The sequence below is a fragment of the Bacillus sp. FSL M8-0049 genome (assembly GCF_038593355.1).
Classification (GTDB): domain Bacteria; phylum Bacillota; class Bacilli; order Bacillales; family Bacillaceae; genus Bacillus; species Bacillus safensis.
Genome location: NZ_CP151986.1, coordinates 1,261,650 through 1,376,465 on the forward strand (window position 1 = coordinate 1,261,650; position 114,816 = coordinate 1,376,465).

Genomic DNA, 114,816 nt, shown 5'->3' on the forward strand with positions numbered 1-114,816 from the left:
CTTGCCTGCCGGTGATCGTTCGCATGAGATTGGTCATTTTGAGCTCGATCACTGGCTGTGCAACGGTTTTGACAAAAGTGCTAGACAGGGTAAAGGTTAACAGAATGGTCAGCAGCAATAAAATGAGTACACTTGCTGCATTTAGCGCCCAGTCATCAAACCAAGTGGTTCTTAGCAGCTTGATCACAAAGCCGTGTAATAAATAAACATATAACGTTCTTGTTCCCCATTTTGTAAAGAAGAAACGGCGTGTTGGAACTAATGCAAAGAAGCTGAAAGTAGCGCCAAATGCAAGCAAATACCATGCCATTCGTTTCATCGCCGCAATCATTCCTTCATCCCCAAGAGAAGCATACGACTTTGAGCCAAATAAGAAGGAATAATCAAATTCATAGAAGTAGCAAAACAGGAACACAGCCATTAATACAAAAAGTGCTGCCAGCTTTCCTTTGCTTGTACGGATGAATTCAAAATGCTGCTTTTTTAAATAGAATCCAGCTAAAAACATAGGCAAAAAGACAAACGTACGTGATAAGCTGAGTGTATCGCTGATGCTGTCCACATAACCGACGAGTAAAGCAATCGATAAACTGACGATCATCGCCCAGTGAAACGGCAGTTTTGAAAAAGGAATGAGCAGCAAATTCCAAAAGAATAAACTAATTAAAAACCATAAGGACCATTGTGGATCAATTGGATTTAAATTGGCCATGCTTTGATCCTGCAAGAGATAATAGTAAACCGAATAGATCACCTGAAAGATTAAATATGGGATGATCAGCTTAACGGCGACTTTTTTCATAAAGCCCGGTTTTCTAAACCCTTTTGCAAAAAAGCCAGAAACTAAAATAAAGGCGGGCATGTGAAAGGTATAAATAAACTTGTATAAATAGAGCATCCAGTCATTATCATGAATGAATGATCGTAACAAATGACCAAAAACAACTAGAAAAATCAGAAGGAATTTCGCATTATCAAAATAACTATCTCGTGAAGATGCCATAACATCACCTTTCCTGCTCGATTTCAAACATAAATATTCTAAGTGCACTGTTCCCTTATTTGCCTCATTCTAAAATACATTTTCGCTCAATTCGCTATTTGATGTGAAATTGTAGAATGGTTGTAAAAGAAGCGTAAGAAAAGTGAACCGTTATACAATCCTGTCATCCAAATGAAATAAATGAGACAGTCTTCGTGTAAAAAGTTATCTTTTTTTATGAGTCGAATGAAGGAACAATGAAAATATTGTAGAAATATTGTAGAGGAATGAGGCTGGAAAAGGAGTGTAAGAGAATGACTGAAACGCTCGATGGCAATAGGTTAACCCCTGCGGGAGATATCAGAAAATTAGAAAAAGAGAACGAATATTTGCGAACTGAGTTAATGCAACAAAAAATGCTATTAAATAAGACGCTAGATGCCATTTTTATATTTGATCAGCACCTCAACATCATCCAAGCCAACGAAGCAACATGCAGGCTTGTCCAGACACCGAAAGAAGACCTCCTCAATAAATCCGTTCTAGATTTCCTATACGGCATCCCGAAAGATAAAATTGAATGTTCACTCGATCTATTTTTTCGAAAAGGTACGTTAAAAAGAGAGATCTCCATTCAGCTGGAAAATGGTGAGACAAAATACATTGAATTTGTCGCAGAGCACGATACCATGAGTCAGCAATATATTGTGGTCATGCGAGATATTTCTTCAAAGAAAATATTAGAACGAGAACGCTCCATGAATGAGCAGCTGTTCAAAGATTTGTTTGACCGAGCCATTGACGGGATGGTCATTTTTGATCAGGATGGCTGCATGATTGATGCGAATCATTCTTTTTGTCAGAGCTTTGAGCTGCAAAAGACTGATTTAACCGATCGCTATTTACATGAATTTGTCGAAGAAGAAAATCTTCCCGCCTTGCAGCATCTTTTAACGTCACTTAAAGAAACAGGGAAAGCAAAAGGGGAGCTTCCTGTTACCCTTCAATCTGGCCAGCAAAAATTATTTGAACTCACCATTACATCAAATGTGATGAGTGGTTTTTATATGTCCATCATGCGGGATATTACAGAAAAAAGACTGATGGAAGAGAAGCTGTTAAAAAGTGAAGAACGCTTTAGAGAAATTTTTGAAAATGCAATGGATGCCATCATCATATGGGCGGACGATGGAGAGATTGTGAAAGCCAATGAATCAGCCTGCCGAATTTTTGAATTACCGATGCACTCGCTGATTGGCAAAAAACTCACCGACTTTCTCGTCAAATCTGATAAGAGATATAGACCAACAAGAAGACGCTATATCCGGAATGATGAAATAAGGGAAGAGCTGTTGTTCAAAATGGCTAATGGACAGTATAAAGAGCTTGAGTTTACTTCAAAGCATGCGGTATTAGAAGGACAGCACTTAACCATTTTACGTAATGTAAGTGATCGAAAAAGAATGGAGCAGGAGCTGCGCGAAAGTGAGCTCAAATTCCGTAAAGTCTTTAATGGCTCAATGGACGGCATTGTTCTTTTTGATAATCAATACCGAATCATTGAAGTCAATCCATCTGCCAGCGAGCTGCTTCAATTGAAGGACGATCATTTAACAGAAATGAATCTTTTCCACATCCTTGCTCCTTATCAAATAGAAAATTTGGCTCAGCCCGCCGAGGCGATGTCATTAGATGAAATGGATAATGAGGTTCCGTTTGTACTGAACCATCCAGATCAGCGTATCCTGGAATTCTCTTTTAAACGCAACATTATCCATAATATGAATTTGGCGATCTTTAGAGATGTGACAGAGCGGAAGGAATTAGAAGAGCGGGTGAGAAAATCAGATACCCTTCATGTGGTCGGAGAGCTTGCCGCTGGAATTGCTCATGAAATTAGAAACCCGATGACAGCATTAAAAGGCTTCATTCAGCTGTTAAAAGGAAATATAGAAGGGGAATATTCGCTCTATTTTAATGTCATCACATCAGAGCTGAAAAGGATTGAATCCATCATCACCGAATTTTTGATTTTAGCGAAACCGCAAGCCATTGTATATGAAGAAAAAAATGTGGTGCAAATTGTGAAAGACACGATGGATCTTCTGCACGCACAGGCGAATCTTGGCAATGTTCAAATGCATCTCAATGTGCTGGATGAGATTCCGCTCATTTATTGTGAACAAAACCAATTAAAGCAGGTCTTTATTAACATTTTAAAAAATGCAATTGAAGTCATGCCGCGCAAAGGAAATGTCTATGTGAGCATTCAGCGGAAGGGCGAGGAGCATATTGTCATTTCACTGCGTGATGAAGGCTGCGGAATGGCAGAGGATAAGCTAAAGCGTCTAGGCGAGCCTTTTTATACAACGAAAGAAAGAGGAACTGGACTTGGCTTAATGGTTAGTTATAAAATTATTGAAGAGCATCAAGGAACCATTGAGGTAGAAAGTGAGGAAGGCGTAGGAACCGTCTTCCATCTCACGCTGCCACTTAGGCAGCAGAAACAAGAAGGAGAGCAGTAACGTGTATTATACCGTCTATCACGCACCCATCGGGGAATTATACATACTAGAAAAGGACGGTGCCATCATCGAGGTGATGTTTGATGATGAACCGTTTTTAGCAAAAAAGCAGGCAGCGAATCTAAAGCAAGCAGATACGCCTGTCTTACAAGAAGCGAAAAAGCAGCTAGATGAATATTTCAAAGGTGAGCGGCAAGTATTCGATCTCCCGCTCAAGCAAACTGGTTCTCCGTTCCAAGAGCAGGTGTGGGAAGCATTGTCGGCCATTCCATATGGTGAATCAAAAAGCTATGCAGACATTGCAGAAGCGATTGGCAATCCAAAGGCTGTAAGAGCCATCGGACAAGCTAACAGACGAAATGCATTACCTATTTTTATCCCGTGTCACAGGGTGATTGGAAAAGACCGGACTCTGACGGGCTATGCAGGATCGAAAACAGACATGAAAGCGGTCCTCCTTGAATTAGAAGGCATCCCATTTGTTCAAAAATAAATCGATTGACCTGTTCCGAATGTTTGTCAAGCGACATATCCTTTTATTAAGCTAAAAAAGTTGGTTGAGGGAAAAAGGAGGGCGCTGGCATGTTTTGGGGCAAAAAAGGCAAAATGTATGCCGTGACGTCACTATGTGTCAAAATGAACGTTTTGACAGAAGAACAAAAAAAAGAAATCTTAACAAAAACGAATCAAGAACCAAAAAAGCGCGGTGCTCTTAAATGACAAGAACACGGCGCTTTTTTGCGATCACTGGGAGATGCTTTCGGCGAAAAGAGCATCAATCTCTTCTGCATAGTTCGATGTGATAATTCCCTTTTCTGTAATGATGCCTGAAATAAGATGATGAGGAGTGACATCAAAGGCGGGATTGAATACCTGAACATCAGGCGGTGCAATGGGGACGCCGTTTAATTCCTTTACTTCCAGCGGGTCGCGCTCTTCAATTGGAATATCTGACCCGTCGCGGGTGGATACATCAAAGGTTGAAAGCGGTGCTGCTACAAAAAACGGAATGTTAAAATGCTTGGCTAGAACGGCAAGACCTAACGTTCCAATCTTATTCGCTGTATCTCCATTACGGGCGATACGGTCAGCTCCAACAATGACAGCAGAAATTTGCTTTTCCTTCATCGTATGGGCTGCCATGTTATCTGTAATGAGCGTCACATCCACGCCGCCTTGCATGAGCTCCCATGTTGTCAGACGAGCGCCTTGAAGAACAGGGCGTGTTTCACATGCATAAATGTGAAGATCAAGATTTTTCTTTTTGGCTAAATAAAAGGGAGCAAGGGCTGTTCCATACCGGCTCGTTGCGATGGAGCCTGCATTACAAATGGTCATGATACGGTCACCTGATTTAAAGAGCTGAAGTGCATTTTGACCGATTTGTCTGCATGTTTCTTCATCTTCTATTTGAATTTGAATGGCTTCATGCACAAGGTCTGTTTTGGCTGCATTCACTGATGCTGCACGCTGAATGCGCTGCAGCAGCCGGTCTAATGCCCAGGCGAGGTTCACAGCGGTTGGACGAGCACTGTTTAAATATTCTTTGATTCGAATGACTTCTTGTTTAAAAACATCCAATTCTTCTGTTTCAATTGCTTGTGCACTAAGCGCCAGCCCAAAAGCTGCTGTAATGCCAATCGCAGGCGCTCCGCGTACTTTTAATGACACAATCGCATCATACACATCTTCTTTCGTATATAAATGCTCAAATACGGTTTCGGTTGGTAATTTTTGCTGATTTAAAATGTTAATACGGTTTTCTTCCCATTCGACAGAACGGGGGACTTCAAATTCTTTTGACAAAACCCGTCACTCCTTTACAGATGGCTGGAATAATGCGACGAGGTCAGACGCTGTTTCCACTGCATGATATTGTTTGATAAATGTTTTTCCAAGTGTCAGTGCTGCTTTTTTCTGCTGAATCCGTCTAGTTGGTGATGGAATTGCATCAAGGTCAGCGGCATGAGCAAGACCAATTGTTCGGCGGACAAGCTCACAGCCGGCAAAGCCTGTTGCTTCTTTTAAAATCCGGTCAAACGTTGTTTCTAAAAAGCTGTCCGATACACTAAACGCTTCAATGCTGTCCTCTTTCCAAGCTTTTGTGAACACTTCTTTGAAGGTTGCCCATACATTGACGACATGGTTAAAAAGGTGCTGCTGCTCGTGTTCATTCTCGCGAGATAAAGCATTCAGGAACAGATTGGCGATAAAGTGGCCGATATCGAATCCGAAGGGACCGTAAAACGCGAATTCTGGATCAATGATTTTCGTTTCAGTTTCATTTGCAAAAATACTGCCTGTATGAAGATCTCCATGAACCAATGTTTCAGCTGATGTCAGGAAGATACGCTTTAATTCTGCTGCCCTAGCTTGCACTTCAAGATCTGCCCAAAGCGCTTCTGCTGATTCTCTTAATTCTTCTTCGAAGTCATTTGTTTCACTATCGAAGAAAGGGTCTGTGAAGACGAGTTTTTCTGTGATATCACACAGGTCAGGGTTCGTAAATTGCTTCACAAATTGTTTTTTGATTTTAGGATTTGTAGCAAAGTCAGATGTGTAAAAAAGTGTTTTTCCTAAAAATTCTCCAACATGATCAGATAAATGCGGATATTGTTTTCCGGCAATTAGCCCTTTTCTGACGATTTCTAAGTGGGAGAGATCCTCCATGGCTGTCACTGCAAGAGCTGTATCTGAATAATAGACTGCTGGTACAAGGTGAGGCGCATATTCTGACTGCTTGATCAGGGCGGCACTTTCAATTCTTGCCCGGTCTAATGTAAGCGGCCAGCTCTCCCCTACCACCTTTGCATAAGGCAGCGCCTGCTTGATGATCAATCCTTTTTCTTGTTTGTGATCATAAATATGAAAGACGTAATTTAAATTCCCGTCCCCAATTTCAGTACATGTCAAATGACTGCTTTCTTGGATCAAGCCAAGTCTAATTGCGAGTGCAACTGCCGAGCTTTCTGTTAGTTCTTCATATGATGCCGTAAGTGTAACCAATTGCTTCCCCTCCAAATCATATAAAAAAGCCTCTTTCTCCTGAGAGAAAGAGGCTTGATGGTGTGTATGCTCAAAGCCTCTCTTATCTCTCAGCACATACGTCTGATGGAATTAGCACCGTGCCCTATAAGACAATTGTCTTGGCGCGTTACTTGCTGCGCCCCACTTCACAGTGGTATTAACGGTCGGTTGCTGTTGGGGTCAAAAGGCCAAATCCCTCGCCCAACTCTCGATAAGAGAAATCAATATGTAATTGTTTCGTGTCTGATTGCATTTCTTAATTCAAGATATTATCAGAGCTGCGCTTTACATGTCAATCTTTTTTCAAAATTGCTTTACAATTCATAAAACAATCCATTACAGTGATTGTATTGTCACGTAACTTGAATAGAAGGTGAAGAAATGGAATTCCAGCAATCAGATGTGTTGAAACAATTACCGAAACAATTTTTTGCGTCCCTTGTCCAAAAGGTGCAGAAAAAAGTGCGGGAAGGGGCAGATATCATTAATTTGGGGCAGGGAAATCCTGATCAGCCAACTCCTCCGCACATTGTAAAAGCCATGCAGGAAGCGGTAGCAAAACCTGAAAATCATCAATACTCCTCATTCCGTGGAACAGCGAAATTAAAAAAGGCTGCTGCCGCTTTTTATGAAAGAGAATATGGCGTCACACTTGATCCAAAAACGGAAATTGCGATTTTATTTGGCGGGAAAGCAGGGCTTGTTGAGCTGCCGCAATGTCTGCTGAATTCGGGTGATACGCTTCTTGTCCCTGATCCTGGTTATCCTGATTATTGGTCAGGCGCTGTGCTTGCTGGAGCGCATATGGTAACCATGCCACTTCTTGAAAAAAATGATTTTTTACCTGACTACGATTTGCTGCCTGAAGATGATAAGAAAAAGGCAAAATTAATGTATTTAAATTACCCCAACAATCCGACGGGGGCTACGGCAAGCCGTGCATTTTTTGAAGAAACCGTTACGTTTGCGAAAGATCACGAGCTATGTGTAGTCCATGATTTTGCATATGGCGGCATTGGATTTGATGGAGAAAAGCCGCTCAGCTTTCTGCAAGTAGAGGGAGCGAAAGAGACGGGAATAGAAACTTACACATTATCTAAAACGTACAATATGGCAGGGTGGAGAGTAGGATTTGCAGCAGGAAATTCGTCTGTTATTGAAGCGATTGAGCTTTATCAGGATCATCTGTTTGTCTCGCTGTTTAAAGCCACTCAAGATGCAGCAGCGGAAGCGCTATTAAGCGATCAAACGTGCGTGCAGGTGCAAAATGATCGATATGAGAAAAGGCGGAATGTGTGGATGGCTGCCTGCAAAGAAATTGGCTGGGAAGTCAGTGCACCAAAGGGTTCATTTTTTGCTTGGTTAAAGGTGCCGGAAGGATATACATCTGAAGCCTTTTCTGACTTATTATTAGAGAAGGCACATGTTGTTGTTGCGCCAGGTAATGGCTTTGGTGCTCACGGTGAAGGGTACGTGAGAGTAGGGCTTCTAACAAGTGAGGAGCGGTTACAAGAAGCCGCTCAGCGCATCGCTGCTTTGAAGCTGTTTGAAAAAAAGCCATTGACAACATAAAAAAATGGTGCGATAATTCAGGCAATATTTAAGAAAATTGAATATTCTTATCAAGAGTAGGCAGAGGGACTAGCCCAATGAAGCCCGGCAACCGACTTCCATGAAGCACGGTGCTAATTCTTGCAGCAAGCGCTGAGAGATAAGATTCGGATGAATGACACGAAACAACCTCTTTAAGGCGCTCATGAAGCACTTGAAGAGGTTTTTTTATTGAACATATGCATGACGCAATCGAAAGGGGATTCCTAGTGAGTGAATTACTGGCAACATACGTATTAACACATCGAGAGGATGAACAAATAAATCGAAAAGCAGAGCAGATCGCGCTTGGTTTAACAGTTGGATCATGGACGGATTTGCCGCAGCTCAAAAAGGAGCAGCTTCAAAAGCATAAAGGCCGAGTTGAAAAAGTATTAGAAAAGGCTGTTCCAGCCGAAAATGGCCTTTATCAATCAGAGGTGACCATTGCTTATCCTGAGGCAAACTTTTCAGCTGATTTACCAGCTGTTTTTACGACGATTTTTGGAAAGCTTTCACTAGACGGAAAAGTGAAGCTAGTCGATATCCAATTTTCTGAAGAATTTAAAAAAAGCCTGCCAGGACCTGTATTTGGAATTGATGGCATACGAAAAAAGGTAAATGTGTTTGATCGTCCATTATTGATGAGTATTTTTAAAGGCGTTATCGGCCGTGATATGCAGGATTTAAAAGAGCAGCTCCGTTTACAGGCATTAGGCGGGGTTGACTTCATCAAAGACGATGAAATTTTATTCGAAAGTCCATTAGCCCCTTTTGAAGAGCGAATCAAAGAAGGAAAAGCGATTTTAAAAGAAACCTATGAAGAAACAGGACACCGCACACTGTATGTTGTCAATTTAACGGGCAGAACCTTTGACCTGAAGGATCGAGCGAGAAAGGCCGCTGAACTTGGGGCAGATGCGCTCTTATTCAATGTCTTTGCATACGGCCTTGATGTCATGCAAAGCCTAGCTGAGGACCCAGACATTCCACTGCCGATTATGGCGCATCCCGCTGTGAGTGGTGCTTTGACATCCTCTCCTGAATATGGATTCTCGCATTCTCTTCTTTTAGGCAAATTAAATCGATATACTGGCGCTGATTTGAGCCTCTTTCCCTCACCTTATGGATCGGTTGCACTTCCGAAAAAAGATGCCTTTGGAATCTATGAAGCTTGCGTAAAAGAGGATACGGTTCAAAAAACATTCCCTGTCCCGTCAGCAGGCATTCATCCAGGAATGGTACCAGTATTGATCAAAGATTTTGGAATTGATCATGTGATAAATGCAGGTGGAGGCATTCACGGACATCCGCGGGGAGCCATTGGCGGAGGGAAGGCATTTCGTTCGATCATTGATGCCGTGATACATGAAGAGTCCATCCAAGATAAGGCGGCTTCCTGCCAAGACTTAAAAGCCGCACTTGATCTTTGGGGAAGGGTAGCAGAATAATGAAAAAACCAATTGTATGCTGTGATTTTGATGGAACAATTACAAAAAATGATAATATCATCCGCATCATGAAACAGTTTGCACCAAGTGAATGGACGAAGCTGAAGGATGGTGTCCTGTCAAAGGAAATCACCATTCAAGAAGGCGTCGGGCAGATGTTTCAATTACTGAAAAGTGATCAGAAGGATGCCATTCAATCATTTATTTTAGAGGATACAGAGATTCGAGAAGGATTTAAGCAATTTGTCGATGAGGTAAAAAAATCAGATATTCCTTTCTATGTACTTAGCGGGGGGATGGACTTTTTTGTCTACCCCATCCTCGAAGGCATTGTCGATCGAGACGATATTTATTGCAACCATGCATCATTTGTGGAAGGCCATATTCAGATTGAATGGCCGCATGCCTGCGATACGCAATGTCAAAATGGCTGCGGATGCTGCAAGCCCTCAATCATTCGAAAGCTGGCTCATGAGGATGACTTCATCATCATGATCGGAGATTCAGTGACTGATGTGGAGGCGGCGAAGCATGCGGATATTACGTTTGCGCGCGACTACTTGCTCAATGAATGTCAAGAGCTCGGGCTCGTACACAAGGAATATGACACATTTATTGATCTACAAGCGCAATTTGTTCAAGTAAAGGAAGTGAAGGAATGGCAGACGCAAAGAGCAAACGCTGGCAGGAGCTAGCAGACGTTAAACGTGAACTGGCTCAAAGAGATTGGTTTTTCGGAACAAGCGGTAATTTATCGATCAAGGTGTCGGATGATCCAATCACGTTTTTGGTGACGGCAAGCGGCAAAGATAAACGAAAAGAAACAAACGAAGATTTTGTGCTAGTAAATGCGGCAGGCCAGCCCCATGATCCGAACGAGCCGCTTAGACCATCAGCTGAAACACTGCTTCACACGTACGTATATGAACGGACGAAAGCAGGCTGCTGCCTCCATGTCCATACAATCGATAATAATGTGATGTCAGAGCTGTATGGGGATAAGGGAGAGATTCGTTTTAAAGGCAACGAAATCATCAAAGCGCTTGGTTATTGGGAAGAGGATGCAGAAGTGTCGATTCCGATTATTGAAAATCCAGCTCATATTCCGCAGCTTGCAGAGCAATTTGAAAAGCATCTGACACTAGAGGCGTCATCTGGTGCTGTACTCATTCGCAATCATGGCATCACGGTCTGGGGAAAAACAGCCTTTGAAGCAAAACGAGTATTAGAAGCATATGAATTTTTATTTAGCTATCACTTAAAATTAGCGCTTTATCAACAGCGGCTTGTAAGATAAAAAGGAGGAAAAACACATGGCGACGATTTTGATTCATAATGAAGAGAACACATTACTTGAAAGCGAGCAAGAGGTAGCATCATATTTGGAAAACCAAGGGGTCATTTATGAGCATTGGGATATTGAAAAGCTGCCAAACCGTTTATCAGAAAAGTATGATTTAACCGATGAGGAAAAGGAAGAGATTTTGACTGTTTTCCAAAAGGAAATCCAAAGTATTTCTGAAAAAAGAGGGTACAAAGCGCAGGATGTCATTTCATTATCTGATGCCACGCCAAATCTTGATGAGCTGCTCCAAAACTTTAAACGTGAGCATCACCATACAGATGACGAAGTACGCTTTATTGTGAGCGGGCACGGAATCTTTGCTATTCAAGGCAAGGATGGCGTCTTTTTTGATGTGAGATTGAATCCAGGTGATTTAATTTCTGTTCCGCCAAACATTCGTCATTACTTTACACTTCAAGAGGATCGCAAAGTGGTCGCAGTTCGCATATTTGTCACAACTGAGGGCTGGGTGCCAATTTATGAGGAAGAAACGGTTTAATGATAGAGCTGATCATTCCGCATGAGGCGGAAGATCAGCTTTTTTTTAGGAAATTAGACATAAAATGAGAAAGAAAATAGTTGATTTTGATCTTCTGCATAGGATAAAATTCTGTTTAATCAATGTGTCAGTCCTGTCCAAATTTGAAGTTTACCCCCAAATTTGATTGGGTAAAAGGTCTTTAGGCTGTAAAAAATTAAATAAAATAAGCATATTTAATTTAATTTACAAATAAAGTATAATTTTGGTGTCGGATCATTTTGAGCATAGACAGTCGAAATCATTGCGGGAGCTGAGATCATGAATATTTACGTAAGGAAAGAACAATTGCTGATGTCCATTGATGAGAAGAGAAAACAAATGGTAGAAGCTGCTCAAGTGGAAGGTTACACTGGTGAGAAGACAATTAAATATAGTCAAGAACTGGACAACCTGATGAATGAGTATCAGCATCTTCTTTTTCATGAGAAACAATCTGCCCCCTCCTTTCATGATCTTGTGTCTCAAATGAGTCTTTTATCTGTGAACCGCCCCTCTTATTGACATGAAAAACCGGTCTTGCATAAGCAAAACCGGCTGACATCTTCAGTTATGCTGAGTGAGCAGAAGGAAGCATGATCATGACAGTCGTTCCTTTATTCACTTCGCTATGAATATCAATTGTTCCGCCATACATCGAAATGATTCGTTTACACACGACAAGCCCAAGACCTGTGCCTTTTTCCTTCGATGTAATAAAGGGGAGGAAGATGTGCTTTAACATCTCTTCTGTTATGCCTTCACCTGTATCCTCTACTTTAATGATGACATGTTCTTTTTCAGCTTCGATCACAATCTTCAAATGACCGCCGTTTGGCATCGCTTCTAAAGAGTTCTTTGCTACATTTAAAACAACTTGTTTAATATGATCCTTTGTGCAATACACGCCGACATCTTGAATCGTATTGATTTGCAAATCCACTTCGACATTATAAAGATTTGCCTCAGAGAAAACGATCGGCATGATCTCACTTACAATTTCTTTTACAGAGTTATTCTGCCATTTTTCTGCCGTTGGTTTTCCTAATACAAGAAATTCACTGACGATTTGGTTGATCCGTTTAATTTCTTCCTCGATGACAGAAAAATAGAGCTGATCTTCTTCTGAATGATACTTCTTTTGCAATAGCTGGATAAATCCGCTAATCCCTGTTAATGGGTTGCGAATTTCGTGTGCTGTACTTGCTGCGAGTGTTCCGATCAATTCAAGCTTTTGCGCTTCATTTTGATGACGCTCCTGCTGAGTTTGCCGCCTTAACACGATATATTGGACGAGTGTGAATAAAATATTTAATAATATAAACGCACTGGATAAAGGGATGAGCATCACAGACAGCACTTCACTTGTTGAAGCACGCTGCGGAAAGACCTCCAGCTTCCAGCTGTTTTCATCTAAATATGTAGACACGGTGCTGCCGCCCTCGGGTACTGGCTGTGGACCGCTTGTAAAGACGACATGTCCATTTTGATTCAGCATCTTAAAATGAAGATCAGGGTTCAATACATTCATAATATTTCTTAAATAATCAATTTGAATGGCGGCAATCAGTACATTGGTGACCTCTTCGTTTTCATCGAGAACAGGCACACAAATGGAGAGAATCCGCTGTTTTGTAATTCGGCTCACATAGTTGTCTGTGATCACGGTCTGCTTGGTCACTTGAATGCGTTTAAAGTAATCTCTGAATGATAGGTTAATTTTTTCCTTTAACGGGGTGGTGCTTGCTGTTACATTTCCTTTTTTGTCTAGGAGATACAGACCTGAAAAACGAGGTTCTTGTTTATAGATTTTCTCTAGGATGTTTTGTACTTTTTTCGTCTCAAGCGGCTGGTCAAATCCCATGGCGAGGGAAGTTAATCTCGCTTCTGTTTCACTTATTAAATAATTCATTTGATTTTTGTGAATATTTAACATAAGTGTAGCGGTTTGTTTGTTCTTTAAATCGATTTTTTCAGTTTCTTTTTCATAGATAAAATAACTAATGATTAGGGTTGGAAGCATGACCAAAATAAGGTAAAGCCTGATCTTCTTCCAAAACCCTTTCAGTATACTCATCATTCATCGCTCCAACGTATTACCTAATAGACTTATTATAGCATTGAACCTATCTTTATTACGATGACTTGTGTGATTTTTAAAAAATTAGGTGATTCGTTCTGGTCTCATTTTCGTGCTAAAGATGGATCAAAATGTTGACATTTTACTTATTGTTTATTAATGTCACATTAGTGGGTTGCATTTCATAAAGGATGATAAAAAATGGAAAATCATAATGTTGAAAAATCATTGAAACTATTTATTGTATTATCACGTGCCTATCGCTCAATTAATCATCACATGAACAAACATATTGTGAAGCACGGGCTAAATCCAACTGAATTTGCTGTGCTAGAATTGCTGTATCATAAAGGTGATCAGCCGCTTCAGCAAATCGGTGATAAGATTTTACTTGCAAGTGGCAGCATCACGTATGTGGTTGATAAATTGGAGAAGAAAGAACTCCTTAGCCGCAAGGCTTGTGCAGAAGACCGCAGGGTGACATTTGCGCATATTACCAAGCAGGGACGAGCTTTGCTTGATGACATCTTCCCAGATCATGCGAAAGAAATTCATGAGATGATCAGTGTCCTCAGCGAAGAAGAGAAAGATGCCTGCATCGATATGCTCAAACATGTAGGGCTACGTGCAAAGCATTTATATGATCATCAAGAATAAATAAAAAGGAAGCCGCTGGCTTCCTTTTCAGCGCGCAAGCAATCCCTCGCATTCAGTTGTCAGTCCTGCGTGCCGGTGCTCGTTCCTAGACTGCAAAGGTATTCTATCACGCTGAAAAGAAGACAAAGGGCTAAAATAGAGATCATTTTAGCCCTTTGTCAACAATCTGTAAAGAAGCCGCTGGCTTCTTTTTTTATTTCGCTTTTTTCTCAATCGGTAAAATGAGTACTTCTACACGCCGGTTTTTACTTCTGCCTTCTGCTGTATCGTTTGAGGCAATCGGTTTGAATTCGCCGTATCCTTTTGTACTAAAGTTCTCTTGGTTTAGATTGCTGTTTTCAAGAAGAATATTTAAAAAGTTCACAGCGCGAATGGCGCTTAAATACCAGTTTGATTCAAATTCTGAATTTCTGATCGGTACATTATCTGTATGTCCGCTAATGACAATGTCACGAGCAGGATTAATGACGAGCAGTTTTGAGATTTCTTTTGCTAACGGGACATCCTGAGGGCGAATAACTGCCCGTCCAGAGTCAAAGAAGATACTGTCCTCAATCGTAATGAGAAGACCTTCATCTGTAAGCTTTGTTTCGAGCTTTGAACCAAGTTTTTTATTTGCAATGAATGAATCGACCTGCTTTTTGACCTTTGTGAGAACCGCTTGGTCCCTAGCCTTTGCTTTGGCTTCTTCATCTTTCTCTTCCTCGGCTGCTTTCTTGACTTGGTTGCTGTTTTCAGTTTCTTCCGTGCTTTGCATGCTGGATTGATCCATAACACCAGTACCGCCAGTAAAAACTACATTAAAAGACTTAGCCATCTGTTCATATTTTGCCGCATCAATTGAACTAGATGCAAAGAGCACAATGAAGAGGGCGAGAAGAAGCGTTAGTAGATCGGCATAAGGGATAAGCCAAGATTCATCTACATGGTCTTCATGATCATGGTTTTTACGTTTCCTAGCCATTTTGATTTTCTCCTTCTTCAATGACAAGATTTGCACGTTCTTTTGCTGGTAAGTACATAAGAAGTTTTTGTTCAATGACTTTTGGAGATTGACCTTCAAGAACAGAAAGAATACCTTCGATCATAATCAGACGAAGCTTTACTTCTTCCTTTGATTTACGCTTCAGCTTGTTGGCAAATGGATGCCATAACACATATCCGGTAAAAATCCCAAGCAGTGTGGCGACAAAGGCAGCACTGATCGCATGTCCAAGTGCTTCAATATCTCCCATGTTGGCAAGTGCGGCAATAAGTCCGACAACGGCGCCAAGTACCCCTAGCGTCGGAGCGTATGTACCAGCTTGTGTAAAGATTAATGCACCTGACTGATGTCGTTCAGACATGGCGTCAACTTCTTCTGTTAAGACGTCTCGAATAAATTCAGCACTTTGGCCGTCAACTGCCATGCTTAACCCGTTCTTTAGAAAATCATCATCGACTTCCTCAAGACTTGCTTCTAATGCCAAAAGACCTTCACGACGCGCAATTTGTGCCCAGTTTGAAAATAGAGGGATCATTTCTTGAATCGTTGGAAGCTGGCTGTCTTTGAAAATTTTGCCGAACAATTTTGGTGTTTTCTTAATTTCACTAGAAGGGAATGCGATGACAACAGCTGCAACCGTTCCAACAATGATGATTAATATAGCCGCCGGGTTGAGAAGAGCAGTTAGACTCACACCTTTCAAAACCATACCGACACCTAGTGCAATAAATGCTAAAATAATACCAATTAACGATGTTTTGTCCATTATCTCACCAAATCCTTTAACTATCTTTTTCTATAGTTAATATCGGTGTTTTCCAGAAGGGTTTTAGTCAGAATATAAAATTAAGACACTTTCTGTGAAGAATTTTTGAAGAAAGCGCTTTCTATCTGCGTAAAAAGAAAACTCCCTCTCATATAAAGGGAGTCTCTATTTAATCGTTTTGAGCGGGTTCATCTAAATGAAGCAGCTCTTTTAATTTTTCTTCATACATGATTTTAACAAGATCGTAGCTCCAATTCATCATGTGATCCACCTCTTTTTCTTTTATCGTAAAGGAAAAGAGGCGGGGGAGCGTCGTCGTTCAGATGGAACTTAGACGCCGCAACATGATGGAGATGCATATCATCCTGAAGATGTAGTTATCCTTTTTTTACGACGATTTCGTCATGTTCAACATCCACAGTAAATCCAGAAAGCTGCTCCTCTTCAAGCAGGATCTCCGTCATTTGGTCTTCAACGTGCTCTTGGATGGTTCTTCGAAGTGGACGAGCGCCAAATGCAGGGTGATATCCAAGCTCTGCGATTTTTTCTTTCGCTTCATTTGTGACATGGACTGTTAAATTCTGCTCTTTTAATTGCTCTGACAGCTCATTGAGCAGAAGATCAACAATCTTCACTAAATCATCTCTGTCTAATGATTCAAACTGAATGATGCTGTCAAAACGGTTCAAAAATTCTGGTTTGAAGTAGCTGCTTAGTGAATCAATGAGTGATTGTTCCTCAATCGCTTCTTCCTGATCAGACTGGAAGCCGACCTTGACCGTTTTATCTGCGCTGCCTGCGTTACTTGTCATGATGATGACTGTATCTTTAAAGCTGACCGTTCTGCCTTGGCTGTCTGTTAAGCGGCCGTCTTCCATGATTTGCAGGAACATGTGCTGTACATCTGGGTGTGCTTTTTCGATTTCATCCAGCAAAATGATGCTGTATGGTTTTCTGCGCACTTTTTCAGTCAGCTGGCCAGCTTCATCATGTCCAACGTAACCAGGAGGAGAACCGATGAGTTTGGACACAGAGTGTTTTTCCATGTACTCACTCATATCTAAACGAATGATCGCATCTCTTGAACCGAATAATTCTTCAGCTAACGTTTTAGACAATTCGGTTTTCCCGACACCTGTTGGTCCAACGAAAAGGAAGGAGCCTGTTGGTCTATGTTTCGATTTTAAACCAGCTCTGCTTCTTTTCACGGCTTTCGCCACTTTATCAACCGCATGTTCCTGTCCAATCACTCGTGCTTTTAGACGGACGTCAATTTCTTTCATTTTGGTTTGTTCGTCTGCTTGGAGTTTCCCGACAGGAATGCCTGTTTTTTGTTCCACAATGGCCTGAATGTCCTCTGCTGTAACGATATGCTCTTTTTCAGTTGTTTTGTTTTGAAGTCTTGCTTCAATGGCTTCTTCTTCATCGCGTAGCTTCGCTGCTTTTTCATATTGTTCTTCTTTTAGCGCAGCTTGTTTTTCTGCGGCAATTTGCGCTAGTCGGTTTGTCAGCTCATCTTCACTTGCTGCATCAATGGAGAGGTTCGCTTTTGAACCAGCTTCATCCATTAAATCAATGGCTTTATCCGGCAAATGACGGTCTTGAATATACCGCGAAGATAATTGAACGCACGCTTTGATTGCTTCATCTGAATAGGTGACACCATGATAGGCCTCGTATTTATCTTGAATGCCTTTTAAGATGTCGATTGTTTCATCTTGTGTTGGCTCATCTACGATAACGGGCTGGAAGCGCCGTTCGAGTGCAGCATCTTTTTCAATTTGGCGATATTCTTTTAATGTCGTCGCACCTACTAGCTGCAGCTCGCCTCTTGCAAGGGCTGGTTTTAAAATGTTTCCAGCATCCATTGATCCTTCTGCAGATCCTGCGCCCACAAGAAGGTGGATTTCATCTACAAATAAGATGATATTTTTACGGCTTTGCAGTTCTTTGATTAACTGCTTCATTCTTTCCTCAAATTGACCGCGTACACCTGTGTTTGCGACAAGTGAGGAGACATCTAATAAATAGATTTGTTTGTTCTTTAATTTATTTGGCACATCGCCGCTCGCAATTTTGAGCGCGAGTCCTTCTGCGATCGCTGTTTTCCCAACACCTGGTTCACCAATAAGAACAGGGTTATTTTTATTTCTTCTATTTAAAATCTCAATGACTCTTGCGACTTCTTCATCTCGGCCAATGACTGGATCAATTAAACCAGCATTTGCTCCATCTGTTAAGTTACGGCCAAGCTCATCGAGTAAGCCTTTTTGCTTTGGCTGCTCCATGTTTGGGGCATGACTTGCTGCCTGAGAGAAGAATGAACTTCCTCCAAAAAGCTGAGGTCCCATTTTCATTTTTGACTGCTCCATCAAAGAGGTATAGCAGTCTTCACATAAAACCATTTGGCTCCGGGACGAATTTACTTGCATATTCAGGCGAATAGTTGCTTCATTTACTTGACAATGTTGACAACGCATTTGCCATGACCTCCTTAAAATAAAGTTTGACTTTATTTGACCAATGAATGTTAAAGAAAATGGTCTATTGTTTGACCATCTTTGACTATAGTATACTCTGACCTATTTTGACTTTCAACTGTTTTGCTCAAAGGGGAATAAAAATCCTTTTTTGCATTTAATCATGGTTTGTCCTTCTTTTCAAGGAACTTGTCTCATAGGATAAAAAAGAGACAATCGAAAGTGATGGGTGCGGAGGGGTCACATGAAACGTTCAAATGAATCCGCTTTTCAGCTTGCCTTTGTTTATGTAGGAACAGTGGTTGGAGCTGGGTTTGCGACAGGGAAAGAAATCGTAGAATTTTTTGTTCGTTTTGGCTGGATTGGACTATTAGGGATCCTGATTAGCGGTGTTATTTTTACTGGCCTTGGGGCAAAAATGATGCTGATTTCGAAACGAATCGAAGCAGAATCTTATCAAGATATGAACCGTTTTTTATTTGGCGCAGCTGCGAGTCGATATATTAATATTGTCATGTTTTTTATTTTACTTGGTGTCACCTCAGTCATGATTTCAGGCGCAGGGGCTATTTTTGAAGAACAGCTTGGCATATCGAAGGAGTATGGGATCTTTTTGACGATCATTTTGAGCGTCATTGTACTCTTTAAAGGTTCAAAAGGGCTATTTGGAGTCAACGTCCTTGTCGTTCCAATGCTGATTTTCTTTTCAATGATCGTGTTTCTTGATTCATTTGTGTTTAGCAGCAGTGAAAGTTATGTTCTTGCGCTGCAAATGGGTGAGGGCGAGTGGATATTATCAGCCGTGTCATATGGTGCCTTTAATTTAGCACTGTCACAGGCAGTGTTAGTACCCGTCGCAAATGAAATGACCTCTGAAGCAGTCATTAAAAAGGGAGCGGTGCTTGGGGGCGTCATGCTGACACTCATTTTGCTTGCTTGCTTCTTATCTCTTTCTTCATTAGATATGCTGGAGGCGTTTGATATTCCAATGGCCCAGGTAGTGTATCAAGTCGCAAACTCGATTCATCTCATTTATTTATTTGTCATCTTCGGTGAAGTTTTTACATCCGTCATAGGCAATTTATACGGGCTGGAGAGACAGGTGAGGGCATATATCCGAATGAACAGCATCTTTACGATATCACTTATTCTCATATGCTGCTATGTGATTAGTAAAATTGGTTACGGTACACTGATTTCAACGGTTTATCCGGTTTTTGGCTATGTCAGCATCTTTTTTATCCTCTTTCTTTGTCTAAAAAAAGTGCCTGCCCCGCTAGATAAGTAAAGAAAGGATAGCCTGCATGAAAAATATGTGGTACACTATCCTCTGTGAAAATTGAACAAAAATCCGTGAAGACGGGAGAGGTTCTAGCAAAACCCTCTATAAAAAACTAAGGACTTGCCGTATCCTTGGATGTGGCATTTTTTATTTTTTATGGCTGGGACACCTCATACACATGTAAAGGTGTCTTTTCTTTTGAGAAAAATAGGGGTTTTCAGGAGCCTTTCAGATGCAGTGTTGTACGGTTGTACTCATCTGCAAAAGGAGGAGAACAGAAAATGAAAAATGAAAAAGCAGTCGTTGTCTTTAGCGGGGGACAGGACAGTACGACATGTTTATTATGGGCACTTCAACAATTTGAAGAGGTAGAAACCGTGACCTTTCATTATAATCAGCGTCATCAAGAAGAAATTGATGTCGCCAAAAGAATCGCTGACAAATTAGGTGTGAAGAATCATCTGTTAGATATGTCTCTTTTAAATCAACTGGCACCTAATGCTTTAACAAGAGATGACATTGACATTGAGGAAAAAGAAGGAGAGCTTCCTTCCACATTTGTACCAGGAAGAAACTTAGTGTTCTTATCTTTCGCCTCTATTCTTGCGTATCAAATTGGAGCAAGACATATTATCACAGGTGTTTGTGAGACAGACTTTAGCGGCTATCCAGATTGCCGTGACGAGTTTGTGAAATCTTGCAACGTCACAGTGAATTTAGCAATGGAAAAACCATTTGTGATTCATACACCACTGATGTGGCTGAATAAAGCAGAAACATGGAAGCTGGCAGACGAGCTTAATGCGCTGGATTTTGTGAAAAATGAAACGCTCACTTGCTATAACGGCATCATCTCTGATGGCTGCGGGGAATGTCCTGCGTGTAAGCTGCGGAAAAATGGCTATGACACTTATATGGAAATGAAGGAGGCGAAATAAATGCTTTCTCAAATCTATCCACAAACCGATCATCCATTTTCATTTGAATTAAATAAAGACATGCATGTATCTGCTGCCCATTTCATCCCGCGAGAAGATGCGGGCGCATGCAGCCGTGTTCATGGTCATACGTACACCATCAATATCACGATTGCGGGAGACGAGCTAGATGAATCGGGTTTCCTTGTTAATTTCAGTACATTGAAAAAGCTCATTCATGGGCAGTACGATCACACGCTGCTCAATGATCATGAGGAATTCTCATCAAACGATCGATACGCGATGCCAACCACTGAGGTGGTAGCAAAGACCGTACATGACAAAGTCGCATCGTATTTATCGACTTTAGCGAACAAGCCGGCATGTGTTCAGGTCTTTGTCAGAGAGACACCAACAAGCTATTGCATTTACCGTCCGAAACGAGTTGAGATCAATGGCTAAAGCGATTCCCGTATTAGAAATCTTTGGTCCAACCATTCAAGGAGAAGGAATGGTCATTGGACAAAAAACCATGTTTGTCAGAACGGCTGGCTGTGACTACTCGTGCAGCTGGTGTGATTCCTCCTTTACATGGGATGGCTCAGCGAAGCATGACATTCAGTGGCTTGAGGCAGAAGACATTGTCAAAGAATTAAAAAGAATAGGCGGACAGGCTTTTTCTCATGTCACCATTTCAGGGGGAAACCCAGCGCTTTTAAAACAAATGGGATCCCTCATTGATTTACTGCATGAAGAGGGAATTGATACAGCGCTTGAAACACAAGGGACGATGTATCAGGAATGGTTTTTGAAAATTGATGATTTAACCATTTCTCCTAAGCCGCCAAGCTCGAATATGAAAACAGATTTTACGAAACTAACACGTATTATAGATGAGCTGAAAAGCGGGAATAGATTGCAGCATGCTAGCCTGAAGGTCGTGATCTTTGACGATCGTGACCTAGCGTATGCGAAGGATGTTCATGCGAAATATCCTGAGCTTCCTTTTTATTTGCAGGTAGGAAATGATGACACGACGACAGCTGATGATGCGTACTTATTGACGCATTTATTAAAGAAATATGAAGCGCTTGTCGATCAAGTCGCGCAAGATCCAGACTTAAACCGCGTAAGAGTGCTGCCGCAGCTGCACACGTTATTGTGGGGAAATAAACGAGGCGTATAGAAAGGAAGAGATGACATGACGACAAGAAAACCAGAAGAATTAGAAGGTGTCACGCTACTGGGAAACCAAGGAACCAATTATTTGTTTGATTATGCACCACAAGTGCTTGAAACGTTTCCAAATAAACATACAAATAGAGATTACTTTGTGAAATTCAACTGCCCAGAATTTACCTCACTATGTCCGCAAACAGGTCAGCCTGATTTTGCGACAGTTTATATCAGCTATATCCCAAATGAAATCATGGTCGAAAGTAAATCGCTAAAATTATATTTGTTCAGCTTCCGTAACCATGGTGACTTCCATGAGGACTGTATGAACATTATTATGAACGACTTGATTGAATTGATGGATCCAAGGTATATTGAAGTTTGGGGCAAATTTACGCCAAGAGGCGGTATTTCCATTGACCCGTATACGAACTACGGGAAACCTGGCACGAAATATGAGGAAATGGCAGAATACCGTATGATGAACCATGATATGTATCCGGAGACAATTGATAATCGGTAATTATTCCGCTGTGTGAGACGGAGTGTGAAACGAATTGGTGTCACATTAAAGTGGAAAAAGTCATACCTGAAAATACTCATGGGAATTGTATGAAAAAGTGTGACCTGAGGTGCAACCTGAACTGTGACTTTTATGCAGTGAAAAATTGATAGTGCAGAAGCAGATGAAGGCGTACAATTTGTACGTCTTTTCTTTTTTATCCGAAAGAAAAAATGCCTATTTAGAGATCATAGGCATTAAATATTATGATCATATCTTCATTTATTGTTTAAAGTTAAGTTTCTGAACCTTCTCTTTAACATTTGAAACAGCTCTTTTTTGAATTCCATCAAAGTTCTCCTGAATATAGTCCATGACACTTCTGATTAGAACTTCACTTTCAAAATTGACTATCTCATTTATTTCTGACTGTTCTTCATCTGTTAGGTGATGGTATTGATGTTGTTTAGCATTTACTTCAGCAGCTACTTCAATCCTAACTTTAGTTGTTCTGGTTGTACAATTTCATATTCACCTTCTGCATACTCTTGCTCCGCATATTGGCTCCCCCATTGACAGAGTTCCTGCAAGATAGGTTTAAGAGAGTCTCCAAGTTCAGTGGATGAATATTCAACCTTCGGCGGTACTTGATTATACATCTTTCTGGTCACAAGTCCACTGGTCTCAAGCTCTCTAAGTGTTTGAATCAGCATTTTCTGAGTGATATTTGGGATAATGCGCTTTAATTCACTCGTTCTCTTTGGTCCATTCATTAAAAAGTATAATACAAGGCCTTTCCATTTTCCGCCAATCACTTCCTTTGTCACTTCAAACCCGCAGCTGAATTTTTTCATGTCTAAAGCTCTCCATTCCACATTTATTACTTTTTAGTTACTATATCACAAAAAAGTGGGTACTTCCGATAATGTGCTTGCTGGAGGATACTATATCTTGTAAGTTGCTCTTCAAGTACTTAAAGGTACTAGACATAAAATAATATGAATTCTAAAGGAGTGTTAAGTATGGGTAAATTTGAAGGTAAAATAGCGCTTGTAACGGGTGGAACAAGTGGGATTGGTCTTGCTGCTGCACAAAAATTTGTAAACGAAGGTGCATATGTGTATATCACGGGACGTAGACAAAACGAACTTGATAAAGCTGTTAACCAAATTGGCAAGAACGTAACCGGTGTTCAAGGTGATATTTCTAAGCTTGAAGACTTAGACAAACTATATGACATGATAAAGCAGGAAAAAGGTAAGTTGGACATCCTTTTTGCTAATGCAGGCATCGGCAACTTCCTTCCATTAGGTGAAATTACTGAAGAGCAGGTTGATAGAACGTTCGACATTAACGTGAAAGGAACCATTTTTACTGTTCAAAAAGCGCTATCACTATTCCCGGACAAAGTAGGTTCTATTATTGTAACGGGCTCTACTGCTGGATCAATTGGCAACCCAGCATTTAGTGTATATGGAGCATCTAAAGCAGCATTAAGAGCACTAGTTCGCAACTGGATTCTTGACCTAAAAGGTACTGAAATTCGTGTAAATGTGGTAAGTCCAGGAGTTATTCTTACACCTGCATACGATGAGCTTTTTGGTGATGCACTTGAAGGAGCGATGGAAAATGCCAGAAATACTGTTCCAGCTGGAAAAGTTGGGACACCTGAAGAAGTAGCAAACGCTGTAACTTTCCTTGCTTCAGACGAAAGCAGTTACTTGACGGGTGTTGAATTGTTCGTAGATGGCGGGCTAGCACAGGTATAATGTCACTGAGAAGAGATTACAAATCGTCCCCAAAAAAAGTTAATGGGGATTTACTTGAGTCGTATAAAAAAGTCGTTTTCCTTATGTCCTGAGTAACCACAAATGCTGCATGTAAAATGAGAAAAAAGGAAAAGACATGCCGGATGCATGTCTTTTTTTGCGAATCAACCATAAAAAAAGAGAAGAGTCATGTCACTCTTCTCATACGAATGGGAATAGAACTTGCTAGGACGGCTGGGGGCTACCAGCTCGTAAACATATTATACATGACAGAACGTACGTTTGTAAAGGGGGATCATGTTTTTTTGCTTATCTCATTTGATGTAAGATAAAATAGAGGGAATGAATGATAAACGGAGGCGTTTGAGTTGGCAAACAAAGAAGAGCGGACAGAGCAGCTGCTAATGGATCTAAGGGAAGAGCTTCAAATACTCGAACATCAAAACAAAGAACGGTATAAATGGAGTGCCTCCACATTGCTTGGAGTGATTGCCCTCTTGATTGATAAAGGAGTGATCACACCCGAGGAAGTCGAGATGTACAAGACGAAGGCGGAAATGCAAACCTTTCATATGAAAAAAGATTGATGCTTTCTTCATATGAAGTAAGGTAAAAATAAGAAAAGGACATAACAAATTGATGACTCAATTGATATTATGTCCTTACTTTCTGCAATTCGTTTTCACAGCATTAAACAAGCTTATACATTAAAACATCATCCCAGTATTCATGGTCATTTATTTTAAATTCTTTTATTTTACGTCCTTCTTCTATAAACCCCATCTTTTTGTACAAAGAAATGGCCTTTTGATTTGTTGAGAAAACGGCTAAACTAACCTTTTCAATTGAAGGGTTCTTTTCTGCCCAATGTAATAATGCTGTTAGCAGCATTTCCCCTACGCCTAAACCTCTATAGCTCTTATGCACCATCAACCCGAAAGAACCCGTATGGGAAGTTCTTTTTCTATTTGATGAATGTTCAAAGGCTAACCATCCAATGACTTTTTCATCAGTTTGAGCAACTATGTACGTCTCATTTTCATTATCTATTCTTTTCTGTATCCATTCCCTGTGTTCTAAGAGGGTTTTTTTGTTTTCTTCAGGCGATGTAAGTAAATAATCTGATTCAGCAATAACAGATTTCTGTATTTCTAAAGTCATTTCAGCATCTTCCATTTTTCCAAAACGTACAATGATATCATTGGAATTTTGCATATTAGTTTTCTCCTGTCTAGAGCTAATACTGCATCTCATCATTTTTTAAAATGAAAAAGAAGGGTATTGAAATAGCTTTCACCATTTGGCTAAATCGTGATTAGCTTTGCTTCGTATGTACCGATTGTCTGAATTGAGGATTGCAAATTAATGTACGGAGTCTTTGATGATTTTATAGTTTTTATGATTAACGACTGTTAGTGAATCCAGTTCTAGATCTCTATAGTTGTCCATAATGGTGACATCCACAATGACAGAGTTTTCATTCACTTTTTCAACTACACCTGTTAAACCATTTCTAAATTCGATCACATTTCCAATTTTTGCAATCTTCAACCGATCCCTCTCCTTTAAAAACAGATTTCATTCCCTATTAAAAAGTATTTTGCAATATTTTCATACCAATGTAAAGGATAAAGACGTTTTTGTTTTGTTTTCGTTGTATGCTCTTCTAACGAATGGTATATTTAATAATTGATCATGGCTGAAAAGGAGCGGTTTTTTTGACTGAAGAACAAATCCTCACAATCCTCGAATCTTTACGGAATGGGACGGAAAAACAGGTGGCCATCCAAAAAGATGACTTTTTAACGTTTCGTTCTGTTTTGGTGAATCAAGATGATTTTAAACATTTTCGCGGGATCGCCAAACATGGTGGAGATGTTATTTTTGAATATCTTACAGAAGCAAGAAGCTAAAGCTTTTTCTCATTGATGAGAGAAAGCTTTTTTATTTTCGTTCTTTTGTCACACTTCAAACGACTCTGATACATATGAAAAGAAAATGTAATAACCCATAATCAGGAGCATAAGGATGATGATAGGTGAAAAAGGGACCTTTTTAAGCGCTAACAATTCCATTTTATGTGCGCTCAACTAGGACATGCCATTTAATGACGGAATTTGGACAGGCATGTAAATCTTTGTGCGTGAAAATAGAATGAGCTCTTGTTAGAGTGGACAAGTATCTTACAGCCTACTTTGATTAAAGGAGGAAAAAGGCGAATGATTAAAATTCATACAGCTCTTTTTGTCATCCTTATGCTCGTTGCAGCAATGAAGATGGACAATATACAAGAGCAGCAAGGCACATTAAGTCACGAACTTTCACAAGCACCTGTTAAACATCAGCTTTCATATATAGATCAAGACCACGAGCAAGTCATCCCAGCATTTTCTGAAGAAAAGCGTCAGCCAAAAGTGAAATTGCTAAGTACGTCAACAGAAGAAAAGTCTTCAAAACCGAAGCAAAAGAAAAAAGTAAAATCTGAAACAACGAATAAGGCAAGCGGAAAACAGTATTCTAATGAAGAAATGGACTTGCTTTCTCGGTTGGTACACGCTGAAGCGAAAGGTGAATCTTACGAAGGGAAAAAAGCGGTGGCAAGTGTTGTCTTAAACAGGGTGGAGCATCGTTCTTTTCCTGACAGCGTGAAAGGTGTGATTTATCAGCGAAATGCCTTCCAGCCAGTATCGAATGGAAGCATTCATGATAAGGCAGATCAAGATTCCATTAAAGCGGTGAAGCAGGTAGTAAAAGAGCATGACAGAACAACAAAGGCTATCTATTTTTATAATCCAAAAACGGCAACAGATCATTGGATTCGTTCCCGCAAAATTGTAGAACGTATCGGACGTCACGTGTTTGCCGTATAGAGAAAAAGAGCGATCAATGAGATTGCTCTTTTTTTGTCTTCAATTATTAAAATATTTTTTGGACTTGTCTCATAGAATGTGAAAAGAATTTGCTTTAGACAAGGGGAGGCTACATGAATCGATTTGTAAAAGGGGTCATTCTGCTATCTGTCGCAGCTTTTATTGCGGAGTGTATAGAGTTTTTAGTCAATATGATTTTAGCGAGAGAGCTTGGAGAACATGGAATGGGCTTATATATGAGTATCCTTCCAATCATCATGCTTGTCCTTGTGATCGCCAGTTTAGAGCTGCCAGTCTCCATTTCTAAATTCATTGCAGAATCACATGAGCGTCTCCACAAAAGCATGCTCCGTCATGCCTTTAAAATGACACTTGTGGTGACAAGTACAACAACAGCTATAGCAGCTATTGTACTGCCTTTCATTCCAGTGTTTCAGTCGTATCATCCGCTTATGAAGGGCCTAGTGCTGTCACTTATCCCAATTATTGCGTTTACCTCCATTGCCCGCGGCTATTTTATGGGAAAGCAGCAAATGGGCAGAATTGCTTTAGCCAATATGCTGAAGAAAACGATCCAGCTTATCTGCTTGTTTTTGTTTTTTCATTGGTATTCGTTTGATATTGAAACAGCAGTACTCATCGCCATTGGTGTCATTGTTGCGAGTGATCTTGTTGTCTTTATTTATTTATACTCCCAATACGTCATGGCAAAAAATGCTGTGAATGTCAGGTCTGTTGAATTAAGAGGAAGTGATGTGCGAAAGCGCCTATTAGCCGTTTCCATTCCGACAACGGGCATGCGCATCTTTCATGCGATCGCCAATGCGGTTGAACCATTTTTAATCAAAGGAGCGCTCGTAGCAGCAGGCATTTCTGGAACACTTGCTGTTGATCATTACGGCATGCTGGCTGGTGTCGCAATGTCGATCGGTTTTTTCCCAGCGTTTATCGCTCATTCCATCATGATTGTGATGATTCCGAGTGTCTCTGAAGCCTATGCTTTAGGTCAGTATGATCTTGTGAAAAAACGTGTCAGACAGGCGATTCTTATAACGTTTGGATATGGGGTGCCGGCAGTGATGGTCATGTATTATTTTGCTTACCCGCTCACACAGCTCTTTTTTGATTCACCGCAAGCTGCTGTCTATTTACAGCTGCTATGGCCATACTTTTTATGCCACCTGTTTGTGATGCCGTTTCAAGCGTGTTTAATCGGAATGGGGCTCATCAAAGATGTGTTCCTACATAATATATGGGTGCATGTCGTCTCTTTTTCTATGGTGTATTTCCTCGGTTCAATTGAAAGCTTGAATATGATGGGGGTCATTTTAGGGATGAACACAGGCATGCTGCTGTTGACTGCACTGCATTATGCGACGATTTGTAAGGAGCTCGGCGTTTCAATGTTTCTTACATTGAAAAAAGCTTGAATGTCATCGCCATCGAGAGGGCAAGCTAGAAGAAAACTGGGAAGGAAGATCATGATGAATCGTAAACATCTACCCGCCAGTCTTCTGATGATGACCCTGCTTCTATTTCTAACGAGCACAGCAGCAGAAGCAAAAGAGCCTGTGATGGCGCCAAAGATAGAGGCGCCAACATTAAATGGTGACATGCAGATGGTTCCCGAAAAAGGGAAAAAGACCATTTTGCATTTTTGGACAACATGGTGCCCGTCCTGTAAAATGGAGCTGCCCGAATTTGAACAGATTGTGAAAGAAAATCAGAGTGATGTTGACATATTGACCGTGAATTTACTAGGTGCTGAACAAAGTAAACATGCTGTTGCCCAATTTGTGAAAGACAGAAGGTTTACATTCCCGATCATACTAGATGAACACGGAGAAATGATGAAGAAATATCAAATCATCACCATTCCAACGACCTTTTTGATTAACGAAAAAGGAGAAGTGGTGAAAAATCATGTAGGTCCACTGACGAAAAAACAAATCAAAGAGTGGACAAATTCGTAGAACAAATCCTTTCTGTGAAAGAACCAATTCTGTTGGTTCTTTTTTGTGTTCGTTTGCTTTTCATCTGAATACACTGTGCTCAGAAGAAGACGGAACGGTCTATATCAGTAATGATAATTATTATCAAAAAGAAATTATAATAATTATTAATTGAAAATTAATCAGAACCTGTTATAATGAGTGACAGACCAATAAAAAGCTTGAAATAGCAGAAAATATAGATGAAAAAGAAACGGGCAACGATTGATAATATGAAAACGATTATCAATTAGAGAGGAGAAAACAATCATGAATGAGAATACAGCACTTTACCAAACGACAAATCAAAAGGAATCGAAATGGTCCTTACATAAATGGGCACAGCACGGAGAATTAATTGCAGCAGGTATATCGGGGATTCTTATTCTAACTGGATGGATTCTAAAGGATCAGAGTATGTGGAGCATTCCTCTTTTCATCCTAGCATTTGTTATTGGAGGTTTTGCAAAGGCGAAGGAAGGAATTGAAGAAACGATTTCGTCTAAGACCTTGAATGTGGAACTTTTAATGATTTTCGCAGCGATAGGATCAGCTCTGATTGGCTATTGGGCAGAAGGCGCTATCTTAATTTTTATTTTCTCACTGAGTGGTGCGCTTGAAACGTATACGTCAAATAAAAGCAAGAAAGATTTAACAGCATTAATGAGCATTGCACCAGATGAAGCAACTTTAATTGAAAAAGATGGTACGACCATTCAAATCGCCGCTTCATCATTAACACCAGGTGACCAGATTATGGTCAAAGCTGGGGAACGCATTGCAGCAGATGGTGTCATTTTAAGCGGGAGAACAAGTTTGGATGAATCTGCCCTTACAGGCGAATCTATTCCACAGGAAAAAGGGCAGGGGGAAGACGTATTTGCAGGAACAGTGAATTTAAATGGTTCCTTAACAGTGGAAGTCACGAAACATAATGAAGAAACGCTATTCCATAAAATTATTAAACTTGTTGAATCCGCTCAAGAAAGTGTTTCGCCAAGCCAGGCATTTATCGAAAAATTTGAGGGTGCCTATGTAAAAGGTGTGCTGATTACCGTTGCGGTATTAATGGTTCTGCCTCATTTTGTTCTCGGCTGGAGTATGAGTGAAACCTTCTACCGGGCAATGGTGTTTATGGTCGTTGCTTCACCTTGTGCTCTAGTTGCATCCATCATGCCAGCAGCACTGTCACTGATCTCAAATGGCGCGAGAAATGGAATGCTTGTTAAAGGAAGTGTCTTTTTAGAAAAACTAGGCACAAGCAGCATGATTGCTTTTGATAAAACGGGGACAATTACAAGCGGGAAGCCAGCCGTAGAACAAGTCGTCATGGCTAAAGGGCAGGATGAATCAGCTTTTTATCAGGCACTCTATCAAATTGAGAGTCAATCAAACCACCCATTAGCGAAAGCAATTTCTGATATGGCAAAAGAACACCAAACAGAAAGATCAGTCCATGTCACCATTGAAGAAGCCTCTGGATTTGGTGTAAAAGCACAATTAAATGGAGAAACGTGGCGGATTGGGAAGAAAGACTTTGCGGGTAAGGCGTCAATCGACCGCGAGATTGAAGAGACAGGTGATGACCTTTCAGCTCAAGGATACACAGTGGTCTACGTTCAAAAGGGTGAAGAAGTTGTTGGCTGTCTTGGCCTTAAGGATCAAATCAGACCTGAAGCCAAAAAAATGATTCAAGAACTAAATGATTTAGGCATCCAAACCGTCATGCTGACAGGAGATCAGCAAAAAACGGCTGAAGCGATTGCGCAGGAAGCCGGTATCCAAACCGTAGTGGCTGAATGTCTTCCAGATGAAAAGGTACATGAGGTCAATCAATTAAAAAAACAAGGTAATTCAATCATCATGGTAGGAGACGGAATCAATGATGCACCAGCGCTCGCCACAGCAGATGTTGGGGTTGCGATGGGCGGAGGCACAGACGTTGCCTTAGAAACAGCGGATCTCATTTTAATGAAGAACAATTTAAGTAACCTAACAAAGATGATCCGTCTTTCAAGAAAAATGAATCGAATCATTAAGCAAAACATTATTTTCTCATTAACGGTGATCTGTCTGTTAATTTGTGCGAATTTCTTACAAGTGCTTGATTTGCCTTTTGGTGTCATCGGGCATGAAGGAAGTACGATTTTGGTCATTTTAAATGGTCTGCGTCTGCTTCGTGCATCTTAAATCAATCATCAGGGCGCACTGGATTCATGCCAGTGCGCTTTTGTGCGAAATACAGCAAAAACTGATACAATAGACCAGTAGTAAAACGTGTGAGGAGGATCATGATGAACCGAATGAAGAGCTTGTCTTCTTGGCTTAAGAAAGAAGACATTCAAGGTGCATTTATACATACAAAGGAAAATGTGTTTTATCTATCTGGATACTTCACAGAGCCGCATGAAAGAGTGATGGGGCTGTTTGTGTTCCAAGAGGCAGAACCATTTTTTATTTTGCCTAAAATGGAAGTCGAGCAGGCAAAAAATGCAGGATGGTCCGGCGATATCATTGGATATGAAGATCATGAGAATCCATTTGATTTCATTCAATCAGCGATAGAAAAACGAGGTATTCAATCGGCGCGTCTTGCGATTGAAAAAGAATCGATTCCGCTTCAAAGAGCAGAACAGCTCCAAGCTGTCACCGGGGCAGAAACGTTCGTCCGGGCTGAAGATGCGCTCGATCAGCTCAGACTGATTAAAGATGAATCTGAAATTGCTACACTGAAAAAAGCGGCTCAATTGGCAGATGAAGGTGTAAAAATTGGTATTAACGCCTTAAAAGAAGGAATCACAGAAACAGAAGTGCTCGCTGTCATAGAATATGAACTAAAGAAAAAAGGCATTCAAGGCATGTCCTTTTCAACCATGGTTCTCTTTGGTGAAAAATCAGGCGAGCCTCATGGAAATCCGGGACAGGCAGCCTTAAAAAAAGGCGATTTTGTGTTATTTGACCTTGGCGTCATTGTCGATGGATATTGCTCAGATATCACAAGAACATTTATCTATCAGGAAGCTTCTGAAAAGCAAAAGGACATCTATCAAACCGTCTTAAATGCAGAAATGGCAGCACTTGAAATGAGTAAGCCAGGCGTGAGAATCGGCGATCTTGACTTAAAAGCCCGCGGGCTGATTTCAGAAGCGGGGTATGGTGAATATTTCCCACATCGCCTCGGACATGGGTTAGGGATTTCTGTTCATGAGTTTCCTTCTATGAGTCAGGCAAATGACGACCTTCTGCAAGAAGGTATGGTGTATACGATTGAACCAGGAATTTATGTCCCGGGAGTCGGCGGCGTAAGAATTGAAGATGATGTTCTCATTACGGCAGATGGTCCAGTCACCTTAACCAATTATCCGAAAGAGCTGACGATCATCAAGTAATAAAAAAATCACGATGAACGTCCAGGTCTTGGAAGTGTCATCGTGATTTTTTATCACTCTTCTCGATCCTTATCAACAAAAAAATCATCAATTGATTGAAACGGTTTGATTTTATGTTCTTTTCCTAAAGGATGTAATGCAAAACGAGCAGAAAACAAAACAGTCATACATAATATAATCCATATGATGAAACCCATCTTGAATTCCCCTTTCCATCCAGTGATTTGTTCAGCTCACATACATCTTAAAGTATGAAACGCTTACCATATCAAGAGAAAGTAGGAGAAAAAATGGCAAACATAAGGGAGATTGCGAAAAGAGCGGGCGTATCTGTGACAACCGTATCACGTGTGTTGAATCATCATCCTTATGTCAAAGAGGACAAAAGAGAGCGTGTTCTACAAGCGATGGAAGAGCTCAAGTATACGAGAAACATTCAGGCGGTTCATTTAGCGAAGGGCTATTCGAATATGCTTGGCATTGTCCTTCCAAACATTGAACACTCTTATTTCAGCACACTCGTCACAGGTATTGCAGAAAAAGCACAGGCGCGCGGCATGCATTTTGCTTTATTTCAAACAGGATATGACCCATTAAAAGAAAAAGAAGCGTTAATGAGTTTAAAAGAGCGCCGTGTGGACGGTTTAATATTTTGTTCAAATGCATTAAGTGAAAGGCACATTTTAAAGTGGCAGGAATCAGGACCGATTATATTTTGTCATCCTGCGCTGCACGATCAATGCTCAACCGTGTCGATTGCGCATGATCAAGCATTTAAGGAAGGCCTGTATCATTTGGCGGCATGCGGCCATCAACGAATTGCGATCGTTCTCGCCAGAACAGAAGGAGCGAATAGCGAGTCGCGCCTTCAGGCTTATCAAGACATGATGCAATCGCTCGGGCAGACCATTGATGAGGAATGGATCATCGAAGGGAAGTTATCCCTGCTTGATGGGAAGCAATTATTTGCAGAATGGCAGGAAATGAAAAATCGTCCTACAGCTTTATTCATCACAAATGACGAAGTCTCTGCAGGCTTTTTATTAGAGGCGCAGCGTCATGACATAAAAGTAGGAGAATCACCAGCCATACTTAGCTTTCAAAATAACCAATTGAGTGAGGTTTTGGGGATTTCCAGCATTCATATTCCCCTCAAACAAATGGGACAGGAAGCTTTTGACTTGTTCGACCGGGCATTAAAGGGAGAGAAATCAGAAAAAAGAATGCTGCCATTTCACCTGATTGAGCGGACAACAACCGTTTTGAAAAACAATCGTTGACGCACGTTTCATCTGTTTTGTACGATAAGAGGGATTGAATAAGAAGGAGGTGGGGATGTTCATGGAATCCTTCACCGTTGATAAAGCGTTAAATAATAATGTCATCATCGCAAGACACCCTTCTTTGGGCGAAGTGGTTCTGATTGGGAAAGGGATCGGCTTCGGTAAAAAATCGGGTGATCTTCTCGATCAAGACGTGTTTGAAAAAATGTTTGTGTTAAAAAACACGAAGGAACAAACAGAATATAAACAGCTGCTTCATCATATTGATGAGAACATGATTGAGCTTGCCAATGACGTCATTTATCATATACGAGAAAAAATGGGACAGCGATTGAATGAGCATATTCATGTTGCACTGACCGACCATATTGCGTTTAGTTTTAAGCGGGTGCAGCAAGGCTATGATATCACGAACCCTTTTATGCTTGAGACGCAATCGCTTTACCCGAAAGAATACGAGGTTGCAAAGGAAGTCGTTGAACTGATTAACGAGCGGCCAGATGTCGAAACGAAGCTGCCAGAAGGAGAAATTGGCTTTATAGCGCTCCATATCCATTCAGCTTTGACGAATCGGCCATTATCTGAAGTGAACCGTCATTCGCAGCTCATTACACAAATGGTTCAAGTCATTGAAGATTCATTTCATATGAAAGTAGACAGAGAAAGTATTCATTATTTACGCTTATTACGCCATATTACGTTTTCAATTGAGCGTATTAAACGGGGAGAATCATTAGAGGAGCCAGAAAAATTGCTTCATCTATTGAAAAATGAATATCCTTTATGCTACAATACTGCTTGGAAAATGATCAAAATTTTGCAGCATGCATTGAAAAAGCCTGTACAGGATGCTGAGGCTGTCTACCTGACACTTCATCTGTACAGATTGACAAATAAAATTTCATAGTTTCCTTGAAACGTGTAACTGATTCGATCAGGCATGAGTGACTTAAGGTAAATACAGGATAAGATCCTGTTATTTGCGCAACCTTATATCACCATGCCTTTTTTTGCGTTTGAAAGTGAAATGTAAACGGTTAATTATGAAATGTACGTCAGGGAGCATCCCAAATGTATGTTGTAAGCGAAAACAAAAGGAGGTTCAACCAGTGTTTAAATCACTTTTTGGTGTGTTGCAAAAAATTGGACGAGCACTCATGCTTCCAGTTGCGATCCTTCCTGCTGCTGGTATTTTACTGGCACTTGGGAATGCGATGCAAAATCCGCAGCTGATTGATGTAGCTCAATTTTTAAGCAATGATACAATCCAGCTTGTTGCAAGTGTCATGGAGAATGCGGGGAACATCGTCTTCTCGAATCTTCCGCTATTATTTGCCGTAGGGGTTGCCATCGGTCTTGCCAATGGAGACGGAGTGGCAGGGATTGCCGCTATCATCGGTTACCTTGTCATGAACGTCACGATGAGTGCCGTATTAATGGCTAACGGATCCATTCCATCTGATTCACTCAAACTGGCTAAGTTTTTCAAGGAAAGCCATCCAGCATATATTAATATGCTCGGCATACCGACCTTGTCTACCGGCGTTTTTGGCGGGATTATTGTCGGGGTATTAGCAGCTTATATGTATAATAAATTTTACAAAATTGAGCTTCCGCAATATCTTGGCTTCTTTGCTGGTAAGCGTTTTGTTCCAATCGTTACTTCTATTTCAGCACTTATTTTAGGGCTATTGATGCTAGTCATTTGGCCGCCAATCCAAGGTGCACTGAACTCATTTTCAACAGGACTGCTCGCAGCGAATGAGCCGCTGGCTGCCTTTGTATTCGGTGTCATTGAACGATCATTAATTCCGTTTGGTCTGCACCACATTTTCTACTCACCATTCTGGTATGAGTTCTTTAGCTACAAGAGCTTATCAGGAGAGCTTGTCCGTGGTGACCAGCGTATTTTCATGGCGCAAATCAAAGATGGTGTACAGCTGACAGCTGGTACATTCATGACAGGGAAATATCCGTTCATGATGTTCGGTCTTCCAGCAGCAGCACTTGCGATTTACCATGAAGCAAAACCAAAGAATAAAAAGCTAGTAGCAGGAATTATGGGATCAGCGGCCCTTACTTCTTTCCTTACAGGGATTACTGAACCGCTTGAATTCTCATTCTTGTTTGTTGCACCAGTATTATTTGCGATTCACTGTGTATTCGCTGGATTATCCTTTATGATAATGGATATTCTAAACGTGAAAATCGGGATGACCTTCTCAGGAGGGTTAATCGACTTTTTCCTATTTGGTATCCTGCCAAATAGAACCGCTTGGTGGCTCGTCATTCCAGTAGGTCTTGTCCTTGCTGTCATTTACTACTTCGGATTTAGATTCGCCATTCGCAAATTTAATCTGAAAACGCCAGGCCGCGAGGATGAAGCAGCAGACGGAGCAAGTGAGGCGAAGTCTGAAAAAGGTAATGACTTGCCTTATGAAATCCTTGAAGCAATGGGTGATCAAGAAAACATTAAGCACCTTGATGCTTGTATCACGCGTTTACGTGTTACTGTCAATGATCAGAAGAAAGTGGACAAGGACCGCTTGAAAAAGCTTGGCGCTTCAGGTGTTCTCGAAGTAGGGAACAACATCCAGGCAATCTTTGGACCGCGCTCTGATAATTTAAAAACACAAATGCAGGACATCATTGCAGGCCGCACGCCTCGTCCAGCGAAAGACCCTTCTGCAAAAGAAGAAGTCAGCCAGCAGGTCGAAGAAGTCATTGCAAAGCCGCTTCAAAATGAGCAAGGGGAAGAAATTTTTGCTTCACCAATTACAGGGGAGCTTCATCCAATTACAGATGTACCAGATCAAGTATTCTCAGGGAAAATGATGGGTGACGGTTTCGCCATCTTGCCAACAGATGGAACGGTTGTTTCACCGGTAAGAGGGAAGATCTTAAATGTGTTCCCGACGAAACACGCCATTGGCCTGCAATCTGATGGTGGACTTGAAATTTTGATCCACTTCGGAATTGATACGGTCGGCCTCAAAGGAGAAGGGTTTGAAGCATTTGTACAAGAGGGAGATCAAGTAGAAATCGGTCAAAAACTTTTAGAGGTTGATATTGATAAAATTAAGTCTGAAGTACCATCTTTGATGACTCCAATTGTATTTACCAACTTAAGTGAAGGACAATTTATTGACCTTCAAGCATCCGGTGAAATCAAAGCTGGACAAGAAAACATCATGAAAATTTCAAAATAATTTTCATAACTGCCGTTCTTGTTAGATGACAAGCTCGGCAGTATGATATAATATTGTGGATGTATTAATTGTATAAAAAGGAGATTGATAAAAATGGCTCAACAAACATTCAAAGTAACTGCAGATTCTGGAATTCACGCACGTCCTGCAACAGTTCTTGTACAAACTGCTAGTAAATATGATGCTGATATCAACTTAGAATATAATGGTAAAACAGTGAACCTGAAATCTATTATGGGTGTAATGTCTCTAGGAATTGCGAAAGGTGCTACAATCACAATCTCTGCTTCTGGTTCTGATGAAAATGATGCACTTGCTGCGCTTAAAGACACAATGAAAAGTGAAGGCCTAGGCGAGTAATGCAACAACTGAAAGGAATCGGTGCTTCAGCAGGCGTTGCGATTGCAAAAGCGTATCGTCTGGAAGAACCAGATTTAACAGTTCACCAAAAAGACATCAATGATCCAGAGACAGAAGTGAAGCGTTTTGAAGAAGCAATTCATGTTTCTAAACAAGAACTTGAAGCAATTAAAGAGCATGCGCTAAAAGAGCTTGGCCAAGACAAAGCAGATATCTTTTCTGCCCACCTTCTTGTGTTAAGTGATCCTGAACTGCTAAGCCCAGTAAAGGATAAAATCAAATCTGATAAAGTAAATGCTGAATTTGCTTTAAAAGAAACAGCGACGATGTTTGTCACAATGTTCGAAGCAATGGACAATGAATACATGAAGGAACGTGCGGCGGATATTCGCGACGTAACGAAACGTGTGACTGGACATTTGTTAGGCGTTGACATTCCAAACCCAAGCATGATTTCTGAAGAAGTCATCATCATTGCTGAAGATTTAACACCTTCTGATACTGCTCAGCTGAACAGACAATTTGTCAAAGGCTTTGCAACAGATATCGGCGGTCGTACTTCTCACTCAGCGATCATGGCAAGATCTATGGAGATTCCAGCAGTTGTTGGGACAAAAGAAGCAACAAAAACGGTGAAAAACGATGATCTGATCATTGTGGATGGTATTACTGGAGACGTCATCATTCAGCCTTCTGAAGATGAAGTGAAAGCGTATCAAAAAAAGCATGAAGACTACTTAGCTCAAAAAGCGGAATGGGCGAAACTTGTTGACCAGCCAACGGTTACAAAAGACGGCGTTCACGTAGAGCTAGCTGCAAATATCGGAACACCTGAAGATGTAAAAGGTGTACTTGAAAATGGCGGCGAAGCAGTCGGATTGTACCGTACTGAATTTTTATACATGGGCAGAGACCAGCTTCCTACAGAAGAAGAGCAGTTCGATGCGTATAAAACAGTTTTAGAGAAGATGGAAGGGAAAGCAGTGGTTGTCCGCACACTAGATATTGGTGGCGATAAAGAACTTCCTTACTTGCAGCTTCCAAAAGAAATGAACCCGTTCCTTGGCTATAGAGCCATTCGCCTTTGCCTGGAAGAGCAGGAGATTTTCAGAACACAACTACGCGCCTTACTTCGTGCAAGTACATATGGAAACTTGAAAATCATGTTCCCTATGATCGCGACGTTATCAGAATTTAGAGAAGCAAAAGCCATTTTACTTGAAGAAAAAGAAGCATTGGTTGCCGCTGGTACAGACGTTTCTGATTCGATTGAAATCGGAATGATGGTAGAAATTCCATCAACAGCTGTCATCGCAGACCAATTTGCAAAAGAAGTAGATTTCTTCAGTATTGGAACGAATGATTTGATTCAATACACAATGGCTGCTGATCGAATGAACGAACGAGTGTCTTACCTTTATCAGCCTTACAACCCAGCGATTTTACGTCTTATTACGCTTGTGATCGAAGCAGCGCATAAAGAGGGTAAATGGGTCGGTATGTGCGGAGAGATGGCAGGAGATGAAATCGCAATCCCACTTCTACTTGGATTAGGATTAGATGAATTCTCAATGAGTGCAACATCCATTCTTCCAGCTAGAACGCAGCTAAGCAAGCTTTCTAAAGAAGAAGCTGCATCATTTAAAGAGCATATTTTATCACTTAGCACAACAGAAGAAGTGGTTGATTTCGTCAAGAAGACGTTTCAACAGAACTAAGTGAATGAAAACCAGACAGGTGAAACTGTCTGGTTTTTTTGTCGAATTTTATCATATTGAGTCATATTGGGCAGTGAGAAGGGCACCCTATAATTAAAAAATGGAGGTGACCAGATTGCCTTTCTCAGACTACAAACCGGGTGATCAAGTATATGTGATTTATCGAAATCCACATGCTGCAAACGTAGCACAAATTAAAGAAGCAGAAATTGTTTCACATCCATACAACGAAGAAGAGCTTGCCCTCTTTTTACTTGAAACGTATCATCCACTAGCACCTGATGATGCTGTGTTTCCAACATATGAAGAAGCAGAAGCTCTTTATCAAGACTTGTTTGAATAAGGGAGATTTTAGAAAGGATAAAAGCCATCCTGTGCGGTTAAAGTAACGGTATGAAAACCTTAAAGGTAAGGATGTGCTTAATATGATCAAACCTTTCGTTCCCCAGCTTGTTTACATTGAACCCCGGGCGTTAGAGTACCCGTTAGGACGAGAGCTGAAGGAAAAGTTTGAGGGTATGGGAATCGAAATAAGAGAAACGACTTCACATAACCAGGTCAGAAATATTCCGGGAAAAAATGACTTGCAAAAGTATCGTAATGCGAAGTCAACGCTTGTCATTGGTGTGAGGAAGACATTGAAGTTTGACTCGTCTAAACCATCTGCAGAGTATGCGATCCCATTTGCAACAGGGTGTATGGGACATTGTCATTATTGCTATTTGCAAACAACAATGGGAAGTAAGCCGTACATTCGAACGTACGTCAATGTAGAAGAAATATTAGATCAGGCAGAGCAGTACATGAACGAGCGGGCGCCGGATATCACGAGATTTGAAGCATCATGTACTTCAGATATCGTAGGAATTGACCATTTGACACATACACTCAAACGAGCGATTGAATACTTTGGGCAGACCGACTTAGGAAAGCTTCGCTTCGTCACGAAGTTCCATCATGTCGATCATCTGTTAGATGCAAAGCATAATGGCCGGACAAGATTCCGTTTTAGTATCAATGCCGATTATGTCATTAAATATTTTGAGCCCGGAACATCACCGCTAGATCAGCGGATTGAAGCGGCTGTTAAGGTCGCAAAGGCAGGCTATCCTCTAGGCTTTATTGTTGCTCCAATCTATATCCATGAAGGCTGGCAGGAAGGATATAAAGTTCTTTTTGAAAAGCTTGATGCAGCTCTTCCTGAAGATGTGAGAGACGATATCACCTTTGAGATGATTCAGCATCGCTTTACAAAACCAGCAAAGCGTGTGATTCAAAAAAACTACCCAAAATCAAAATTAGAGTTGGACGAAGAAAAAAGAAGATACAAGTGGGGAAGATACGGAATAGGAAAATATATCTATCAAAAAGATGAGGAACAAGAACTAAGAAAGACTTTAGAGTCATATATAGATCAGTACTTTCCTTCTGCAAAAATTGAATATTTTACTTGAAACAAGCCTATACGGCTTGTTTTTTCTATTTAAATTTTCTTACAACTATTGAATGCGGTATCATTTTGCCGATATATAAATTAAGGTGTGAAAGTAGATGTAGGGGTGATGAGATGTTTAAGAAACTTCAAGTGAGAATAGCTGTTTTCATCTCAGTTATTTTAATTTTAACCGTCGTGGCCGTTCAAGTGGGTTCTAACATAGTATTAACACCACTTATTGAACGAGATGCAAAAACCACCACAGCAGCAACGGCAGAGAGCATGAGAGACATCATTGCACAAAAGCTTGATAATTACAGTGATACAATTAATAAACTGGCAACTAGTACACTTACTGAAGATTTTGCGCAAAAACAAACAAAACAAACATTAGTCTTCGAAAACGATGAACTAAAAGGCTTGCAGGAGCAGGATGAACTTATTTCACTTGCCTATATTGGAACAAGTGACGGCAAAATGTTCGCCTTCCCAGAGTCCGATTTTGGTGAAGGGTATGACCCATCTAAACGAGATTGGTTTATCCAATCAGCTGAAAAGCCTGACGAAGTCATTTGGACTGATCCATATATCGATAAAGCAACAAATGAAATGGTCGTCTCAGCCACAAAGGCGATTGTCAGAAACGGAAAGGTCGTTGGGGTCGCTGGACTTGATTTGAAATTATCCTCCATTCAATCTTATATAAAGGAACAAAAGATTCCTTATATGGGTACCGCTTTCTTAGTTGACGGCAAAGGAACCATTTTAGCACATCCAACAGAGCAAGGAAAAAACATATCAAAAGTAGCTTCTGTGAAAAAAGCGATCGACAATTCAGGTATTGATGACAGAAAAGAACTGACGGTCATATCTAAAATCAAAGAAGCTGATTGGACGATTGGTGTCAGCTTTGAGAAAAAGAAACTGCTTTGGATCACAGAACAAATGAATCAGACAAGCATCATTATTTCCGTCATTGCCATTATTCTTGCGATGATCCTCAGCTTCTTATTGGCAAGAAGCATTACAACGCCAATCAAGCGTCTAATAGAGCATGTGCGTAAGGTGTCAGAAGGCGATTTAACAAGTACGCTTGCAGTGAAATCCCAAGATGAAATTGGTTCCCTCACGAAAAGCATTAATCAAATGACCGAGGATATCAGGGAGTTAATTGAAAAAGTGAAAGGGGCTTCAGATCAAGTTGTGAAATCAGCGGATGAAGTGACCCACATTTCAAATGAGACTTTGCTGTCTAGCGAACAGATTGCAACGGCCATTCAAGAGGTGGCAACAGGAGCGACTAAGCAGGCATCAGATGCAGAAACGATTAATGAAAAATCAGAGTATTTGTATGAGAAAGTGCGCCATATGGGTGAGCTTGCCACGCAAATGCAAACCAACTCAAAATCATCTGAAGATGCAAGCTATAAAGGGCTTGACGCACTTGGTTTGCTCGTCCAAAAATCAACACAAGCGAGTGAAGAATCGAAAAAGGTTGAGCAAATGCTGCTAGACCTTGAGCATAAAACGAAAAATATTGAAAATGTCGTGACCGCCATCTCTGAAATCTCGGATCAAACGAATTTACTTGCACTGAATGCAAGCATTGAAGCAGCGAGAGCAGGAGAAAGCGGACGAGGATTTGCTGTAGTAGCAGAAGAAGTGAGAAAGCTTGCTGAACAATCTGCGCAGTCAACAAAACACATTAGTGAAACCGTCAAACTCATTCAAGATGAATCGAAGAAGGCGGCTGAAGCGATGACAACAGCAAGTAAAATGAATGAGGAACAAGGTGCCGCCATCAATGCAACAGGTGAGGCACTCAGCAGCATCACAATGGAAATGCAGGCACTTGTCGGTTCAATCGACAGCATTCATACACAGATTAATGAAATGACAGAAGAACAGCAGAAGATGAGTGACTCCATTCAAAGTATTGCTGCCATTTCAGAAGAATCTGCTGCCTCAGCTGAGGAAGTGCATGCGTCTACAGATGAACAAGTTCAAGTGTTAGAAAGAACGAAAACCTCAACTGAAATGCTGAACGAATCAAGCCAGGCACTGCGTCAGGCGGTTGACCGATTTAAGGTGTAATGAGCGGAAAGGAACCTTGTGATGTGAGCAAGGTTCTTTTTGTATGATAAAATAAACTAGAGGGGGTGTTGACATGGATGTCAATCTAACTGGAAAAAAAGCATTGGTAGCTGCAAGCAGTCAAGGTATCGGAAAAGCGATTGCCTTTGCTCTAGCAAAAGAGGGAGCAGATGTGATGCTCTCGGGAAGACATGAACAGAAGCTGAAAGAAACAGTCAACGAGCTGTCTCCGCTTGTCAAAGGACAGCTGACTTATCAAGTATGTGATGTATCTGACGCCGGGCAAATCAAGGCGCTTGTTCAAGCGGCGGCTGGTGATGAGAAGTGTCTAGACATTCTTGTGAACAATACAGGCGGGCCTAAAACAGGAACGCTCGACACCTTAACAGATGAAGATTGGATCGAATCATTTCAGCTTCATTTACTCAGCTATATTCGATTATTAAAAGAGGCATTGCCTTATTTGAAAAAACGCGGCGCACGTGTGTTAAATATTGCGTCAATGTCAGTGAAAGAACCGATCCCGGGCTTGATGCTGTCGAATACATTTAGACCGGCCATAGCCGGCTGGACAAAAACAGCCGCTCTGGAGTTTGCAAAGGATGGTATTTTGATCAATACGTTAGCACCGGGAAAAATTGAAACAGACCGTGTGAAACAGCTGGAAAAGCACCGTGCACAAAGAGAGAATCGAACGGTTGAAGAAATCAAAGCACAGGCTGAACGAGCGATCCCGCTTGGCCGTTACGGCCAGCCAGAGGAATTTGCAGCATATGCAGTGTTTCTTTTATCAGAAGCCAATACATATATGACAGGTCAAACACTGATCATTGATGGTGGATTGACAAAGTCTCTTTAAGGAGGAACAAGTGATGGCAAAAATCAAAACAGTTGGTTTTATAGGAATCGGTGTAATGGGTCGCAGTATGGCAGGACATTTAATGGATGCAGGCTATGAAGTGATCGTTTATACAAGAACGAAAGCAAAAGCAGACGCATTGATTCAAAAAGGCGCATCATGGAAGCCGGCAGTAAAGGAGATTGCAGAAAGTGCAGATGCCGTCATTACAATGGTGGGATATCCATCTGATGTAGAAGAGATCTATTTAGGTGAAGATGGGCTTGTGGCACATGCCGCGCCAGGTACATATCTCATTGATATGACGACATCGAAGCCTCAGCTTGCAAAAGAAATTGAGTTGAAAGCGAAGGAAAGAGGTATATTTACATTAGATGCACCTGTATCAGGCGGAGACATAGGAGCCAAAAATGGCACGCTGGCCATTATGATCGGCGGAGAAAGGTCAGCCTATGAAGCCTGTCTGCCGCTATTTGAGCAAATGGGTGAAAACATTCAATATCAAGGACCGGCAGGAAGCGGTCAGCATACAAAAATGTGTAACCAAATTGCCATTGCAGCGGGAATGGTCGGTGTCGCAGAGGCAATGGCCTATGCCGAAAAATCAGGGCTTGATCCAGAGCAGGTGCTCAAAAGCATCACAACAGGTGCAGCCGGCAGCTGGTCTTTGTCAAACCTTGCACCAAGAATGCTGAAAGGCGATTTCGAGCCAGGGTTTTATGTGAAGCATTTTATCAAAGATATGGGCATTGCACTTGAAGAAGCAGAGCTGATGGGGGAAGAAATGCCAGGGCTCTCACTTGCGAAGTCCCTTTATGAAAAGCTGAGCGAACAGGGCGAAGAAAACAGCGGGACCCAGAGCATCTATAAATTATGGGTCAAATAGTTTGCAGCACCCTCAAAACAAACTAAAAACCTGTCCCAAATAGGGACAGGTTTTTTTGATATTATTTTCCGATGAATTGCTGCGTCCAGTAGTTGCCAGATTTCACATAACCAACACCGATATGTGTGTAGCTTTTGTTTAAAATGTTCGCTCTGTGGCCTTCACTGTTCATCCATGCTGTCACAACTTCTTGAGGAGATTTTTGACCTTGGGCAATGTTTTCACCTGCTGATTTATAAGTGATACCGAATTGCTTCATTTGATCAAATGGAGATCCATAAGTTGGGCTTGTATGAGAGAAATAGTTTTTATCTTTCATATCTTGAGATTTTGCGCGAGCAGATTTACTTAATTTAGAATCAACAGAAAGGGCCTTTAAGCCTTGTTTTGCACGCTCTTTATTTGTAAGCTCAACCACTTCTTTTTCAAATGCATTTAAGCTGCTGTCTGCTTTTGATGCGGTTGTGTCTTTTTGGTCAGCTTTTGTGTTGCTGCTTGTGTTTTCTTTTGCTGGAGTGCTTGGTTTAGAAGCAGTTGGTTTTTTCACTGATTCTTGTTTTTGTTCTTGTTTTGCTTTGTTTACTTCTTTCACTACTTTTGTTCCTGTAACAGGTTGACCGCTTTTGATCAGTTTGTTTAATAGAGCTTCGATCTCTTTTTGATTCGACTTGCTTAGCTTGTTTACATCTGAAGAGATATGTAATTTTGCTGCTAGTGTATGAAGATCAATGGCTTGATGCTGTACATTTATTACTTGTTTCAGGTTAAGCTCCTTCGCATCAGCTGAATGTCCTCCAGTGAATGTGATGAGTGCAGCAGCTGTCAGCGCTGAAAAAAAGAATGATTTCTTCTTCATATTGTAACTCCTCCTAAAATCTTTGTTTTGTTTTCTCACAAAAAATCATAACATGGACTTTTTGTTATAAACGTACCAGCATCCTCCATTGACAATGCAAGTTTGTCATTTTTGTTAAAGTCATCGTAAGAGCCGCTTCATATCAAAGGATAGGGAATTCTTCCATTTAAAGAAAACGACATAAACATACCAATATTTTAAAGTGTTAGTATATTTTTTTGCAGATTAGGGATTGACAGCTTTTTTTCACTCGTTTCGCTGTAACAACTATTACAAAAGTGTTACAATAATGAGTGGTAATTGTAAAAGATTGAAAAGGATGAGAGGAGCTACATAAGTGGGAGATAAACAGCATCAAGGTGCTGCCGAGCAAAAAAAAATCAAGCGCCGGAACGCCTGGAGAATTAATCTCTTTTTCTTCGCTGTATTTAGTTTATTTGCTGGACTTGTGATCAAGCTTGGTGTGCTGCAAATCGTCAATGGTGAAGATTATAAAAAGCAAGCCAACCGAACAGAGGTCAAAACAGCATCATACCCGTCTCCAAGAGGAAAAATGTATGACGCGAGAGGAAGAGTCGTCGTTGATAACGAAAGTGTACCTGCCATCGTTTATACATCAGAAAGCGGTGTGAAAGCGGAGGATAAGATTAAGGTAGCAAGAAAACTTGCGACTTATATAAAAATGGATACTGATTTTTTGAGAGAGCGTGACATTCGAGATTTTTGGCTGGCGAGCCATCCGAAAGAAGCGGATAAACTCATTTCAAAAGCGGAGAAAAAAGATATCGATGCAAAGGATGTCTATCCGCTTCAAGTAGAGCGTGTCCCAAAGAAAGAAGTCAAAGCGATCGAAAAGGATGCAGAGGAAAAAGCTGTTGCAGCGATCTACCGTAGATTTACAGGCGGATATGCCTTTGAGCCCCAAATCGTGAAGGCAATGAACCCAAACGAAGAGAAAAAAGGGGACGAAAAAGTGGCTTTACTCGATGAAACGAAAGAATCAAAACAAACTTCATCCGTAAGCCTGACATATGAAGAAATTTCACTTGTCTCAGAGCATCTTGATGAACTGCCTGGTGTGAACGTCATCAACGACTGGACAAGAAAATATCCGTATGAAAAGACCCTTTATAATGTACTTGGCGGTGTGACTACACCAGAGCAAGGAATCATTAAAGAGCGTGAAGATTACTATATGGCAAGAGGCTACTCGCGAAATGACCGGGTAGGGAAGAGCTATTTAGAATATCAATACGAGGATTTTCTAAACCCAGAGAAAGCGACCGTTCAATATACACAGGTTGGCGGGAAGCTGCTCGATGAAATCAAGCGGACAGAAGGACGAAGAGGACTTGATCTTGCGCTGACATTTGATATGGAGCTGCAAAAGGAAGTCGACAAAATCGTTGAATCAGAGCTTAGATCCGCCAGCGCGAGAAACTATATGATGGATCGTGCCTTTGTCGTCATGATGGACCCTCACACAGGGGATGTTCTCGCCATGTCAGGCAAGAAAATGGACGGCAGAGACGTCACAGATTATGCGATCGGAACATTTACGACCCAGTACGAAATGGGCTCTGTTGTCAAAGGAGCCACAGTACTTGGCGGTTATCAGGACGGGATGTCACACAACCAAGCCTATATGGATACACCGCTCTATTTTGCAGGGAGTAATGGAAAGCCGAAACAGTCTTACAAAGTTCTTGGATGGGTTAACGACATTCAAGCACTCCAAAAAAGTTCCAACGTCTACATGTTCCAAGTAGCGATGAGAATGGCGGGCATCACCTATCAAAAGGATGGTCCGTTACCTGCAAGGCCTGAGCACTTACAAAAAATGAGAAACTACTATGCGCAATTCGGTCTTGGCGTGAAAACGGGGATCGATCTGCCGCAGGAATCAAGCGGGATGCAGACGCATCCTAAGACGGTCGGCGGACTCTTGCTTGATGAAGCAATTGGTCAGTATGACACGTATACACCGCTTCAAGTGGCGCAATACATGTCGACGATCGCCAATGGAGGCAGCCGTATTCAGCCAAGAGTAGTGAAAAGTGTTCATCTTCCAACGAAGAATGATGAAGTAGGCCCAGTCGTAAAAAAATATGAGCCGAAGGTGCTGAATACGATTAACAACTCGAAAGCAGATATTGACCGCGTAAAAACGGGACTGAAAATGGTCACATCAACAGGCGGAACTGCCGCTGGCCGGTTTGGTCAGCATGATGTCGCAGGAAAAACGGGTACAGCACAAACCTTCTACTATGGCGCCAACCGCAGCTGGTGGGGAAATTCAACATACAACTTAACCTTTGGAGGATATTATCCTTCTTCTAATCCAGAGGTAGCCTTTAGTGTCGTGACACCTTATGTTTCAGATAAAGATCCTGTCATCAAAAACATCCCAAGTAAAATTGTGGATAAGTACGTTGAATTGCAAAAGAAATATGAAAAACAATAAACCGCAGGGAGCACAGCAGCAGAAAGTGCTCCCTTTTTGCTGAATTTATGGACGTTTCCCTCGATGACAGAAGGAAAATACGGGTTTTCTAGCGAATCTTTTTTATACATCAATCTAAGGACAACCCTAAAAAATGAAAAGGAGGGTCGGACGACGATGGAACAACAAATGAAAGATTCGAATCAATTGTATTCGAACATCGATTTACATGCCGTTCTTTCTTCTAATGGCCGCTTTCTCTACATTTCTTCCAACTGTAAGCAGCTTTTGCTCTATGAACAAAAGGATTTACTAGGGTGTTTTTTGAAAGACTTTGTTCATACCGAAGATCAATTTCTCGTCGAAAGTTATTTTTACAATCAGCACATGCTAGAGGTTTGCCACTTTAGACTGCTAAGAAGTGATCTGACAGCTGTATGGATCGAAGCAAGCATTGATTTTGTTGCTTGTGATGGGTTAGGTAGCGAAGTAAGTAGAGAAATGATCCTGAAAATGAGGGTGCTGGATACTGAGCCCCAAAAAGCAGCATTTCAAACAACATCAAAAGTAGCAGAACAGTCGTTAGGCAGTCTGCCGGCTTTCCAAAATGTCGGTGAAGCTGAACAATTGATTGCCATGCTGCCAAATCCGTTATGTATTACGACTTTAGGGAAAATTGTGTATGCGAATGATGCGATGCTGCAATTAATGGGGGTAAGTGCAAGAGATGACATGATCGGCAAGTCCGCGTTTGATTTTATTGCTGAAGAGTACCATGACATTGTCAGAAGCCGAATAACAAGGCTGCAGCAAGGCCTTCCAGTCGGAATGATTGAACAGATATGGAAGCGTCAAGATGGGAGCAGTATTCATATTGAGGTAAAGTCATCACCGACGATTTATCAAAATCAGCGGGCAGAGCTTTTACTGCTCGTGGACATCTCATCCCGTAAAAAATTCCAAACCGTTCTTCAAAAAAGCCGGGAGAGGTATCAGCTGCTCATTCAAAACTCCATTGATACGATTGCGGTCATCCATGATCACAAATGGGTGTTTATGAATGAGTCTGGCATTAAATTATTTGAAGCCGAGCATTACGATAAATTAATAGGAAAGGATATCTTTCATCAAATTCATTCCTGTGATCAGCAGAAGGTCAAAAAGAGCTTATCACGTATTATTGAAAGAGCATCAGATTCTGAGATTGTCACAATGAGCTGTCATACGTTTAAACATAAGCTGATTTATACAGAAATGGTCTGTATCCCAACTACATTTTTTGGAGAAACAGCGGTTCAAATTATTTTAAGAGATATCTCCGAACGTAAACAGACAGAAGAGCTCATGCTCCGCTCAGAAAAATTATCGATCGCAGGTCAATTGGCGGCTGGCATTGCACATGAAATCAGAAATCCATTGACCGCCATCAAAGGCTTTTTACAGCTCATTAAACCGAAAACAAAAGACCGCGATCAATACTTCGAGATTGTTTTCTCTGAGCTGAGCCGAATAGAAATTATCTTGAGTGAGCTGCTAATGCTGGCGAAACCGCAGCAAACGTCCTCAATGCAGACGCTTGATTTGAAAAAAATCATCAGCGAAGTCACAGCCTTGTTAGAAACACAAGCGAACTTAAATGGCATTTTAATGAACACAAGTGAGATAGAGGAAGGTCTCCTGATGAACGGGGATCAAAATCAGCTCAAGCAAGTGTTTATCAATTTAATCAAAAATGCCGTAGAATCCATGCCGGACGGAGGAAAGGTAGACATCACAGCCAAAGCAGAAGGTGATGGAATACTTGTCACCATTCGTGATGAAGGGGTTGGCATTCCTGAATCGGTGATGAAGCGGATTGGAGAGCCCTTTTTAACCACAAAGGAAAAAGGAACCGGACTTGGCCTCATGGTCACATTTAATATTTTAGAAAATCATAACGGGACGATCCGTGTGGATAGTCAGCCTGAAAAGGGCACCGTATTTCACATCATGTTTCCTGCAAAATAAAAACAACGGCAAGAGAGCCGTTGTTTCAATCTAGCGAATGAATGGAACGTTTTTCAAGTACAAATTGTTCTAGCCGGTCAAGTCCTTCTTTCAGCGTTTCAAGTGAATAAGCATAAGACAGGCGCACGTACCCTTCGCCGAGTGGAGAGAAGGCTGAGCCTGGTACGACCGCAAGTCTTGTACTTTCTAACAGCTCCATGCAAAAATCAAAGGAACTCATCCCAAACGATTCAATGGATGGAAAAATATAAAAAGCGCCAGAAGGTTTAATTACCGGAAGCCCCATAGAAATGAGCCGATCATATACATAATCGAGTCTTTTCTTATATTGCTCTCTCATGATCAGTGCATCATCTACACCATTTGTCACAGCTTCAAGTGCCGCCTTTTGTGAGACAGCCGAGGCACAAGACACGTTATATTGATGTACTTTTAATACATGTTTAGCAATTGGAGCTGAAGCAAATAAAAATCCAATTCTCCATCCAGTCATGCTATGAGATTTAGACAGTCCATTGATGACAATGGTCTGTTCTTTTAAGAAAGAGGCAATTGAATGATGCGGCCGGTCAAATGTCAGCTCGCTGTAGATTTCATCGGATAAAATAAAGATGTCTTTTCCTTCAAGGAGCTGGGCAATTTCTTTCAATTCTTCTTCTGAAAGCGTGACACCAGTCGGGTTTGAAGGGTAAGGAAGAACCACACACTTTGTCTTTTCCGTTAGCGCATCCTCAATCAGCTTGGCATTCAATTTAAAGCCGGCATTCGTTGTGTCAATATGTACGGGCATGGCACCGCACATTCGAATGATCGGTTCATATCCGGGGTATACAGGTCCAGGTAAAATGACCTCATCGCCTTCTGTTAAAATGGTTCGAAACGCAGCATCAATTGCTTGACTTGCACCTGTCGTCACAATGATTTCTGACTCTGCATCATAATCAAGATTCACTTTCTTCTTGATATAATGCTGGATCGCTTGTCTTAGCTCTAGGAAACCAGCATTGTGAGTGTATGAGGTGAAATTCTCGTCAATGGCTGCTTTGGCAGCTGTTTTGACATGATGCGGCGTATAAAAATCGGGCTGGCCTATCGTCAATGAAACGACATCTTCATATGACGATACGAGATTTGAAAATGTTCGAATGCCTGAAATTTCAATATCCTTTACTCTTGGATTCAGCAAATGCTCCATTTCTCATCACCTTAAAAATTTATGTTTTTATCCTATTTTACCATTCACTGCATAAATGTCACCTGCGAAAGGCACTGGATATCGTTATATGTAGTCTATTCTCCTATCCATCACCGCATGAGTGATATATTAAAGAAAGAGCAACATTTATTATAGCGTAACCTCAAGAGAAAATACAGGCTGTGATGAAGATGATTAGAAAACGGCAAAACTGCGTAAACTGAAAGAACGTGAGAATCAGGGTCATGGGAATTGCTTTCATAGACATACGATCTCCTAAAGGAGGACGATAGATGGAACAATCAGCGAAGACATCGAAAATCGCGTTTCTATCCGTGCTGAGCAACACATTTGTTGTCATCTTAAAAATCATTGTGGGTTTATTAACCGGATCTGTCGCGGTTTTATCAGAAGCCATTCATTCGTTTCTCGATTTAATGGCATCGTTTATTGCATTTATTTCTGTTCGTATTTCAAGAAAGCCAGCAGATTCTAAACATCCTTATGGACATGGAAAAGTCGAAAATATTTCTGGAACGATTGAGACACTGCTGATTTTCGTTGCTGGCATTTGGATTATATACGAATGTGTTCACAAATTAATGCATCCAGAGCCAGTCAAGCTGCCTGTGCTTGGCATTGTGGTCATGCTGCTAGGCGCGCTCATCAATTTTGTTGTATCGAGGGTTGTGAACAAAGAGGCTGAGCGAGTACATTCAGTTGCCATGAAATCAAATGCACTGCATCTTTTAACGGATGTGTTTACGTCATTAGGGGTGGCATTTAGTTTATTGCTTGTGGCATTAACCGACTGGTATTTCCTAGATCCGATCATTGGAATGGTTCTGGCTCTCTTTATTATGCGTGAAGCGTTTAAACTCATGAAGGAAGCCTTCCCGCCGCTTGTTGATGCTCGGTTAACACCAGAGGAAGAACAATCAATCGAAGCGATCATTCAAGGATTTAGTCAAGAATTTATTGAATATCATGACTTTCGAACAAGGCGGTCTGGTGCCGAGGAATATATTGATTTTCATTTGATTGTAGATGGAAAGACAACGATTGAAGATGTGCACCAATTATGTGATCGAATTGAAGAGAAGATTCAGCTGGAATTTCCGCATGCACAAATCTTTATTCATGTGGAACCTGAAAGTGAAAGAAGCGCACAAACGTAAAAAAGGCGATCAACCTATTCTCAGGTTGTATCGCCTTTTTTTACGCTTCATCTATGAAATGAAATCAATATCCATAAGCAGTATCGTAGTCTTCATACCAAGAGATATAAGCTGTGTCATCATTTGACAAACCATGCTTCATATCTAAAAAATCAGCCTCGCAAATATCTTCAATTACAGTCATTTCGTTGTTCTTTAATAATACGACAGTTCCCATCATGAACACCTTTCTTTAAAAAATCCTTGACTATTGTACCATTTGAAGAATCATTGTCAACAGAAGAATGGAAACAAGACGAAAATATCACAAAATGTTAAAAAATCAGGAGGTAAAAGAACTAGAAGTGCCATGTTTTTCACAAATTTTCAGTATTTATTCACATAAATCGCTTAGATCAAACTGATCTAAAATGTATGTAAAAGTGTAAAGCTCCATTGATCTTGCTATATTCATAGGATATAATAACGAATGATTATAAGAAATTTATAGAAAACATACATAATAAAGGAGAAATAGGATGGAAACCAACATAACAGAACCACACATTCAAGAAAAGAAGCATCCTGAGCTAGCAGGTGTAGGCTATCGTTTTCTTGCACACCTTTTGGACGGTATCATTATCGGTGTACCAATTGCATTTATCATGTTTATTTTGGCGTCAGTCTTTTTTATCTCAAGCCCAGAGGCAGCAATGATGATGGATGACGACAGTTATTACTATTCTTCAACCGTCATAACGGATGAGGAGTGGGAAGCTATTATGGGACTGATCTTTTTCTATATAGGGGCAATCTTGATGGGTACCGTGGTGACATGGCTTTATTACGCCATCATGGAATCATCAAAATTGCAAGGAACACTTGGAAAGATGGCTCTCGGCATCAAAGTAACAAAAGTCACAGGCGAAAAGGTCACATTTGGCCGTGCAACTGGCCGCTTCTTTGCAAAAGGCTTTTTGTCTCCGATCTTATATATTGGCTATATCATTGCTTTCTTCACAGAAAAAAAACAAGCACTTCACGATTTGATTGCAAGTACCATTGTTGTGAAGAAATAATGAAAAAAGCACCTCTGCTATATGGTAAGAGGTGCTTTTTTTCATAGATCGCTCGTATGGAAGAGGGAAACAGCACATAAAATAGAATGATAGTGAAAAATGAGGCAGGGAAGGGAGACAATCGATTGAGAACAGGAAAAAAGACCGCACAGAAAAAAGGGGCAGGCTTTGGGCTGTTTATGACAGCACCTGTGCTGGCCTGGGCGTTGTATGATTTTGCAAATACGATCTTTTCATCAAATATGATCACCATTTTCTTCCCATTTTACTTGCAGGAAACGATCGGGGACAGTGCGAGAATGGACCAGATCGCCAGCACCTTTATTTCTTATGCAAACGCACTAGCCAGCTTTTTTCTCGTCATTTTTACACCTTTATACGGAGTGCTGATTGATCGTACAGGGAAAAAGAAACGCTACATTACGGTGTTTACGTTCATATGTATTGCTTGTACGCTTTTGATGGGGATTTTTGCTGGGATTGATTTCTCAAGTGAATGGTTTGGGCTGCCTGTTTCTTTATTGGTCGTGGTCACCTTGTTTGTGATCGCAAAGTTTTTTTATCATTCTAGTCTTGTTTTCTATGACACCATTTTGCCCGATCTTGGGACAAAGGAAGACATCCCGCTTATTTCAGGATTTGGTATCGCTGTTGGCTATTTAGGAACACTTGTCGGCCTCTCTGTTTATTTACTTGTCGGCAATGACCAGTTTCATGAAGCATTTATTCCGACAGCTCTTTTATTCCTTCTCTTTTTTCTACCCTTTCTCTTTTTTGTAAAAGATCCTCATCCGCTGCCTCAGCAAGAGAAAAAGGCGTCTTTTTTCAGCGGGTATAAAGAGATTATTCACACGTTTAAAGAGATGAAAAAGTACAAGCCAGCTTTTATCTTTATGATTGCTTTCTTTTTTATGAATGATGCTTTACAAACAGCGATTGCGATGATGGCTGTTTATGCCAAAATCATCATTGGCTTTACCGCTGGGCAATTTATTTTGCTCTATCTTGTGTCGACCATTTCAAGTATCATTGGCTCCTTTCTGTTTGGATATATCACAAAAGCGATAGGGGCAAAGCGATCGATTACAGTCGTGTATGTCATTTTAATTGTGGCGCTCATTCTGGCTGTGACAGCGGCAACCGAATGGGTCTTCTGGATAGCGGGCAGTTTATTCGGGATTTCACTTGGCGCAAGCTGGGGGGCATCACGAATCTTGATTATTGAACTGACACCGAAGGAAAAGCGAGGACAGTTTTTTGGCCTCTTTGCATTCTCAGGGAAGGTATCTTCCATTATCGGGCCGATCATTTATGGCTCAGTTACCCTGCTGTTTGCAGAGCACGGAAATCTCGCAAGCCGCCTTGCACTAGGGTCTTTGCTCATCCTTGCAGCGATAGGACTTGTGATTCATCAATTCGTTCGAGAGAAAGCGTAAAGAAACGTCAACTTTTTACCTATGCTGCCGATATAAAAAGTACAATCTTATATTGAAGAATAGAGGGATTTCCGTGGCTTTAAACAAACAAGAAATTTTACTTGACTCTGGTACCAATGAATTGGAAATTGTGAAGTTTGAAATTGGTGCAAATCAATTTGGCATTAACGTCATGAAAGTAAGAGAAATCATTCAGCCGGTTGAGGTGACGGTTGTACCGCACTCTCACCAAGATGTAGAAGGGATGATTAGTTTACGAGGCGAGATTTTACCAGTCATCAATCTATTTTCCTTTTTTAATGTCGAGTCAGATCAGTCAGAACAAGAGAAATATATTGTGACTGAATTCAACCAACGGAAATTTGTGTTCCATACAGGAACGGTATCACAAATTCACCGCGTCAGCTGGGAAGAGATTGAGAAGCCGACTGCACTCAATCAAGGGATGGACCGTCATTTAACGGGCATCATTAAGCTTGATGAAAAAATGATTTTCCTTCCAGATTACGAAAAAATCATTTATGATATTGAATCCGCTTCTGGTGTTGATACGTATCATATGTTTGACGGTGAGAAAGACGAGAGAAGAACAGGGAAGAAACTGTATGTCGTTGAAGATTCTCCGCTTCTCATGCGTTTATTAACAAATGAATTAACCGAAGCAGGCTATAAAAACATTGTGACCTTTGAAGATGGCAAACAGGCATATGATCATGTCATGGACCTTGTCAGCAAAGGAATCAGTGTCACAGAAGAAATTGATATGATTATTACGGATATTGAAATGCCTAAAATGGATGGCCACCGGCTAACAAAACTGCTGAAGGACAATCCTTTAACAAATTCCATTCCGATTCTTATTTTCTCTTCGTTAATCACTGAAGATTTGCGTCATAAAGGGGAAACGATCGGGGCAGATGATCAAATCAGTAAACCAGAAATTCATCAGCTGATTGAAAAAGTCGATCATTTTATTATCTAAACTAAAAAACCACTCGGTATGAGTGGTTTTTTCTGTTTAAAAATAACTTTCCCCGAGACGTTTGAAGACGGGCTTTGTGTAATGTGATTTTTGTTTTGTGGCGGCAGGTTTTTCTTTTAAACCGACATACGTTTGAAGTATTTGCTTTGCTCGGTTTAATGACATATTCGCTTTCGGATTGCGATATGATTGATTTAAATTTCCTAAGTGTGGCAAAAATTCGAAGTCTTCTTTCGTTGGTGGCAGGTGAAAATAATAATCTCCAATTTCAATCAGCACGTCGGACTGTTGTTGACTATACTTGGGATTGTTAGAGAAATGTAGGCCCACTTTTCTTCCTTTACCTTCTTGCAATAGTTTTTGCAGCGCGCGTTTTTTCAAAAGATAAAGAAACTTGGGGTTTGGTGCGGTTTTAGCATGGCGGTTAACAGTATAAATGGCTTTTGCGATGTTTTCTGCTGTAGGTTCTATGTCTTTAGTATGAGCATAATCGTCCATTTTTTCTCTCCTTTGTCTTTCGTCTTCCTGTGCTTAGTATAAATTATACGTTTTTATTAGTAAATTGCAAATAGAGTTATTGTAAAAAGAAAACCTTTGGTATAAAGGGATTAGGGAGGGTTGAAAATTTTGTGTTTTAGAATCCCCCCAAAAACATCCCCCAAATTATAAATTCATAGCCTAATTCTTCAAAGGTATGGCTATATATATCATTAATCATTTGAGGGTTGTTCCCAAGACGATCAGCTATGAATTTGACTGGTATTCTTTTGCTTATCAGTATAGTCGCATGAGTAAGTCGTAAACTGTGAACGGTAAATTTTTTAGATTACGGTTATCGATAACAGATTGACAGCATAAAGGAGATGTCAGAGGAACAGTCTCGAAAAGTGTTAAAACAAGTAAAGCTTTTGTCCATAAATGGATAGGGGCTTTAACTGGAGAAACCTGGTTATACGGTTAGTTAAAACGTGATATGATTGTAAAAAGGAGGTAATATCATGACATTCAAAAAAGCGTTCAATATAGGTTATTTTGTTTTGCTTTTATCTTTTATTGTCGTATATTTCTTGCTTCCAGTCGATCAATTATTTACAGCAATTATGATCCTAACCGTATTATTTGGAGTATATCAATTTGTGATTTTCAAGAAACTAAAAGAACAAAAACAGCAATAAAAAATGCCCTAATCTGCATTCGTCGAGGGCATTGAAAATTAAGCCATTCTCATCGCTTGTATTTACAATTGCCATTCATAATGGGTCTAAATCACCTTCTACATTTTAGCAAACAAGCTATCTGCCATCAGTTTTCCTCTACCTGTTTTATCTGGAGAAGATCCAGCTGTTTTAATTTTCTATATGCTAAAGGTGTCGTATTTTTTATTCTTTTAAACAAATTGATAAAATAGCTTGTGCTGTTGAAACCTACTTGGTAAGCGATTTCTGTGATAGTGAGATCCGTTTCTTGAAGCAGGATGAGGCTTTGCTGAATTCTATATTCATTTACATAATGCATAGGTGATTTCTTTAAAATGTCTTTGAAGGATCTGCAGCATTCTGAGCGGCTAAGCTGTCCTGCACGAGCAATATCTTGGAGAAGGATCTTTTCATGATAATGCTGATGAATCCAATTCAGCATGTGTTTCATCCGTTCATTTTTATCGTGTTTACGCGCATCATGTTTCATTTGGAAGCCATTTTGTAATAAGCTTTTCCAAATGGTGATGAGCTGAATATTGAGTTCAAGTTCATAATAGACTGGAGTTTCATCAATTAATTGTTGAATGGTTTGAATACATTGATAAATATGTTTAGGCCAGTGATCTTTTTGGTTGAGTAAAATATAAGCTGTCTGGCTCGCATGCATATAAGGATGGACAAAAGTGGTGAATAATTCATTCGCTGTGATGAAGTAGGGAGAGACATTTAAACAAACATAAGTACATGCCGTCCCATTCGCATCTTTTGCCATGTGCAGGCAGCCACTATTGATGAAAATGCCATCTCCTTGCTTTACATATAATGTCTCTTCATTGATATGAAATTCAGCCTCACCCTCTAAAATAAAGACAAATTGAAACTCGTCATGCCAGTGAAGAGGAATATAGCCGCTTCTATGATGACGAATCTTCGTATGATAAAGAGCAATAGGCCATGCTGTCGTGGAATGCTCCGTTAATTCTTTCAGGTTGTAGTCAATCAGAAAATGATGGTTGTGCATAATTCTCCTCAATATTCTTTTATTTTTATGTTCAATTAATATATCAATATGTAACAAAGTGAACTACTATCAACTATATTATCATGATTTGTTAAGAATTGAGGAGAATGAAAATGAATAGGAGAAAGGGCATTTTACTTGTACTCATAGGCGCCATCTGCTGGGGTGTAGGAGGAACGATTTCACAAAAATTGTTTCAGCAATATGGGATTGATGTCAATTGGCTTGTGACGGTCCGGCTGCTCATCTCAGGGGGATTGCTTTTATTTGTTCATGTGATGACAAAAGAAAAAACACATCTGATGGGTGTGTGGCAAAAGAAGAGGACAGTGATGCAAATCCTTCTATTTGGGCTCATGGGGATGCTGGCTGTTCAATATACTTATATGGCATCCATTCAACATGGAAATGCTGCTGTGGCAACGCTGCTGCAGTATACTGCCCCTGTTATGATTATCGTGTATTTGGTCATTCGCAGGCAATCAACCTTCACTAGAAGAGATCTGGTCACAGTGGTATTGGCTTTAGCAGGCATGTTTTTCTTATTGACGAATGGTTCTATTTCAACATTAACCGTTCCATTTGCGGCAGTGATGTGGGGAATATTATCGGCTGTGGCGCTCTCGTTTTATACGTTATATCCAATCAGCCTGTTAAAACAATTCGATTCTCTAGTGGTTGTCGGCTGGGCGATGCTGATAGGAGGAGGCGCCCTTAGCTTGATCCATCCTCCTTGGAAGGTTAATCTCACTCATTTACCTTTTGAAGCGTATGTCTATTTATTATTTGTGTTCATATTTGGAACGATGATCGCTTTTTGGTTTTACATAGAAAGTTTGCAATACTTATCACCAAAAGAGTCGAGCTTAATTGGAAGTGTCGAGCCCCTTGCAGCAGTCGTTACGACTGTTTTCTGGTTAAAAGAGCCATTCGGACTTTTCCAATGGATAGGGACAGCTTGTATTGTCTATATGATTTTATTCTTGGCATTGTATCAGCCGAAAAAATGAGAGGGATGGGGGTTGAACAATAGAAGGAATGATCATAAGAATTGACTGAATGAAATATAAATAAAGTGAACTATTAGTTCATGATAACTACCTATTTATTAAAATGGGTAGTTTCTCAAATGATATTTTTTTATATGATGTAAGCAGATGAATTATTTTGTATGAATAGAATAAGCGCAATAAAAACAACCATTAAAGTCCGTTTCATTCGTCATTTGTTTGGCTTCGCCCATGGCGCTTTCCCCATTCATATGCATGCCAATCAATGTACGGCTTGCAGCATCACCTAAAAATGCACAATCTTCTGTATGTACAACAAACTGTCCCTGTTCATTCTTTGTATGAATAAAATAGTAACTTTTTAGCATTTCCTTCACCTCCAACCTGACTATCCTACTATAAAACGTTTAATGATGTAAAGGAATTTTATTGTGAAAAACAAGAAAAAATGGATCAACAAAACAACACGAGAGGTGCTAAATGGATGGAGGGGTTAGTAAAGCGAGGTATATGTGATTTATTTATGCATGCTCCAAACAGATTCTATGGGCAGAGGAAATGACATGAAGGATGTTTCAGCCATGCAAAAAGGACTTTCCCGAAAAGAAAGTCCTTTTTGCTATTTACTTATTGAACTCCCTGACCCTTTAGTTCACGCTGCACGTCTAAGTCGGCAGCTTCTCTGCTGAACTTTGGCAGTGTAATGAAGTAAAAAAGGAAAACGAGTAAAATAATAAAGCCCATTCCGTAATAAATATAAGAAACATTTGTGATGAGTTTTGGAAATAATACAGCAATCAGACCTAATGTCATCGATTGAGCAAACATAGTAAGCGGATCAACCCATCCTGACACACGGCCCATCAGGCGAGGGTGGACGATTCTAGGCAGCCAGCCGCCAATGACAATGTTGACTGGGCCAATGCATGTACCAATGACAAATGATGTGACATAAAACAACCATAATGTATGGGTAGAACCAAGGACAAAAATCAAAATACCTGCGACCAGAATTGGAATCGACATGAGATATTGCATCTTTACCTTCTTAGCGAGGACAGAGCCCATTAAGCTTCCAACGAGCAATCCTGCACCGATCGCAATTGTAAAGAAGGATGTATGCAGCTCAAAATGGTCTGGTGAAAGTCCATATTTCATTGTAAACATCGGAAGAACGGCAAATGCGCCATTGACTAGACCGAAAACAAAAAAGCCAAAAATTAAAGAAGCCAATAATTTATTTTTTAAAATATACAGTATGCCTTCTTTAAAATCTTTTAGAGACGTTTTAATGGTCATGCCTCTCCAGCCAGCTTGTCCATTTGGCTGACGCGCTTCAATTGGAATGTTACATGAACGAATCAGGATGCCTGAAATAATAAAGCTGACTAAATCAATTGTAATGGCACCGTGAAGACCAATCGTTTTATACATAATGGCACCGAGTCCAACGCCAAATACCATAAATAAACTAAACAGCATTTGATTTAAGCCAGCGGCTTTTGCATATTGATCTTTATTTAAAATGGCCTGAACGAGAGAAGCTTCAGCTGGATAGAAGAATTTCGTAATGGCACTTCGAATAAACAAGATCAAGAAAATAAGTGGCAGTGAATTAAAATAAATCACGATGAATAATACAATCGTCAGCCCAGCTCGTATCCAATCACAATTCTCTGCGACTTTTTTACGATCAAACCGGTCTGCGACCACACCGACCATAAAAAAGACAAAGACAGTAGGAAGAGAATACATAAGCTCAGCCAATGTGGCGTATGCGGGCTGATGACTAAAATGGTCGAGCAAATAAAAGGCAAACGCCATATTGCCTACTGTTGTCCCCATTTGCGAAGCAAGTGCCGCAAAAAAGAGACGAACAAAATTTCTGTTTTTAAAAATATCCATAAATACGCTCCTTAACCTGAAGATCCCACTTTATATCATATAAAATTTTAACCATTCGTACAATTGATTTCATCTACTGGCTAATGGTCACAGGTGTTCCGTTTGGAACGAGTGAAGCAAGCTCGATGACATTCTGATTATACATGCGAATGCATCCTCTAGAAACAGCTTTACCAATTGAAGACGGGTTATTCGTACCGTGAATGCCGTAATGAATTTTTGAGAGGCTCAGCCAATAAGCGCCAAAGGGACCTCCTGGGTTTGGCTGTCTGTTGACAATATAATAAGAACCTGTCGGTGTCATATTTAAAATTTTCCCTGTTGCAATCGGATACGAACGAATAAGCTGTGATCCAGAAAACAAAACAAGACGTTTCGTTGAAATCGAAACAAAGATGCGGTAAGGGATCGTATTAGGATCTGGCAAACCAGGAATAATGATGACCTCATTTTGTTCGGGCTCGCGAGCTTGAAGTGACGGATTTGCAGCCTTTAAGGCATCTGTTGTTGTTCGAAAATCAAGTGCTATAGAAGCAAGGGTTTCCCCGCTTTTCACCGTGTATCGAAGCACCAAAGCACACTCCTTTTACTCAAATAAAAGAAGCCATGATGCCGTCGCTTGACATACTATATGGACGGAATCAGGCCCCGTAAGGTTTCTCCTAACATTTGTCATGAGAAAGATCTTTGATTATACATATGCAGGAGAGGGCGGTTTGGCTTCTATTTATACGCGAGATGTCAAGGTAAAAAAGGTTAACTCGGGTTTGGCTAAAAACCGAAGCGGCAGCCGCGTTGTTCCAAGTCCACGGTTGACATAGATGCGGTGCTGATCACTGCCGTATAAACCTTCTACATATGTACGGCCGTAAGGTGCTGTGAGAATCGGTCCATAGAAAGGCAGCTGCACTTGACCGCCATGCGTATGCCCGGAAAGCTGCAAGTTAATAGGTGTGGTTTTCAGCTCTAATGCGGCATCAGGCTCATGGACGAGCAGTAATGTAAATAAATCAGTTGATACTTCCCGTTTGATCAAATCGTAATCAGGCAGGCTCATCATGAGATCATCCAGTGAAGCAATCTGAATATGCGCATGATCTTTTTCTAATAGAAACACATCATTTTTACATAAAGTAAATCCACAAGCCTCCATTGTTTTCTCATAAAGCTCCACGCCAAATGGTCCGTAGTCATGATTTCCGTAGATGGCAAGCTTACCGAACGGAGCATGAAGCTTATTCAAATAAGCCTTCGCTTTTTCATGCTCTTCAGAGGATGCTTGAAAATCAACGAGATCACCTGTGAACACAATGAGATCTGGAGATGCAGCATTGATTTTCTGGACGATGGCTTCTAGATTCTTCGCAGCGAATGTATCACTCAAATGAACGTCACTAAATTGGGCTATTTTAAACTGGTCAAATGAAGCTGGAAGCTGAGCATCTTGAATGGTCAGTGACACGGTATCGATCATGCGCGGCTCAATGTACCTGGCATATCCATATCCACAACTTGTAGCCAAAAAACCGAGAATACTCGCACCAGCTGCTCCTTTTAAAAATTGTCTGCGGGAAAGCTGCTTCATATAAGACTCCTTTATAAATAAAATTAAGTATAGCATCATATTTGGATAATCTCCCATATGGTGCACCGAGGGTCAATCATGATATGATAGACAATAATGAATGAATAGTCATTCAAATGACACAGAGGGGGAGAACAAATGACGAAACAAACAGTGATTGTCACAGGGGGATCAAGCGGTATGGGGAAGGCGATGGCTGCTCATTTGGCAGCTGAAGGCTGGAATGTCGTGATTACTGGTAGAACGGAAGAGACGCTGGAAAAAACGGCAAAAGAAATGAAGCAGAAGGGCGGATCGGTCGCTTATTTCCAAATGGATGTACGAAACCCAGAGGATGCTGACCAAATGGTCAAGTTTGCAGTGGATACATTTGGTGATGTCGATGCCCTCATTAACAACGCAGCAGGAAACTTTTTAGTGCCAGCAGAAAAACTGTCTCCTAACGGCTGGAAGGCTGTCATTGATATTGTGTTAAATGGTACATTTTTTTGCAGCCATGCAGTGGGGAATTACTGGATTCGTCAAAAGAAAAGAGGAAGTATGATTAACATGGTGGCCACCTATGCATGGGGTGCTGGTGTAGGCGTGGCGCATTCGGCGGCAGCAAAGGCCGGTGTGTTGTCTCTCACTCGAACGCTTGCTGTGGAATGGGGGAAGCAATATCGAATTCGCGTCAATGCGATCGCACCAGGTCCAATTGAGAGAACAGGCGGTGCAGATAAACTATGGGAATCTGAAGAGGCAGCGCAAAGAACATTAGATAGTGTTCCTCTTGGCAGACTGGGCACACCTGAGGAAATTGCAGCGCTTGCGAGCTTTTTATTGTCTGAGCATGCGTCTTATATAAATGGAGATTGTATCACGATGGATGGGGGACAATGGCTCAACCAATCACCATTTTGATTGACGATGTAAGACCTGCTTTTGATGTGGTATAATCACACAAAGAGAGAAGCAGGTGATGAAAATGGTCGATCCATTGGATATTTTAACGAATATTGAAGATGTTTTCCCGCACTATCAAGCAATATTCAGTGCGGAAGAGCAAAAAGTGATAGGCTATGAGATTCTAGGAAGAATGAAGCTTGAGTCAGAAACGGTCAGCCTAGGCTCCTTCTTTACGGATTCATCTATTCCTGACGAATATAAATTGGAAGTAGATCACAAAGTATTGACTCAAGCACTTGATCTCTTCACAACTGCAGATGACGATTTGCTCATTTTTATTAATCATGATGCCAATATCCTCATGCTGGATCATGGAGAAAGCTTTTTAGAACTTTTAAAGGAATATGAAGCACGGGGCATTCAGCTTAACCGGTTTGTTATTGAGTTTGCAGAGCATACGTTTAGCGGCGACATTGAACAGCTATACCATACGTTAACGTATTATCGTACATATGGGATTAAAATCGCCGTCTCAAATATAGGAAAAGAAAGCAGTAATCTGGACCGGATTGCCTTGCTTTCACCCGATTTATTAAAAATAGATTTACAGGCATTAAAGGCATCGGCTCCATCTCCTTCCTATGAATATGTCTTGTACAGCATTTCATTGCTTGCAAGAAAAATAGGAGCAGCCTTAATTTATGAGGATATTGAAGCAAATTTCCAGCTGCAGTATGCTTGGAGAAATGGCGGGAGATATTTTCAAGGGTTCTATCTTCATGAGCCTGCAGGAGAATTAATCGACCGAAGCCACCGAAAAGATCAGCTTAGAGAAGAATTCCAGCAATTTATTGCCCATGAGAAAAAGAAGCTGCAAGCGGTCTACGAACATTCTGAAACATTCTATAAACGAATTCATCAAGCTGTTACGACTTTAAAGAAATCGTGCAGCACAAATGATGAGCTCATTCAAAAGCTGGCACTCGAACTAACAGATTGCAGCTTCCGAATTTATATGTGTAATGAAGAAGGCTTTCAAATCACTGGAAATGTGTTCAAAAAAGAAGAAGAATGGCTGTTTCAGCCGGAGTATATCGAAAAAAACTGGAGCTGGCGTCCTTATTTCCTAGCAAATATTCTTCAAATGAGAATTAGCGGAAAAGGATTTTTCAGCGATATTTACAGTGATTTAGAAACCGGTGAGAGGATACGTACGTTTTCTTATCCTTTAGAGGGTGATATGTATTTGTTTATAGACCTTCCGTATGCGTATTTATATGAGCAAGATGGATTAATTTGAAGACGCGGAGTGAAGACAAACCCTCGCATTCGTTGTCAGTCCTGCGTGCCAGTGCTCACGAATGTACAATTCGCTCCGCTCTGGTACTCGTCCTTCCTAGACTTCAAAGGTTTTCTATCACGCTGAAATATAAACAAAAGGCATTTTAGCCTTTTGTCTCAATCTGAGCAGCCTCGCAGGCTGCTTTTTTTGATAGAAAAAAGAAATAAAAAATGGTTGACAATGAAACTGATAATCATTATCATTTAGTTATAGAGAGAAGCTACTCTCTGTTCCCCAACCCCTCTATCAGATCAAGATCCAAAAAACTTGGCGCTACCCCCGCCAAGTTTTTTTTGTGCTTCAATCTTTCCCTTCATGCATAGGACAGCCCAAACTCTCCATACATCTTAAGTGATGATAGTTAGACGGTAGGAGGGAAACATCATGATCAAACGTGATATGCGGCTGCTCATTGATTTGCCAAGACCAGATCACCCAGATGCAAATGGTGCCGCTGCTGTGCAAGAATTACTCGGCGGGAAATTCGGTGAAATGTCCACATTAAATAATTACATGTTTCAATCCTTTAACTTTAGAGGAAAACGAAAACTCAAACCGTTTTATGACCTCGTATCCAGTATTACGGCTGAAGAATTCGGTCATGTCGAGCTCGTAACCACAGCCATCAATCTCATGATTACAGGAACCACACATGGCGGGGATCCAGATACGACGCCGATGAAGGCAGCTGTCGATAAACGAAATACACAGCATTTTATTCAAACAGCCCAAACAGGCTATCCGTTTGATTCAATGGCAAAACCTTGGACCGGAGAGAATGTGTTCTCAAGTGGCAACCTCATTCTTGATCTCCTCCATAATTTCTTTCTTGAATGCGGAGCTCGTACGCACAAAATGCGTGTATATGAAATGACGGACCATCCTACAGCAAGAGAGATGATCGGTTATTTACTTGTCAGGGGCGGCGTGCATATTGTGGCATATTCAAAGGCACTTGAAGTCGCTACAGGAGTAGATTTAGGGAAAATGCTGCCAATCCCAAATCTCGACAACAAATACTTTGATTCAGCGAGGAAATTTGAAGACCAGAATGTTCATACAAAGCTGTACACATTTAGTGATACGGATTACAAGGATATCAATAAAATTTGGAAAGGCAGCCACCCGATTGATGGAAAGCCGCTGACAGTCATTGAGGGCACCCCGCAAGGAGCACCTGTGCCAGATTATAGAGAATTGCCAGAAGAGTTTGCTCCGGGGATTTCTAAAGAAGATTTTGATGAAATTGCGAAACGGCTGATGAGATCTGCCGGTTTATAAAAATCATGGTGCATGAGATGAGAAAAAAGACTCAAACTAAAAAAACAGATTCTTTTTCTTTTTTTGAATTCAAGAGGAAAAATATCATCTGAGAACACTTTATGGTATGATGCTTTGTAGGACTTGTGTATAATCAATACGGGTTCATCTTGAGTTGTTTTTTTGAAAGGAGTCTTTTTTTAGAATGTCACAATTAATGGGTATCATTACAAGGCTGCAAAGTCTTCAAGAGACAGCAGAAGCTGCAAACGAGCCGGCACAGCGTTATTTCGAAGTGAACGGTGAGAAAATCTGTAGTGTTAAGTATTTCGAAAAGAATCAAACGTTTGAATTGACTGTTTTTCAACAAGGGGATAAGCCAAATACTTTCCCATTTGACAACATTGATATGATTTCGATTGAGATTTTTGAGCTTCTACAATCCTAAGCTGAATCGTATGAAATGTTTTTTCTGAGGATTCCTTCGTTTATTGCGGCAGCATACATGGATCATCATAGATGAGATGTACAAATGGAAGATGATCAATCAGCGCATTTTTCGGATAAGAGACCATTAAAAAGGAGTTCCTTTCTGTGAGTGATTCTTTTTTCTACAATCTTTCTGAAGATCATTTAGCGTTTTCTGATGTCGTCATGAGAATGAAAGACTTTATTCGAAAAGACCCTAGATCCGCCTATGTGTTATCAATTGGTACGGACTCTCAGGTCAATCAAAATGTCACAACATTTATGACTGCAATTCATCTCCACCGGATTGGCAAAGGAGCTTGGGGTTGTCTCACACAACAAGTGATCGAGAGAGCCGTGCAAAGTCTTAGAGAAAAAATTTCATTAGAGACAGCGTTTAGCCAAAAGGTATGTGCAGACATCCTTGAGGGGCCTTTAACAGAACTGATGGATTTGCTTCTTCCGTTTGCTGAGGAAGGGGCAGACCTTCGTTTTGAAGCCCATCTGGATATTGGCAAAAAAGGAAGTACGAAAGAGCTGATTCAGGAAATGACCGGAATGATCACAGCTATGGGAATTGAAGCAAAAATAAAACCCGACTCATATGCAGCATTTTGCTATGCCAATCGATACACAAAATAAATTCCGTCATTTTTCTCCAAACCTTGTCGAAACGTGCGGTTGACGATTCGATTCTAGTTCCTTATTCTAGCTGTATAGAGAGGAAGCAGACATTCAAAAGCCTGCTAATCAATATAAAAGCATATATGAAACAGGGGGCCTGATGTTGAATGAGCGTCATCGAAAATCGTTTTAATGAAGAAGAGAAAAAGCTATTATTAAACGTATTGCTGAATCAGGAATATGCTGTCGAATTACTAAGCAGTGAGATCAATGATATAGAATGTGGAACAAAAAATGTCGACGACAATACGTATAAGCAATTGATCACATTGTATGACAGAGTAAGGTTTGAGAATTAATATTGATTTAACATTCTATTAGATACTCGGGGGCTGAGTATCTTTTTTATGCAGAAAAAATCTTTCGACAAATTTCGTTTTAGTTTATGCTTAATGGTAAAGGGGAATGTATGATTGATGATTGAGAGAAAAGGGGTCGAAGAAACATGATAGAGATAGAACCGACTCAATTGCTTGAGTCAACAGTAGCCGAGCATATGATTGATGCAGATAAGGTGGCACATGTTCAAATTGGAAATAATCTTGAGCATGCCCTATTGGTTCTAACAAAAACAGGATATACAGCCATACCGGTATTAGACGCTTCTTATCATTTACACGGGTTAATTGGAACGAATATGATTATGGATAAAATCTTCGGTTTAGAACGTATCGAATTCGAGAAGCTGGACCAGTTGAAGGTTGAAGAGGTCATGCTGACGGATATTCCGAGACTTAAAACAACAGATCCTGTACTAAAAGGCGTTCACGCTGTGACGAATAATGGATTTGTTTGTGTAGAAAATGAGGAGCAGGTCTTTGAGGGCATATTTACACGACGAGTTGTATTAAAGCGCTTAAATGAGGTCATTCATTCCGCGAAAAAATGAGCTGCAGCCCAGCTTATTTTTTTTGCCTTCATAAGTTAAAATTTATATAATGAGCATATAGAATAAGAAAAACTTATAGAGAGAAAGGGGACGCCCATGCAGCTTCAGGAGTTACATATGCTTGTTGTGCTAAGTGAAGAATTGAATATGAGAAAGGCTTCAGAGCGGCTCTTTGTCTCTCAGCCTGCTTTATCTCAAAGATTGCAGACAATTGAAAAGGAATGGGGAACCAAAATCTTTTTTCGTTCTCAGAAAGGGCTCACCGTGACTTCGGCAGGAGAACAGATTATTCAATTTGCAAAAGAGGTGACGGTTGAGCAGGATCGAGTGAGAGAACGAATCGATGAACTCGAAGGGGAAATTCACGGTACACTAAAGCTTGCGGTTGCATCCATTATTGGACAGCACTGGCTGCCGAAAGTGTTAAAGCGGTATGTCGAAAAATACCCAAATGCCAAGGTGTCACTCGTGACCGGCTGGAGCAGTGAAATGCTCAAAAGCTTGTATGAGGACCATGTGCACATTGGGATCATTCGCGGCAACCCTGATTGGAAGGGGACAAAGGAATACTTGATGACAGATCATTTATATTTAGTCGATTCCGTGATCAAGGACGTAGATGAATTAATCAAGACGGAGCGGCCATTTATCCAATTTAAAAGCGACAGCACATATTATCAGGAAATCCAGCACTGGTGGCACCAAAAATTTAAAGTGTCTCCAAAGCAGACGATTCTCGTGGACCAAATTGAAACATGTAAACAAATGGCCTACCACGGCATCGGCTACGCCATTTTGCCTTCTGTTACCTTATATGACCACGAAAAAAGTGTTTATAAAACACCGCTTGTTGATGTGAATGGAGAGCAAATCGGCCGTGACACATGGCTGCTAGGCTATGAAGCGTCTTTTCAGCTAAAACAGGTGCAAGCTTTTGTCGGTGTGGTTAAAGAAATGCTTGAAAATGATGCGGTGTAAGTACCTTCTTGGAATAGGGAGGTACTTTTTTTTATGAAATCATTTGACAATGAAAATCATTATCATTTAAAGTGTACATATAATAATTGAAAATGATTATCATTTAGATGAGGTGACCGATAGATGAAAGCACTAATTACATTTGCGAGTATGTCTGGAAATACGGAAGATATGGCAGCAATCTTAAAGCGAACACTTGAAGGAAAAGGGATCGATACAGAAATGATGGAATTTGATGATACGAATGCAGAAGACCTTTCCTCATACGATTACGTATTCATTGGTTCTTATACATGGGGTGATGGAGATTTGCCTTATGAAGCAGAGGATTTTTATGAAGAGGTCTCTACTCTTGAACTTAGCCACATCAAAGCAGCTGTCTTTGGATCGGGTGATTACAGCTATCCGAAGTTTTGTGAGGCTGTCCATACATTCCATGACATGCTGAAATCAACGGGTGCATCCGTTTTTCCTGAAACATTAAAAATGGAGCTTGCACCGGATACAGATGAAGATGTGGCGTGCTGTCAGGAATTTGCAGCGAGCTTTTTAACGTGGGCTGCTTTGTCTGAGAAACGAGTTGAAAATCATGTTTCATAAAGGAGCAACAGCCGTTGCAGCATCTAAAAGCGGTGGATACTTTGTTGCTGTAAAACGTGAAGGCATTTTTCACTATAGTGTGGAGAGCGGATGGCAGCAGCTATTTAAGCTCAAGCATAAAATCCATGCAATCAGCTATATTGGCCCTTATTTATTCGGTGTTGGTGAAAATGGCACAGTAATTAGATCAGGAGATGAAGGCAGTACATGGGCGTTATCTTCATTCCCAACAAATGCAGTCGTATGGTCTATTACAGGACGCAAAGATGGGTTTGTGTGTGCGCATGGAAAACATAGTATCTATGTGTCAAATGATTTCGGAATTTCCTGGGAAATTATGAAGCCGTTTGCTCATGTGAATCATCCGCCGGTCATTCGTTCTTTATGTGCTGCTGGTGACCATCTTTATATTGGAACACAGATTCATGAGGTTCACGGAGGAATATGGGTGTATGACTTGCATAGTGAACAGATTTTTCTTCTAAACAGAGAGGAGTACCGCATGACAGCTTCTATGCTGCTCTGTCATGAACATCTTCTTGTTTGTGCGTTAGGTTCAAAAAAAGGCAAAAAAGGATCTGTTCAAATTTTAGATTTACATACAAATATTCTGCATGATATTCAATCACAGGCCTTTGCTAGAGAAGAATCTTTTTTGGATGTGTCAGAGGATAATGGCATTGTGTATGTGACCACCTCACAAGACGAACACGGATTTTCTAAAGTGTATCAGCTTGATATTGAGCAAAAAGAGCTCAAATGGTTTGATACGATCAAAGGACACGGTTTTCGTGTAGCCAATCAAAACGAAAACTTTTTCTGTGCGGGTTTATATGAAAGTAAGTTTGTCAGGCCATATGAGGAGCCTGCATTGATTCATTGATAAGGAGGAAGAAAAAGTGACAGAAAAGGTTTTATTGGTATATGCCACGATGTCTGGAAATACAGAAGCGATGGCAGATTTAATTGAAAAAGGGTTAACGGAAGCAGGAGCCAGCGTGGACCGGCATGAAGCGATGGATATTGATGCCGAGCTGCTCAATGATTACTCGCACATTATGTTAGGGGCGTATACATGGGGAGATGGCGATCTTCCAGATGATTTTATTGATTTATATGAGGAAATGGATGACCTTGATTTAACGGGTAAAGCATTTGCAGTATTTGGTTCTGGCGATACATCTTACGAACATTTTTGCGGAGCTGTCGACCTAATTGAAGAAAAAGTGAAGGAGCTTGGCGGTGACATTGTCCTGCCTTCAGTTAAGATTGAGCTCAATCCAGAAGGGGAGGAAGAAGACGAATTAATTTCTTTTGGCAGACAATTTGTTCAGCTTCACCAGCAAGAAGCGGGATAATCGGTCCCGCTGTTTTATTTTCCATTGCGGAGATGACTCTAACACTTGTCATTAAAACACTCCTTTGGTACAGTAATGAAGTATAAATTAAGAGGAGGACATACATACATGAAACAAATGGACGCTAATGAAATTATTTCATTTATTCAAAATAGTACAAAATCAACACCTGTCAAAGTCTATATCAAAGGTGACTTAGAAGGTATTGAGTTTGGTGAACATGCAAAAACATTCATCACAGGAAACACTGGAGTTGTTTTCGGTGAGTGGAGCGAAATTCAAGAAGCGCTAGCATCTAACAAAGATAAAATTGAAGATGTTGTCGTGGAAAATGACCGCCGCAACTCTGCAATTCCGATGTTAGATTTGAAAAACATTAAAGCCCGTATTGAGCCAGGGGCAATCATTCGTGACCAAGTTGAAATCGGTGATAATGCAGTCATTATGATGGGTGCTTCTATTAATATCGGTTCTGTGATTGGCGAAGGTACGATGATTGACATGAACGTGGTGCTTGGCGGTCGTGCGACAGTAGGTAAGAACTGTCATATCGGTGCTGGATCTGTTCTTGCAGGTGTCATTGAGCCGCCGTCTGCTAAACCAGTTGTTGTAGAAGATGACGTTGTCATCGGTGCGAACGCTGTTGTTCTAGAAGGCGTGACAATTGGTAAAGGTGCAGTAGTAGCTGCTGGTGCGATCGTTGTGAACGATGTAGAGCCTTACACAGTTGTAGCAGGTACACCTGCAAAGAAAATTAAAGACATTGATGAAAAAACAAAAGGTAAGACAGAAATCAAACAAGAACTGCGTCAGCTTTAATCATATAATTCGCAGCTGAAGACAAAGACGTGGATGAGATATCCACGTCTTATTCGTATAGAAGAAAGGAAGTGAGTTCACTTGTTAAATCGTGAGCAATTAATATCCATTCGAAGAGATTTACACCAAATCCCTGAGCTTGGTTTCCAAGAATTTAAAACTCAAGCGTATCTCATTCAGCACCTTAACACCTATTCAAAAGATCGAGTTGAGATTGAAACGTGGCGAACTGGGCTTTTTGTGAAAGTGAAGGGAACAAATCCAACGCGCGTATTTGCTTATCGTGCAGATATGGACGGTCTGTCTATTCCTGAGGAAACAGGGTATCCATTTGAATCTGTGCATGAAGGAAAGATGCATGCATGTGGACATGACCTTCATATGACCATTGCACTTGGTATCATTGATCATTTCGTTCATGAACCGATCAAAGAAGACGTATTATTTATCTTCCAGCCGGCAGAAGAAGGGCCAGGCGGAGCTGAACCGATGCTTGCAAGTGATGTATTAAAAAAATGGACACCAGACTTTATTACAGCGCTGCATATCGCACCTGAATATCCTGTTGGAACAATTGCTACGAAGCCTGGTTTGTTATTTGCCAATACGAGTGAGCTTGTGATTGAGCTTGAAGGAAAAGGCGGACACGCTGCATATCCTCATTTAGCAAATGATATGGTTGTTGCTGCAAGTGCACTTGTAGGTCAGCTGCAATCGGTCATTTCGCGTAATGTCGATCCCCTTGATAGTGCGGTCATTACAGTCGGTACAATTACCGGTGGAACGGCTCAAAATATTATTGCGCAGCATGCAAAGCTTGACGGTACCATTCGCACACTATCCCCAGAGTCTATGGACAAGGTGAGAAAGCGAATTGAAGCATTGGCAAAAGGCGTTGAAATTGGCTACGAATGCAAGGCAACCGTTCAATACCCTTCCTCTTATTACGAAGTGGACAATTCAAAGGATTTGACAGAGGAATTTATGTCATATGTAGCCGAAGAAGGGCTAGCAAATGTGATTGAATGCAGAGAAGCCATGACAGGAGAAGATTTTGGCTACATGCTGAAAAAATATCCCGGCTTCATGTTTTGGTTAGGGGTCGATTCAGAATACGGCCTGCACCATGCAAAGCTCCAGCCTGATGAAAACGCGATTGAAACAGCTGTGAATGTCATGACGGCTTATTTTAAAAAGCAAGCTGGGGAATGAATAATCGAGCTGCCTCCTGTACACCTTATGAACAGGAGGTGTTCTTGATTATGACAAGAATTGGTGTAGAACAATCTTTATCCGATGTAGAAGAACTATTGAAGCAAAAAGGATATGATGTCGTACGAATTCAAAATGAACAGCAAATGGATCAGTGTGACTGTTATGTCGTCACAGGACTAGATTCAAATGTTCTTGGCATTTCAGACACAACAACAAAGGCATCTGTTATTACAGCATCAGGTATGACGGCTGATGAAATTTGCCAAGAAGTAGAACAGCGTGTTCAATAAAACAAGAAAAAGAACCGGTAGATTATGATCCCGGTTCTTTTTGCTCTTTTTCTATATCGAGTACTTCTTTCATTTTTTTGCGCAAGATTCGTTCCACTCGCCATTGCTCCATTGTTTCAGTTTTCGCTATGATGCGCAGCACAAGGGAAGAGGAACCGAACGCCTCTACGCCGACAACTTGAGGACCTTCGATAATTTGAGGAGTTTCCTCCCGTACCTCATCACAGGCAGCTTGGAGGGCTGTGATCATCTGATCCACATTTTCATCCGGTGACAGCTCAATATCAACGAGTGCCTGCATCGTCCCTCTTGAATGATTGCTTACATTCAGTATGCTGCGATTTGGAATGAAATGAAGGGTGCCGTCAAAGCTTCGAAGCTGCGTGGTTCTTAGGCCAATTTGTTCGACGATCCCATCGAAGCCAGCGACCGTTATATATTCTCCTACATCAAATTGTTTTTCCAATAATATAAAGAATCCAGTCACAATATCACTCACTAACCCTTGAGCGCCAAAGCCGATCGCAAGTCCCACAACGCCCGCACCTGCCAGTAAAGCGGTCGGGTTATAATGAAATAAGTCGAGGATCATCACAACTAGAATAAAAATCAATAAGTAGGCGAAAATATTTAACGTCAAACTTTGCAGTGTCTGAGCTCTTGATAAAGAGACCTCATGCTTTTCAGCGAATGTTGAATAGGCGCGCTTAATCATCTTGTTTCCTATGGCTCTGATGATAAAGTAAATGGCAAAAACGGCGACTAGTTTTAGCAAAATCATACTGCTATTGAGGATAATGGAAACCCAATCTACTTGTTGAAATGCTCTCATAATCTTCAAAACCTTTCTATGTATGCTCTAAAAGAGAAGCTAATCATTTGTTCCCTTATGCAAGTCATGTTAAACTTTTGATAAGTAGAGCAGGAATTGTGACAAATCGTTAATTAAATTTATTATTAATTAATATTGACTAAAAATCGCATAAGTATTATAATTGTAATTGTGAAGTTATTAACTAAATGAGAATTTTAAGTTTTGATTCTCATTTTATATACAGCTAAGAAGACTGTATAAAGATATTATTTTTTGGAGGGATTTACATATGGCAGAGCGTTTTGTAGGAAAACAAGCTCCACGTTTTGAAATGGAAGCAGTACTTGCTAACAAGGAATTTGGTAAAGTAAGTTTAGAGGAAAACATGAAGAATGACAAATGGACAGTTCTTTTCTTCTATCCAATGGATTTCACATTTGTTTGCCCAACTGAAATTACAGCAATGAGCGATCGTTATGACGAGTTCGAAGATTTAGATGCAGAAATCATTGGTGTATCTACTGATACAATCCACACGCATCTTGCTTGGATCAATACAGACCGTAAAGATAATGGTCTAGGTGAATTAAAATACCCGTTAGCTGCTGATACTAACCACACAGTATCTAGAGAATACGGCGTTTTAATCGAAGAAGAAGGAATTGCTCTTCGCGGTTTATTCATCATTAACCCAGAAGGCGAACTACAATACCAAACAGTATTCCACAACAATATCGGTCGTGATGTAGATGAGACATTACGTGTTCTTCAAGCATTACAAACTGGTGGACTTTGCCCAGCGAACTGGAAACCTGGTCAAAAAACACTTTAATTGATAACTGAAGAAACAGGAGGGTCTAACTGATGTTAGACCTTTTTGTTTCGACACATACAATGGATGGAGGCGCTTCATAATGAAATTACGTCAACCAATGCCAGAACTAACTGGTGCAAAAGAATGGTTAAATGGAGAAGTAACAAAAGAAGATTTGATTGGTGATAAACCAACATTGATTCATTTCTGGTCAGTCAGCTGTCATCTTTGTAAAGAGGCAATGCCTCAAGTCAATCAATTCCGTGATGAATACAAGGATCAATTAAACGTTGTGGCAGTTCATATGCCTCGTTCAGAGGATGACCTAGATCTAGAAAAAATCAAAGAAGTTGCGAAAGAGCATGAAATCACGCAGCCAATCTTTGTGGACAGTGATCATCACTTAACAGAAGCCTTTGAAAACGAATATGTACCGGCATATTATGTATTTGATAAAACAGGTGCTTTGCGCCACTTCCAAGCCGGCGGAAGCGGAATGAAAATGCTTGAAAAACGTGTCAATCGAGTGCTTTCTGAGTCTGAAAAGGCTGCAGAATAAGCTTTTCCCCCATAAATGGGGGTTTTTTCATGGACAAAATTAGGAAGCATATGGCTTCGGATGAGTTTTTATGTAGGTGTTATTCCTAAGAAAAGAGAAAATGAGGGAGTTTATTAAAAAATATCCCTGAAACAAAAAGGTATAACGACCTATTTACATTTTTGTTTTGAAATGAAAATGTAAAGATTTTAACTTTTTACTATTCAGAACGTTTTTGCACAAAAGAAATTTCAGTTAGGTAAATAACTATATAAATCAAGTAGTATAAGCGTTTATTCAATTTTTTTACAATATTTTAAGGTTTGTCAAAAGCCTATAGTGGCAATGAAATGGGTGCCGATTTTTCCTCTTTGGCAAAATTTTAGTTGAAAATACCTATCTGTTAGCAAACTGTAAAATGATAAAAAAATAGTTGATAAAATTAGTTTTCTAATCTAATATTTACTATAGAATATTTTTTATATGATGAGGGGGAAATCCATTGTTTAATGAGAGGGAAGCGTTACGTTTACGATTGGAACAATTAAACGAGGCAGAAGTAAAGGTCATCCGAGAATATCAAATTGAGCGAGATGCGATTTATGCAAAATTAAGAGAATTAGACCGTCAAGGAACAGGTCTAGTGTCAGATACAAAAAAAGAAGTACGTACAGAGAGAAAGACGGATTCACTGCCTGTATTAGCTGAGCTTGCTGCGCAAGAAATGAGAAGCTACCAGCAGCCGGCACAAACCCAATCATCATCTTTAGGAACAGGACAGCTAAACGGTGCACCTGTAGGTATTCCTGAAGGATCGACAAGACGCAGAAGAGGCACAGCTCGTCCTGGCTCTAAGGCAGCGAAGCTTCGTGAAGCTGCGATTAAAACGTTAAAACGTCATAATGCAGCGATTAAAAGCTCAGAACTTCAAAAAGAGATCGAAAAAGAGAGCGGTCTTGAAATCCCAAATATGACAACGTTTATGCAAAGCTTAATTAAAATGTACCCTGAAGTGAAGAAGCCTTATCGCGGACAGTATATTTTAGAAGGCGACATTCAAACAGAAGACGAATAAATAAAAAACTGCTGAGCGTAAAAGCCAGCAGTTTTTTATTTCGAGAATTACTTCTTTTGATCAACTGTATAGACAATTTTGCGTTCCTTGGGCAGGTGATCACGCTGTTTTTTGAAGCTGTCGATTTTGACTGTCATGACCTCTCCATTACGCTGCACTGCATCAACGTGTTCCTGAAGTGTTTGAACTTGTTCGTTGAGTTTCTTCAAGATCGGTTCGATTTCTTCTGTCGTTTGCAGGATGCGGTCTCGTGAGAATGGCTGTGCATTTGTTTTTGCTGACTGGTCAATATCAGCAAAATGAGAGGCGATCCATTCTTCGCTTTCTGCTAACTGTTTTTGATAGCTTGTGAGCGTTTCGTAAAAAATCGCTTCTTTTGCTTTTTCTATTTGCAGCAATTTCTCTTGTGTTTCATAAAAACGCTCTTGAAGGTGTCTGACGCCTTCCTGTAATACATGAAACTCTGCATTTTTATCGCTCAATGTTTGCTGCAGCTTCTCAATCACTGCGGATAAAGTATTTCCTTTTTTCTCCTCTTTTGCAAGCTGTTTATCTTGATCCTCTATCCGCTCATTTAATTGTTGAGAGATTTCCTTATATTTGACAACTTTCAAATGCAGCCTGTGTTTTTCTTCGGTTTCTTTTCTTCTATGATAGGTTTCCTTTTGCAGCATCTCATGGAGAAGGACAATTTTATGTAATAATTCTGATTTGCTGTAGGAGAGTTCCTGTATTTTTGAGGCAGCATCGTGTTGATCATTGGTCATTTCATCCAATTGTTGTTTTAATTGCGTGAAATCCTTTTTCATCTCATGATATTCTTGAGTTAACTTCTTATTTTTAGAATACGTATATGAGGACTGTAAATCAGAGATCATTTGTTGATATTTGGCAGTTTCAGCTTTTAAGTATAAATTCTCTTGAGATAAATCATGGAATAGGGGAGAAGCATGACGCCTGTTCATCGATAGACCCTCCTTATTCATGTTACCAATAAAGTATGCGAAAGGAGTGCGATTAGAACAACCATATCAAAGGAGGACTTAGAGGATGCACGTAGTGAATGTAATTTTAGCTGGAGGAGCTTCCAGACGCTTTGGAGAGCCAAAGGCAAGTCATATGTATCAAGGGAAACCATTATATGAGCATGTGAAAGAGCAGCTTTTAGGAGGGCAGACGGTTATCATCAGCCATCCGTCGCTTCTTCCTTTTTTCAAAGCAAGAGGTGAACAAAGTGTGTGGTTAGATGATGAAGAGGTGCGCGGATGCGGACCGCTTGCCGGCATATACACGGCGATGCAAAAGCAAAAGGCAGAATGGTATTTAGTAACGGCATGTGACATGCCTTTCATCCGGAAGGAAACGGCGAAAGTATTATCGTCCTATTGTAGCGAGCACACAGACGCCATCATTCCGCTTGTTGAGTGCAGATTACAGCCTTTGTTTGCGCTTTATCACCGCCGCTCTCTGCCGTTTATTCGCGCGTGTTTAAAAGAGAATCAATTAGCCATTAAAGACTTGCTTCAAAAGCTTCAAGTGCGCATCGTTTCAGAGGAAGAACTGAACGTGACATCAAACGAATTTCGTAATATCAATAAAAGAAGCGATTTACCTGAAAACGGTATGATATGATACATAAAAACGGTAAGGAGAGAGCAGCATTGAATGACCGATATTCAAGACAAATCTTGTTCCCTCCGGTTGGGGAAAAAGGACAGCATGGGCTGGCTGAAAGTCATGTTCTGATCGTTGGAGCCGGTGCTCTTGGTACCGCCTCTGCGGAAGGACTTGTCCGGTCTGGCATCGGTACGCTTACGATTGTCGATCGTGATTATGTGGAATTTTCAAATTTACAGCGGCAGCAGCTGTACACGGAACATGATGCAAAGGCGCATATGCCAAAAGCAGCAGCGGCAAAAAAACGTCTCGAGCAGATCAATCATGAAGTGAAGATACACGCCCTGATTGAAGATGCAGGGGCGGAGCTGTTAAGGCCGTTATTCCAGAGAGCAGATATCGTCATTGATGCAACAGATAATTTTGAGACAAGAATGGTGATGAATGATTTATCGCTAGTAACGAAGACACCGTGGATTTATGGCGCTTGTGTGAGCAGTCAGGGGATGTATATGACCATATTGCCGGATAAAACGCCATGTTTATCATGTGTGTTCACGGCAATGCCTGTTGGCGGCTTGACGTGCGATACAGCGGGGATTATTTCACCTGCCGTTCAAATGGTTTCTGCTTATCAGCAAACAGAGGCACTCAAATATTTAACAGGTCATGAAGAGCAAATCGAGCGGAAATTTGTCACGTTTGATCTTTGGCAGTCTACATCCTTTAAAATGGATTTATCTCGCACGAAGCAGAAAGACTGTCCAACTTGCGGCACGGCAAGAACCTATCCTTATTTACATGACCAGCGTAAAAAATCCACGGTGCTTTGTGGACGTGACACCGTTCAAATTGTATCAAAGGATTTAGCAAAACTATCATTTCAGCATATAAAAGAGCGGCTCTCATCTATATGTGAGGTGGAAGTAAACGACTTCTTAATCCATGTACGCTACGAAAACTACCGAATGGTCTGTTTCAAAGGGGGACGTGCATTAATCCATGGAACAAACGATGAAAAAGAAGCCAATTCATTACTAGCAAGACTGCTAGGGATATAGGAGTGAAGTGTGATGGAAAGACGGCAGCCAATACAAGTAGAAGAGGCCATAAAGAAAGTCCACCAATACGAAAAACATGGAGAAATAGAATGGGTCCCTTTAAAGGACAGCCTTGGACGGTTTATTGCAGAAGATATTTTGGCAGACCATGATGTTCCGGCATTTGATCGTTCTCCGTATGATGGCTTTGCACTTCGGGCAGAAGATACAAAAGAAGCATCAAGCGAGCATCCAGTTGAATTCGAAGTCATTGATCATATTGGTGCAGGAATGGTCTCAGCAAAAACCATCGGTCCCTTTCAGGCCATTCGTATTATGACAGGAGCAAAAATTCCAAATGGCGCAAATGTCGTTATCATGATTGAACTGACGAAGACTTTTGAAAAAGGCGGCAAATCATTCATGTCACTGAAAAGACCGCTGAAAAAGGGAGACAATATTTCTCGTCAAGGAGAAGAGGTACTCAAAGGAAACGTGATGGTCAAAAAAGGAACAGATGTCACTCCTGGCGTCACGGCTCTATTGGCGACATTCGGATATGCGGTAGTGCCAGTTGTCAAAAAACCGGTGATTGGCATTATCTCAACAGGCACAGAGCTTCTTCAAGTAAGTGATGCCATGGTGGACGGCAAGATTAGAAATAGTAATCTTAGTATGGTCTATGCGCAGGTACTTGAGGCCGGAGCTGAGCCGCTTGATTTAGGCGGAGTCTCCGATGACTTTGACAAAAGTTATCATGCAGTAAAAGCAGCCATGAGCAAGGTAGACATTCTGATCACAACAGGCGGTGTGTCAGTGGGCGATTTTGACTTTCTGCCTGCCATTTATGAAAAACTGGGAGCCAAGGTGCTGTTTAATAAAGTAGCCATGAGACCTGGAAGTGTGACGACTGTGGCTGCAATGCCAAATGGTCAATTGCTGTTTGGGCTGTCCGGAAATCCTGCTGCCTGTTTTGTGGGCTTTGAATTATTTGTGAAGCCGATCATCTATAAATGGTATATGAAAGAAAATCCATTTCCCGCTTTTGCAGAGGCGAAACTCACACATGATTTTCCAAAAGCCAATCCGTTTACTCGTTTTGTCAGGGCTGCCCTTCAATTCACTGGCAGTCACATCAGTGTGACTCCGACAGGTCTTGATAAATCAAGTGCAGTGACCTCTATTGCAGAGGCTGACTGTTTCATCGTGCTGCCTGGGGGAACAAGAGGTTTTCAAGCAGGTGATCAAGTTGCTGTTCTGCTGTTTCAGCACAAAGGCGGTGGTTCCTCGTGCTGGATGACAAATTAAGCATATTACAGGTGGTCGGTTATCAAAATAGCGGCAAGACTACCTTGATCGAAAAGCTCTGTCAGCTGGCTGAACGTGAAGGGCTGAAGCTAGGCTGCTTTAAACACCATGGACATGGCGGGACACCAGATCGTCTTTTCAAAGAAAAAGATACCGATCGATATGTACAAGCAGGGGCATATGCCGCAGGTGTGGAAGGAGAGGGTGAATTTCACTTTTCGATGCAGCACATCACGTTAGAGCAGCTGCTCAGCATGTGTCAGCATCTTCCGTTAGACGCTGTTCTCATAGAGGGGTACAAACAGGCGCCTTATCGCAAAATCGTTTGTGTCAAGAATGAAGAGGAGCTTATTGACCTTTCAACTCTTTCTAATATACAGGCAGCTATTTATTTTTCTCAAGAGGATCCATTAACCGAAAATTACCCGTTTCCTGTGTTTTCAGCTTTTGATAAGCGCGGGATGACATTTGCTTTTCACTTATTGAAGGGAGGCGGCACGTTTTGAGCGAACTTTTTAAAATAACAAAAACGCCGATTGAGGTTAACGAATTGATTCAGCATGTGACAAGACGAAAGGCAGGAGCGATTACAACGTTTATCGGGACGGTCAGAGAATGGACAAACGGCAAGAAAACATTGCGTTTAACGTACGAAGCATACATACCAATGGCGGAAAGTATGCTAAGGCAGATTGGACAAGAAATGAAGAATCGGTGGCCTGACACTGAAGCAGCGATTGTGCACCGGATTGGAACACTTGAGATAACCGATATTGCTGTTGCGATCGCCGTTTCTTCTCCTCATAGGAAGGCTGCCTACGAAGCCAATGAATATGCTATTGAACGAATCAAGGAAATCGTTCCTATTTGGAAAAAAGAATATTGGGAAGATGGAGAGGCCTGGATAGGTAATCAGCTTGAAACGGTTTCATATCCAGAAGGTAAACCTAGCCATCTTCAACTTGCAGAGAAAGAAGGTGATCAGCATGATTAATGTGTTATTGTTCGCCGGCCTTGCTGAGAAGGCCGGGAAACAACAAATCATCATTCAAAAAGAACAAACAACGGTTGATGAGATTAAAATAGAATTACAGGAGGTATATGGTGTTGATGCTGCACAAAATGTAATGGTTGCAGTCAACGAAATATATACGAGGGAAAATGCTGAAGTGCGTAGCGGGGACACTGTTGCACTCATTCCTCCTGTAAGTGGTGGATAATAGATATTAGAGGATTTGGTTATGGCCGCCCGGCTGTAACCAATTTTTTATGTGTGAAAAGTTTGTAGAGGTACTTGGGTGTAATCTTCGTAAATAAAACATCCCCTTCTTGCTTTAGAAATGTGAGGATCGAGCTGCTGAATGAGATCATACAATTCGCTGATTCGTCTCACATTGAAATCTGTTTGGGCTTGAAGCTGTTCCTTTAATTCTTTTGTGCTCACAATGCTTCCCTTTTTCTCTTTAATAATATCTACACATCTTGCAGCGTAGTATATTTTGTCGTTAGAAGGTCTGCTTTCTTTCATATCAAGTAATTTGAGCTCATGATAAATCGATTCTCTTTCCTTTCGAAAGTATTGCCATGCTTCTTGTTCCTTTTCATACAGTAAAATCAATTGCATTTTCAATTTTTCTCTTAACATTCACTTGACTCCATTTCCACTATCATTTAACCTACCTCTATTTTACATTATATGAAAAAATAACTTTTGATCAAGTAAAATCCCTTTATTTTTAATTTTTTAATATGAAAGTATTGATACTAAAGACTTATTTGTTCTGTAAAAGAAACCAATCATAGTCCTATAAAGCCGGGATTTGTCCAAATTACTAGGATTATTTTAACAAAAAATTGTTGTGTCTATCTAAGACCATGCGAATCCAAAAGAAAAGGATATTTATTCCGAAAGACATATTGTTTACTTAATAAAATGTTTTTAAGTCAGTAAAAGCACGATTCTTGATATGAATATGGTCGGATCATGGGGTCATTTGAAGGGTTTCATTCGTGAAAATAGAATAATAGATAAAATTTTTTCTCAACGAAAATAAGAAAATCAAATGATCGATCACTTATTGGCAATCTTTTGATAAAATAGAAAGAAAAAGAGCGTCATTGTGCGTTTGCATATTTGCTTGACATAGAGAGGATGACATTTGGTGAAAGAAAACATGCAAAAACCTACGATCATTGGAGTGAGCACAAGACCATCAGAGCACCTGAAAAGAGTATGGGAACATCCAGTTGTTTGGTGGCCTTTATCTTGTGTGCTTATTTTAACAGTTGTTGTGACTTATTTGTCTGAGCTCGTAAATAAGGGAATGTGGGCAGATTTAAGTTTGCCGGTACCTGTTGTTTATGTGGTGACGCTCATTGGTCTGGTATTTGGGATTGTCATCAATGCTGCTATATATAAGTTCATCGTATTTTTAGCGAAAGGTGATGCATCATTTCGGCAGCTGTTTTCAGCGGTTCTGTTCATTACACCCGTTACGATCATTGGGACGATTATTTCTCATTTGGCAGTAATCCTTTTTCATGTTCCAAAAGATGTCACGGTTACTTCGTTAAACGCACTCATTCGAATTTCTGGTCCATGGCAGGCGGTGTTAGCCAATATCGATTTATTTGTGATCTGGAATCTTGTTTTAACAGGCTTTTTATTCATCCAAGTTGGGCGTATATCACCGAAAATTTCTTGGGTGATTATAGGCGTCTTTTATATTTTATCGTTAATTTTTCAATATGTAGGAACAGCAATTAACATATCAGTAAGCTGGGGGTAGAATGTTTTTATGAGAAAGAAAATCATCATCGGATCTATTTTAATTATTGTGATTGGACTATTTATTGGATTTAATATTGCGAAAAACCAAGCAAAGCCTGTTTCTACAGCAGCGATTAAAACAGTCAAACTCACGCCGAAAGAAATCACATCTACGGTGATGACACCCGGGACACTTTCATTTTCTGAAGAGCAGTTCATCTATGAAGAAGAGGAAAAGGGGAAATTGAAGGGAATTGCTGTGAAAGAAGGGGAAAAGGTAAAGGCTGGAACGCCGCTTCTTACATATGAAAACAAGGAACTGGAGCTTGAGGAGCAGCAGCAAGCATTAGCCGCTGAGTCAAGTACATTAAAATTGGAACAATTGCAAAATAGGCTGAGTGAATTAGATGAGAAAAAAGCAGGCGGTTCTGACGCTAATGCCAAAAGCGAGCGAGATCAGCTTCAATTAGAACTGAAAGCGGCTGAATTAGAACAAAAGCAAGCAAAGATCAGCCAAGAAAAAGTAAAGGCGCAAATAGAAGATTTAACCGTACATAGTAAAATTGATGGAACAGTGATTTCCATTGAGCAAGAGGCCGGAGCAGGGGGGCCGGAAGATAGGCAGCCGATCATCCATATTGGTAATGAGAAAAAAATGATCGTGCGGGGTTTGATCTCAGAGTATGATGCCATCAAAATCAAAAAGAAACAAAAAGTGAAGGTAACGTCTGATGTCATTCGCGGGAAGAGCTGGCAAGGAGTCGTGAAAAAAGTAGGTGCTGTTCCTGTCCAGACTGCGGCCGAAACAACTTCGAGCGATCAAACGGTTCAATATCCTGTTGAAGTTGAAATAAAGGGGAAGAAACCTGAGGCGAAGCCTGGTTTTAAAATGATCATGGAAATTGAAACAGATAAGCGCCAGGCGCAAACAATTCCTGAAACAGCAGTAAAAAAAGAGACTGATGGACAATACGTTTATGTTGTTCGAGAAAATGTACTGAAAAAAGTAAAAGTGGTCATAGGGGAAACGTCAGGTCATGATCTTGAAGTGACAAAAGGTGTCAAGGCAGAGGACCAAATCATTGCTCATCCAACAGATGACATGTATGACGGAATGGAAGTGAATGCTGAATGATTCAGCTTTCCAACGTAACAAAAAGCTATGAGGTCGCACACGAAACATTTGATGTATTAAGTGACATGAATCTTGTCATTGAAAAAGGTGAGTATATGTCCATTATGGGCCCGTCAGGCTCTGGAAAGTCAACATTAATGAATATTATTGGCTGTTTAGACCGTCCGACGACGGGACAATATCATTTTCAAGGTACAGAGCTGTCAGCAGCAAAGGATCAAGAGCTCGCGGTTATTCGAAATCAATCCATTGGATTTGTTTTTCAGCAATTTCACCTCCTGCCAAGGTTAAATGCGAGACGCAATGTTGAACTTCCGATGATTTACGCTGGGATCAGCCAAAAGGAAAGAAAAGAACGTGCGGAATTGGCACTTGAAAAGGTTGGTTTGGCAGATCGAATGAAACATATGCCAAGTGAGTTGTCAGGAGGACAAAAGCAAAGGGTGGCAATTGCACGAGCGATTGTCAATAAGCCTCAGCTTATTTTGGCAGACGAACCGACTGGTGCTCTCGACTCAAAAACAAGCATGTCAATTATGGAACAGTTTACACAGCTGAATGAGGAAGGGACAACGATTGTGCTTGTCACCCATGAAGAAGAAATAGCTGCTTATACAAACCGTACGGTCGTTGTGAGAGATGGACGGCTTGTTGAAGATAGATGGATGCAAGGGGACGCTATGAATGAAACTCTTTGAAAATATCAAAATAGCGCTGAATTCGGTTTTAGCTCATAAATTACGTTCTATTTTAACGATGCTTGGGATTATTATTGGTGTTGGATCAGTCATTGCAGTCGTGGCGATCGGTCAAGGCGGTGAGCAAATGTTAAAAGGATCGATTTCAGGTCCAAACAATACCATTGATATGACATATACGCCTTCTGACGAAGAGTTAAATGCAAATCCAAATGCTTTATTCGAAGCCTCATTTACTGAGGAAGACATAAAAAGCATTAGGACAATCAATGGGGTGAAGCAGGTCGCTTCCTCGACTGCACAAGGAATGCAGCTGAGATTTCAAGATACGACAGTTGATGCGACAGTTAACGGCATAAATGAGGGGTATACGGATGTACATTCATTACAAATCGCAGAAGGAAAGAATTTAAGAGATATTGACTTTAGAAGCGGCAGAAGAGCTGCCCTCATCTCGGATGGCTTACAAAAAGAACTATTCAATGGACAAAAGGCATTAGGTGAACTGATTTGGATGAACGGACAGCCAGTTGAAGTCATCGGTGTGTTAGCAAAACAGAAAGGGATGTTTTCATTTGATATGAATGAATTATATGTCCCATTTGCGATGCTCACCTCCACATTTGGTATGAATGAATATGATAAGTTGTCTATTCAAGTCGCACATGCGGATCAAATGAAGGAAGTAGGAAAGAGCGCGGCTGCCATATTAAATGAAAATCATCATACAGAAGATGCTTACGAAATGATCAATATGGAAGAAATCGCAGAAGGGATCGGTCAAATAACGTCCGTTATGACAACGATCATTGGCTCAATAGCCGGAATCTCTTTACTTGTCGGCGGCATCGGTGTGATGAATATTATGCTCGTTTCTGTGACAGAGAGGACAAGAGAAATCGGTATTCGAAAGGCGATGGGCGCAACAAGGGCGCAAATTCTCGTTCAGTTTTTAATTGAGTCTGTCGTTTTAACACTCATCGGCGGGCTGATGGGAATTGCACTTGGTTTAGGCGGTGCTTCGCTAGTTTCACTATTTGCCGGCTGGCCGTCTCTCGTATCTTGGCAAGTGGTTTGTGGAGGCGTACTGTTTAGTATGCTCATTGGTATTGTTTTTGGGTTAATTCCTGCGAATAAAGCAGCGAGACTAGACCCTATTGAATCGCTCAGGTATGAATAATTCGGAGAAGAAAAAAGCATACAAACGGTTTACATTCGCCTTCATTACCCATCAAAAGCTTTTATGCAAATCGCATAAAAGCTTTTTTTAGTTCCATTGAATGAAATAAAAAATGATAGAAATGCTAATATCATGACTTTCATCTTAATGTCACATATTTTTCAGTTTACAAATGGTACATATAAAGGTAAGATGACCATGGTGAAAGATTTTGATAGTTATTGAATGTATTTGATTGTTTTGTATTGATAATGTTGAAAAAAGCGATTACAATAAAGGTGCGCGCAAAATGAATACGTTTTCAAAAGGGGTGTTCTCATGTTAACACCGGAAAGACATCAACTCATTATCGACAGCTTAGAAGAAAATGATGTCATTAAAATACAGGACTTAACGATGATGACGGATGCGTCTGAATCTACAATTAGAAGAGATTTATCAGCCCTTGAAGAAAAAGGATTTCTGAAAAGGGTTCATGGAGGAGCGGCCAAGGTTTCGAGTATTCGCCTTGAACCAGATGTATTTGAGAAATCTGCCAAAAACCTTCAAGAAAAGTCATTGGTAGCAGAGGCAGCGGCATCTCTTTTAAAACAGGGTGACTGTATTTATTTAGATGCAGGTACAACCACACAGCAAATGATTGAATATATCGATCCAGATCAAGATATTGTCGTGGTGACTAACGGTGTGATGCACATTGAAGCACTTATGAGAAAAGGCATTACCTTTTACTTGACAGGCGGATCAGTGAAACATCGAACAGGAGCCATGGTGGGAGCCTCAGCTTTGACAGCGATGGAAAATTATCGTTTTGACAAAAGCTTTGTTGGGACAAACGGCATTCATCCCGAGGCGGGTTTTACAACACCTGATCCAGAGGAAGCACTCATGAAAAAAAGAGCCATGAAACAGGCGAAAAAAACCTATATCTTATCAGATGCCTCGAAGTTTGGCGAAATATCGTTTTCAACCTTTGCTAGTTTACAGGAAGCCACCATTATCACAAACGACGCAAAAGAGGATTCATTCGATAATTACCATGAAAAAACGGTTATAAAGGTAGTGAAAACATGATTTATACAGTTACTTTAAACCCATCAGTTGATTACATTGTACACGTGGAGGATTTTGCAGTCGGCGGTTTAAATCGTTCAACCTATGATCAAAAATATCCAGGTGGTAAAGGAATTAATGTCTCAAGGCTATTAAAACGTCACGGTGTTGAATCAAAAGCACTTGGATTCATTGGTGGATTTACAGGCAAATATATTCAAGATTTTTTACAGAACGAACAATTACAAACAGCCTTTCACGAGGTGTCAGAAGATACAAGAATTAATGTGAAACTAAAAACAGGTGAAGAGACAGAAATCAACGGCCTCGGCCCATCAATTACTGAAGCGCAATTTGAGTCATTTCTATCTCAATTTTCTTCATTAACTGAAGGAGATGTCGTGGTTTTAGCTGGCAGCATTCCTTCTTCATTACCTCATAACACATATGAGCGTATTGCTGAAGTTTGCAAAGAGCAAGGTGTAAGAGTTGTTCTTGATATTTCTGGCGAAGCGTTAAAAAAAGCAGCTGACATGAAACCATTCTTAATGAAGCCAAATCATCATGAACTGGGTGAAATGTTTGAGACGAGTATTTCATCAGCAGAAGAAGCAATTCCTTATGGGAAAAAGCTGTTAGAACAAGGTGCTGAACATGTCATCGTCTCCATGGCTGGAGATGGCGCCCTTTTATTCAGTAAAGAAGGAATCTATCAGTCCAATGTTCCAAAGGGAACGCTCGTTAATTCAGTTGGAGCAGGAGATTCAGTCGTTGCAGGGTTTTTAGCCGGCGTTTCAAAAGGCCTTTCAATTGAAGATTCATTTAAGCTTGGTGTTACTTCAGGTAGCGCTACAGCCTTTTCTGAGGAGCTTGGCACAAAAGAGCTTGTTGACACACTATTACCACAAGTAAAAGTCACACGCATTTAAAGGAGGAGTCATCATGAAAATTACAGAACTACTCACGAAGCATACCATTAAGCTTCAATTAGACAGCCAGCAGAAAGAAGCAGTCATTGAAGAGCTGGTCACTGTTTTAGATACAGCAGGCAAGTTAAATGATAAAGAGGGCTACAAAGAAGCTGTGATCAATCGTGAAAAACAGAGCTCTACTGGTATTGGCGAAGGAATTGCCATCCCGCACGCTAAAACAGCAAGTGTAAAAGAGCCTGCCATTGCATTTGGCCGCTCAACTGCTGGTGTTGATTATGAATCACTAGACGCGCAGCCGAGTCATCTTGTCTTTATGATTGCCGCAACTGAAGGCGCAAACAACACGCACTTAGAGGCACTTTCTCGTTTATCCACACTTCTAATGCGTGAAGAAATCCGAAAGCAGCTCCTTGAAGCGGCGACTGAAGATGAAATCATTGAGATCATCAATACACATGATCAAGATGATGAAGAAGAAGAGGAAGTTCAAGAGGAGCCGGCAGCAGAAGGAAAACCCGCTAAAATTTTAGCAGTAACAGCTTGCCCAACAGGCATTGCCCATACATTTATGGCAGCAGATGCTTTGAAAGAAAAAGCAAAAGAAATGGGCGTTGACATTAAAGTTGAAACAAATGGCTCTGGCGGTATTAAACATGCCCTTACAGCAAAAGAAATTGAAGAAGCACCAGCCATCATTGTGGCAGCGGACAAGCAAGTAGAAATGGAACGCTTTAAAGGCAAGCATGTCATTGAAGTCCCTGTAACAGCTGGTATTCGCCGTCCACAGGAATTAATTGAAAAAGCAATCAATCAAGATGCGCCGATTTATAAAGGTTCAGGCGGCAGTTCTTCTAAAGAAGAAAATGAATCATCTGGCAAAGGAAGAAGCGGATTTTACAAGCACTTAATGAGTGGTGTAAGTAACATGCTTCCATTTGTTGTCGGAGGCGGTATCCTTGTTGCGATTTCATTCTTCTGGGGCATTAACTCAGCAGATCCTAAGGACCCTTCATTTAATTCATTTGCAGCTGTCTTAAAAGGAATTGGCGGCGATAATGCGCTTGCCTTAATCGTTGCTGTATTAGCTGGGTTTATTGCCATGAGTATTGCAGATCGTCCAGGTTTTGCGCCAGGTATGGTCGGTGGTTTTATGGCGTCAGCAGCAGGTGCAGGGTTCTTAGGCGGACTGATTGCTGGTTTCCTAGCAGGTTACATTGTTGTGCTGCTCAAAAAAGTATTCACATTCGTACCGCAGACACTCGACGGGATTAAACCGGTTCTGCTGTATCCATTGTTCGGTATTTTCTTCACAGGCATTATCATGCATTATATTGTCAACACACCAGTGAAAATGGTGATGGACGGATTAACACATTGGCTTGAATCATTAGGTACGGGAAACCTTGTCTTAATGGGTATTATTTTAGCTGGTATGATGGCAATTGATATGGGAGGCCCAATTAACAAAGCGGCTTACACATTTGGTCTTGCAATGATTGCTGCTGGCAACTATGCACCGCATGCTGCAATTATGGCAGGCGGAATGGTACCACCACTAGGTATTGCACTTGCAACAACGATCTTTAGAAATAAGTTCTCAAAACGTGACCGTGAAGCAGGGATTACATGTTACTTCATGGGAGCTGCCTTCATCACTGAAGGGGCGATCCCGTTTGCGGCAGCAGATCCTCTTCGTGTGATTCCTTCAGCTGTTATTGGTGCAGCAGTTGCTGGCGGATTAACGGAATTCTTTAGAGTGACGCTTCCTGCACCGCATGGCGGACTATTTGTTTTCTGGGTAACAAATCATCCAGTTCTTTATATCATCAGCATCTTAATCGGTGCTGTTGTGACAGCGATTTTACTGGGTATTTTGAAAAAACCAGTCAGGCAAGAAGCGTAATGCAGAAGAGAAGCATCGTGAAAAACGGTGCTTCTTTTTGTTTAATCATCAGTGAATTAGGAAAAAATATCTAATTAGATGGTTGTCTTGTGAATTTTTAAATGACATATGATAAAGTAAAGTTATTCAATTCACGTTTCAAGTCTTTTAGCAGAAAGTCTTAGGAGGAAGCAGTATTTTGAACGAAGAAAACAAACAAAACGAAAATGAAATTCAATCTGATGCGAAGCAAGCCAAAACAGAGAAGAAAAGTTCACTGTTTGAATGGATCAAAGCCATTTTAATCGCACTTGCACTCGTCTTGCTCATCCGTACGTTTATATTTGAACCGTATGTGGTGGAAGGAGAGTCAATGGAACCAACACTTCATGATGGGGAAAAGCTGTTTGTCAACAAAACCATTAACTATCTCGGTGGTGTAAAACGCGGTGACATCGTGATTATTAATGGAAAAGATGGTCAGAAGATTCATTATGTCAAACGATTGATCGGCCTTCCAGGTGATACGATTGAAATGAAGGATGATACGCTTTACATTAATGGTAAAAAAGTAGATGAGCCTTATTTAAAAGAGAACAAGGCGCATGCGAAAGAGTATGAAGTGCATTTAACTGGAGATTTTGGTCCAGTGAAAGTACCGAAAAACGATTACTTTGTGATGGGGGACAACAGACTGAATTCCATGGACAGCAGAAATGGACTTGGCCTCATTGAAAAGGATCGGGTTGTCGGGACATCAGAATTTGTTTTCTTCCCATTTGGCGACATTCGACAGACAAAATAAAAGCACCTTCTCATGGGCAAGAGAAAGGTACTTGAACGAGCGACCCTTACAGAAGGGTCGTTTTTAATTTGGCGTGAGCACTGTAACAATGATCACAATCGCTAGAACAGAAGCGAATACAGATCCAGTAATGGCTAAAACGGATCGAAACAATCCGATCTTTAGGTTTTCTTTTCCCCGCTTTTGTAAAAAACGTTTGGAAAAGATGTGAACCAGTGTGTAAATGAGGATAAGCCCAATATAAAGGCCAAAGTCCCTCGCATTAAAGCCTGTTGCAGATAAATAAATGCCCATAAAGAAAATCAATAAACAGTATTCCATCAGTGTGAGTAATCTCAAATCGCCCGAACTCCTTCAATCAATCATTCCCGTTTATTATATCATAATAGACAAAAAGCCTTCGTTCTTAGCGAGAGACGTTTCTATCAAACGTTATTCATGTTATACTTCATATTGATGAATGAGTGATGGAGGATTAATAAATGATTGCAGTAAATAATGTTAGTTTGCGCTTTGCTGATCGTAAACTATTTGAAGAAGTAAATATTAAATTCACTCCTGGCAACTGCTACGGATTAATTGGTGCCAATGGAGCTGGTAAATCAACGTTCCTAAAGATTCTTTCTGGAGAAATTGAGCCTCAAACGGGCGATGTTCATATGAGTCCTGGTGAGCGTTTAGCGATTTTAAAACAGAACCACTTTGAATACGAAGAGTTTGAAGTGCTGAAAGTCGTCATCATGGGTCACAAACGTCTATATGACGTGATGCAGGAGAAAGATGCGATCTATATGAAACCTGATTTCTCAGATGAAGACGGGATTCGTGCAGCGGAGCTTGAAGGTGAGTTTGCTGAATTAAACGGCTGGGAAGCTGAAAGTGAAGCAGCGATCCTATTAAAAGGCCTTGGCATTCCAGAAAGCCTTCAATCGAAGAAAATGTCTGAGCTTGGCGGTTCTGAAAAGGTAAAAGTACTTTTAGCTCAAGCTTTATTTGGCAAGCCTGACGTTCTTCTTCTCGATGAGCCGACGAACCACTTGGACTTACAAGCAATCCAGTGGCTCGAAGAGTTCCTCATTAACTTTGAAAATACCGTCATCGTCGTTTCGCATGATCGTCATTTCTTAAACAAAGTATGTACACATATTGCGGACCTTGATTTTGGAAAAATCCAAGTATACGTCGGTAACTATGATTTTTGGTATGAGTCCAGCCAGTTAGCGCTGAAACTAAGCCAAGAAGCAAATAAGAAAAAAGAAGAACAAATTAAGCAGCTTCAAGAATTCGTTGCCCGGTTTAGTGCGAACGCTTCTAAATCGAAGCAAGCGACATCAAGAAAGAAATTGCTTGATAAAATCTCTTTAGATGACATTAAGCCGTCTTCACGTAAATATCCGTATGTTCATTTTGCGCCAGAGCGCGAAATCGGAAATGATGTCCTTCAAGTAGAAGGTCTATCAAAAACAATTGACGGTGTGAAAGTACTGGATAATGTCAGCTTTATTATGAACCGCGAAGATAAAATTGCGTTCTTAAGCCGTAACGAGCTTGCTGTGTCCACTTTATTTAAAATCCTTGCTGGTGAAATGGAGCCAGACAGCGGATCATTTAAATGGGGCGTCACAACGTCACAAGCCTTTTTCCCGAAAGATAATAGTGAATACTTTGAAGGAAACGATGTTGATCTCGTTGATTGGCTTCGTCAATATTCTCCGAATGATCAAAGCGAAAGCTTCCTGCGTGGTTTCCTAGGACGTATGCTTTTCTCTGGGGAAGAAGTGAAGAAAAAAGCAAGTGTCTTATCAGGAGGAGAAAAGGTTCGTTGTATGTTATCAAAAATGATGCTGTCTGGAGCGAATATTCTGCTGCTGGATGAGCCAACGAACCACTTAGACCTAGAATCCATTACAGCGCTGAATAACGGCCTCATGAGCTTTAAAGGAGCTATGCTCTTCTCATCTCATGACCATCAGTTTGTTGAAACAGTCGCAAACCGGATTATCGAAGTGACGCCAAATGGCATCGTCGATAAACAAACAACATATGATGAGTTCTTATCAGATCAAGACATCCAAAAAAGACTTGAAGAGCTTTACGCATAAATAAAAAAAGACATCCATAGGATGTCTTTTTTTGATTAAATCGCCCAGTTTCCATTTCGGAAGATCGGTTCGCGTTTCCCGTCTTTTGTGATCCCGTCAATATTCATTTCCTTTGAACCAATCATAAAATCAACGTGTGTAATACTGCTGTTCACACCCGCTGCATCCAATTCTTCTCGTTTCATTTCTTTTCCGCCTTCGATATTAAACGCATATCCGCTGCCGATGGCAAGGTGGTTTGATGCATTTTCATCGTAAAGTGTATTGTAATAAAGAATATTTGAGTTAGAAATTGGTGAATCATCTGGTACGAGGGCAACCTCACCTAGATAATGAGAGCCTTCATCTGTTTCAACGAGAGATTTTAACATATCTTCGCCTTCTTTTGCTTTCACATCCACAATCCGGCCATTTTCAAAGGTTAATGAAAACTCATCAATGATGTTTCCAGCATAGCTGAGCGGCTTTGTGCTTGAGACTGTCCCGTTTACACCGTCTTTTTTCGGTACGGTAAAGACTTCTTCTGTCGGCATGTTGGCCATGAACGAAACGCCGCGTTCACTTACGCTGCCAGCACCTACCCAAATATGCTGCTCTGGAAGCTCGATCGTTAAGTCTGTGCCCGGTGCTTCATAATGAAGCTTGTGGTAGTGGCGTTCATTGAGTATTTTGACCTTTTCGTTTAATGACGCATCGTGCTTTTTCCAAGCCTCAACTGGATCTGCTTGATCAGCGCGTGCGACTTTAAAGATTTGATCCCACAATAACGTGACAGCTTCCTTATCTGTATGATCAGGGAAAATCTTTTTCGCCCATTCTTTTGATGCAGCACCTACGACTGTCCAAGCGACTTTGTCAGATTGAACGTATTGACGATATGTATGTAGTGCTGAACCAGCAGCTTTTTGCTGTGCAGCGATTTTTTTCGAATCAATGCCTCGCAAAAGGTCAGGGCTTTCTGACAGGATGGTAATAAAAGCGCCTCCGCGTTTTGCGATGGTTTCCATCATCTGTGCTTCCCATTCAGGGAATTGCTCAAATACATCTTGCGGTGCATGTTCATATTTTAAACGAGTGAGAACACCATCACTCCAGCGGATATGTACGTTTTTCGCCCCGCGCTCATACGCGTGTTTCGCTATAAGACGAACAAGATGTGCAGATTCAGTAAATGCGGATACAACGACTTCCTGCCCCTTTTGTACATTCACACCGACCTCAACGATGGTCTTCGCATATTGATCTAGTTGTTTTTCAAATGAACTCATAAAAACCCCTCCTTTAGTCATGTTCATCATATCAGATTTATGACCGAAAAGGAAAATGGGGAGCCCGTTTAAAGCCAAAATAAAAAAGCCGCTTTCGTGCGGCTTTTTTAGCGGTTCAGTTGTTTCACAGGCTGTGCATTAGAAGGCGGCATATGTGAAAACGACAGGCTCATTCCTCCTAAAATAATACCCGTTAAAATGACTGTGACAACGACCCGTTTACCTAAATCAAGCAACATGTTCTTCCTCCTTCACGTTTATCCATTTCTCACGATATGATCGAAATGACAAAAAAAGAAGTAGAACAAGAAGATTATTTTAAAGTTTTTTGCAATTTGTCGATCACTTCTAATGAACGACCTGTTCCAATGGCAACAGATTCAAGGGGATTGGCTGCAATATGGACTGGAACAACAATCTCTTGAGAAAGCCATTCTTGAATTCCATTTAAAAGAGCGCCTCCGCCAGTTAAAATGACGCCGCGGTCTACAATATCTCCGCTTAGCTCTGGAGGGCTGTCCTCTAATGTGGCACGGATCGCTTCTAAAATATGAAGAAGTGATTCTCGCATGGCGCCTTGAATTTCATGAGAGACAAGTGTGATCGTTTTTGGCAGACCTGTCACAAGGTCGCGACCGCGCACTTCTAATGATTCAGGCTCATGTTCAATAAGACCATATCCAATTTCCATTTTCACCTGCTCGGCCGTCCGTTCGCCGATTAATAGGTTATATTTCTTTCTGACAAACGTAATGATATCTTCATCCAGCTGATCGCCGCCAATTCGGATCGAATGACAAGAGACAACGCCGCCAAATGAAATGATCGCAACTTCTGTTGTTCCGCCGCCAATATCGACTACGACGTTCGCCACAGGCTCGTCTACCGGAAGATCAGCACCGATTGCAGCTGCAACAGGTTCTTCAATTAAATGCACATGCTTTGCTCCGCAGTTTTTCACAGCATCGCTGATGGCGCGGCGCTCAACAGCTGTTGAACCAGAAGGTGTACATACAACGACAGTTGGCTTTCTGAAGGTAAACCCGATATTTTTTCCTGCTTTTTTCATGATTTGTTTAAGTAAATCTGTTGTCATATCATAATCAGCGATGACACCGTCTTTCATCGGACGGATCGCAACAATTTTCCCAGGTGTTTTCCCGATCATTTCTTTTGCTTCTGATCCGACGGCAAGTACAGTCTTTGTTTCTGTATCGACTGCTACGACGGACGGTTCATTTAAAATAATTCCCTTATTTTTACTATAAACCAATATGTTAGCTGTTCCTAAATCAATTCCAATTTCGGCATTTTGAAACATGTTTTCACCCAATCTCTATTTTTGCTGTTTTAAACAATTTTACATTTAAAAGTTCAGAGGGTTGATGTCATTTGTGGGGGTTTGTGATCACCTTGAAATGAATCTGTAAAATTCAAGTATCATTTTGACAATCACAATAAATTTTCCCTTTGTTTTTTCTTTTATGAAAAAAATTTTTATAGAGGAGAAACCTTTTAAGAATCTCTTACGTCTACGATATATCAATTGGTGAAAAACAGATTGATCTTGAGCTAATGAAAGAAAGAGGGAACGAAATTGAAATCTATCGGAGTCGTAAGAAAAGTAGACGAACTAGGGCGTATTGTGATGCCAATCGAATTGAGAAGAGCACTTGATATCGCTATTAAAGACAGTATGGAATTTTTTATAGATGGAGATAAAATCGTCTTGAAAAAATATCAGCCAGAGGGCGTTTGTCTCATGACTGGTGAGATTACATCAGAGAACCATGAATATGGAAATGGTCAAATTACATTAAGCGCTGAAGGCGCAGAACTGCTGTTAAAAGAACTGCAAGAAGCTCTTCAGAAGTAATCAAAATAGCCTGCTCTCTTCCTCTGTGCTGAGAACAGGCTATTTTTTCTTTAAAAAAGTTCCTTAAAAATGCCCCATCTCCCTCAAAAAATAAGTGGAAAATGGTACAATTGACAAAGAATCTCAGGGCGGCAGGTGGAATCATTTGAACAAAACATATCAAGTGCGGATCGTGTTATCTGTTCTTGCATTTATCTTAATCATAAGCTGGGATTTCTTTTATTATGTAGGCGGCTATCAAATTAATTGGCCGCTCGATCTAGCCTTTACAGTCGTTGTGTTAGCAGGGATCTGGGTTGTCTCAGGATATGTAGACCGCTTGAATTTACTTGTGTCAGATCTAAATAAGAGAGAAAAAGAAGCACACGAACTGACAGAGCGGCTGAATCGAATTACAGATAACTTGCAAGAAATTGTCTTTGAAACAGATGAAAAAGGGCACATCATTTTCTTAAATCAAGCATGGAAACAAATGACCGGCTATGACATAGATGAATGTCTAGGTACGATGTACAATCAGTACTTTGATCAAGAAGAAAGAGTTATTCAGCATTTGTCATCTGTCATCAAAGAGCATAAAGATTCAGGGCGGATCGAGCTGCAGCTTCTTCATAAAGAGGGAAAGAAAGTATGGGGAGACGTTCATTATAAGCTCTACTTTGATGAGGAGCACCAGTTTACTGGAGGTATTGGAACAGTTGCAGATATTACAAAACAAAAGCTGGCAAAGCTTGAGCTTGAAAAATCAAATCAACAAGTGCAAATGCAGGCGCAAAAGCTGGCCGTTGCAGGACAAATAGCCGCTGGAATCGCCCATGAAGTCAGAAATCCGCTGACCTCAGTAAACGGCTTTTTACAGCTGATGAAAACACAATATCCTGAAAGAACCGATTATTTTGACATTATCTTTTCTGAAATTAAACGGATTGATTTTGTTTTAAGTGAGCTGCTGGTGCTGGCAAAGCCGCAGTCGGTCCATTTTCAAGAAGTTCAGCTTCATGGACTGTTAGAACAGGTGATTACATTGCTAAAAACCAATGCAGTCCTTTCGAATATTGATCTCAAACAGCCATTTAAAAAGCAGGATGCCGGCGCTATATTAGCAGACGCTAACCAAATGAAGCAGCTGTTCATTAATTTAATCAAAAATGCCATTGAGGCAATGCCTGAAGGCGGCAGTATATACATATCAACAGAAAAAGTGATGAACGAATGGAAAATTACCATTCAAGATGAAGGAAAAGGGATGTCTGAAGAGGATATTCAGAAAATATATGATCCTTTCTTCTCCACAAAAACAGAAGGGACGGGACTTGGCCTCACCATCTGTGCAGCGATTTTAAAAGATCATCACGGTAGGATGGATGTGGTCAGTGAGCTGGGAAAAGGTACAGCTTTTCATATCTATTTACCTGTGTGGCAAAAAAGCAGACACCAGCAAGGCGAGAGGACGTGATTTCATGAAGGCGAAAGCTTTATTTGTATATGGGACGCTTCTGCAGCATGAAGAGCACCACGAGACGTATATGAAAGAAAGCAGGCCATTAGCTAAATCAGCTTGGATCAGCGGCAGAATCTATGATACAGGTCAAGGATACCCTGCGTGCGTTCTAAAAGAGAAAAGCACAGTATATGGAGAATTGTACGAGGTAACCGCAAGCACGCTGAATAAGATAGATTTGCTTGAGGAAGGGTATGACAAGCAGGTGGTCGATGTCATGACAGACAAAGGGCCGGTGGCGGCTGTTACATACACTTTACCAAAGCAGAAAGCATCATCGCTGAAGGAGATCGAGAGCGGCTGCTGGAAGGAATATAGAATGTGGCAGCAGCAGCCGGCATCCTTCTATTATTTTGCCTATGGCTCCTGTATGGATGATGCAAGATTTAAACTGGCGGAAGTTGATCATTATTTTAAACAAATCATCGGCGGCGGTGCTCTGAACGGCTTTACAACTAGATTTACATTGGTAAGGCCTGATGGATCAAGAGCCGATATGGTAGAAGACGGCGGAGAAACAGAAGGCCTTTTATATGAGGTTCCTTTTGATGCCATTCGATATTTGTACAAACGAGAAGGCGTCTATGAGGGCACATATCGTCCAGCTTTTGTCGATGTCAAAATAGGTGATCAGATATATGAAGACTGTTTAACCTTTCTTGTTCTTCAAAAGAGCGAAGAAATTGCTCCGCCAGGTCATTACCGCAGTGAAATTGAAAAAGGAGCAGATCTTTACTTAAGTGAAGCATTCCGCAAAAAAATTCGCTCGCATATGGATTCATTAATCAAACCGTAGTAAAATGCATGGTAAGTGAGATAAAAGGAGTCTGAACATGAAAAAGGAATATGCAGTCATTGGTCTTGGACGCTTTGGCGGAAGTATTTGCAAGGCGCTGAGCGAAGAAGGACTTGAAGTCATGGCCATGGATATGAATGAAGATCGAGTGAACGAATACGCGAAAATTGCGTCACATGCGGTCATTGGTGATTCGACGGACGAATCTGTTTTAAAAAATCTCGGCATTCGCAATTTTGATCATGTCATCGTTGCGATTGGTGAAAACATTCAGGCCAGTATTTTAACGACGATTATGCTGAAAGAGCTTGGCGTTAAAATGGTCACAGTAAAAGCGCAAAACGATTACCACGAAAAAGTGTTAAATAAAATTGGAGCTGATCGCATCGTTCATCCAGAGCGGGACATGGGCAGACGAATTGCACATAAAATCATCTCCAATAACGTATTAGATTATCTTGAGCTGTCAGATGAGTACAGCCTCATTGAAATCGTTGCCAACAGCAGGCTTGCAGGGCATTCTCTTTTAGATCTCGATATTAGAGCGAGATATGGCATTAATATTGTGGCGATTAAGCGTGGAAAAGAAGTGATTGTTTCACCGCTCGCAGATGAAATGATTCAAAAAGAAGATATTCTGATTGTCATTGGGGCAGTTGCCGATATCGGACGTTTTGAAAAACGAGAAATGCAGAACGATTATTAAACACTCCTAGGCGGGGTGTTTTTTAATATGATTATGTACACATGAGGTGGACAGTGAAGAGGGAAGAAGACATTTAAAAGGGCTGTTTTGTTCTGCATAAACAGCTAAAGTCATTCATCATATTTTTCATTCAATTATCACTATTCAGAAATAAAAATCAGTCTTTTTATCTGGGTGATTTTCTCTAAATGTCATTGACTGGGCAAACAGATTCGTTTACGATAAGAAACATTATATTGTTTACTTGGAGGAGGCAGTGTCGTTGGATAAGGAGCTTTTCAGACATCAAATTGAGGTAGCTGCAAAGAGAAAAAAAGCAGCCCTAGTGATTAAACATGCGAAAGTTATGGACGTGTTTAACCAGGAATGGATAGACGCTGATGTCGCTGTTGAAAATGGACAAATAGTAGGGATTGGAGAGTACGAGGGAGAACAGGAGCTGGATGCAGCAGGTCAAACGCTTGTACCCGGTTTTATTGATGGCCACGTTCATATCGAGTCCTCTATGGTTACCCCTGCTGAATTCTCCAAAGCTGTCGTCCCGCGCGGTGTGACAACTGTCGTAACAGACCCGCATGAAATTGCCAATGTGTCAGGGATCACAGGCATCCGGTTTATGCTGGAAGAAGCGAGAAAAGCTGCCTTAAATATTTATTTCATGCTGCCATCCTGCGTACCGGCAGTCAGTTTTGAACGATCAGGTGCTGTTTTAAAAGCGAAAGATTTAAAGCCTTTGTATCAAGAGAAAGAGGTTCTTGGTCTTGCTGAGGTGATGGATTACGTCGGTGTGGAGCAGGCAGAAGAAGATATGCTTCAAAAGCTGCTTGATGCTCAAAACGAGAATAAATTGATTGATGGCCATCTAGCAGGCTTAACAGACCGATTAATAAACGTTTACCGCACAGCGAATGTCCAAACAGATCACGAGGTGACAACAGCCGAAGAAGCCCTTGAACGTGTAAAACGAGGCATGTATGTCATGCTGAGAGAAGGCTCTGTTGCCAAAAACGTGAAAAGCGTTTTACCAGCTGTGAATGAAAAGAATGCGAGACGCTTTTTCTTTTGTACCGATGATAAACATTTAGATGATTTAATGGCTGAAGGAAGTATTGATGAACAAGTACGTATGTCTATAAAAGAAGGGTTAGACCCATTTTTAGCGTATCAAATGGGAAGTTTAAACGCAGCAGAGTGTTTTGGCCTCAAAACAAAGGGAGCCATTGCGCCAGGCTTTGATGCTGATTTTATGCTCGTCTCTGATCTTCATCAAGTAGACATTACCAGCGTATTTATTGCTGGAGAATTAGTGGCGCAGCATGGAGAGTACAAGCCAGGTGTCGAAAAAATTGCACCGAGTCCAGCCTTATTACAATCTGTTCATGCTATAGACGTTCAAGAGCAAGATCTGGCTCTGCCTATCACAGCTCATCAAAAAATGAATGTCATCCGCATTATTCCAAATCAGCTAGAAACAAAATTAGAACAAATCTCTCCTTCAGAAACGAACGGACAATTCACTAGTGATACAGAAAGAGATCTATTAAAAATGGTGCTTGTCGAACGCCATCAAGGCTTATCTGAAATGGGGATAGGGATTGTCAGCGGCTTTGGATTAGAAAAGGGCGCAATTGCAACAACGGTTGCGCATGATTCTCACAATTTAATTGCGGTTGGCACAAATGATGCTGATATCGTGAAAGCCATTGACGCGTTAAAAGAAGCAGGCGGCGGTTTGACTGTTGTCAAAGAGGGCCAGACTCTTCATACACTGCCATTACCGATCTCTGGTTTACTTTCAGATCAGCCGGCACATCTTGTAAATGAAAGCCTTCATGCACTCCATGAAGCGTTAAAAGAAACAGGTTTTATTTTAGACTTTAATCCGTTTTTGACGCTGTCCTTCTTGGCACTCCCAGTCATTCCTGATGTGAAAATGACGACAAAGGGTTTGTTTGATGTCAGAAGCTTTCAGCATCTCCCAATTCAATCATAAAAAGAGAGAAACCGCATATGTATATATGCGGTTTTTTCAATGAACGGTGAAAAAAAGAGACACAGCCAAGCGGCTTGTGTCTCTTTTTGTGATTACACTTCCATAATAATCGGTAAGATCATTGGACGGCGTCTTGTTTTTTCATAAAGGAAAGGTGCAAGGGTGTCAGTAATTTCGTTCTTAATTTCAGACCACTGAGTTGTCTTACGTTCCATTACTTTTTCAAGATGCTTCGAAATTAAATCCTGTGCATCGTTGATCAGGTCTCCAGATTCTCTCATGTAGACAAAACCTCTTGAGATCAAATCAGGACCAGCAGAGATTTTGAATTCTTTCATGTCCATGCTGACGACTACAATAACAAGGCCCTCTTCAGAAAGAATGCGGCGGTCTCTTAAAACGATGTTTCCGATATCGCCAATACCGCTTCCGTCGATATACACGTTGCCCGATGGAATTTTGCCAGCGACACTTGCTTCGTCACCTTTCAGTGCCAGAACTTCACCGTTATCCATGATAAAGCAGTTTTCCTCAGGGATGCCGCAATCATTCGCAAGTTTGATATGCGTTTTTTGCATGCGATATTCACCGTGAATCGGCATAAAGAATTTTGGTTTAATTAAACGGAGCATGAGTTTTTGTTCTTCTTGTCCGCCGTGACCAGATGTATGAATATTATTAAGCGAGCCATGAATGACCTCAGCGCCGGCGCGATAAAGCTGGTTAATGGTGCGGCTTACACTAATATTGTTACCTGGGATCGGTGAAGATGAGAAGACAACAGTGTCTCCAGGGTTAATGGAAATCTGGCGGTGAGTACCGTTCGCAATACGAGAAAGAGCTGCCATCGGTTCACCCTGGCTTCCAGTACAAAGAATGGTCACTTTGTTTGCCGGAAGGCGGTTGATTTCATTATGTTCAATAAACGTGTTTTTTGGACATTTAATATAGCCAAGATCTTGTCCAATATCAATAGCAGACTCCATACTGCGTCCAAATACAGCGACTTTTCTGCCGTTGGCAACAGCAGACTCAATCACTTGCTGAAGTCTGTGAATGTTTGAAGCAAACGTGGCAAAGATGATGCGTCCATCGACTTTTCTAAAGATGTCATCAATGCTTTCACCTACGCGTCTTTCAGACATCGTAAATTCTGGGATTTCACTGTTTGTACTATCAGATAAAAGACAAAGAACGCCTTCTTTTCCGATCTCAGCCATTTTGGTTAAATTGGCAGGCTCGCCAACAGGAGTAAAGTCAAACTTGAAATCACCTGTATGTACGATGTTACCAGGAGGTGTCTTGACGACAATTCCATAAGAATCTGGAATACTGTGTGTCGTTCTAAAGAAAGACACAGCTGTTTTTCTAAATTTAATGGTATCTTCTTCTTCAAAAATATGAAGTTTTGTTTGTCTCAAGAGACCATGCTCTTCCAATTTATTACGAAGTAGGCCGATTGCGAGTTTGCCGCCGTAAACTGGAATATTCACTTGCTTAAGAAGGTAAGGGATACCGCCGATGTGGTCTTCATGTCCATGAGTGATGAAAAGACCTTTGATTTTATCTTCGTTTTTAACTAAGTACGTATAGTCAGGGATGACGTAGTCAATTCCAAGAAGCTCGTCTTCAGGAAACTTAATGCCTGCATCAATTAAAATGATTTCATCTTGAAATTGAACGCCATACGTGTTTTTACCGATCTCGCCTAAACCGCCGAGCGCAAAAACTGCCGCCTGATCGTTTTTAACAAATTTCATTCCTCTCATAGCTCCAATACTTTAAAATTTTCACTTTCTCGTTCATAGTCTAAAAAAGCACCGTCTACAGGCTGAATGAATTCAATGTTGTAGTTATGTTTTTTCAACTTATCGCGTACGTCTCTTTCAGAAACCGCTTCAACGTATAGTGAATCTGTGTGTTCTCTTACAGGTACCTCAGTAGTACTTGCCTGAAAAAATACCTTATATATCATCCAAATCTCTCCTTAAATACCGTATGTTACACTCGCTTATTCTATTATATTAAAAAAACGCGCATAAGAAAAGTCTCTGAGAAAAAAGGACCTTCGGCAAATGTGCGGAAGATCCTTTTAAGCAATTGATTTTTTGCGAAGCATGTCCTTCCATTGTCTTCGAATTTTCTTACGCAGACGACGAAGCATCACATGCCGCCTCCTTTCGGGTTGAAGTAAGCTTAACCAGTGTGTTCCGGTCTCTCTATATACTTGTATTATATGATGTTTCTATTGAATGTTACATGGTTATATGTGGGAAATAGGCGCTTTCAAAAGGAATTGGTTTCGAAAGCTGAAATCTTTCTGTATGATGAAAGGGAGTGTGTATACATAACGAAGAGCAGGAGGGCGAGATATGAATAAAAAAGTCATCTTCTTTGATATCGACGGTACTTTATATGACCATGATAAAAATATACCTGAGTCAACGAAGCGAGCGGTTCATTTATTAAAAGAAAAAGGTCATCATCTCTTTATTGCATCTGGGCGTTCTCCTTTTCTGATCCGGCCCATTTTAGAAGAATTAGGGCTTGACTCATTCATTGCTTATAACGGTCAGTATGTCATGTATGAGGGAGACGTTATTTACGGCAATCCGCTGAAGCAGGAGCTGATGGAGCGGATTTATGAGACAGCGGATCGTCATGATCATCCGCTCGTTTTTATGGGAGAAGAAACGATGAAGGCGTCTGTGCCGAATCATCCGTTTATCCATGAAGGAATCGGTACTTTGAAAACAGAGCATCCTGAGCACGATGTATCTTTCTTTAAAGAAAACGACATTTTTCAAATGCTGTTATTTTGTAAGGCAGAAGAGGAAGTGGAGTATAAGGCATTCCGCGAAGAAATTGACCTTGTCAGATGGCATGAGCTGTCAACGGACGTTCTGCCAAAAGGCGGATCAAAAGCTGAAGGAATCAAACGAGTCATCGAAAGACTTCCTTACGATCAAAAGGATACCATTGCCTTTGGAGACGGATTGAATGATAGAGAAATGATTTCGTTTGCTGGAACAGGCGTGGCGATGGGAAATGCTGTGAGTGAACTGAAAGCATTGGCTGATTTTGTGACAAAGCCGGTAGATGAGGACGGCATATTCCATGCAGTGACCCAGCTTGGCCTCATTAAAGAATAAAAAAGAAGACCCTTAGATCGCGGGTCTTCTTTTTTATGTTATGATCTGCCGATCGCAACAGAGTTTTCTGGCTCAGCGAACGGCTGATCCTTTTGAATATGATCATAAAACATAATGCCATTTAAATGGTCAATTTCATGCTGAAAAACAATAGCGGGGAACCCTTTTAGACGGATATCAATGTCCTCTCCTTCAAGCGTAGTGGCCTTGACCCTGATTTTTTGATATCGAGGAACAAATCCAGGGATGGCTTCATCAACTGATAAGCAGCCTTCACCAGTCGCTAAATAAGCTCTTTTGACTGAATGGCTGACAATACGCGGGTTGAACAGAGCATAGCTGTATTCTTCTCCGTCTTCATCCTCACAGTGAACAGCGATCATGCGTTTACTAATATTGATTTGCGGAGCTGCCAATCCAACGCCGGGTCTTAGTCCGTATTTTTCAGCAATGTCAGCATCCTGACTGTTTTTGACGAATTCGATCATGTCAGCTAATTGCTGTTTTTCCTCTTCTGTCGGCGGGAGCTCGACCGCTTCAGCTGTTTGTCTTAAGACGGGATGTCCGTCCCTTACGATATCATCCATGGTAATCACAAAACTTCACTCCTATTTCCTTTGTATGTAAAGTATATAAAATGATACACAACATATGCAATGAAATAAAGAAGACCGGTCCTGTGAGACCGGTCAGAGGCTTAAACAGCCTTAGCAGCAGCCACCGCCGCCGCCTAAGAATGCTGCGCCAACGATAATTAATAGGATGAAAAGCACAACGATTAAAGCGAATGTACGTCCGCCGCCGTATCCGCATCCGTATCCACCGCCATAACTTGGGTAACAACAGCCGCCGCCATATCCGCCACCGAATCCATACCCGTAACCGCCGTATCCACCATACATACTTCCATGACTATAATTAGACATACTTTTGACCTCCTTTGGAAATACACTTGGCCTCTCATAAGTGAAGGCGAAGCGTGTAATATAAACTATGTATGAATGCACTATTTGTATAGTCATGCGCCTATTGCTTGAAAAAAATCTTCTCCGCCTCATCTGACTGACCTCTTTCCTTGTCACCAACGTCTATAAAAATTATAGTGGTATGTGGAGATGTAAAGGGGGCCTTGTGATGAGACAGATGAAAAAAAGCATGAAAGCAGGTGCTGCTTTAGCGGGGATATGTACCCTTTTGCTGACAGGGTGCGGAGGTCAAAATCCGTTCAATGATATGCAGGACGCGATGACGAAAATGAGTGAAAAAGAAGCATCCTTCGAAAAAGAGCAAGGTACACTGCAAAGCTATGAGGAAAAAGAGCAGAAGCTGTATAAAAAAATGATTCAAACAACAAAGGACCATACAAAAACAGTGGCAAGCCTTTCTGATCAGGCGTTAGAATCGGCAGCACAAAGAGAAGAACATTTAAAAACAGAAAAAGTCAGTATGGATGAATCGAAAAAAGAATTGAAAACAGTAAAGGAATCTGCTGCACGATTGCAAGATGCGGAGTTAAAAGAGAAAGCAGATCAAACGGTCAAATCAATCGAGAAACGATATGCGTCATATGATCAGCTTTACAAGGAGTATCAAAAGGCGCTGAAACAAGATCAGCTTTTGTATCAATCTTTAAAGAAAAAGGATCTAGGATATGAAGAGCTGAAGTCAAAGCTGAAGACCGTGAATCGTTCATATAGCAAAGTCAGAAAAGAAAGTAAGAAGTTCAATCGATATACAGATCAATTGAATGATCATAAACAGGCTTTGTATAAAGCAGCAGATCAAGGATCGAAAAAGAGCTGAAAAAACAGCTCTTTTTTTATTTTTCGACAAAAACAAACATTTTCTATTGTAGTACAGCAGTACACTCTATACTAGTACAGATTAGGTTGTTTGTTAAACAGATTGATACAGTTCACCATAAAAAGTAAAGCGAATACATTTATTTAAATAAAGCCGTTAAATCAATTGACGGACTATTTTTCTTGTTGTAAACTATTCCTTGTTAACAGAAGTTGTATTAGTTTTTTGTGAACTATCGTTAATACAGTTATAAGGACTCAAAAACGAGTGATCAACCAATGTTTCGACAACGATCTTAGTGGCTATTATATACAGGAGTCATATGAGTATTTTGGGTTATCCTATATCTGTATGTATAAATGGATTCACGACAAATGGACTGTTAAAAGAAAGGAAGAGGTGACTTTAGAATGGCTGCAAAAACAAAAAAAGCAATTGTTGATAGCAAAAAGCAATTTGATGCCATCAAAAAGCAGTTTGAAACGTTTCAAATTTTAAACGAAAAAGGCGAAGTCGTAAACGAAGCGGCAATGCCGGATCTTTCAGATGACCAATTAAAAGAATTAATGCGCCGTATGGTGTTTACACGAGTATTAGATCAACGTTCAATTTCATTGAACCGTCAAGGACGTCTTGGCTTCTATGCGCCAACAGCTGGACAAGAGGCTTCTCAGCTTGCAACTCACTTTGCACTTGAGAAAGAAGATTTCATTCTTCCAGGATATCGTGATGTACCACAATTAATCTGGCATGGTCTTCCGCTAACAAAAGCATTCTTGTTCTCTCGCGGACACTTTGTTGGTAACCAAATGCCTGAAGATGTGAATGCACTTTCACCGCAAATCATTATCGGTGCTCAAATCATTCAAGCTGCTGGTGTAGCTCTTGGTTTGAAAAAGCGCGGTAAAAAAGCTGTTGCAATCACTTACACTGGTGACGGTGGAGCTTCACAAGGTGATTTCTACGAAGGTATTAACTTTGCAGGGGCTTACAAAGCGCCAGCGATTTTTGTTGTCCAAAACAACAGATATGCGATCTCTACACCTGTTGAAAAGCAGTCTGCTGCACAAACAATTGCACAAAAAGCAGCTGCAGCTGGTATCGTAGGCGTACAAGTTGACGGTATGGATGCATTAGCTGTTTATGCAGCAACTGCTGAAGCTCGTGAGCGCGCTGTAAATGGTGAAGGTCCAACATTAATCGAAACTCTTACATTCCGTTACGGCCCACATACAATGGCTGGTGACGATCCAACAAGATATCGTACAAAAGAAGATGAAAACGAGTGGGAGCAAAAAGATCCATTGGTACGCTACCGCAAATTCTTGGAAAACAAAGGCCTATGGTCTGAAGAAGAAGAGAATAAAGTGATCGAAGATGCAAAGGAACAAATCAAACAAGCGATCAAAGAAGCTGACGAACAGCCTAAGCAAAAAGTCACTGACTTGATTGAAAACATGTACGATGTAAAACCATTCAACTTAGTTGAACAGCTTGAAATTTACAAACAGAAGGAGTCGAAGTAAGCCATGGCGCAAATGACAATGATTCAAGCGATCACTGATGCGTTACGCACAGAACTGAAAAATGACGAAAACGTTCTCGTTTTCGGAGAAGACGTTGGTAAAAACGGCGGCGTATTCCGTGCGACTGAAGGATTGCAAAAAGAGTTTGGTGAGGATCGTGTATTCGATACTCCACTTGCTGAATCTGGTATTGGCGGTCTTGCTATTGGCCTTGGACTACAAGAATTCCGCCCGGTAATGGAAATTCAATTCTTCGGATTCGTTTACGAAGTATTAGATTCTGTTTCTGGACAAATGGCTCGTATGCGTTACCGTTCTGGCGGACGCTGGCATTCCCCAGTGACAATCCGTTCTCCATTCGGCGGGGGAGTTCACACACCTGAGCTTCACGCTGACAGCTTAGAAGGACTTATCGCACAACAGCCTGGTATCAAGGTTGTTATTCCTTCAACACCTTACGATGCAAAAGGACTTTTAATTTCTGCAATTCGTGACAACGATCCTGTAGTGTTCCTTGAGCATATGAAACTTTATCGTTCTTTCCGTCAGGAAGTTCCTGAAGAAGAGTACACAATTGAAATCGGTAAAGCTGACGTGAAACGTGAAGGTTCTGACCTTTCAATCATCACTTACGGTGCAATGGTTCACGAATCACTAAAAGCTGCTGAAGAGCTAGAAAAAGAAGGCGTTTCTGCTGAGGTTATCGACCTTCGTACAGTAAGCCCGCTTGATATTGAAACAATCATCGCTTCTGTTGAAAAAACAGGCCGTGCGATCGTTGTTCAAGAAGCACAAAAACAAGCTGGTATTGCTGCAAACGTAGTAGCTGAAATCAATGACAGAGCGATCCTTAGCTTGGAAGCACCAGTACTTCGTGTAGCTGCACCTGATACTGTATTTGCTTTCTCTCAAGCTGAGAGCGTATGGCTTCCAAACCATAAAGATGTACTTGAAACAGCGAAGAAAGTTCTTGAATTTTAATTAAATGACAGAGGGGAAAAGAATTTATTTCTCTTCCCCTTTATCAATTACATGACCGTGTAAATATACACAACAAGGGTTCAACAAAATCTAGGAGGCGAAAAACAGTGGCATTTGAATTTAAACTTCCGGACATCGGAGAAGGTATCCACGAAGGTGAGATCGTTAAGTGGTTTGTTAAACCAAACGACGAAATCAATGAAGATGACGTTTTAGCAGAGGTACAAAATGATAAAGCAGTTGTAGAAATTCCTTCACCTGTTAAAGGAAAAGTATTAGAATTAAAAGTTGAAGAGGGAACAGTTGCAACTGTAGGACAAACAATCATTACGTTTGATGCACCTGGTTACGAAAATCTTCAATTTAAAGGCAGCGAAGAAGAAGGCGAAGCAAAAACTGAAGCTCAAGTACAAGGTACTGCTGAAGCTGGTAACGAGCCAGAGAAGAAAGAAGTAGCACAAGAAGAAGCGGCAGCAGCAACTGGTGCAGGCGCACAAGAGCAAGTAGATGCTGATCCAAACAAACGCGTTATCGCTATGCCATCTGTACGTAAATATGCTCGTGAAAAAGGCGTTGAAATTTACAAAGTTGCAGGTTCTGGTAAAAACGGCCGTGTGTTAAAAGAAGATATCGACAGCTTCGTTAATGGTGGTTCTGCAGCTCAAGAAGCAGCACCTCAAGCAGCTGAAAGTGCGAAAGAAGAAGCAGCTCCTAAAGCGGCAGCAGCTCCAGTTCTTGAAGGAGAATTCCCAGAAACTCGCGAGAAAATGAGCGGAATCCGCAAAGCAATCGCAAAAGCAATGGTGAACTCTAAGCATACAGCTCCTCACGTAACATTAATGGATGAAGTTGATGTAACAAACCTTGTTGCACATCGTAAACAATTCAAACAAGTTGCAGCTGATCAAGGAATCAAGTTAACTTACTTGCCTTACGTTGTAAAAGCTCTAACTTCTGCTTTGAAAAAGTACCCAGTACTTAACACTTCTATCGATGATAAAACGGATGAAGTTGTTCAAAAGCATTACTACAACATCGGAATTGCAGCTGACACTGAAAAAGGCTTGCTAGTTCCAGTTGTGAAAAATGCAGATCGCAAAGCGATTTTCGAAGTTTCTAACGAAATCAATGAGCTTGCAACAAAAGCACGTGATGGTAAATTGGCTCCAGCTGAAATGAAAGGTGCATCTTGCACAATCACAAACATCGGTTCTGCTGGTGGACAATGGTTTACTCCAGTCATCAACCACCCAGAAGTAGCGATCCTTGGTATTGGACGTATCGCTGAAAAAGCGGTTGTTCGTGATGGCGAAATCGTTGCAGCTCCAGTCTTAGCTCTTTCCCTAAGCTTTGACCACCGTATGATTGACGGAGCTACTGCGCAAAATGCCCTTAACCACATCAAGCGTTTATTGAATGATCCACAATTAATTTTAATGGAGGCGTAATGTCATGGTAGTAGGAGATTTCCCAATCGAAACAGATACTCTTGTCATCGGTGCAGGTCCTGGTGGATATGTAGCTGCTATTCGTGCTGCACAGCTTGGACAAAAAGTAACAATCGTTGAAAAAGGAACACTTGGCGGTGTATGTCTAAACGTTGGCTGTATCCCTTCAAAAGCATTAATCAATGCTGGCCATCGTTTCGAAAATGCTAAGCATTCTGAAGACATGGGTATCAAAGCTGAAAACGTAACAGTTGATTTCACAAAAGTTCAAGAGTGGAAAGCTTCTGTTGTTAATAAGTTAACAGGTGGAGTTCAAGGTCTTCTTAAAGGAAATAAAGTAGACATCGTCAAAGGTGAAGCTTATTTCGTAGACAGCAACTCTGTACGTGTAATGGATGATAATTCAGCACAGACTTATACGTTCAAAAATGCAATTCTTGCAACTGGATCTCGTCCAATTGAATTGCCTACTTTTAAATACACAGACCGCGTGATCAACTCAACTGGTGCTTTAGCGCTTAAAGAAGTACCTAAAAAGTTAGTTGTCATCGGTGGTGGATACATCGGTACTGAGCTTGGTACTGCTTATGCAAACTTTGGAACAGAAGTTGTGATCCTTGAAGGTGGAGACGAAATCCTTCCAGGTTTCGAGAAGCAAATGAGCTCATTGGTTAAACGTAACCTGAAGAAGAAAGGAAACGTTGAAATCCATACAAACGCTCTTGCAAAAGGCGTTGAAGAAAAATCTGATGGTGTCACTGTTACGTTCGAAGTAAAAGGCGAAGAAAAAACAGTTGATGCTGATTACGTACTTGTGACTGTTGGTCGTCGTCCAAACACTGATGAGCTTGGTCTTGAGCAAGTTGGTGTTGAATTGACTGACCGCGGAGTTGTCAAAACAGACAAACAATGCCGTACAAGCGTATCTAACATCTATGCAATTGGTGACATCGTTGATGGACCACCACTTGCTCACAAAGCTTCTTACGAAGGTAAAATTGCAGCTGAAGCAATCGCTGGAGAGCCAGCTGAAATTGATTACCTTGGTATTCCTGCTGTTGTATTCTCTGAGCCAGAACTTGCAACTGTTGGATACACTGAAGCAGAAGCAAAAGCAGAAGGTATCGAAATCGTTGCGGCGAAATTCCCATTCGCAGCGAACGGACGTGCACTTTCTCTTGATGCAACTGATGGCTTCATGAAAATGATCACTCGTAAAGAGGATGGTCTAGTGATCGGTGCTCAAATCGCAGGTGTTGGTGCTTCTGATATGATTTCAGAGCTTAGCCTTGCAATCGAAGCTGGAGTGACTGCTGAAGATATCGCTATGACAATTCACGCTCACCCAACATTAGGTGAAATTACAATGGAAACGGCTGAAGTAGCAATCGGAAGCCCAATCCACATCGTAAAATAATGAAACCTATGAAGCCCTCTCCTTGATGGAGAGGGTTTTTTTGGTGCCCTGAACACCATATGAAAAACCCCTCATGAGATGAGGGGTTTTTTCATATGGATATATATAAGTGTAAGGTAAATATCATTAGTTTGTATTGACGCGGTCTAAAGCATGACATAAAGGCGATAAGATCTCCTGTTTACTGCGGACATTTCCTTCCACCTTCACGATCACTTTTTCATCATTGACAAGTAAAATAGCCGGTAATTCGTCCACTTCATTTTTCCAGCCTTTACGATCTTCTTTCACAATCATTTTTGACATTTCCTTAGGGTATTCATTTTTTAATTCGAGGACTGCATCATAATATGGGCTTTCTTTATCAAGGTTTTCTGCATCAGTAAAAAAGAGAATTCTCGGTTTTTGAATATGACGGACTTGGTCGGTCTGATTCGGTATGATATACGCAAATGAGCATGAACTAAGTACAAAGAGCATGGGGAATATAATGAGAAGTGTCCTCATAAAATTCAATCTATTCACCTCAAAATCATTTGGGGTTGTCCCAACATTTTTAGGAGCTTGTTCCCTGTTAGTCACTCTAGTGTATCATGTCCCTTTTGACAATTTTCGATTGTTACTCAATTGTTACAGAATTGATATGAAGCAAAATACAATTGAAACGTTCCCTCAATATGATGAGAAAAAGCACATATTTATAAAAAATGATTAAATGTGTCATACAATTAACCGTTGACAACTCAAATGTGACATCATATTATAGAAATAAGAAATAGATCAAACGCTTTCAAACTATGAATGAAGAAAAGGGGAATGTACGTGGGTACAATTATTTGTCAAGATTGCAATGAAACCATTGATCAGTTTGAAAATGAAAAAGTGACAACGCTATACGGAACGTGCGGTCACTGTCATTGCTGTGATGAAGCCTCTGAATAAATAAAAAAGCATGCAGCTCCATTTGGGGCTGCATGTTTCTTTTTTATAAAATTGGTTTTTGTTCCTTAATCACACGGATCATTTCAAGCGTTGAATCTTCAGGTCCTTGGACAGGGAGACCAATTTCAATATTTTTAAAGATATACGATATATTTTCTTCTGTGATAATTTCACCTGGTATAAAAATCGGAATACCTGGCGGATACACCATCACAAACTCTGCGATAATGCGGCCGACTGCTTCCTTAAACGGAACGACTTCCGTTGTAGCGTAAAAGGCGTCACGCGGCGTCATAGCAAGCGATGGGATCTCAGGCAGCAGCACTTCCGTTACCGCTTGTTTGCCGCCCTCACGAGTAGAGTCTGCGGCAATTTCCTGCATCGCCGCCACGAGCGTATCAATTGTCTCATCTGAATCGCCAGGGGTGACGATACATAAAATGTTGTACAGGTCAGAGAGCTCTACTTCAATTCGGTAGCTTTCTCTCAGCCACTTTTCGACATCATGTCCGTTTAACCCAAGGTCTTTAATAGAGATAATTAATTTCGTTGGGTCATAATCGTAAGTGGAAGCTGAACCGAGTACTTCCTTGCCAATGCAGGTAATGCCGTCAATTTGATTCAAACGGTCTCTCGCTGATTCAGCCAAACGAATGGCTTCATCAGCTAGTGCCTTACCTTCAGTGGCTAATCGTTTTCGAGCGACATCAAGAGACGCTAAGAGCAAATAAGAAGTGGACGTTGTCGTCAGCATACTCAAAATCGATTGCACGCGGTCTTTTGAAACAAGCCCTTCTTTCATATTTAAAATAGAGCTCTGCGTAAGAGAGCCGCCAAGTTTATGGACACTTGTTGCTGCCATGTCGGCACCTGCCTGCATGGCAGAGAGGGGAAGCTCATCATGAAAATGTATATGCACACCGTGTGCTTCATCGACAAGGACAGGCACATCAAATGAATGGGCAATGTCTACGATTGATTTTAAGTCTGCTGAAATACCAAAATACGTTGGATTAATGACAAGCAAACCTTTCGCATCTGGATGCTCAGTGAGCGCCTTTTTGGCTGATTCAGGTGTAATCCCGTGAGAGATGCCAAGTTCTTTGTCTATTTCTGGGTGAATAAAAACAGGAACTGCGCCAGAAAATACAATCGCGGACATAATTGATTTATGGACATTACGCGGAACGATAATTTTATCTCCAGGTCCGCATACTGTCATCACCATTGTCATGATGGCCCCGCTTGTTCCTTGAATGGAGAAAAACGTATGATCAGCACCGAAGGCTTCAGCAGCAAGCTCCTGTGCTTCTTTTATCATCCCTCGAGGTGAATGTAAATCATCGAGAGGTTCTATATTAATGAGGTCAATGCTTAATGCATTGTCGCCAATGAATGCTCTAAATTCAGGATCCATTCCGGCTCCTTTTTTATGGCCTGGAATGTGAAATTGGACTGGATTCGTTGCTGCGTGTTTTTTTAGTCCAGTATATAAGGGTGTATCATGTTGTGACAATTGCTTTCCCACCTTCATCGAAATACCTGCTATTATTGTGCCAATTACAGCAGATTTCATTGCATAAAACAAAAGAATTATATTATGAACTGATCGGAATGTAAAGCATAAAATCAATCGGTTTCTGATCAAACAGATGCTATAATAAAAGTTCAAATGAGAAATGAGTGTTAAAGTGAGGGACAAGTAAATGGAATATCAATATCCAATGGATGTCGACTGGACGACAGAGGAAAAAATTGCGGTCATTTCATTTTTTCAGGCTGTTGAAAAAGCCTATGAAAAAGGAATTGCGAAGCAGGAGTTATTAGATGCTTATAAACGGTTTAAAGAGGTTGTGCCATCAAAAGCAGAGGAAAAAACGCATTGTGCGGCTTTTGAAAAGGGAAGCGGGTATTCCCCTTATCGTGCAGTGAAAACCGCAAGAGAGGCAGAAGAGACAGCCGTTATACGCATGTAAAAAACGAGCCTATAAGGGCTCGTTTTTTTATACAGATTCTTTCTGTGTGAAGCGGTATAGATACGTCAGCGTGCGGAAGGCATTTTCGATTTTCGATAGGAATTCTTCATTATTCATTTGAACGACTTCCTCTCTAGGCAGCTGGATGCCGCATAGAAGCTCGGCTTTCTTGACTGTTTGAACACGTTCAAAAAGCGTTTTCAGCTGTTCGGAATCTAGTTCGCTGTGCCGCATGACATCTGGTTTCATATGATCTTTAGACCAAACAAAATCTTGCGGTATTTTCTGCTGGATGGTGTCTAGCTCTTTTTCAAATAGCTGGCCGTACTCACCTTTCACTGGAGATTCATAAATGAGCGCAAACCAGACAAAGACATGTGTTTTCCAAAGCCCAATTTGAAAATGAGGGAGCTTTTTATATCCGCGCTTACTGTTTGCAAAAGCAACCCATGTATCATTTGGCGGGTTGACAGATCTTCTAGCATGCTTTGCGACGTGTACAAACATCTCGTCTCCTGTAATAGAAGAAAGAAGTGGTGCAAAATGTTCGCCAAGTGCCTCAAGCTTTGGACGGACTCTTTCTTTTAATACAGTCATTCGTTCATCTAAACCATCAACTGTGAATGTTTCAAAATCTTCATCTCTAAAACGCATTTCACTCATGTTATGCCTCCTGTATCTTTTCGCTGATCATATTTTATCATAGCTTGGGTCAAGCTCAAAAAAAGATGCACCGTCAGATAAAAGATTGTAAAGGGCGTGGTGCAGCGTTTAAAACCTTTCATTATGTGGTACATCATTAATAGGTAAAGACACAATTTTCAGAATGTCGTTGCGGTTATGCGATCGCTTCATAC

120 protein-coding genes, 1 pseudogene and 3 riboswitches (1 of these 124 cut by a window edge) are annotated in these 114,816 nt (G+C 40.8%); of the genes and pseudogenes, 86 read left to right on the forward strand and 35 right to left on the reverse strand.

Annotated elements, in window-relative coordinates:
• Positions 1–1,003, reverse strand: partial view of an acyltransferase family protein gene (locus NSU13_RS06450; protein ID WP_041116436.1) — the 5' portion only. It extends 17 nt beyond the left edge of the window; 1,003 of the gene's 1,020 nt are visible here — the first part of the coding sequence; its start codon is at positions 1,001–1,003; the stop codon falls past the left edge of the window.
• 293 nt (positions 1,004–1,296) lie between these two features.
• Between NSU13_RS06450 and NSU13_RS06455 the strand changes: the two genes are divergently transcribed.
• The 3 genes from NSU13_RS06455 to NSU13_RS06465 all read left to right on the forward strand — a co-directional run bounded on the left by NSU13_RS06455 (position 1,297) and on the right by NSU13_RS06465 (position 4,227).
• Positions 1,297–3,507, forward strand: a complete 2,211-nt coding sequence (locus NSU13_RS06455) for a PAS domain-containing sensor histidine kinase (protein WP_034281528.1) — start codon at positions 1,297–1,299, stop codon at positions 3,505–3,507.
• Position 3,508: 1 nt separating this feature from the next.
• Positions 3,509–4,000, forward strand: coding sequence for a methylated-DNA--[protein]-cysteine S-methyltransferase (locus NSU13_RS06460; RefSeq protein ID WP_046310751.1), 492 nt, complete (start codon positions 3,509–3,511; stop codon positions 3,998–4,000).
• 89 nt (positions 4,001–4,089) lie between these two features.
• Entirely contained in the window at positions 4,090–4,227 is a 138-nt protein-coding gene (locus NSU13_RS06465) for a hypothetical protein (protein ID WP_165585032.1), read from the forward strand.
• A 24-nt stretch (positions 4,228–4,251) separates the two neighbouring features.
• On the opposite strand, the gene mtnA is transcribed toward NSU13_RS06465, so the two are convergent.
• Positions 4,252–5,313 carry an S-methyl-5-thioribose-1-phosphate isomerase gene (mtnA, locus tag NSU13_RS06470; RefSeq protein ID WP_041116442.1) on the reverse strand — a complete coding sequence of 354 codons (1,062 nt, stop codon included), beginning with the start codon at positions 5,311–5,313 and terminating at the stop codon, positions 4,252–4,254.
• 6 nt (positions 5,314–5,319) lie between these two features.
• Positions 5,320–6,513 carry an S-methyl-5-thioribose kinase gene (mtnK, locus tag NSU13_RS06475; protein WP_041116443.1) on the reverse strand — a complete coding sequence of 398 codons (1,194 nt, stop codon included), beginning with the start codon at positions 6,511–6,513 and terminating at the stop codon, positions 5,320–5,322.
• A gap of 79 nt (positions 6,514–6,592) precedes the next feature.
• Positions 6,593–6,752: riboswitch (SAM riboswitch) on the reverse strand.
• Positions 6,753–6,915: 163 nt separating this feature from the next.
• Between mtnK and NSU13_RS06480 the strand changes: the two genes are divergently transcribed.
• The 6 genes from NSU13_RS06480 to NSU13_RS06505 all read left to right on the forward strand — a co-directional run bounded on the left by NSU13_RS06480 (position 6,916) and on the right by NSU13_RS06505 (position 11,962).
• Entirely contained in the window at positions 6,916–8,106 is a 1,191-nt protein-coding gene (locus NSU13_RS06480) for a pyridoxal phosphate-dependent aminotransferase (protein WP_342489946.1), read from the forward strand.
• 44 nt (positions 8,107–8,150) lie between these two features.
• Positions 8,151–8,252, forward strand: a riboswitch (SAM riboswitch).
• A 102-nt stretch (positions 8,253–8,354) separates the two neighbouring features.
• A complete protein-coding gene (mtnW, locus tag NSU13_RS06485; protein ID WP_342489947.1) occupies positions 8,355–9,575 on the forward strand; it encodes a 2,3-diketo-5-methylthiopentyl-1-phosphate enolase in 1,221 nt (406 codons plus the stop codon).
• Entirely contained in the window at positions 9,575–10,270 is a 696-nt protein-coding gene (locus NSU13_RS06490; protein WP_065214292.1) for a 2-hydroxy-3-keto-5-methylthiopentenyl-1-phosphate phosphatase, read from the forward strand. The genes mtnW and NSU13_RS06490 overlap by 1 nt, the downstream gene beginning before the upstream one ends.
• The gene (locus NSU13_RS06495; RefSeq protein WP_342489948.1) at positions 10,234–10,872 is read left to right on the forward strand and encodes a methylthioribulose 1-phosphate dehydratase; all 639 of its coding nucleotides are present in this window, start codon (positions 10,234–10,236) and stop codon (positions 10,870–10,872) included. The genes NSU13_RS06490 and NSU13_RS06495 overlap by 37 nt, the downstream gene beginning before the upstream one ends.
• A 16-nt stretch (positions 10,873–10,888) precedes the next feature.
• Entirely contained in the window at positions 10,889–11,419 is a 531-nt protein-coding gene (locus NSU13_RS06500; protein WP_034281537.1) for a cupin domain-containing protein, read from the forward strand.
• Between the two features lie 300 nt (positions 11,420–11,719).
• Entirely contained in the window at positions 11,720–11,962 is a 243-nt protein-coding gene (locus NSU13_RS06505; protein ID WP_024424676.1) for an aspartyl-phosphate phosphatase Spo0E family protein, read from the forward strand.
• A 46-nt stretch (positions 11,963–12,008) separates the two neighbouring features.
• Here NSU13_RS06505 and NSU13_RS06510 read toward each other — a convergent pair whose 3' ends face one another.
• The gene (locus tag NSU13_RS06510) at positions 12,009–13,514 is read right to left on the reverse strand and encodes an ATP-binding protein (RefSeq protein WP_065214294.1); all 1,506 of its coding nucleotides are present in this window, start codon (positions 13,512–13,514) and stop codon (positions 12,009–12,011) included.
• 204 nt (positions 13,515–13,718) lie between these two features.
• On the opposite strand from NSU13_RS06510, the gene NSU13_RS06515 reads away from it, so the two are divergent.
• Positions 13,719–14,174: a MarR family transcriptional regulator gene (locus NSU13_RS06515; protein WP_034281539.1), complete on the forward strand. Its 456-nt coding sequence runs from the start codon at positions 13,719–13,721 to the stop codon at positions 14,172–14,174.
• A gap of 193 nt (positions 14,175–14,367) precedes the next feature.
• Here NSU13_RS06515 and motB read toward each other — a convergent pair whose 3' ends face one another.
• The 3 genes from motB to NSU13_RS06530 all read right to left on the reverse strand — a co-directional run bounded on the left by motB (position 14,368) and on the right by NSU13_RS06530 (position 18,405).
• Positions 14,368–15,138: a flagellar motor protein MotB gene (motB, locus tag NSU13_RS06520; RefSeq protein WP_034281540.1), complete on the reverse strand. Its 771-nt coding sequence runs from the start codon at positions 15,136–15,138 to the stop codon at positions 14,368–14,370.
• Positions 15,131–15,925, reverse strand: coding sequence for a flagellar motor stator protein MotA (gene motA / locus NSU13_RS06525; RefSeq protein ID WP_024424680.1), 795 nt, complete (start codon positions 15,923–15,925; stop codon positions 15,131–15,133). The genes motB and motA overlap by 8 nt, the downstream gene beginning before the upstream one ends.
• A gap of 377 nt (positions 15,926–16,302) precedes the next feature.
• The gene (locus tag NSU13_RS06530) at positions 16,303–18,405 is read right to left on the reverse strand and encodes an ATP-dependent Clp protease ATP-binding subunit (protein ID WP_342489949.1); all 2,103 of its coding nucleotides are present in this window, start codon (positions 18,403–18,405) and stop codon (positions 16,303–16,305) included.
• A gap of 244 nt (positions 18,406–18,649) precedes the next feature.
• Here NSU13_RS06530 and NSU13_RS06535 point away from each other — a divergent pair, with 244 nt between their 5' ends.
• The 5 genes from NSU13_RS06535 to queF all read left to right on the forward strand — a co-directional run bounded on the left by NSU13_RS06535 (position 18,650) and on the right by queF (position 22,303).
• A complete protein-coding gene (locus NSU13_RS06535) occupies positions 18,650–19,693 on the forward strand; it encodes a membrane protein (protein ID WP_034623360.1) in 1,044 nt (347 codons plus the stop codon).
• Between the two features lie 71 nt (positions 19,694–19,764).
• A riboswitch (PreQ1 riboswitch) is annotated at positions 19,765–19,809 on the forward strand.
• 159 nt (positions 19,810–19,968) lie between these two features.
• On the forward strand, positions 19,969–20,625 hold the full coding sequence (queC, locus tag NSU13_RS06540; protein WP_024424683.1) for a 7-cyano-7-deazaguanine synthase QueC: 657 nt from the start codon (positions 19,969–19,971) through the stop codon (positions 20,623–20,625).
• On the forward strand, positions 20,626–21,066 hold the full coding sequence (queD, locus tag NSU13_RS06545) for a 6-carboxytetrahydropterin synthase QueD (RefSeq protein WP_342489950.1): 441 nt from the start codon (positions 20,626–20,628) through the stop codon (positions 21,064–21,066).
• Positions 21,059–21,790 (forward strand): 7-carboxy-7-deazaguanine synthase QueE, encoded by a 732-nt coding sequence (gene queE / locus NSU13_RS06550; protein WP_342489951.1) that lies wholly within the window; start codon positions 21,059–21,061, stop codon positions 21,788–21,790. The genes queD and queE overlap by 8 nt, the downstream gene beginning before the upstream one ends.
• A 15-nt stretch (positions 21,791–21,805) precedes the next feature.
• The gene (gene queF / locus NSU13_RS06555) at positions 21,806–22,303 is read left to right on the forward strand and encodes a preQ(1) synthase (protein ID WP_024426839.1); all 498 of its coding nucleotides are present in this window, start codon (positions 21,806–21,808) and stop codon (positions 22,301–22,303) included.
• 464 nt (positions 22,304–22,767) lie between these two features.
• On the opposite strand, the gene NSU13_RS06560 is transcribed toward queF, so the two are convergent.
• A complete protein-coding gene (locus NSU13_RS06560; RefSeq protein WP_342489952.1) occupies positions 22,768–23,136 on the reverse strand; it encodes a winged helix-turn-helix transcriptional regulator in 369 nt (122 codons plus the stop codon).
• Between the two features lie 168 nt (positions 23,137–23,304).
• Between NSU13_RS06560 and NSU13_RS06565 the strand changes: the two genes are divergently transcribed.
• Positions 23,305–24,051: a glucose 1-dehydrogenase gene (locus NSU13_RS06565; RefSeq protein ID WP_034281548.1), complete on the forward strand. Its 747-nt coding sequence runs from the start codon at positions 23,305–23,307 to the stop codon at positions 24,049–24,051.
• 368 nt (positions 24,052–24,419) lie between these two features.
• Positions 24,420–24,638, forward strand: coding sequence for a hypothetical protein (locus NSU13_RS06570; protein WP_046310768.1), 219 nt, complete (start codon positions 24,420–24,422; stop codon positions 24,636–24,638).
• Between the two features lie 103 nt (positions 24,639–24,741).
• Here NSU13_RS06570 and NSU13_RS06575 read toward each other — a convergent pair whose 3' ends face one another.
• Positions 24,742–25,266: a GNAT family N-acetyltransferase gene (locus NSU13_RS06575; protein WP_120207152.1), complete on the reverse strand. Its 525-nt coding sequence runs from the start codon at positions 25,264–25,266 to the stop codon at positions 24,742–24,744.
• Between the two features lie 147 nt (positions 25,267–25,413).
• Complete coding sequence (locus NSU13_RS06580) at positions 25,414–25,602, reverse strand: DUF2187 family protein (RefSeq protein WP_003211747.1); 189 nt, start codon at positions 25,600–25,602, stop codon at positions 25,414–25,416.
• Between the two features lie 167 nt (positions 25,603–25,769).
• Here NSU13_RS06580 and NSU13_RS06585 point away from each other — a divergent pair, with 167 nt between their 5' ends.
• The 6 genes from NSU13_RS06585 to NSU13_RS06610 all read left to right on the forward strand — a co-directional run bounded on the left by NSU13_RS06585 (position 25,770) and on the right by NSU13_RS06610 (position 32,301).
• Positions 25,770–25,964, forward strand: coding sequence for a hypothetical protein (locus tag NSU13_RS06585; RefSeq protein WP_034281552.1), 195 nt, complete (start codon positions 25,770–25,772; stop codon positions 25,962–25,964).
• Positions 25,965–26,270: 306 nt separating this feature from the next.
• The gene (locus NSU13_RS06590) at positions 26,271–26,921 is read left to right on the forward strand and encodes a cell wall hydrolase (protein WP_070325763.1); all 651 of its coding nucleotides are present in this window, start codon (positions 26,271–26,273) and stop codon (positions 26,919–26,921) included.
• 113 nt (positions 26,922–27,034) lie between these two features.
• Positions 27,035–28,351 carry a polysaccharide biosynthesis protein gene (locus tag NSU13_RS06595; protein ID WP_024424690.1) on the forward strand — a complete coding sequence of 439 codons (1,317 nt, stop codon included), beginning with the start codon at positions 27,035–27,037 and terminating at the stop codon, positions 28,349–28,351.
• 54 nt (positions 28,352–28,405) lie between these two features.
• A complete protein-coding gene (gene stoA, locus NSU13_RS06600) occupies positions 28,406–28,894 on the forward strand; it encodes an endospore biogenesis thiol-disulfide oxidoreductase StoA (RefSeq protein ID WP_065214300.1) in 489 nt (162 codons plus the stop codon).
• A gap of 288 nt (positions 28,895–29,182) precedes the next feature.
• Positions 29,183–31,102, forward strand: a complete 1,920-nt coding sequence (locus tag NSU13_RS06605) for a heavy metal translocating P-type ATPase (RefSeq protein WP_342489953.1) — start codon at positions 29,183–29,185, stop codon at positions 31,100–31,102.
• Between the two features lie 104 nt (positions 31,103–31,206).
• On the forward strand, positions 31,207–32,301 hold the full coding sequence (locus tag NSU13_RS06610; RefSeq protein ID WP_098677361.1) for a Xaa-Pro peptidase family protein: 1,095 nt from the start codon (positions 31,207–31,209) through the stop codon (positions 32,299–32,301).
• Positions 32,302–32,354: 53 nt separating this feature from the next.
• Here the strand turns inward: NSU13_RS06610 and NSU13_RS06615 are convergent, their stop codons facing one another.
• Positions 32,355–32,498 (reverse strand): hypothetical protein, encoded by a 144-nt coding sequence (locus NSU13_RS06615; RefSeq protein WP_162842493.1) that lies wholly within the window; start codon positions 32,496–32,498, stop codon positions 32,355–32,357.
• A gap of 93 nt (positions 32,499–32,591) precedes the next feature.
• On the opposite strand from NSU13_RS06615, the gene NSU13_RS06620 reads away from it, so the two are divergent.
• The 10 genes from NSU13_RS06620 (at position 32,592) to NSU13_RS06665 (ending at position 44,145) form a co-directional block, all read left to right on the forward strand.
• Positions 32,592–33,581 (forward strand): LacI family DNA-binding transcriptional regulator, encoded by a 990-nt coding sequence (locus NSU13_RS06620; protein ID WP_120207150.1) that lies wholly within the window; start codon positions 32,592–32,594, stop codon positions 33,579–33,581.
• 55 nt (positions 33,582–33,636) lie between these two features.
• A complete protein-coding gene (locus NSU13_RS06625) occupies positions 33,637–34,491 on the forward strand; it encodes a transcription antiterminator (protein WP_024424695.1) in 855 nt (284 codons plus the stop codon).
• 202 nt (positions 34,492–34,693) lie between these two features.
• A complete protein-coding gene (gene ptsG, locus NSU13_RS06630; protein WP_024426846.1) occupies positions 34,694–36,793 on the forward strand; it encodes a glucose-specific PTS transporter subunit IIBC in 2,100 nt (699 codons plus the stop codon).
• A gap of 93 nt (positions 36,794–36,886) precedes the next feature.
• Positions 36,887–37,153: a phosphocarrier protein HPr gene (locus NSU13_RS06635; protein WP_003211078.1), complete on the forward strand. Its 267-nt coding sequence runs from the start codon at positions 36,887–36,889 to the stop codon at positions 37,151–37,153.
• Positions 37,153–38,871 carry a phosphoenolpyruvate--protein phosphotransferase gene (gene ptsP / locus NSU13_RS06640; RefSeq protein WP_041106058.1) on the forward strand — a complete coding sequence of 573 codons (1,719 nt, stop codon included), beginning with the start codon at positions 37,153–37,155 and terminating at the stop codon, positions 38,869–38,871. The genes NSU13_RS06635 and ptsP overlap by 1 nt, the downstream gene beginning before the upstream one ends.
• Before the next feature lie 100 nt (positions 38,872–38,971).
• Entirely contained in the window at positions 38,972–39,214 is a 243-nt protein-coding gene (locus NSU13_RS06645) for a transcriptional regulator SplA domain-containing protein (protein WP_044331928.1), read from the forward strand.
• An 82-nt stretch (positions 39,215–39,296) separates the two neighbouring features.
• Complete coding sequence (gene splB / locus NSU13_RS06650; RefSeq protein ID WP_024424698.1) at positions 39,297–40,325, forward strand: spore photoproduct lyase; 1,029 nt, start codon at positions 39,297–39,299, stop codon at positions 40,323–40,325.
• 113 nt (positions 40,326–40,438) lie between these two features.
• Positions 40,439–42,400, forward strand: coding sequence for a methyl-accepting chemotaxis protein (locus tag NSU13_RS06655; protein WP_125586297.1), 1,962 nt, complete (start codon positions 40,439–40,441; stop codon positions 42,398–42,400).
• A gap of 73 nt (positions 42,401–42,473) precedes the next feature.
• Positions 42,474–43,259 carry an SDR family oxidoreductase gene (locus tag NSU13_RS06660; protein ID WP_024424700.1) on the forward strand — a complete coding sequence of 262 codons (786 nt, stop codon included), beginning with the start codon at positions 42,474–42,476 and terminating at the stop codon, positions 43,257–43,259.
• 13 nt (positions 43,260–43,272) lie between these two features.
• Entirely contained in the window at positions 43,273–44,145 is an 873-nt protein-coding gene (locus NSU13_RS06665; protein ID WP_098677364.1) for an NAD(P)-dependent oxidoreductase, read from the forward strand.
• Positions 44,146–44,206: 61 nt separating this feature from the next.
• Here NSU13_RS06665 and NSU13_RS06670 read toward each other — a convergent pair whose 3' ends face one another.
• Positions 44,207–45,001 (reverse strand): CAP domain-containing protein, encoded by a 795-nt coding sequence (locus tag NSU13_RS06670; protein WP_041116470.1) that lies wholly within the window; start codon positions 44,999–45,001, stop codon positions 44,207–44,209.
• Positions 45,002–45,338: 337 nt separating this feature from the next.
• Here NSU13_RS06670 and NSU13_RS06675 point away from each other — a divergent pair, with 337 nt between their 5' ends.
• On the forward strand, positions 45,339–47,465 hold the full coding sequence (locus tag NSU13_RS06675; RefSeq protein ID WP_342489954.1) for a penicillin-binding protein 2: 2,127 nt from the start codon (positions 45,339–45,341) through the stop codon (positions 47,463–47,465).
• A gap of 156 nt (positions 47,466–47,621) precedes the next feature.
• Positions 47,622–49,451, forward strand: a complete 1,830-nt coding sequence (locus NSU13_RS06680) for a PAS domain-containing sensor histidine kinase (protein WP_034281571.1) — start codon at positions 47,622–47,624, stop codon at positions 49,449–49,451.
• 25 nt (positions 49,452–49,476) lie between these two features.
• On the opposite strand, the gene NSU13_RS06685 is transcribed toward NSU13_RS06680, so the two are convergent.
• Entirely contained in the window at positions 49,477–50,646 is a 1,170-nt protein-coding gene (locus tag NSU13_RS06685; RefSeq protein ID WP_024426854.1) for an aminotransferase A, read from the reverse strand.
• 293 nt (positions 50,647–50,939) lie between these two features.
• On the opposite strand from NSU13_RS06685, the gene NSU13_RS06690 reads away from it, so the two are divergent.
• Positions 50,940–51,824, forward strand: coding sequence for a cation diffusion facilitator family transporter (locus NSU13_RS06690; protein ID WP_024424706.1), 885 nt, complete (start codon positions 50,940–50,942; stop codon positions 51,822–51,824).
• A gap of 64 nt (positions 51,825–51,888) precedes the next feature.
• On the opposite strand, the gene NSU13_RS06695 is transcribed toward NSU13_RS06690, so the two are convergent.
• Positions 51,889–52,041 (reverse strand): hypothetical protein, encoded by a 153-nt coding sequence (locus NSU13_RS06695; RefSeq protein ID WP_162842519.1) that lies wholly within the window; start codon positions 52,039–52,041, stop codon positions 51,889–51,891.
• Between the two features lie 301 nt (positions 52,042–52,342).
• Here NSU13_RS06695 and NSU13_RS06700 point away from each other — a divergent pair, with 301 nt between their 5' ends.
• The 3 genes from NSU13_RS06700 to NSU13_RS06710 all read left to right on the forward strand — a co-directional run bounded on the left by NSU13_RS06700 (position 52,343) and on the right by NSU13_RS06710 (position 55,300).
• Positions 52,343–52,882: an RDD family protein gene (locus NSU13_RS06700; RefSeq protein WP_024424707.1), complete on the forward strand. Its 540-nt coding sequence runs from the start codon at positions 52,343–52,345 to the stop codon at positions 52,880–52,882.
• A gap of 125 nt (positions 52,883–53,007) precedes the next feature.
• Complete coding sequence (locus NSU13_RS06705) at positions 53,008–54,318, forward strand: MFS transporter (RefSeq protein ID WP_342489955.1); 1,311 nt, start codon at positions 53,008–53,010, stop codon at positions 54,316–54,318.
• A gap of 73 nt (positions 54,319–54,391) precedes the next feature.
• Positions 54,392–55,300 (forward strand): chemotaxis protein, encoded by a 909-nt coding sequence (locus NSU13_RS06710; protein ID WP_024424709.1) that lies wholly within the window; start codon positions 54,392–54,394, stop codon positions 55,298–55,300.
• A 36-nt stretch (positions 55,301–55,336) separates the two neighbouring features.
• Here NSU13_RS06710 and NSU13_RS06715 read toward each other — a convergent pair whose 3' ends face one another.
• Positions 55,337–55,798 (reverse strand): YkyB family protein, encoded by a 462-nt coding sequence (locus tag NSU13_RS06715; RefSeq protein ID WP_008356877.1) that lies wholly within the window; start codon positions 55,796–55,798, stop codon positions 55,337–55,339.
• Between the two features lie 136 nt (positions 55,799–55,934).
• A pseudogene (locus NSU13_RS06720) lies at positions 55,935–56,123 on the reverse strand (hypothetical protein); the annotation flags it as partial.
• Positions 56,124–56,298: 175 nt separating this feature from the next.
• On the opposite strand from NSU13_RS06720, the gene NSU13_RS06725 reads away from it, so the two are divergent.
• Complete coding sequence (locus NSU13_RS06725; RefSeq protein ID WP_169737552.1) at positions 56,299–56,475, forward strand: hypothetical protein; 177 nt, start codon at positions 56,299–56,301, stop codon at positions 56,473–56,475.
• Between the two features lie 127 nt (positions 56,476–56,602).
• Here NSU13_RS06725 and NSU13_RS06730 read toward each other — a convergent pair whose 3' ends face one another.
• Complete coding sequence (locus NSU13_RS06730) at positions 56,603–57,520, reverse strand: AraC family transcriptional regulator (RefSeq protein ID WP_098676849.1); 918 nt, start codon at positions 57,518–57,520, stop codon at positions 56,603–56,605.
• Positions 57,521–57,633: 113 nt separating this feature from the next.
• On the opposite strand from NSU13_RS06730, the gene NSU13_RS06735 reads away from it, so the two are divergent.
• On the forward strand, positions 57,634–58,530 hold the full coding sequence (locus NSU13_RS06735; protein ID WP_342489956.1) for an EamA family transporter: 897 nt from the start codon (positions 57,634–57,636) through the stop codon (positions 58,528–58,530).
• 152 nt (positions 58,531–58,682) lie between these two features.
• On the opposite strand, the gene NSU13_RS06740 is transcribed toward NSU13_RS06735, so the two are convergent.
• From NSU13_RS06740 to NSU13_RS06755, 4 genes are all read right to left on the reverse strand, one after another.
• Positions 58,683–58,898 (reverse strand): hypothetical protein, encoded by a 216-nt coding sequence (locus NSU13_RS06740; protein WP_024424712.1) that lies wholly within the window; start codon positions 58,896–58,898, stop codon positions 58,683–58,685.
• A gap of 259 nt (positions 58,899–59,157) precedes the next feature.
• Positions 59,158–60,435 (reverse strand): MFS transporter, encoded by a 1,278-nt coding sequence (locus NSU13_RS06745; protein ID WP_024426859.1) that lies wholly within the window; start codon positions 60,433–60,435, stop codon positions 59,158–59,160.
• A gap of 73 nt (positions 60,436–60,508) precedes the next feature.
• The gene (locus tag NSU13_RS06750; protein ID WP_034623332.1) at positions 60,509–61,006 is read right to left on the reverse strand and encodes a L,D-transpeptidase family protein; all 498 of its coding nucleotides are present in this window, start codon (positions 61,004–61,006) and stop codon (positions 60,509–60,511) included.
• A 156-nt stretch (positions 61,007–61,162) separates the two neighbouring features.
• Entirely contained in the window at positions 61,163–62,020 is an 858-nt protein-coding gene (locus NSU13_RS06755; protein ID WP_061109770.1) for a metallophosphoesterase, read from the reverse strand.
• 138 nt (positions 62,021–62,158) lie between these two features.
• On the opposite strand from NSU13_RS06755, the gene fadH reads away from it, so the two are divergent.
• The 14 genes from fadH to NSU13_RS06825 all read left to right on the forward strand — a co-directional run bounded on the left by fadH (position 62,159) and on the right by NSU13_RS06825 (position 72,811).
• Positions 62,159–62,923, forward strand: a complete 765-nt coding sequence (gene fadH / locus NSU13_RS06760) for a 2,4-dienoyl-CoA reductase (protein WP_024426862.1) — start codon at positions 62,159–62,161, stop codon at positions 62,921–62,923.
• A gap of 64 nt (positions 62,924–62,987) precedes the next feature.
• Complete coding sequence (locus tag NSU13_RS06765) at positions 62,988–64,208, forward strand: EAL-associated domain-containing protein (protein ID WP_024426863.1); 1,221 nt, start codon at positions 62,988–62,990, stop codon at positions 64,206–64,208.
• A gap of 426 nt (positions 64,209–64,634) precedes the next feature.
• Positions 64,635–65,531 (forward strand): manganese catalase family protein, encoded by an 897-nt coding sequence (locus NSU13_RS06770; protein ID WP_176967469.1) that lies wholly within the window; start codon positions 64,635–64,637, stop codon positions 65,529–65,531.
• Between the two features lie 184 nt (positions 65,532–65,715).
• Positions 65,716–65,958, forward strand: coding sequence for a DUF1797 family protein (locus NSU13_RS06775; RefSeq protein ID WP_003212254.1), 243 nt, complete (start codon positions 65,716–65,718; stop codon positions 65,956–65,958).
• A 146-nt stretch (positions 65,959–66,104) separates the two neighbouring features.
• Entirely contained in the window at positions 66,105–66,620 is a 516-nt protein-coding gene (locus tag NSU13_RS06780) for a ribonuclease H-like YkuK family protein (RefSeq protein WP_034281591.1), read from the forward strand.
• Positions 66,621–66,769: 149 nt separating this feature from the next.
• The gene (abbA, locus tag NSU13_RS06785; protein ID WP_003210802.1) at positions 66,770–66,961 is read left to right on the forward strand and encodes an antirepressor AbbA; all 192 of its coding nucleotides are present in this window, start codon (positions 66,770–66,772) and stop codon (positions 66,959–66,961) included.
• Positions 66,962–67,107: 146 nt separating this feature from the next.
• The gene (gene cbpB, locus NSU13_RS06790; RefSeq protein ID WP_034281593.1) at positions 67,108–67,551 is read left to right on the forward strand and encodes a cyclic-di-AMP-binding protein CbpB; all 444 of its coding nucleotides are present in this window, start codon (positions 67,108–67,110) and stop codon (positions 67,549–67,551) included.
• Between the two features lie 96 nt (positions 67,552–67,647).
• On the forward strand, positions 67,648–68,529 hold the full coding sequence (locus NSU13_RS06795; RefSeq protein WP_120207134.1) for a LysR family transcriptional regulator: 882 nt from the start codon (positions 67,648–67,650) through the stop codon (positions 68,527–68,529).
• A gap of 123 nt (positions 68,530–68,652) precedes the next feature.
• Positions 68,653–69,129 (forward strand): flavodoxin, encoded by a 477-nt coding sequence (locus tag NSU13_RS06800; protein ID WP_176967468.1) that lies wholly within the window; start codon positions 68,653–68,655, stop codon positions 69,127–69,129.
• On the forward strand, positions 69,119–70,012 hold the full coding sequence (locus NSU13_RS06805) for an exo-alpha-sialidase (RefSeq protein WP_176967467.1): 894 nt from the start codon (positions 69,119–69,121) through the stop codon (positions 70,010–70,012). Before NSU13_RS06800 ends, NSU13_RS06805 begins: the two co-directional genes overlap by 11 nt.
• A 16-nt stretch (positions 70,013–70,028) precedes the next feature.
• Positions 70,029–70,487, forward strand: coding sequence for a flavodoxin (locus NSU13_RS06810; RefSeq protein ID WP_080701188.1), 459 nt, complete (start codon positions 70,029–70,031; stop codon positions 70,485–70,487).
• Between the two features lie 108 nt (positions 70,488–70,595).
• Positions 70,596–71,306 (forward strand): 2,3,4,5-tetrahydropyridine-2,6-dicarboxylate N-acetyltransferase, encoded by a 711-nt coding sequence (dapD, locus tag NSU13_RS06815; RefSeq protein WP_008347987.1) that lies wholly within the window; start codon positions 70,596–70,598, stop codon positions 71,304–71,306.
• Between the two features lie 81 nt (positions 71,307–71,387).
• On the forward strand, positions 71,388–72,518 hold the full coding sequence (locus tag NSU13_RS06820) for an N-acetyldiaminopimelate deacetylase (protein WP_081124333.1): 1,131 nt from the start codon (positions 71,388–71,390) through the stop codon (positions 72,516–72,518).
• A 50-nt stretch (positions 72,519–72,568) separates the two neighbouring features.
• On the forward strand, positions 72,569–72,811 hold the full coding sequence (locus NSU13_RS06825; protein ID WP_024424725.1) for a YkuS family protein: 243 nt from the start codon (positions 72,569–72,571) through the stop codon (positions 72,809–72,811).
• Between the two features lie 22 nt (positions 72,812–72,833).
• Here the strand turns inward: NSU13_RS06825 and NSU13_RS06830 are convergent, their stop codons facing one another.
• Positions 72,834–73,643 (reverse strand): mechanosensitive ion channel family protein, encoded by an 810-nt coding sequence (locus NSU13_RS06830; protein ID WP_226014916.1) that lies wholly within the window; start codon positions 73,641–73,643, stop codon positions 72,834–72,836.
• A gap of 271 nt (positions 73,644–73,914) precedes the next feature.
• Between NSU13_RS06830 and ahpA the strand changes: the two genes are divergently transcribed.
• The 3 genes from ahpA (at position 73,915) to rok (ending at position 76,052) form a co-directional block, all read left to right on the forward strand.
• Complete coding sequence (gene ahpA, locus NSU13_RS06835) at positions 73,915–74,457, forward strand: biofilm-specific peroxidase AhpA (protein ID WP_003211758.1); 543 nt, start codon at positions 73,915–73,917, stop codon at positions 74,455–74,457.
• Positions 74,458–74,539: 82 nt separating this feature from the next.
• Positions 74,540–74,998 carry a TlpA disulfide reductase family protein gene (locus tag NSU13_RS06840; RefSeq protein ID WP_024424727.1) on the forward strand — a complete coding sequence of 153 codons (459 nt, stop codon included), beginning with the start codon at positions 74,540–74,542 and terminating at the stop codon, positions 74,996–74,998.
• Positions 74,999–75,479: 481 nt separating this feature from the next.
• The gene (gene rok, locus NSU13_RS06845; protein ID WP_025092353.1) at positions 75,480–76,052 is read left to right on the forward strand and encodes a transcriptional regulator Rok; all 573 of its coding nucleotides are present in this window, start codon (positions 75,480–75,482) and stop codon (positions 76,050–76,052) included.
• A 47-nt stretch (positions 76,053–76,099) separates the two neighbouring features.
• On the opposite strand, the gene NSU13_RS06850 is transcribed toward rok, so the two are convergent.
• A complete protein-coding gene (locus NSU13_RS06850; protein WP_034623329.1) occupies positions 76,100–77,017 on the reverse strand; it encodes a hypothetical protein in 918 nt (305 codons plus the stop codon).
• Positions 77,018–77,102: 85 nt separating this feature from the next.
• Between NSU13_RS06850 and NSU13_RS06855 the strand changes: the two genes are divergently transcribed.
• From NSU13_RS06855 to moaD, 6 genes are read left to right on the forward strand one after another with little or no spacing between them, the layout of a single operon-like run.
• Positions 77,103–77,684 (forward strand): molybdenum cofactor guanylyltransferase, encoded by a 582-nt coding sequence (locus NSU13_RS06855; RefSeq protein ID WP_342489957.1) that lies wholly within the window; start codon positions 77,103–77,105, stop codon positions 77,682–77,684.
• Between the two features lie 29 nt (positions 77,685–77,713).
• Positions 77,714–78,730 carry a thiazole biosynthesis adenylyltransferase ThiF gene (locus tag NSU13_RS06860; RefSeq protein ID WP_342489958.1) on the forward strand — a complete coding sequence of 339 codons (1,017 nt, stop codon included), beginning with the start codon at positions 77,714–77,716 and terminating at the stop codon, positions 78,728–78,730.
• A gap of 9 nt (positions 78,731–78,739) precedes the next feature.
• Positions 78,740–80,017 carry a gephyrin-like molybdotransferase Glp gene (glp, locus tag NSU13_RS06865; protein ID WP_326136485.1) on the forward strand — a complete coding sequence of 426 codons (1,278 nt, stop codon included), beginning with the start codon at positions 78,740–78,742 and terminating at the stop codon, positions 80,015–80,017.
• Positions 79,999–80,523 carry a molybdopterin-guanine dinucleotide biosynthesis protein B gene (gene mobB, locus NSU13_RS06870; RefSeq protein WP_065214461.1) on the forward strand — a complete coding sequence of 175 codons (525 nt, stop codon included), beginning with the start codon at positions 79,999–80,001 and terminating at the stop codon, positions 80,521–80,523. The genes glp and mobB overlap by 19 nt, the downstream gene beginning before the upstream one ends.
• Entirely contained in the window at positions 80,520–81,011 is a 492-nt protein-coding gene (locus NSU13_RS06875; RefSeq protein WP_034281605.1) for a molybdenum cofactor biosynthesis protein MoaE, read from the forward strand. Before mobB ends, NSU13_RS06875 begins: the two co-directional genes overlap by 4 nt.
• The gene (gene moaD / locus NSU13_RS06880; RefSeq protein WP_034281607.1) at positions 81,004–81,237 is read left to right on the forward strand and encodes a molybdopterin converting factor subunit 1; all 234 of its coding nucleotides are present in this window, start codon (positions 81,004–81,006) and stop codon (positions 81,235–81,237) included. Before NSU13_RS06875 ends, moaD begins: the two co-directional genes overlap by 8 nt.
• Before the next feature lie 47 nt (positions 81,238–81,284).
• Here the strand turns inward: moaD and NSU13_RS06885 are convergent, their stop codons facing one another.
• Complete coding sequence (locus NSU13_RS06885) at positions 81,285–81,662, reverse strand: hypothetical protein (RefSeq protein WP_065214314.1); 378 nt, start codon at positions 81,660–81,662, stop codon at positions 81,285–81,287.
• A gap of 517 nt (positions 81,663–82,179) precedes the next feature.
• Between NSU13_RS06885 and NSU13_RS06890 the strand changes: the two genes are divergently transcribed.
• The 8 genes from NSU13_RS06890 to lepB all read left to right on the forward strand — a co-directional run bounded on the left by NSU13_RS06890 (position 82,180) and on the right by lepB (position 90,472).
• Positions 82,180–82,806 carry a YIP1 family protein gene (locus NSU13_RS06890; protein ID WP_065214315.1) on the forward strand — a complete coding sequence of 209 codons (627 nt, stop codon included), beginning with the start codon at positions 82,180–82,182 and terminating at the stop codon, positions 82,804–82,806.
• 9 nt (positions 82,807–82,815) lie between these two features.
• Positions 82,816–83,922 carry an efflux RND transporter periplasmic adaptor subunit gene (locus tag NSU13_RS06895; protein WP_034281611.1) on the forward strand — a complete coding sequence of 369 codons (1,107 nt, stop codon included), beginning with the start codon at positions 82,816–82,818 and terminating at the stop codon, positions 83,920–83,922.
• Complete coding sequence (locus NSU13_RS06900) at positions 83,919–84,620, forward strand: ABC transporter ATP-binding protein (protein ID WP_034281612.1); 702 nt, start codon at positions 83,919–83,921, stop codon at positions 84,618–84,620. Before NSU13_RS06895 ends, NSU13_RS06900 begins: the two co-directional genes overlap by 4 nt.
• Positions 84,607–85,800 carry an ABC transporter permease gene (locus NSU13_RS06905; RefSeq protein ID WP_034281613.1) on the forward strand — a complete coding sequence of 398 codons (1,194 nt, stop codon included), beginning with the start codon at positions 84,607–84,609 and terminating at the stop codon, positions 85,798–85,800. The genes NSU13_RS06900 and NSU13_RS06905 overlap by 14 nt, the downstream gene beginning before the upstream one ends.
• 318 nt (positions 85,801–86,118) lie before the next feature.
• Positions 86,119–86,874: a DeoR/GlpR family DNA-binding transcription regulator gene (locus NSU13_RS06910; RefSeq protein ID WP_034281614.1), complete on the forward strand. Its 756-nt coding sequence runs from the start codon at positions 86,119–86,121 to the stop codon at positions 86,872–86,874.
• The gene (pfkB, locus tag NSU13_RS06915) at positions 86,871–87,782 is read left to right on the forward strand and encodes a 1-phosphofructokinase (RefSeq protein ID WP_034281616.1); all 912 of its coding nucleotides are present in this window, start codon (positions 86,871–86,873) and stop codon (positions 87,780–87,782) included. Before NSU13_RS06910 ends, pfkB begins: the two co-directional genes overlap by 4 nt.
• A 13-nt stretch (positions 87,783–87,795) precedes the next feature.
• Positions 87,796–89,688: a PTS fructose transporter subunit IIABC gene (locus tag NSU13_RS06920; RefSeq protein WP_024424741.1), complete on the forward strand. Its 1,893-nt coding sequence runs from the start codon at positions 87,796–87,798 to the stop codon at positions 89,686–89,688.
• A 211-nt stretch (positions 89,689–89,899) separates the two neighbouring features.
• Entirely contained in the window at positions 89,900–90,472 is a 573-nt protein-coding gene (gene lepB, locus NSU13_RS06925) for a signal peptidase I (protein WP_029706712.1), read from the forward strand.
• Positions 90,473–90,535: 63 nt separating this feature from the next.
• Here lepB and NSU13_RS06930 read toward each other — a convergent pair whose 3' ends face one another.
• Positions 90,536–90,811, reverse strand: coding sequence for a hypothetical protein (locus NSU13_RS06930; RefSeq protein WP_034281618.1), 276 nt, complete (start codon positions 90,809–90,811; stop codon positions 90,536–90,538).
• A 143-nt stretch (positions 90,812–90,954) separates the two neighbouring features.
• On the opposite strand from NSU13_RS06930, the gene NSU13_RS06935 reads away from it, so the two are divergent.
• The gene (locus NSU13_RS06935; RefSeq protein WP_024426884.1) at positions 90,955–92,574 is read left to right on the forward strand and encodes an ATP-binding cassette domain-containing protein; all 1,620 of its coding nucleotides are present in this window, start codon (positions 90,955–90,957) and stop codon (positions 92,572–92,574) included.
• A 35-nt stretch (positions 92,575–92,609) separates the two neighbouring features.
• Here NSU13_RS06935 and NSU13_RS06940 read toward each other — a convergent pair whose 3' ends face one another.
• The 3 genes from NSU13_RS06940 to mreBH all read right to left on the reverse strand — a co-directional run bounded on the left by NSU13_RS06940 (position 92,610) and on the right by mreBH (position 95,163).
• Complete coding sequence (locus NSU13_RS06940; protein ID WP_342489959.1) at positions 92,610–93,842, reverse strand: aminopeptidase; 1,233 nt, start codon at positions 93,840–93,842, stop codon at positions 92,610–92,612.
• Between the two features lie 107 nt (positions 93,843–93,949).
• Positions 93,950–94,081, reverse strand: coding sequence for a protein YkpC (locus NSU13_RS06945; protein WP_003210922.1), 132 nt, complete (start codon positions 94,079–94,081; stop codon positions 93,950–93,952).
• Between the two features lie 74 nt (positions 94,082–94,155).
• On the reverse strand, positions 94,156–95,163 hold the full coding sequence (mreBH, locus tag NSU13_RS06950) for a rod-share determining protein MreBH (protein ID WP_024424745.1): 1,008 nt from the start codon (positions 95,161–95,163) through the stop codon (positions 94,156–94,158).
• A gap of 276 nt (positions 95,164–95,439) precedes the next feature.
• On the opposite strand from mreBH, the gene NSU13_RS06955 reads away from it, so the two are divergent.
• The 5 genes from NSU13_RS06955 (at position 95,440) to ade (ending at position 100,714) form a co-directional block, all read left to right on the forward strand.
• Entirely contained in the window at positions 95,440–95,718 is a 279-nt protein-coding gene (locus tag NSU13_RS06955; protein WP_024424746.1) for an AbrB/MazE/SpoVT family DNA-binding domain-containing protein, read from the forward strand.
• A gap of 145 nt (positions 95,719–95,863) precedes the next feature.
• Positions 95,864–97,174: an ATP-binding protein gene (locus tag NSU13_RS06960; RefSeq protein ID WP_046310821.1), complete on the forward strand. Its 1,311-nt coding sequence runs from the start codon at positions 95,864–95,866 to the stop codon at positions 97,172–97,174.
• A 4-nt stretch (positions 97,175–97,178) separates the two neighbouring features.
• Positions 97,179–98,015 (forward strand): gamma-glutamylcyclotransferase family protein, encoded by an 837-nt coding sequence (locus NSU13_RS06965; RefSeq protein ID WP_081124340.1) that lies wholly within the window; start codon positions 97,179–97,181, stop codon positions 98,013–98,015.
• Positions 98,016–98,052: 37 nt separating this feature from the next.
• Positions 98,053–98,721, forward strand: coding sequence for a TrkA family potassium uptake protein (locus NSU13_RS06970; RefSeq protein WP_008345123.1), 669 nt, complete (start codon positions 98,053–98,055; stop codon positions 98,719–98,721).
• A 262-nt stretch (positions 98,722–98,983) separates the two neighbouring features.
• Positions 98,984–100,714: an adenine deaminase gene (gene ade / locus NSU13_RS06975; protein ID WP_081124341.1), complete on the forward strand. Its 1,731-nt coding sequence runs from the start codon at positions 98,984–98,986 to the stop codon at positions 100,712–100,714.
• A gap of 92 nt (positions 100,715–100,806) precedes the next feature.
• On the opposite strand, the gene rnjA is transcribed toward ade, so the two are convergent.
• Positions 100,807–102,474: a ribonuclease J1 gene (gene rnjA / locus NSU13_RS06980; RefSeq protein ID WP_012009818.1), complete on the reverse strand. Its 1,668-nt coding sequence runs from the start codon at positions 102,472–102,474 to the stop codon at positions 100,807–100,809.
• A gap of 5 nt (positions 102,475–102,479) precedes the next feature.
• Entirely contained in the window at positions 102,480–102,689 is a 210-nt protein-coding gene (locus NSU13_RS06985) for a DNA-directed RNA polymerase subunit epsilon (RefSeq protein WP_008345114.1), read from the reverse strand.
• Positions 102,690–103,086: 397 nt separating this feature from the next.
• On the opposite strand from NSU13_RS06985, the gene NSU13_RS06990 reads away from it, so the two are divergent.
• Positions 103,087–103,866: a Cof-type HAD-IIB family hydrolase gene (locus tag NSU13_RS06990; protein WP_081124342.1), complete on the forward strand. Its 780-nt coding sequence runs from the start codon at positions 103,087–103,089 to the stop codon at positions 103,864–103,866.
• A 38-nt stretch (positions 103,867–103,904) separates the two neighbouring features.
• On the opposite strand, the gene def is transcribed toward NSU13_RS06990, so the two are convergent.
• On the reverse strand, positions 103,905–104,462 hold the full coding sequence (gene def / locus NSU13_RS06995) for a peptide deformylase (RefSeq protein WP_024424751.1): 558 nt from the start codon (positions 104,460–104,462) through the stop codon (positions 103,905–103,907).
• A gap of 111 nt (positions 104,463–104,573) precedes the next feature.
• The gene (locus NSU13_RS07000) at positions 104,574–104,768 is read right to left on the reverse strand and encodes a YjcZ family sporulation protein (protein ID WP_141545650.1); all 195 of its coding nucleotides are present in this window, start codon (positions 104,766–104,768) and stop codon (positions 104,574–104,576) included.
• A gap of 232 nt (positions 104,769–105,000) precedes the next feature.
• Here NSU13_RS07000 and NSU13_RS07005 point away from each other — a divergent pair, with 232 nt between their 5' ends.
• The 5 genes from NSU13_RS07005 (at position 105,001) to lpdA (ending at position 111,041) form a co-directional block, all read left to right on the forward strand.
• Entirely contained in the window at positions 105,001–105,669 is a 669-nt protein-coding gene (locus NSU13_RS07005) for a YkyA family protein (RefSeq protein ID WP_342489960.1), read from the forward strand.
• A 410-nt stretch (positions 105,670–106,079) separates the two neighbouring features.
• Positions 106,080–107,195, forward strand: a complete 1,116-nt coding sequence (gene pdhA / locus NSU13_RS07010) for a pyruvate dehydrogenase (acetyl-transferring) E1 component subunit alpha (RefSeq protein ID WP_024424754.1) — start codon at positions 106,080–106,082, stop codon at positions 107,193–107,195.
• Between the two features lie 3 nt (positions 107,196–107,198).
• A complete protein-coding gene (pdhB, locus tag NSU13_RS07015) occupies positions 107,199–108,176 on the forward strand; it encodes a pyruvate dehydrogenase complex E1 component subunit beta (protein ID WP_012009824.1) in 978 nt (325 codons plus the stop codon).
• A 107-nt stretch (positions 108,177–108,283) separates the two neighbouring features.
• On the forward strand, positions 108,284–109,624 hold the full coding sequence (locus NSU13_RS07020; RefSeq protein WP_024426891.1) for a dihydrolipoamide acetyltransferase family protein: 1,341 nt from the start codon (positions 108,284–108,286) through the stop codon (positions 109,622–109,624).
• 4 nt (positions 109,625–109,628) lie between these two features.
• Positions 109,629–111,041 (forward strand): dihydrolipoyl dehydrogenase, encoded by a 1,413-nt coding sequence (lpdA, locus tag NSU13_RS07025; RefSeq protein ID WP_024426892.1) that lies wholly within the window; start codon positions 109,629–109,631, stop codon positions 111,039–111,041.
• Positions 111,042–111,167: 126 nt separating this feature from the next.
• On the opposite strand, the gene NSU13_RS07030 is transcribed toward lpdA, so the two are convergent.
• Positions 111,168–111,548 (reverse strand): hypothetical protein, encoded by a 381-nt coding sequence (locus NSU13_RS07030; protein ID WP_227001729.1) that lies wholly within the window; start codon positions 111,546–111,548, stop codon positions 111,168–111,170.
• Between the two features lie 315 nt (positions 111,549–111,863).
• Between NSU13_RS07030 and NSU13_RS07035 the strand changes: the two genes are divergently transcribed.
• Positions 111,864–111,983 (forward strand): GapA-binding peptide SR1P, encoded by a 120-nt coding sequence (locus tag NSU13_RS07035; RefSeq protein WP_003212464.1) that lies wholly within the window; start codon positions 111,864–111,866, stop codon positions 111,981–111,983.
• A gap of 43 nt (positions 111,984–112,026) precedes the next feature.
• Here the strand turns inward: NSU13_RS07035 and NSU13_RS07040 are convergent, their stop codons facing one another.
• Positions 112,027–113,499: an aminotransferase class I/II-fold pyridoxal phosphate-dependent enzyme gene (locus NSU13_RS07040; protein ID WP_342489961.1), complete on the reverse strand. Its 1,473-nt coding sequence runs from the start codon at positions 113,497–113,499 to the stop codon at positions 112,027–112,029.
• A gap of 190 nt (positions 113,500–113,689) precedes the next feature.
• Here NSU13_RS07040 and NSU13_RS07045 point away from each other — a divergent pair, with 190 nt between their 5' ends.
• A complete protein-coding gene (locus tag NSU13_RS07045) occupies positions 113,690–113,959 on the forward strand; it encodes a UPF0223 family protein (protein ID WP_034281639.1) in 270 nt (89 codons plus the stop codon).
• 27 nt (positions 113,960–113,986) lie between these two features.
• Here NSU13_RS07045 and NSU13_RS07050 read toward each other — a convergent pair whose 3' ends face one another.
• On the reverse strand, positions 113,987–114,622 hold the full coding sequence (locus NSU13_RS07050) for a DUF1054 domain-containing protein (RefSeq protein WP_024426894.1): 636 nt from the start codon (positions 114,620–114,622) through the stop codon (positions 113,987–113,989).
• Between the last annotated feature and the right edge of the window lie 194 nt (positions 114,623–114,816).

Bases quoted from the DNA above. Each gene is read 5' to 3' on its own strand.
- NSU13_RS06455 (WP_034281528.1), top strand. From the start codon at position 1,297: ATGACTGAAACGCTCGATGGCAATAGGTTAACCCCTGCGGGAGATATC.
- NSU13_RS06465 (WP_165585032.1), top strand. From the start codon at position 4,090: ATGTTTTGGGGCAAAAAAGGCAAAATGTATGCCGTGACGTCACTATGT.
- NSU13_RS06480 (WP_342489946.1), top strand. From the start codon at position 6,916: ATGGAATTCCAGCAATCAGATGTGTTGAAACAATTACCGAAACAATTT.
- NSU13_RS06490 (WP_065214292.1), top strand. From the start codon at position 9,575: ATGAAAAAACCAATTGTATGCTGTGATTTTGATGGAACAATTACAAAA.
- NSU13_RS06495 (WP_342489948.1), top strand. From the start codon at position 10,234: ATGGCAGACGCAAAGAGCAAACGCTGGCAGGAGCTAGCAGACGTTAAA.
- NSU13_RS06500 (WP_034281537.1), top strand. From the start codon at position 10,889: ATGGCGACGATTTTGATTCATAATGAAGAGAACACATTACTTGAAAGC.
- NSU13_RS06505 (WP_024424676.1), top strand. From the start codon at position 11,720: ATGAATATTTACGTAAGGAAAGAACAATTGCTGATGTCCATTGATGAG.
- NSU13_RS06510 (WP_065214294.1), bottom strand. From the start codon at position 13,514: ATGAGTATACTGAAAGGGTTTTGGAAGAAGATCAGGCTTTACCTTATT.
- NSU13_RS06515 (WP_034281539.1), top strand. From the start codon at position 13,719: ATGGAAAATCATAATGTTGAAAAATCATTGAAACTATTTATTGTATTA.
- motB (WP_034281540.1), bottom strand. From the start codon at position 15,138: ATGGCTAGGAAACGTAAAAACCATGATCATGAAGACCATGTAGATGAA.
- motA (WP_024424680.1), bottom strand. From the start codon at position 15,925: ATGGACAAAACATCGTTAATTGGTATTATTTTAGCATTTATTGCACTA.
- NSU13_RS06530 (WP_342489949.1), bottom strand. From the start codon at position 18,405: ATGCGTTGTCAACATTGTCAAGTAAATGAAGCAACTATTCGCCTGAAT.
- NSU13_RS06535 (WP_034623360.1), top strand. From the start codon at position 18,650: ATGAAACGTTCAAATGAATCCGCTTTTCAGCTTGCCTTTGTTTATGTA.
- queC (WP_024424683.1), top strand. From the start codon at position 19,969: ATGAAAAATGAAAAAGCAGTCGTTGTCTTTAGCGGGGGACAGGACAGT.
- queD (WP_342489950.1), top strand. From the start codon at position 20,626: ATGCTTTCTCAAATCTATCCACAAACCGATCATCCATTTTCATTTGAA.
- queE (WP_342489951.1), top strand. From the start codon at position 21,059: ATGGCTAAAGCGATTCCCGTATTAGAAATCTTTGGTCCAACCATTCAA.
- queF (WP_024426839.1), top strand. From the start codon at position 21,806: ATGACGACAAGAAAACCAGAAGAATTAGAAGGTGTCACGCTACTGGGA.
- NSU13_RS06560 (WP_342489952.1), bottom strand. From the start codon at position 23,136: ATGAAAAAATTCAGCTGCGGGTTTGAAGTGACAAAGGAAGTGATTGGC.
- NSU13_RS06565 (WP_034281548.1), top strand. From the start codon at position 23,305: ATGGGTAAATTTGAAGGTAAAATAGCGCTTGTAACGGGTGGAACAAGT.
- NSU13_RS06575 (WP_120207152.1), bottom strand. From the start codon at position 25,266: ATGCAAAATTCCAATGATATCATTGTACGTTTTGGAAAAATGGAAGAT.
- NSU13_RS06590 (WP_070325763.1), top strand. From the start codon at position 26,271: ATGATTAAAATTCATACAGCTCTTTTTGTCATCCTTATGCTCGTTGCA.
- NSU13_RS06595 (WP_024424690.1), top strand. From the start codon at position 27,035: ATGAATCGATTTGTAAAAGGGGTCATTCTGCTATCTGTCGCAGCTTTT.
- stoA (WP_065214300.1), top strand. From the start codon at position 28,406: ATGAATCGTAAACATCTACCCGCCAGTCTTCTGATGATGACCCTGCTT.
- NSU13_RS06605 (WP_342489953.1), top strand. From the start codon at position 29,183: ATGAATGAGAATACAGCACTTTACCAAACGACAAATCAAAAGGAATCG.
- NSU13_RS06610 (WP_098677361.1), top strand. From the start codon at position 31,207: ATGAACCGAATGAAGAGCTTGTCTTCTTGGCTTAAGAAAGAAGACATT.
- NSU13_RS06615 (WP_162842493.1), bottom strand. From the start codon at position 32,498: ATGGGTTTCATCATATGGATTATATTATGTATGACTGTTTTGTTTTCT.
- NSU13_RS06620 (WP_120207150.1), top strand. From the start codon at position 32,592: ATGGCAAACATAAGGGAGATTGCGAAAAGAGCGGGCGTATCTGTGACA.
- NSU13_RS06625 (WP_024424695.1), top strand. From the start codon at position 33,637: ATGTTCATGGAATCCTTCACCGTTGATAAAGCGTTAAATAATAATGTC.
- NSU13_RS06635 (WP_003211078.1), top strand. From the start codon at position 36,887: ATGGCTCAACAAACATTCAAAGTAACTGCAGATTCTGGAATTCACGCA.
- ptsP (WP_041106058.1), top strand. From the start codon at position 37,153: ATGCAACAACTGAAAGGAATCGGTGCTTCAGCAGGCGTTGCGATTGCA.
- NSU13_RS06645 (WP_044331928.1), top strand. From the start codon at position 38,972: ATGGAGGTGACCAGATTGCCTTTCTCAGACTACAAACCGGGTGATCAA.
- splB (WP_024424698.1), top strand. From the start codon at position 39,297: ATGATCAAACCTTTCGTTCCCCAGCTTGTTTACATTGAACCCCGGGCG.
- NSU13_RS06655 (WP_125586297.1), top strand. From the start codon at position 40,439: ATGTTTAAGAAACTTCAAGTGAGAATAGCTGTTTTCATCTCAGTTATT.
- NSU13_RS06660 (WP_024424700.1), top strand. From the start codon at position 42,474: ATGGATGTCAATCTAACTGGAAAAAAAGCATTGGTAGCTGCAAGCAGT.
- NSU13_RS06665 (WP_098677364.1), top strand. From the start codon at position 43,273: ATGGCAAAAATCAAAACAGTTGGTTTTATAGGAATCGGTGTAATGGGT.
- NSU13_RS06670 (WP_041116470.1), bottom strand. From the start codon at position 45,001: ATGAAGAAGAAATCATTCTTTTTTTCAGCGCTGACAGCTGCTGCACTC.
- NSU13_RS06680 (WP_034281571.1), top strand. From the start codon at position 47,622: ATGGAACAACAAATGAAAGATTCGAATCAATTGTATTCGAACATCGAT.
- NSU13_RS06685 (WP_024426854.1), bottom strand. From the start codon at position 50,646: ATGGAGCATTTGCTGAATCCAAGAGTAAAGGATATTGAAATTTCAGGC.
- NSU13_RS06690 (WP_024424706.1), top strand. From the start codon at position 50,940: ATGGAACAATCAGCGAAGACATCGAAAATCGCGTTTCTATCCGTGCTG.
- NSU13_RS06695 (WP_162842519.1), bottom strand. From the start codon at position 52,041: ATGGGAACTGTCGTATTATTAAAGAACAACGAAATGACTGTAATTGAA.
- NSU13_RS06700 (WP_024424707.1), top strand. From the start codon at position 52,343: ATGGAAACCAACATAACAGAACCACACATTCAAGAAAAGAAGCATCCT.
- NSU13_RS06715 (WP_008356877.1), bottom strand. From the start codon at position 55,798: ATGGACGATTATGCTCATACTAAAGACATAGAACCTACAGCAGAAAAC.
- NSU13_RS06725 (WP_169737552.1), top strand. From the start codon at position 56,299: ATGACATTCAAAAAAGCGTTCAATATAGGTTATTTTGTTTTGCTTTTA.
- NSU13_RS06730 (WP_098676849.1), bottom strand. From the start codon at position 57,520: ATGCACAACCATCATTTTCTGATTGACTACAACCTGAAAGAATTAACG.
- NSU13_RS06735 (WP_342489956.1), top strand. From the start codon at position 57,634: ATGAATAGGAGAAAGGGCATTTTACTTGTACTCATAGGCGCCATCTGC.
- NSU13_RS06740 (WP_024424712.1), bottom strand. From the start codon at position 58,898: ATGCTAAAAAGTTACTATTTTATTCATACAAAGAATGAACAGGGACAG.
- NSU13_RS06745 (WP_024426859.1), bottom strand. From the start codon at position 60,435: ATGGATATTTTTAAAAACAGAAATTTTGTTCGTCTCTTTTTTGCGGCA.
- NSU13_RS06755 (WP_061109770.1), bottom strand. From the start codon at position 62,020: ATGAAGCAGCTTTCCCGCAGACAATTTTTAAAAGGAGCAGCTGGTGCG.
- fadH (WP_024426862.1), top strand. From the start codon at position 62,159: ATGACGAAACAAACAGTGATTGTCACAGGGGGATCAAGCGGTATGGGG.
- NSU13_RS06765 (WP_024426863.1), top strand. From the start codon at position 62,988: ATGGTCGATCCATTGGATATTTTAACGAATATTGAAGATGTTTTCCCG.
- NSU13_RS06770 (WP_176967469.1), top strand. From the start codon at position 64,635: ATGATCAAACGTGATATGCGGCTGCTCATTGATTTGCCAAGACCAGAT.
- NSU13_RS06775 (WP_003212254.1), top strand. From the start codon at position 65,716: ATGTCACAATTAATGGGTATCATTACAAGGCTGCAAAGTCTTCAAGAG.
- abbA (WP_003210802.1), top strand. From the start codon at position 66,770: ATGAGCGTCATCGAAAATCGTTTTAATGAAGAAGAGAAAAAGCTATTA.
- cbpB (WP_034281593.1), top strand. From the start codon at position 67,108: ATGATAGAGATAGAACCGACTCAATTGCTTGAGTCAACAGTAGCCGAG.
- NSU13_RS06795 (WP_120207134.1), top strand. From the start codon at position 67,648: ATGCAGCTTCAGGAGTTACATATGCTTGTTGTGCTAAGTGAAGAATTG.
- NSU13_RS06800 (WP_176967468.1), top strand. From the start codon at position 68,653: ATGAAAGCACTAATTACATTTGCGAGTATGTCTGGAAATACGGAAGAT.
- NSU13_RS06805 (WP_176967467.1), top strand. From the start codon at position 69,119: ATGTTTCATAAAGGAGCAACAGCCGTTGCAGCATCTAAAAGCGGTGGA.
- dapD (WP_008347987.1), top strand. From the start codon at position 70,596: ATGAAACAAATGGACGCTAATGAAATTATTTCATTTATTCAAAATAGT.
- NSU13_RS06825 (WP_024424725.1), top strand. From the start codon at position 72,569: ATGACAAGAATTGGTGTAGAACAATCTTTATCCGATGTAGAAGAACTA.
- NSU13_RS06830 (WP_226014916.1), bottom strand. From the start codon at position 73,643: ATGAGAGCATTTCAACAAGTAGATTGGGTTTCCATTATCCTCAATAGC.
- ahpA (WP_003211758.1), top strand. From the start codon at position 73,915: ATGGCAGAGCGTTTTGTAGGAAAACAAGCTCCACGTTTTGAAATGGAA.
- NSU13_RS06840 (WP_024424727.1), top strand. From the start codon at position 74,540: ATGAAATTACGTCAACCAATGCCAGAACTAACTGGTGCAAAAGAATGG.
- NSU13_RS06850 (WP_034623329.1), bottom strand. From the start codon at position 77,017: ATGAACAGGCGTCATGCTTCTCCCCTATTCCATGATTTATCTCAAGAG.
- NSU13_RS06855 (WP_342489957.1), top strand. From the start codon at position 77,103: ATGCACGTAGTGAATGTAATTTTAGCTGGAGGAGCTTCCAGACGCTTT.
- moaD (WP_034281607.1), top strand. From the start codon at position 81,004: ATGATTAATGTGTTATTGTTCGCCGGCCTTGCTGAGAAGGCCGGGAAA.
- NSU13_RS06885 (WP_065214314.1), bottom strand. From the start codon at position 81,662: ATGTTAAGAGAAAAATTGAAAATGCAATTGATTTTACTGTATGAAAAG.
- NSU13_RS06895 (WP_034281611.1), top strand. From the start codon at position 82,816: ATGAGAAAGAAAATCATCATCGGATCTATTTTAATTATTGTGATTGGA.
- NSU13_RS06900 (WP_034281612.1), top strand. From the start codon at position 83,919: ATGATTCAGCTTTCCAACGTAACAAAAAGCTATGAGGTCGCACACGAA.
- NSU13_RS06905 (WP_034281613.1), top strand. From the start codon at position 84,607: ATGAAACTCTTTGAAAATATCAAAATAGCGCTGAATTCGGTTTTAGCT.
- NSU13_RS06910 (WP_034281614.1), top strand. From the start codon at position 86,119: ATGTTAACACCGGAAAGACATCAACTCATTATCGACAGCTTAGAAGAA.
- pfkB (WP_034281616.1), top strand. From the start codon at position 86,871: ATGATTTATACAGTTACTTTAAACCCATCAGTTGATTACATTGTACAC.
- NSU13_RS06920 (WP_024424741.1), top strand. From the start codon at position 87,796: ATGAAAATTACAGAACTACTCACGAAGCATACCATTAAGCTTCAATTA.
- NSU13_RS06935 (WP_024426884.1), top strand. From the start codon at position 90,955: ATGATTGCAGTAAATAATGTTAGTTTGCGCTTTGCTGATCGTAAACTA.
- NSU13_RS06940 (WP_342489959.1), bottom strand. From the start codon at position 93,842: ATGAGTTCATTTGAAAAACAACTAGATCAATATGCGAAGACCATCGTT.
- NSU13_RS06945 (WP_003210922.1), bottom strand. From the start codon at position 94,081: ATGTTGCTTGATTTAGGTAAACGGGTCGTTGTCACAGTCATTTTAACG.
- mreBH (WP_024424745.1), bottom strand. From the start codon at position 95,163: ATGTTTCAAAATGCCGAAATTGGAATTGATTTAGGAACAGCTAACATA.
- NSU13_RS06965 (WP_081124340.1), top strand. From the start codon at position 97,179: ATGAAGGCGAAAGCTTTATTTGTATATGGGACGCTTCTGCAGCATGAA.
- NSU13_RS06970 (WP_008345123.1), top strand. From the start codon at position 98,053: ATGAAAAAGGAATATGCAGTCATTGGTCTTGGACGCTTTGGCGGAAGT.
- rnjA (WP_012009818.1), bottom strand. From the start codon at position 102,474: ATGAAATTTGTTAAAAACGATCAGGCGGCAGTTTTTGCGCTCGGCGGT.
- NSU13_RS06985 (WP_008345114.1), bottom strand. From the start codon at position 102,689: ATGATATATAAGGTATTTTTTCAGGCAAGTACTACTGAGGTACCTGTA.
- NSU13_RS06990 (WP_081124342.1), top strand. From the start codon at position 103,087: ATGAATAAAAAAGTCATCTTCTTTGATATCGACGGTACTTTATATGAC.
- NSU13_RS07000 (WP_141545650.1), bottom strand. From the start codon at position 104,768: ATGTATGGTGGATACGGCGGTTACGGGTATGGATTCGGTGGCGGATAT.
- NSU13_RS07005 (WP_342489960.1), top strand. From the start codon at position 105,001: ATGAGACAGATGAAAAAAAGCATGAAAGCAGGTGCTGCTTTAGCGGGG.
- pdhA (WP_024424754.1), top strand. From the start codon at position 106,080: ATGGCTGCAAAAACAAAAAAAGCAATTGTTGATAGCAAAAAGCAATTT.
- pdhB (WP_012009824.1), top strand. From the start codon at position 107,199: ATGGCGCAAATGACAATGATTCAAGCGATCACTGATGCGTTACGCACA.
- lpdA (WP_024426892.1), top strand. From the start codon at position 109,629: ATGGTAGTAGGAGATTTCCCAATCGAAACAGATACTCTTGTCATCGGT.
- NSU13_RS07030 (WP_227001729.1), bottom strand. From the start codon at position 111,548: ATGAGGACACTTCTCATTATATTCCCCATGCTCTTTGTACTTAGTTCA.
- NSU13_RS07045 (WP_034281639.1), top strand. From the start codon at position 113,690: ATGGAATATCAATATCCAATGGATGTCGACTGGACGACAGAGGAAAAA.
- NSU13_RS07050 (WP_024426894.1), bottom strand. From the start codon at position 114,622: ATGAGTGAAATGCGTTTTAGAGATGAAGATTTTGAAACATTCACAGTT.